The sequence below is a fragment of the Pseudomonas sp. H26/SER47-MNA-CIBAN-0231 genome, assembly GCF_040310465.1.
In the GTDB taxonomy this organism is placed as follows: domain Bacteria; phylum Pseudomonadota; class Gammaproteobacteria; order Pseudomonadales; family Pseudomonadaceae; genus Aquipseudomonas; species Aquipseudomonas atacamensis.
On sequence record NZ_JBEOPW010000004.1, the window covers coordinates 1 to 114933 of the forward strand.

Annotated in this window: 104 protein-coding genes, 1 tRNA gene and 2 pseudogenes; 66 read left to right on the forward strand and 41 right to left on the reverse strand. The window is 59.5% G+C overall.

Annotated features, from left to right (window positions below; genetic code table 11):
* Positions 1-117: pseudogene (locus AAEZ10_RS07495) on the forward strand (IS110 family transposase); the annotation flags it as partial.
* Positions 118-185: 68 nt separating this feature from the next.
* On the opposite strand, the gene AAEZ10_RS07500 reads toward AAEZ10_RS07495, so the two are convergent.
* From AAEZ10_RS07500 to AAEZ10_RS07525, 6 genes are all read right to left on the reverse strand, one after another.
* Positions 186-1502: an OprD family porin gene (locus AAEZ10_RS07500; RefSeq protein ID WP_350568628.1), complete on the reverse strand. Its 1317-nt coding sequence runs from the start codon at positions 1500-1502 to the stop codon at positions 186-188.
* A 194-nt stretch (positions 1503-1696) separates the two neighbouring features.
* Positions 1697-1918, reverse strand: coding sequence for a hypothetical protein (locus AAEZ10_RS07505; protein ID WP_016773285.1), 222 nt, complete (start codon positions 1916-1918; stop codon positions 1697-1699).
* 299 nt (positions 1919-2217) lie between these two features.
* Complete coding sequence (locus AAEZ10_RS07510) at positions 2218-3582, reverse strand: heavy metal sensor histidine kinase (RefSeq protein ID WP_110603077.1); 1365 nt, start codon at positions 3580-3582, stop codon at positions 2218-2220.
* On the reverse strand, positions 3572-4249 hold the full coding sequence (locus AAEZ10_RS07515) for a heavy metal response regulator transcription factor (protein ID WP_110646176.1): 678 nt from the start codon (positions 4247-4249) through the stop codon (positions 3572-3574). Before AAEZ10_RS07515 ends, AAEZ10_RS07510 begins: the two co-directional genes overlap by 11 nt.
* Positions 4250-4256: 7 nt before the next feature.
* The gene (locus AAEZ10_RS07520; protein WP_350568631.1) at positions 4257-7370 is read right to left on the reverse strand and encodes a multidrug efflux RND transporter permease subunit; all 3114 of its coding nucleotides are present in this window, start codon (positions 7368-7370) and stop codon (positions 4257-4259) included.
* The gene (locus AAEZ10_RS07525; protein ID WP_110646178.1) at positions 7367-8527 is read right to left on the reverse strand and encodes an efflux RND transporter periplasmic adaptor subunit; all 1161 of its coding nucleotides are present in this window, start codon (positions 8525-8527) and stop codon (positions 7367-7369) included. The genes AAEZ10_RS07520 and AAEZ10_RS07525 overlap by 4 nt, the downstream gene beginning before the upstream one ends.
* A gap of 191 nt (positions 8528-8718) precedes the next feature.
* Here AAEZ10_RS07525 and AAEZ10_RS07530 point away from each other — a divergent pair, with 191 nt between their 5' ends.
* The 3 genes and pseudogenes from AAEZ10_RS07530 (at position 8719) to AAEZ10_RS07540 (ending at position 10114) form a co-directional block, all read left to right on the forward strand.
* On the forward strand, positions 8719-9348 hold the full coding sequence (locus AAEZ10_RS07530) for a nucleotidyltransferase domain-containing protein (protein WP_350568634.1): 630 nt from the start codon (positions 8719-8721) through the stop codon (positions 9346-9348).
* A pseudogene (locus AAEZ10_RS07535) lies at positions 9311-9729 on the forward strand (hypothetical protein). The gene AAEZ10_RS07530 and the pseudogene AAEZ10_RS07535 overlap by 38 nt, the downstream one beginning before the upstream one ends.
* A gap of 145 nt (positions 9730-9874) precedes the next feature.
* The gene (locus AAEZ10_RS07540) at positions 9875-10114 is read left to right on the forward strand and encodes a hypothetical protein (RefSeq protein WP_039761398.1); all 240 of its coding nucleotides are present in this window, start codon (positions 9875-9877) and stop codon (positions 10112-10114) included.
* 134 nt (positions 10115-10248) lie between these two features.
* Here AAEZ10_RS07540 and AAEZ10_RS07545 read toward each other — a convergent pair whose 3' ends face one another.
* From AAEZ10_RS07545 to norR, 5 genes are all read right to left on the reverse strand, one after another.
* Positions 10249-10998 carry a YkgJ family cysteine cluster protein gene (locus tag AAEZ10_RS07545; RefSeq protein WP_350568636.1) on the reverse strand — a complete coding sequence of 250 codons (750 nt, stop codon included), beginning with the start codon at positions 10996-10998 and terminating at the stop codon, positions 10249-10251.
* A gap of 83 nt (positions 10999-11081) precedes the next feature.
* Positions 11082-11408, reverse strand: coding sequence for a hypothetical protein (locus tag AAEZ10_RS07550; RefSeq protein WP_110646182.1), 327 nt, complete (start codon positions 11406-11408; stop codon positions 11082-11084).
* A gap of 145 nt (positions 11409-11553) precedes the next feature.
* Entirely contained in the window at positions 11554-12036 is a 483-nt protein-coding gene (locus AAEZ10_RS07555; RefSeq protein WP_350568639.1) for a GNAT family N-acetyltransferase, read from the reverse strand.
* A 3-nt stretch (positions 12037-12039) separates the two neighbouring features.
* Positions 12040-12942 carry a chemotaxis protein CheV gene (locus AAEZ10_RS07560; RefSeq protein ID WP_350568641.1) on the reverse strand — a complete coding sequence of 301 codons (903 nt, stop codon included), beginning with the start codon at positions 12940-12942 and terminating at the stop codon, positions 12040-12042.
* A 229-nt stretch (positions 12943-13171) separates the two neighbouring features.
* Complete coding sequence (gene norR, locus AAEZ10_RS07565) at positions 13172-14731, reverse strand: nitric oxide reductase transcriptional regulator NorR (RefSeq protein ID WP_350568643.1); 1560 nt, start codon at positions 14729-14731, stop codon at positions 13172-13174.
* Positions 14732-14896: 165 nt separating this feature from the next.
* Between norR and hmpA the strand changes: the two genes are divergently transcribed.
* The 8 genes from hmpA (at position 14897) to AAEZ10_RS07605 (ending at position 23201) form a co-directional block, all read left to right on the forward strand.
* Positions 14897-16078 carry an NO-inducible flavohemoprotein gene (gene hmpA, locus AAEZ10_RS07570; protein ID WP_350568645.1) on the forward strand — a complete coding sequence of 394 codons (1182 nt, stop codon included), beginning with the start codon at positions 14897-14899 and terminating at the stop codon, positions 16076-16078.
* A 223-nt stretch (positions 16079-16301) separates the two neighbouring features.
* Positions 16302-16811: a disulfide bond formation protein B gene (locus AAEZ10_RS07575; protein ID WP_350568647.1), complete on the forward strand. Its 510-nt coding sequence runs from the start codon at positions 16302-16304 to the stop codon at positions 16809-16811.
* Positions 16812-17638: 827 nt separating this feature from the next.
* Entirely contained in the window at positions 17639-18580 is a 942-nt protein-coding gene (cyoA, locus tag AAEZ10_RS07580) for a ubiquinol oxidase subunit II (RefSeq protein WP_024014231.1), read from the forward strand.
* Between the two features lie 3 nt (positions 18581-18583).
* Positions 18584-20614, forward strand: a complete 2031-nt coding sequence (gene cyoB, locus AAEZ10_RS07585) for a cytochrome o ubiquinol oxidase subunit I (RefSeq protein ID WP_016773302.1) — start codon at positions 18584-18586, stop codon at positions 20612-20614.
* A gap of 3 nt (positions 20615-20617) precedes the next feature.
* Entirely contained in the window at positions 20618-21241 is a 624-nt protein-coding gene (gene cyoC / locus AAEZ10_RS07590; RefSeq protein ID WP_016773303.1) for a cytochrome o ubiquinol oxidase subunit III, read from the forward strand.
* On the forward strand, positions 21241-21576 hold the full coding sequence (gene cyoD, locus AAEZ10_RS07595) for a cytochrome o ubiquinol oxidase subunit IV (RefSeq protein WP_011335842.1): 336 nt from the start codon (positions 21241-21243) through the stop codon (positions 21574-21576). Before cyoC ends, cyoD begins: the two co-directional genes overlap by 1 nt.
* A gap of 10 nt (positions 21577-21586) precedes the next feature.
* Complete coding sequence (gene cyoE / locus AAEZ10_RS07600) at positions 21587-22474, forward strand: heme o synthase (protein ID WP_016773305.1); 888 nt, start codon at positions 21587-21589, stop codon at positions 22472-22474.
* A gap of 235 nt (positions 22475-22709) precedes the next feature.
* Positions 22710-23201, forward strand: coding sequence for a RidA family protein (locus AAEZ10_RS07605; protein WP_016773306.1), 492 nt, complete (start codon positions 22710-22712; stop codon positions 23199-23201).
* 258 nt (positions 23202-23459) lie between these two features.
* Here AAEZ10_RS07605 and AAEZ10_RS07610 read toward each other — a convergent pair whose 3' ends face one another.
* The 3 genes from AAEZ10_RS07610 to AAEZ10_RS07620 form a co-directional block, all read right to left on the reverse strand.
* Entirely contained in the window at positions 23460-24161 is a 702-nt protein-coding gene (locus tag AAEZ10_RS07610; protein WP_016773307.1) for a hypothetical protein, read from the reverse strand.
* A 133-nt stretch (positions 24162-24294) separates the two neighbouring features.
* Positions 24295-24699 carry a GNAT family N-acetyltransferase gene (locus AAEZ10_RS07615; RefSeq protein ID WP_282384043.1) on the reverse strand — a complete coding sequence of 135 codons (405 nt, stop codon included), beginning with the start codon at positions 24697-24699 and terminating at the stop codon, positions 24295-24297.
* Between the two features lie 38 nt (positions 24700-24737).
* A complete protein-coding gene (locus AAEZ10_RS07620; RefSeq protein WP_110646188.1) occupies positions 24738-25658 on the reverse strand; it encodes a LysR family transcriptional regulator in 921 nt (306 codons plus the stop codon).
* 102 nt (positions 25659-25760) lie between these two features.
* Here AAEZ10_RS07620 and AAEZ10_RS07625 point away from each other — a divergent pair, with 102 nt between their 5' ends.
* Positions 25761-26948 carry an aspartate aminotransferase family protein gene (locus tag AAEZ10_RS07625; RefSeq protein WP_350568652.1) on the forward strand — a complete coding sequence of 396 codons (1188 nt, stop codon included), beginning with the start codon at positions 25761-25763 and terminating at the stop codon, positions 26946-26948.
* Here the strand turns inward: AAEZ10_RS07625 and AAEZ10_RS07630 are convergent.
* The 5 genes from AAEZ10_RS07630 to AAEZ10_RS07650 all read right to left on the reverse strand — a co-directional run bounded on the left by AAEZ10_RS07630 (position 26942) and on the right by AAEZ10_RS07650 (position 30973).
* Positions 26942-27196, reverse strand: coding sequence for a Txe/YoeB family addiction module toxin (locus AAEZ10_RS07630; protein ID WP_073473381.1), 255 nt, complete (start codon positions 27194-27196; stop codon positions 26942-26944). The genes AAEZ10_RS07625 and AAEZ10_RS07630 overlap by 7 nt on opposite strands.
* Positions 27193-27447 (reverse strand): type II toxin-antitoxin system prevent-host-death family antitoxin, encoded by a 255-nt coding sequence (locus tag AAEZ10_RS07635; protein WP_042608352.1) that lies wholly within the window; start codon positions 27445-27447, stop codon positions 27193-27195. Before AAEZ10_RS07635 ends, AAEZ10_RS07630 begins: the two co-directional genes overlap by 4 nt.
* 231 nt (positions 27448-27678) lie before the next feature.
* A complete protein-coding gene (locus AAEZ10_RS07640) occupies positions 27679-29598 on the reverse strand; it encodes an alkaline phosphatase D family protein (protein ID WP_350568654.1) in 1920 nt (639 codons plus the stop codon).
* Positions 29599-29669: 71 nt separating this feature from the next.
* Positions 29670-30422, reverse strand: coding sequence for a hypothetical protein (locus AAEZ10_RS07645; RefSeq protein ID WP_073473375.1), 753 nt, complete (start codon positions 30420-30422; stop codon positions 29670-29672).
* Between the two features lie 92 nt (positions 30423-30514).
* Positions 30515-30973: a hypothetical protein gene (locus AAEZ10_RS07650; RefSeq protein ID WP_146226152.1), complete on the reverse strand. Its 459-nt coding sequence runs from the start codon at positions 30971-30973 to the stop codon at positions 30515-30517.
* A gap of 75 nt (positions 30974-31048) precedes the next feature.
* On the opposite strand from AAEZ10_RS07650, the gene AAEZ10_RS07655 reads away from it, so the two are divergent.
* The gene (locus AAEZ10_RS07655; RefSeq protein ID WP_039761415.1) at positions 31049-31417 is read left to right on the forward strand and encodes a PH domain-containing protein; all 369 of its coding nucleotides are present in this window, start codon (positions 31049-31051) and stop codon (positions 31415-31417) included.
* A gap of 18 nt (positions 31418-31435) precedes the next feature.
* Here the strand turns inward: AAEZ10_RS07655 and AAEZ10_RS07660 are convergent, their stop codons facing one another.
* Positions 31436-31765, reverse strand: a complete 330-nt coding sequence (locus AAEZ10_RS07660) for a hypothetical protein (protein WP_122706599.1) — start codon at positions 31763-31765, stop codon at positions 31436-31438.
* A 221-nt stretch (positions 31766-31986) separates the two neighbouring features.
* On the opposite strand from AAEZ10_RS07660, the gene AAEZ10_RS07665 reads away from it, so the two are divergent.
* From AAEZ10_RS07665 to AAEZ10_RS07685, 5 genes are all read left to right on the forward strand, one after another.
* Entirely contained in the window at positions 31987-32205 is a 219-nt protein-coding gene (locus AAEZ10_RS07665) for a DUF6429 family protein (protein WP_256205817.1), read from the forward strand.
* 171 nt (positions 32206-32376) lie between these two features.
* Positions 32377-32733, forward strand: a complete 357-nt coding sequence (locus tag AAEZ10_RS07670) for a DUF7079 family protein (RefSeq protein ID WP_073473580.1) — start codon at positions 32377-32379, stop codon at positions 32731-32733.
* Positions 32734-32899: 166 nt separating this feature from the next.
* Positions 32900-33439: a PAAR domain-containing protein gene (locus AAEZ10_RS07675; RefSeq protein WP_073473363.1), complete on the forward strand. Its 540-nt coding sequence runs from the start codon at positions 32900-32902 to the stop codon at positions 33437-33439.
* A complete protein-coding gene (locus AAEZ10_RS07680) occupies positions 33439-34161 on the forward strand; it encodes an N-acetylmuramoyl-L-alanine amidase (protein WP_071173527.1) in 723 nt (240 codons plus the stop codon). Before AAEZ10_RS07675 ends, AAEZ10_RS07680 begins: the two co-directional genes overlap by 1 nt.
* Positions 34158-34445 carry a hypothetical protein gene (locus AAEZ10_RS07685; RefSeq protein WP_071173526.1) on the forward strand — a complete coding sequence of 96 codons (288 nt, stop codon included), beginning with the start codon at positions 34158-34160 and terminating at the stop codon, positions 34443-34445. Before AAEZ10_RS07680 ends, AAEZ10_RS07685 begins: the two co-directional genes overlap by 4 nt.
* Before the next feature lie 212 nt (positions 34446-34657).
* Here the strand turns inward: AAEZ10_RS07685 and AAEZ10_RS07690 are convergent.
* Positions 34658-34742 (reverse strand) — tRNA-Leu (locus AAEZ10_RS07690).
* Between the two features lie 108 nt (positions 34743-34850).
* Between AAEZ10_RS07690 and queA the strand changes: the two genes are divergently transcribed.
* The 6 genes from queA (at position 34851) to AAEZ10_RS07720 (ending at position 40955) form a co-directional block, all read left to right on the forward strand.
* Positions 34851-35915: a tRNA preQ1(34) S-adenosylmethionine ribosyltransferase-isomerase QueA gene (gene queA, locus AAEZ10_RS07695; protein ID WP_016773315.1), complete on the forward strand. Its 1065-nt coding sequence runs from the start codon at positions 34851-34853 to the stop codon at positions 35913-35915.
* Between the two features lie 14 nt (positions 35916-35929).
* Entirely contained in the window at positions 35930-37045 is a 1116-nt protein-coding gene (gene tgt, locus AAEZ10_RS07700) for a tRNA guanosine(34) transglycosylase Tgt (RefSeq protein WP_160768392.1), read from the forward strand.
* Between the two features lie 43 nt (positions 37046-37088).
* Complete coding sequence (gene yajC / locus AAEZ10_RS07705; RefSeq protein ID WP_016773317.1) at positions 37089-37427, forward strand: preprotein translocase subunit YajC; 339 nt, start codon at positions 37089-37091, stop codon at positions 37425-37427.
* A 65-nt stretch (positions 37428-37492) separates the two neighbouring features.
* On the forward strand, positions 37493-39361 hold the full coding sequence (gene secD, locus AAEZ10_RS07710; protein ID WP_350568660.1) for a protein translocase subunit SecD: 1869 nt from the start codon (positions 37493-37495) through the stop codon (positions 39359-39361).
* Positions 39362-39370: 9 nt separating this feature from the next.
* Complete coding sequence (secF, locus tag AAEZ10_RS07715; protein WP_110603668.1) at positions 39371-40285, forward strand: protein translocase subunit SecF; 915 nt, start codon at positions 39371-39373, stop codon at positions 40283-40285.
* Positions 40286-40406: 121 nt separating this feature from the next.
* Positions 40407-40955, forward strand: coding sequence for a glycine zipper 2TM domain-containing protein (locus AAEZ10_RS07720; protein WP_041479931.1), 549 nt, complete (start codon positions 40407-40409; stop codon positions 40953-40955).
* A 241-nt stretch (positions 40956-41196) separates the two neighbouring features.
* Here the strand turns inward: AAEZ10_RS07720 and suhB are convergent, their stop codons facing one another.
* Positions 41197-42015 (reverse strand): type III secretion system regulator SuhB, encoded by an 819-nt coding sequence (gene suhB / locus AAEZ10_RS07725; RefSeq protein WP_016773320.1) that lies wholly within the window; start codon positions 42013-42015, stop codon positions 41197-41199.
* Between the two features lie 145 nt (positions 42016-42160).
* Here suhB and trmJ point away from each other — a divergent pair, with 145 nt between their 5' ends.
* From trmJ to AAEZ10_RS07830, 21 genes are all read left to right on the forward strand, one after another.
* Positions 42161-42931, forward strand: a complete 771-nt coding sequence (gene trmJ / locus AAEZ10_RS07730) for a tRNA (cytosine(32)/uridine(32)-2'-O)-methyltransferase TrmJ (protein ID WP_073473313.1) — start codon at positions 42161-42163, stop codon at positions 42929-42931.
* Positions 42932-42934: 3 nt separating this feature from the next.
* Entirely contained in the window at positions 42935-43711 is a 777-nt protein-coding gene (cysE, locus tag AAEZ10_RS07735; RefSeq protein ID WP_024014221.1) for a serine O-acetyltransferase, read from the forward strand.
* Positions 43712-43951: 240 nt separating this feature from the next.
* Complete coding sequence (gene iscR / locus AAEZ10_RS07740) at positions 43952-44443, forward strand: Fe-S cluster assembly transcriptional regulator IscR (RefSeq protein ID WP_016773323.1); 492 nt, start codon at positions 43952-43954, stop codon at positions 44441-44443.
* A gap of 50 nt (positions 44444-44493) precedes the next feature.
* Entirely contained in the window at positions 44494-45708 is a 1215-nt protein-coding gene (locus tag AAEZ10_RS07745) for an IscS subfamily cysteine desulfurase (RefSeq protein WP_016773324.1), read from the forward strand.
* A gap of 100 nt (positions 45709-45808) precedes the next feature.
* Positions 45809-46195, forward strand: a complete 387-nt coding sequence (gene iscU, locus AAEZ10_RS07750) for a Fe-S cluster assembly scaffold IscU (protein ID WP_003227907.1) — start codon at positions 45809-45811, stop codon at positions 46193-46195.
* Between the two features lie 34 nt (positions 46196-46229).
* A complete protein-coding gene (iscA, locus tag AAEZ10_RS07755; RefSeq protein ID WP_003227904.1) occupies positions 46230-46553 on the forward strand; it encodes an iron-sulfur cluster assembly protein IscA in 324 nt (107 codons plus the stop codon).
* A gap of 8 nt (positions 46554-46561) precedes the next feature.
* Positions 46562-47083, forward strand: coding sequence for a co-chaperone HscB (gene hscB, locus AAEZ10_RS07760; protein WP_350568665.1), 522 nt, complete (start codon positions 46562-46564; stop codon positions 47081-47083).
* 50 nt (positions 47084-47133) lie between these two features.
* Positions 47134-48999 carry a Fe-S protein assembly chaperone HscA gene (hscA, locus tag AAEZ10_RS07765; protein ID WP_122706591.1) on the forward strand — a complete coding sequence of 622 codons (1866 nt, stop codon included), beginning with the start codon at positions 47134-47136 and terminating at the stop codon, positions 48997-48999.
* Positions 48999-49340, forward strand: a complete 342-nt coding sequence (gene fdx / locus AAEZ10_RS07770) for an ISC system 2Fe-2S type ferredoxin (protein ID WP_016773327.1) — start codon at positions 48999-49001, stop codon at positions 49338-49340. The genes hscA and fdx overlap by 1 nt, the downstream gene beginning before the upstream one ends.
* 14 nt (positions 49341-49354) lie before the next feature.
* Positions 49355-49555 carry a Fe-S cluster assembly protein IscX gene (iscX, locus tag AAEZ10_RS07775; RefSeq protein WP_008084655.1) on the forward strand — a complete coding sequence of 67 codons (201 nt, stop codon included), beginning with the start codon at positions 49355-49357 and terminating at the stop codon, positions 49553-49555.
* Between the two features lie 88 nt (positions 49556-49643).
* Complete coding sequence (gene ndk / locus AAEZ10_RS07780) at positions 49644-50069, forward strand: nucleoside-diphosphate kinase (protein WP_024014216.1); 426 nt, start codon at positions 49644-49646, stop codon at positions 50067-50069.
* Between the two features lie 28 nt (positions 50070-50097).
* The gene (gene rlmN / locus AAEZ10_RS07785) at positions 50098-51246 is read left to right on the forward strand and encodes a dual-specificity RNA methyltransferase RlmN (protein WP_350568667.1); all 1149 of its coding nucleotides are present in this window, start codon (positions 50098-50100) and stop codon (positions 51244-51246) included.
* Positions 51247-51258: 12 nt separating this feature from the next.
* A complete protein-coding gene (gene pilW, locus AAEZ10_RS07790) occupies positions 51259-52017 on the forward strand; it encodes a type IV pilus biogenesis/stability protein PilW (protein ID WP_073473307.1) in 759 nt (252 codons plus the stop codon).
* Positions 52017-53036 carry a RodZ domain-containing protein gene (locus tag AAEZ10_RS07795; protein ID WP_350568669.1) on the forward strand — a complete coding sequence of 340 codons (1020 nt, stop codon included), beginning with the start codon at positions 52017-52019 and terminating at the stop codon, positions 53034-53036. Before pilW ends, AAEZ10_RS07795 begins: the two co-directional genes overlap by 1 nt.
* A 3-nt stretch (positions 53037-53039) precedes the next feature.
* The gene (ispG, locus tag AAEZ10_RS07800; RefSeq protein ID WP_350568671.1) at positions 53040-54149 is read left to right on the forward strand and encodes a flavodoxin-dependent (E)-4-hydroxy-3-methylbut-2-enyl-diphosphate synthase; all 1110 of its coding nucleotides are present in this window, start codon (positions 53040-53042) and stop codon (positions 54147-54149) included.
* 22 nt (positions 54150-54171) lie between these two features.
* The gene (gene hisS, locus AAEZ10_RS07805) at positions 54172-55461 is read left to right on the forward strand and encodes a histidine--tRNA ligase (RefSeq protein WP_350568673.1); all 1290 of its coding nucleotides are present in this window, start codon (positions 54172-54174) and stop codon (positions 55459-55461) included.
* A gap of 41 nt (positions 55462-55502) precedes the next feature.
* On the forward strand, positions 55503-56144 hold the full coding sequence (locus tag AAEZ10_RS07810) for a tetratricopeptide repeat protein (RefSeq protein ID WP_056790153.1): 642 nt from the start codon (positions 55503-55505) through the stop codon (positions 56142-56144).
* Positions 56137-57288 (forward strand): outer membrane protein assembly factor BamB, encoded by a 1152-nt coding sequence (gene bamB, locus AAEZ10_RS07815; RefSeq protein WP_051600540.1) that lies wholly within the window; start codon positions 56137-56139, stop codon positions 57286-57288. The genes AAEZ10_RS07810 and bamB overlap by 8 nt, the downstream gene beginning before the upstream one ends.
* A 135-nt stretch (positions 57289-57423) precedes the next feature.
* A complete protein-coding gene (der, locus tag AAEZ10_RS07820; RefSeq protein ID WP_024014210.1) occupies positions 57424-58896 on the forward strand; it encodes a ribosome biogenesis GTPase Der in 1473 nt (490 codons plus the stop codon).
* Positions 58897-59297: 401 nt separating this feature from the next.
* A complete protein-coding gene (locus tag AAEZ10_RS07825) occupies positions 59298-60446 on the forward strand; it encodes a pyridoxal phosphate-dependent aminotransferase (RefSeq protein WP_243242051.1) in 1149 nt (382 codons plus the stop codon).
* Positions 60434-61225, forward strand: coding sequence for an amidohydrolase (locus AAEZ10_RS07830; protein ID WP_073473299.1), 792 nt, complete (start codon positions 60434-60436; stop codon positions 61223-61225). Before AAEZ10_RS07825 ends, AAEZ10_RS07830 begins: the two co-directional genes overlap by 13 nt.
* A 178-nt stretch (positions 61226-61403) precedes the next feature.
* Here AAEZ10_RS07830 and leuA read toward each other — a convergent pair whose 3' ends face one another.
* From leuA to xseA, 3 genes are all read right to left on the reverse strand, one after another.
* Positions 61404-63083 (reverse strand): 2-isopropylmalate synthase, encoded by a 1680-nt coding sequence (leuA, locus tag AAEZ10_RS07835; RefSeq protein ID WP_016773339.1) that lies wholly within the window; start codon positions 63081-63083, stop codon positions 61404-61406.
* A 463-nt stretch (positions 63084-63546) separates the two neighbouring features.
* Positions 63547-64368: a peptidoglycan DD-metalloendopeptidase family protein gene (locus AAEZ10_RS07840; protein ID WP_056790148.1), complete on the reverse strand. Its 822-nt coding sequence runs from the start codon at positions 64366-64368 to the stop codon at positions 63547-63549.
* 3 nt (positions 64369-64371) lie between these two features.
* Positions 64372-65751 carry an exodeoxyribonuclease VII large subunit gene (gene xseA / locus AAEZ10_RS07845; RefSeq protein ID WP_110646203.1) on the reverse strand — a complete coding sequence of 460 codons (1380 nt, stop codon included), beginning with the start codon at positions 65749-65751 and terminating at the stop codon, positions 64372-64374.
* Positions 65752-65971: 220 nt separating this feature from the next.
* Between xseA and AAEZ10_RS07850 the strand changes: the two genes are divergently transcribed.
* From AAEZ10_RS07850 to guaA, 4 genes are all read left to right on the forward strand, one after another.
* Complete coding sequence (locus AAEZ10_RS07850) at positions 65972-66739, forward strand: sulfite exporter TauE/SafE family protein (protein ID WP_350568678.1); 768 nt, start codon at positions 65972-65974, stop codon at positions 66737-66739.
* 135 nt (positions 66740-66874) lie between these two features.
* Positions 66875-67423 carry a hypothetical protein gene (locus AAEZ10_RS07855; RefSeq protein ID WP_016773342.1) on the forward strand — a complete coding sequence of 183 codons (549 nt, stop codon included), beginning with the start codon at positions 66875-66877 and terminating at the stop codon, positions 67421-67423.
* A gap of 105 nt (positions 67424-67528) precedes the next feature.
* Positions 67529-68998 (forward strand): IMP dehydrogenase, encoded by a 1470-nt coding sequence (gene guaB, locus AAEZ10_RS07860; protein ID WP_016773343.1) that lies wholly within the window; start codon positions 67529-67531, stop codon positions 68996-68998.
* 80 nt (positions 68999-69078) lie between these two features.
* Entirely contained in the window at positions 69079-70656 is a 1578-nt protein-coding gene (guaA, locus tag AAEZ10_RS07865) for a glutamine-hydrolyzing GMP synthase (RefSeq protein ID WP_016773344.1), read from the forward strand.
* Positions 70657-70733: 77 nt separating this feature from the next.
* Here the strand turns inward: guaA and AAEZ10_RS07870 are convergent, their stop codons facing one another.
* The 3 genes from AAEZ10_RS07870 to treR all read right to left on the reverse strand — a co-directional run bounded on the left by AAEZ10_RS07870 (position 70734) and on the right by treR (position 76977).
* The gene (locus tag AAEZ10_RS07870; protein ID WP_350568681.1) at positions 70734-73862 is read right to left on the reverse strand and encodes a membrane-targeted effector domain-containing toxin; all 3129 of its coding nucleotides are present in this window, start codon (positions 73860-73862) and stop codon (positions 70734-70736) included.
* A gap of 116 nt (positions 73863-73978) precedes the next feature.
* Positions 73979-76189, reverse strand: coding sequence for a TerD family protein (locus AAEZ10_RS07875; RefSeq protein WP_350568683.1), 2211 nt, complete (start codon positions 76187-76189; stop codon positions 73979-73981).
* Between the two features lie 83 nt (positions 76190-76272).
* Positions 76273-76977, reverse strand: coding sequence for a trehalose operon repressor (gene treR / locus AAEZ10_RS07880; protein WP_016773346.1), 705 nt, complete (start codon positions 76975-76977; stop codon positions 76273-76275).
* Positions 76978-77212: 235 nt separating this feature from the next.
* Between treR and treP the strand changes: the two genes are divergently transcribed.
* The 7 genes from treP to tadA all read left to right on the forward strand — a co-directional run bounded on the left by treP (position 77213) and on the right by tadA (position 86520).
* Positions 77213-78655: a PTS system trehalose-specific EIIBC component gene (treP, locus tag AAEZ10_RS07885; RefSeq protein WP_024014201.1), complete on the forward strand. Its 1443-nt coding sequence runs from the start codon at positions 77213-77215 to the stop codon at positions 78653-78655.
* 21 nt (positions 78656-78676) lie between these two features.
* The gene (gene treC, locus AAEZ10_RS07890; protein ID WP_125917650.1) at positions 78677-80323 is read left to right on the forward strand and encodes an alpha,alpha-phosphotrehalase; all 1647 of its coding nucleotides are present in this window, start codon (positions 78677-78679) and stop codon (positions 80321-80323) included.
* Between the two features lie 107 nt (positions 80324-80430).
* Positions 80431-81654 (forward strand): maltoporin, encoded by a 1224-nt coding sequence (locus AAEZ10_RS07895; RefSeq protein WP_350568686.1) that lies wholly within the window; start codon positions 80431-80433, stop codon positions 81652-81654.
* Between the two features lie 50 nt (positions 81655-81704).
* Positions 81705-84233 carry a phosphoenolpyruvate--protein phosphotransferase gene (gene ptsP, locus AAEZ10_RS07900; protein ID WP_350568688.1) on the forward strand — a complete coding sequence of 843 codons (2529 nt, stop codon included), beginning with the start codon at positions 81705-81707 and terminating at the stop codon, positions 84231-84233.
* Positions 84234-84235: 2 nt separating this feature from the next.
* A complete protein-coding gene (locus tag AAEZ10_RS07905; RefSeq protein WP_350568690.1) occupies positions 84236-84526 on the forward strand; it encodes a PTS sugar transporter subunit IIB in 291 nt (96 codons plus the stop codon).
* A 117-nt stretch (positions 84527-84643) separates the two neighbouring features.
* Entirely contained in the window at positions 84644-86020 is a 1377-nt protein-coding gene (locus AAEZ10_RS07910; protein ID WP_071173477.1) for a multicopper oxidase family protein, read from the forward strand.
* Complete coding sequence (tadA, locus tag AAEZ10_RS07915) at positions 86020-86520, forward strand: tRNA adenosine(34) deaminase TadA (protein WP_071173476.1); 501 nt, start codon at positions 86020-86022, stop codon at positions 86518-86520. Before AAEZ10_RS07910 ends, tadA begins: the two co-directional genes overlap by 1 nt.
* Before the next feature lie 166 nt (positions 86521-86686).
* Here tadA and cmoB read toward each other — a convergent pair whose 3' ends face one another.
* The 5 genes from cmoB to lon form a co-directional block, all read right to left on the reverse strand.
* Positions 86687-87643, reverse strand: coding sequence for a tRNA 5-methoxyuridine(34)/uridine 5-oxyacetic acid(34) synthase CmoB (gene cmoB / locus AAEZ10_RS07920; RefSeq protein ID WP_110647056.1), 957 nt, complete (start codon positions 87641-87643; stop codon positions 86687-86689).
* On the reverse strand, positions 87640-88383 hold the full coding sequence (gene cmoA / locus AAEZ10_RS07925) for a carboxy-S-adenosyl-L-methionine synthase CmoA (protein ID WP_110647057.1): 744 nt from the start codon (positions 88381-88383) through the stop codon (positions 87640-87642). The genes cmoB and cmoA overlap by 4 nt, the downstream gene beginning before the upstream one ends.
* Positions 88384-88571: 188 nt before the next feature.
* On the reverse strand, positions 88572-88991 hold the full coding sequence (locus tag AAEZ10_RS07930) for a hypothetical protein (protein WP_073473263.1): 420 nt from the start codon (positions 88989-88991) through the stop codon (positions 88572-88574).
* Between the two features lie 164 nt (positions 88992-89155).
* The gene (locus tag AAEZ10_RS07935) at positions 89156-89548 is read right to left on the reverse strand and encodes a protease inhibitor I42 family protein (RefSeq protein WP_073473261.1); all 393 of its coding nucleotides are present in this window, start codon (positions 89546-89548) and stop codon (positions 89156-89158) included.
* A 217-nt stretch (positions 89549-89765) separates the two neighbouring features.
* Complete coding sequence (lon, locus tag AAEZ10_RS07940; RefSeq protein WP_071173472.1) at positions 89766-92180, reverse strand: endopeptidase La; 2415 nt, start codon at positions 92178-92180, stop codon at positions 89766-89768.
* A 248-nt stretch (positions 92181-92428) separates the two neighbouring features.
* Between lon and AAEZ10_RS07945 the strand changes: the two genes are divergently transcribed.
* Positions 92429-93598: a DUF8462 domain-containing protein gene (locus tag AAEZ10_RS07945; RefSeq protein ID WP_323167294.1), complete on the forward strand. Its 1170-nt coding sequence runs from the start codon at positions 92429-92431 to the stop codon at positions 93596-93598.
* Between the two features lie 476 nt (positions 93599-94074).
* On the opposite strand, the gene AAEZ10_RS07950 is transcribed toward AAEZ10_RS07945, so the two are convergent.
* The 4 genes from AAEZ10_RS07950 to AAEZ10_RS07965 form a co-directional block, all read right to left on the reverse strand.
* Positions 94075-94452, reverse strand: coding sequence for a hypothetical protein (locus AAEZ10_RS07950; RefSeq protein WP_282387096.1), 378 nt, complete (start codon positions 94450-94452; stop codon positions 94075-94077).
* A complete protein-coding gene (locus AAEZ10_RS07955; protein WP_122706559.1) occupies positions 94440-94895 on the reverse strand; it encodes a hypothetical protein in 456 nt (151 codons plus the stop codon). Before AAEZ10_RS07955 ends, AAEZ10_RS07950 begins: the two co-directional genes overlap by 13 nt.
* Before the next feature lie 301 nt (positions 94896-95196).
* Positions 95197-97608, reverse strand: a complete 2412-nt coding sequence (locus AAEZ10_RS07960; protein ID WP_095181723.1) for a glucose/quinate/shikimate family membrane-bound PQQ-dependent dehydrogenase — start codon at positions 97606-97608, stop codon at positions 95197-95199.
* A 217-nt stretch (positions 97609-97825) separates the two neighbouring features.
* Positions 97826-99187: a carbohydrate porin gene (locus AAEZ10_RS07965; RefSeq protein ID WP_350568695.1), complete on the reverse strand. Its 1362-nt coding sequence runs from the start codon at positions 99185-99187 to the stop codon at positions 97826-97828.
* A 298-nt stretch (positions 99188-99485) separates the two neighbouring features.
* Between AAEZ10_RS07965 and AAEZ10_RS07970 the strand changes: the two genes are divergently transcribed.
* Positions 99486-99716: a VF530 family protein gene (locus tag AAEZ10_RS07970; RefSeq protein WP_350568697.1), complete on the forward strand. Its 231-nt coding sequence runs from the start codon at positions 99486-99488 to the stop codon at positions 99714-99716.
* Position 99717: 1 nt separating this feature from the next.
* On the forward strand, positions 99718-100356 hold the full coding sequence (locus AAEZ10_RS07975) for a Pr6Pr family membrane protein (RefSeq protein WP_110646210.1): 639 nt from the start codon (positions 99718-99720) through the stop codon (positions 100354-100356).
* Positions 100357-100476: 120 nt separating this feature from the next.
* Here the strand turns inward: AAEZ10_RS07975 and AAEZ10_RS07980 are convergent, their stop codons facing one another.
* Entirely contained in the window at positions 100477-101262 is a 786-nt protein-coding gene (locus tag AAEZ10_RS07980) for a siderophore-interacting protein (RefSeq protein WP_350568699.1), read from the reverse strand.
* Positions 101259-101834, reverse strand: coding sequence for a PadR family transcriptional regulator (locus AAEZ10_RS07985; RefSeq protein ID WP_110646212.1), 576 nt, complete (start codon positions 101832-101834; stop codon positions 101259-101261). The genes AAEZ10_RS07980 and AAEZ10_RS07985 overlap by 4 nt, the downstream gene beginning before the upstream one ends.
* A gap of 495 nt (positions 101835-102329) precedes the next feature.
* Between AAEZ10_RS07985 and AAEZ10_RS07990 the strand changes: the two genes are divergently transcribed.
* The 5 genes from AAEZ10_RS07990 to AAEZ10_RS08010 all read left to right on the forward strand — a co-directional run bounded on the left by AAEZ10_RS07990 (position 102330) and on the right by AAEZ10_RS08010 (position 108144).
* Positions 102330-102821, forward strand: a complete 492-nt coding sequence (locus AAEZ10_RS07990) for a CS1 type fimbrial major subunit (RefSeq protein ID WP_073473241.1) — start codon at positions 102330-102332, stop codon at positions 102819-102821.
* A 111-nt stretch (positions 102822-102932) separates the two neighbouring features.
* A complete protein-coding gene (locus tag AAEZ10_RS07995; protein WP_122747770.1) occupies positions 102933-105455 on the forward strand; it encodes a CS1-pili formation C-terminal domain-containing protein in 2523 nt (840 codons plus the stop codon).
* Positions 105456-105574: 119 nt separating this feature from the next.
* On the forward strand, positions 105575-106318 hold the full coding sequence (locus tag AAEZ10_RS08000; protein ID WP_016773365.1) for a p pilus assembly chaperone: 744 nt from the start codon (positions 105575-105577) through the stop codon (positions 106316-106318).
* A 33-nt stretch (positions 106319-106351) separates the two neighbouring features.
* The gene (locus tag AAEZ10_RS08005; RefSeq protein WP_323167292.1) at positions 106352-106852 is read left to right on the forward strand and encodes a CS1 type fimbrial major subunit; all 501 of its coding nucleotides are present in this window, start codon (positions 106352-106354) and stop codon (positions 106850-106852) included.
* Positions 106853-106899: 47 nt separating this feature from the next.
* A complete protein-coding gene (locus AAEZ10_RS08010; protein ID WP_073473233.1) occupies positions 106900-108144 on the forward strand; it encodes a hypothetical protein in 1245 nt (414 codons plus the stop codon).
* A 144-nt stretch (positions 108145-108288) separates the two neighbouring features.
* Here the strand turns inward: AAEZ10_RS08010 and AAEZ10_RS08015 are convergent, their stop codons facing one another.
* Positions 108289-111432, reverse strand: a complete 3144-nt coding sequence (locus tag AAEZ10_RS08015) for a transglycosylase domain-containing protein (protein WP_273528355.1) — start codon at positions 111430-111432, stop codon at positions 108289-108291.
* Positions 111433-112477: 1045 nt separating this feature from the next.
* Positions 112478-112936 carry an REP-associated tyrosine transposase gene (locus AAEZ10_RS08020; protein WP_071173459.1) on the reverse strand — a complete coding sequence of 153 codons (459 nt, stop codon included), beginning with the start codon at positions 112934-112936 and terminating at the stop codon, positions 112478-112480.
* 472 nt (positions 112937-113408) lie between these two features.
* On the opposite strand from AAEZ10_RS08020, the gene AAEZ10_RS08025 reads away from it, so the two are divergent.
* Entirely contained in the window at positions 113409-114830 is a 1422-nt protein-coding gene (locus AAEZ10_RS08025; RefSeq protein ID WP_071173458.1) for an amino acid permease, read from the forward strand.
* The last annotated feature ends 103 nt before the right edge of the window (positions 114831-114933 follow it).

A 114933-nucleotide genomic window follows, 5' to 3' on the forward strand; every position in this document is an offset into this window, starting at 1 on the left:
ATGAGAGGGCGTGGATTGAGCACTACCCAAGCACTGGTCGCACTAGCCCGCAAGCTTGCACGGGTGGTATTTGCTCTATTGAAAAACCAGAGCGAATACTCACCCAAAGGCGTTTAGGGGCTAGGCATGAACCATAGAATCTCCCACAGGGTAGATCACAGGATCTGAAAAACGCAGCGCCGATCTTAGAAGACGTTGACCGGGTAGTCGATGATCACGCGATATTCATCTGTATCCGAATCAATCGCGCCGTAGCCGTTGCCGCCCCGGTTGGTCGCCCATTGCAGGCGCACCGCGAGATCCTTGGCCTGGCCGCTTTGCACGACGTACTGCAAATCGATGTCGCGTTCCCAATGCTTGGCGTTATGGCCGTCGGCGCTGTACCAGCTCGAATAGCCTGGGCTGTCCGGGTCGGCTTTGGTCAGGTCGACCGTGCCGCGCGAGTAGGACAGCGCCGAAGTCAGGCCGGGCATGCCGAGGCCAGTGAAGTCGTAAGCGTACTTGAGCTTCCAGGAGCGTTCGTTCGGGCCGTTGAAGTCCGAATACTGCTGCGAGTTGTCCAGATAAACGCTGTCGCCCTGGCTGATGTAGTCGAACGGCGTGTTGCCGTTGACCCGCTGATACGCGGCAGTGACGCTGTGGTTGCCGATGCCGACGGTGAGATGAGTGCTCCAGGTGTTGTTGTCGATATCGCCGAGCAGCGCATCACCGGTGTCTTGCGTGTGATAGAAGTGCAGGCCCGGGTTGAGGCTGACCAGATCGTTCAGTTGCCAGGTGTAGTCGAGGTCGTAGTAGTACTGGTTCCAGATGTCCTTGAGCTCGGAGGCGTAAAGACTGCTGGTCAGGCCCTCAACGCCGCTCCAGGCCACACCGGCCCAGTTCAGGTGCTGGCTTTCGTCGCCGTCGGCGAGGGTGCCGTATGACGTTCCGATGCGGGTATGACCACTCTGGTTATAGGGCTTGGTGAAACTGGCCTGGCCACCTTCGATCAGCCAGCCGTCGAAGCTGTGGTTGCTCAGGCTGATGCCACGAAAGGTCTGCGGCAGCATCCGCGTGTCGCCGCCGGCGATGACCGGGTTGGTGAGGAACAGATCACCGGCCTTCAGCTCGGTGTTGAAGGCGCGCATCTTCAACGTCCCGCCTGCGGTGGAGAACGAGCCCGGCGCTTTGCCGTTGCCATCGCTGATCGGCAGGATGCTCGAACCGTCGGTACCGCCACCACCGTCGAGTTTCAGGCCGAGCATGGCGTGGGCATCGACGCCGAAGCCGACCGTGCCTTCGGTGTAGCCAGACTGGAACACGCCGAGAAAACCCTGACCCCACTCGATATTGTCGTCCGCCTTCTGCAAGCGGTTGCGATTCATGTAGTAGTTGCGGGCGTTGAGGTTGAGGCTCGAGCCTGCGACGAAGCCCTGTTGGGCAGACTCGTCGGCGTGGGTGGCGGGAGCAATCGTTGCGGCAATTGCAATGAACAGCGGGGTGAGGCGGGCAGGGTAAAACACGTGCGGTGGAGCTCCTTGGGTCAGCGGGCCGCTCTGGTTCTTGAGCGGCTTGATGTTTCTTGTTGTTACAGACGCGCCAGACGGCTTTCAGACCACAACGAAAAAAGGCCGCTGAATGGCAGCGGCCTGGAGTGACGACGGTTGAACGGGAAGAGCCAAACAACCGCGTCGAGGGAAACCTTTCGCGGTGCGACTCAGCTGTCTTTCTCGAGCGCTTGAGCCTGGGAAGTGGCGGCCTGCGGGGATTGCGTCGCGTCTTGAGCCTTGGCCATCACTTCGGCCTGATGCTGATCGAATGCCTGCGCGCGAGCGACGTTGTGCGCCACGAACGCTTGCGATTCTTCAGCCATCGCCATCGGCGACAGGATCAATGACGACAAAACGAATGCGCTGGCAATACCCATACTGTTGGACATCTTGAAAACCTTCTCGCTTGGCGAGTGCTGTTTGGTGCGGGCAAAGATAAGGTTGCCGGCAGTCGGGAAACAGCGTGATTTTCATAAATGACTGTTACAGCAAAAGCAAAGATCGGCACGGGTAACAACCCGGTCTGTGCGTGATGGTGGCCTGTGGCGAGGGGATTTATCCCCGTTGGGCTGCGAAGCGGCCCCAAGAATTCCAGCCTCAAAGATTCTTGGACCTTGTGCACAGGATTTGCGACTGCTGCGCAGCCGAGCGGGGATAAATCCCCTCGCCACAGGGCTTGGCTGAGCATTCAGACCGGAAGGTGAATGCCAAAGGTGTTCATGCCCCGGTCACTGCGCACAAACACATCCCCGCCATGCATCAGCGCAATCGCCTTGACGATGGCCAGCCCCAGGCCGTGGTTGTTGCCGCTGTTGCTGCGCGAAGCATCGACCCGATAAAACCGTTCGAACAACCTCGGCAGATGCTCACTGGCAATCGGCGTCCCGGGATTGGCCACGCCAATGCTCACCTGATGTTCTTCAACCTCGATGCGCACTTCGATCACTTGACCTGGTTCGGTGTGCTGCACCGCGTTGCTCAGCAAATTGATCAGCGCCCGGCGCAGGTGCGCGACCTCGATCTGCACCTGCGCATCGCCGCTGACCTGCACTTCAACCTGCGCGTCTTCAAGGATGAAATCCAGATAGTCCAGCGTCGTCGCGACCTCATCAGCCAGTGACGTCGAGGTCAGTTTGGTCGCCTTGTTGCCCTGATCGGCGCTGGCCAGAAACAGCATGTCGTTGATGATCGAGCGCAGTCGCTCAAGCTCTTCGAGATTGGATTGCAGCACTTCGAAATAGTGTTCGGCGGAGCGCCCGCGAGTCAGCGCGACCTGGGTCTGGCCGATCAGGTTGGTCAGCGGCGAACGCAGTTCATGGGCGACGTCGGCGTTGAACGATTCCAGCCGCGAATAGGCCAGTTCAACCCGTTCCAGAGTTGAGTTGAACGATTCGACAAACTGCTCCAGTTCCGGCGGCAGCGGCGACAGACGCAAGCGCCCGGCGCGCAGTGGTGGTGCCAGACGCTGGGCTTCCTGCGACAGTTTGATCAACGGCTTCAGACCGATTCTTGCGACCCAATAGCCCAATGCCGAGGCCAGCAGCACCCCGACAATCGCCAGACTGATCAGAGCGATGAGCAAGTGATGCTGGGTCTGGTGCAGCGTCTCGGTGTCGATGCCGATCATGAAGCGCAGCGGCGGGCGCTGGTCCTTGGCCGGGAACTGACTGACCAGCACTTTCAGCGGGTAGGGCTGATCGGGCAGTTGCAGATCATGCATGCCCAACGGGCCGTTGATGGCCGCGCGAATCTGCGGCGTAAGGTTGCCGTATTCGTAGCGCGGATCACCGCTGCTGATCCAGAAGCTGATGCGCTTGTCTTCTTCGCCGAGCAGCTTGAGCTTGTTGTTGATCTTCACCCAATGTTCCGGCGTGCCGTAACGGCCGACGGTGGATTCGAGCACGCTGTACCGCGCATCCAGCTCAGCTTCCGGCAACAGACCCAGGCCCTTGTCGACCTGTTGATACAGCGCGCCGCCAATCAACAGAAACACCACCAGCGCCACCAGCGTGAACATGCCGCTCAGGCGCAAGGCAATCGAGTTACTGGACACCACGGCTCTCCAGCACATAACCCATGCCTCGGATCGTGTGCAGCAGCTTTTCGTTGAACGGCCCGTCGAGCTTGGCGCGCAGGCGTTTGATCGCGACTTCGACGACGTTGGCGTCACTGTCGAAATTGATGTCCCAGACCATTTCCGCGATTGCGGTCTTCGAAAGGATTTCGCCTTGGCGACGGGCGAGCACGCTGAGCAGGGAAAACTCTTTCGCGGTCAGATCCAGGCGCGTTCCGGCGCGGGTGGCCTTGCGGCTGATCAGGTCGATCCACAGGTCGGCGATGGTCACTTGCACCGGCTCATGGCCGCCGCTGCGGCGGGTCAGCGCTTGCAGGCGGGCGACCAGTTCGAGAAAGGAAAACGGTTTGCCGAGGTAATCGTCGGCGCCGTCGCGCAGGCCCTTTATCCGATCTTCGACGCGCTCGCGGGCGGTGAGCATGATCACCGGGGTCTGCTTGCGCGCACGTAATGCGCGCAGTACGCCGAAGCCATCGAGCCCCGGCAGCATGACGTCGAGGACGATCACGGCGTGGTCGCATTCCAGCGCCAGATGCAGGCCTTCGACGCCGTCGCGGGCAAGGTCCACGGTGTAGCCCTGTTCGGTCAGACCACGGTGCAGATAGTCCGCGGTTTTTTCTTCGTCTTCGATAATCAGAACGCGCATGACCGCCTCAGTCTGTGGTCGCCAGTGCCGTTGCGGGCGTTGGAGCTGGTGGGTGTGAGTGCCGGTGAAACAGCCGCTCGAGCCATAAGTATATGACCGGCGTGGTGAACAGCGTCAGCATCTGGCTGACCAGCAAACCACCGACCACGGCAATGCCCAACGGCTGGCGCAGTTCGGCGCCGGTGCCGTAACCGAGCATCAGCGGCAACGCACCGAGCAGGGCGGCGAGGGTGGTCATGATGATCGGCCGGAACCGGGTGATGCACGCTTCGAAAATCGCCTCCTGCGGCGGCAGGCCACGCTGGCGCTGCGCCTCGAGCGCGAAGTCGATCATCAGGATGCCGTTCTTTTTGACGATGCCGATCAGCAGCACCAGCCCGATCAACGCCATGATCGAAAAGTCCTGGCCGCAGATCCACAGCATGATCACCGCGCCGAGGCCTGCTGCCGGCAGGGTCGAAATGATCGTCAGCGGATGCACGAAGCTTTCATAAAGCACGCCGAGAATGATGTACACCGCCACCAGCGCCGCCAGAATCAGCCATGGCTGGCTGGCCAGCGAACTCTGGAACGCCTGCGCCGCACCCTGGAAATTGCCGCTGATCGCGGTGGGCATGCCGATCTCGGCCTTGGCCTGATTGAGCTGAATCACCGCATCGCCCAATGCCACGCCGGGGGCGAGGTTGAATGACATATTGGCGGCGGGGAACATGCCGTCATGGGCAATCGACAGCGGGCCGATGGTCGGCGCGTCGAATCGGGCCAGAGCCGAGAGCGGCACCATTTCCCCACTGAGTGGTGAGCGCAGGTAAAAATAGTTGAGGCTTTCGGCCTTGCCGCGTTGTTTGGTATCCAGTTCCAGAATCACGTTGTACTGGTTGACCTGGGTCTGGAATTCATTGATCTGCCGTTGGCCGAATGCATCGTACAGCGCCTCGTCAACATCGCTGGCAGTCAGGCCGAAACGCGCGGCGGCGCTGCGATCGATGCTGATGTGAGTGATGCTGCCGCCCAGTTGCAGGTCATTGGATATGTCGCGGAATGCCGGATTGCTGCGCAGTTTTTCGGTCAGGCGCTGGGTCCAGGTGGCGAGGGTCGCGCCGTCATTGCTCTTCAGCACATATTGATACTGGGCACGGCTCGGGCCGGAGCTGAGGTTGATGTCCTGCCCGGCGCGCAGATACAGGACGATGCCGGGGACTTTCATCAGTTGCGGGCGGATGCGATCGATGAACTGGCTGGCGCTGACATCGCGGTCACCACGTTTTTTCAGGGCGATCCAGAAGCGCCCGTTGGCGATGGTCTGGTTGCTGCCGGAAACCCCGACCGAATGCGAGAACGCCTGCACCGCCGGATCGGCCGCGACGATTTCGGCCATCGCCAAGTGTTTTTTCACCATGTCGCCGTAGGAAATATCCGCAGCGGCTTCAGTGGTGCCGAGGACGAACCCGGTGTCCTGCACCGGGAAGAACCCCTTGGGAATGAAAATGTACCCGGCGACCGCCAACGCCAGCGAGAGACCGAACACGCCGATCATCAATTTCTGATGATCGAGGGCGCGGCGCAGGCCCTTTTCGTACCAGCCGAGCAGGCGTTCGCTGAAACCGGGTTTGCCGTTGGCGTGATGCACCGGCTTACGCATAAACAGCGCGGCAAGGGTTGGCGCCAGGGTCAGCGACACCACCACGGAAATCATGATCGTCGAAGTCGCGGTCAGGGCGAATTCCTTGAAAAGGCGCCCGACCACACCGCCCATGAACAGCAGCGGAATGAACGCCGCCACCAGTGAGAAACTGATCGAAACGACGGTGAAGCCAATCTCGCCGGCTCCCTTGATCGCCGCCTCGCGCATATCATCGCCGGCCTCGAGATGGCGATGGATGTTTTCCACCACCACGATCGCATCGTCCACGACGAAGCCGACCGCGACGACGATCGCCACCAGCGTCAGGTTGTTCAGGCTGAAACCGAGGACGTACATCAGGGCGAAACTGGCGATCAGCGAGACACCGAGCACCGCCGAGACAATCAGCGTCGCCGACAACTGGCGCAGGAACAGCGCCATCACCGCGACCACCAGCAGGATCGCGATCAGCAAGGTGATCTCGACTTCGTGCAGCGAGGCGCGAATGGTCTGCGTGCGGTCGATCAGGGTTTTCACCTGCACCGAGGCCGGCAGCATCGCTTCGAGGCCGGGCAGGGCGGCCTGAATGCGGTCGACGGTTTCAACAATGTTGGCGCCGGGCTGGCGGAAAATCACCAGATTCACACCGGGGCGATCTCCGGCCCAGGCCTGCACGTAGGCATCTTCCGCACCGTTGACGACTTTGGCGACATCGCGCAGGTGAACCGGGGCGCCATCCTTGTAGGAAACGATGAGCTCGCTGTAGTCCTCGGGGTGGAACAACTGGTCGTTGGTCGACAACGTGGAAATGCTCGACTCGCCGTACAGCGCACCTTTGGCCAGGTTTAGGCTGGTCTGCTGGATCGCCAGCCGAATGTCGGCCAGCGTCAGGCCAATCGCCGCGAGTTTGTCCGCCGAGGCCTGTACTCGGATCGCCGGGCGTTGCTGACCGGTGATGTTGATCTGGCCGACGCCGTCGACCTGACTGATCTGACGCGAGAGCAGGGTTTCCACCAGGTCGCTGAGTTCGGTGCCGGGCATCTGTGTCGAGCTGACGCTGAGAATCAACACCGGGCTGTCGGCCGGGTTGACCTTCTTCCACGTGGGCAGTGTCGGCATGTCTTTGGGCAACTTGCCGGCGGCCGTGTTGATCGCCGCCTGTACTTCCTGGGCGGCGGTGTCGATGCTTTTGTCGAGAGTGAACTGCAAGGTCAGCAGGGTTGAGCCCAGCGCGCTGCTGGAGGTCATCTGGGTCATGCCGGGGATGGCGCTGAATTGCACCTCCAGCGGCGTGGCCACCGAGGAAGCCATGGTGTCGGGGCTGGCGCCGGGCAACTGTGCCGAGACCTGGATCGTCGGAAATTCCGCTTCCGGCAGTGGCGCAATCGGCAAACGCGGGAAGGCAATTACACCGACCAGTACCAGAGCGAACGTCAGCAAAATCGTCGCCACCGGGTGATCGATGCACCAGGTCGAGATGCCTTTGTGCGAGTTCATGGCTTCGGCTCCGCCTGCACCACTTGCGGCGGCTCGCTCATGACTTGCACGCTCGAGCCCGGCTTGAGTCGCGACTGGCCGTCGGTCACCAGCACGTCACCAGCGTTGACACCTTTGATGATGTCCTGGCCGCTGCCCTGATAAACCATTTGCACCGGCACCGCCTCGACCTTGTCGTCCTTCACGCGGTAAACAAAGTGTTGTTCGAGGCCACGCTGTACGACGGTGGGCGGAACCACCAGCGCATCTTTATCCACAGCGGTCTGAATTTTTACCGTCACCAGCAAACCCGGCCAGAGCTTCTGGCTGGCATTGGCGAATTCGGCCTTGGCGCGGATGGTGCCGGTGTTGGCGTTGATCTGATTGTCGATCAGCGTCAGCTGACCTTCGCCGAGCAGATTGCCGGTTTCGCCATCAGTATCGGCTCCGATGTACGCCTTGACCGGGGCGCGTTGCGGATCGCTGATCAGGCTTTGCAGGGTCGGCAGCATCTGCTGCGGCAGGGAGAACTCGACGGCGATCGGGTCGATCTGCGTGACGGTGAACAGGCCCTGGGTGTCGGTCATGCGCAGGAAGTTGCCTTCATCGACCGTACGAATACCGACGCGCCCAGTAACCGGAGAGCGAATCTGCGTGTAGGACAGTTGCACCTGCGCCGCATCGATCGAGGCCTGATTGCCTTGCGCAGTGGCTTTGAGCTGATTGACCAAGGCCTGTTGCTGGTCGAAGGTCTGTTTCGATACGCCGTCGTCGACACTGAGCAGTTTGTAGCGCTTGAGATTGACCAGCGCGACCTGCAACTGCGCCTGACTCTCGCCCAACTGCGCCCGGGCCTGGTCGAGGCTGGCGCGGATCGAGCGGTCGTCAATGGTGGCGAGCAGGTCGCCTGCTTTGACCCGTTGGCCTTCCTTGACCAGAATCTTCGTCAGAATGCCGTCGATCTGCGGACGCACCACCACGCTGTGCAGCGACAGCACCGAGCCGATGCCGCTGGTATAGCGCGGCACGTCTTTGGCGCTGACCGTCACCACCCGCACCGGGATGGCAGTCGGTGTAGCCAGTTTGGCCGGCGCCGGTTTCAGCGCGAACCACAGGCCGGCGGCTGCCAGCAGAATCAGGAGAGTGGCCAGCAGGATTTTGTTTTTCTGGATGGACATGCGCGGCGCCGAAGTCTGGAGTTTGGGCAGATTGACCAGTTATAAACCGCTCAGGCGGTCGGCAGGGTGACGGCTGGCTGTCAGGATTGTCAGTTTCCGACGTTAATTGCAGTGGCTGCGATTACCGTTGAGTTGATAAGTCCCTAAAAGGGACCTATCGTTCCTTTTTTGGGACTCTTCGGTTTGCGCCAGTGGAAAACCTTTCTTTAAGCGAAGCCCTGTTCACCGCCACCCAGCAAAAAGTGTTGGGATTGTTGTTCGGCAAGCCTGACCAGACGTTCTACGCCAACGAAATTGTGCGCTGGGCACAGGTTGGCAAAGGCGGCCTGATGCGTGAACTCGATCGATTGCAACGAGCCGGGATTCTCAGCATGACTCGAGTGGGTAACCAGACCCATTACCAGGCCAACCCCGCATGTCCTATCTACGCGGAGCTTCTGGGCATCACGCGCAAGACATTCGGTTTTGCCGAGCCTCTTCGTCAGGCATTAGAACCGTTTGCCGAACAGTTCACTTGGGCGTTCGTGTATGGCTCCATCGCCAAAAACTCGGCGAACACACTCAGTGACATAGATCTCATGCTGATTGGCGAAGGCCTGCACTACAGTGAGTTGATGGAGCGACTCATGCCGTTGGAGGAGCAATTGGGGCGTCCCATCAACCCGACGCTATACACCCCGCAAGACTGGGCCAGGAAGCTGGCGGCACAGAACAGTTTTGTCATGCGGGTGATGCAGCAGGAAAAAATCGATCTGTCAGGGGCAAACCCTTTGGAGTCCAAGGATGGGCGGCAACGAGAGTCTGGAGAATCTTCTACGTAGCGGTGTACTGAAAGCGGAGCCACCTGACCGCAAGGAGTGTGAGGGGCTGATGCGCTCAGCTCTGGATAGGCTCAAGGATGCGCACACCTGCACACTGTCGTTTCCAGCCGGTTCGATTTGGCCTACAACGCCGCTCACGCGCTGGCGCTGACAGCTCTTCGCTTGAGTGGCTATCGATCGGACAAGCGCTATCTGGTATTCCAGTGCCTGATCCATACCACGCAAAGCAGCAAAATTCAGGTGCGATTGTTTGCGTTGTGCCACGAGCGGCGCAATCTCGCCGAATACGAAGGCTATATGGATGAAGATGACGCGCTTCTTGAGCAGTTGCTGGAGAGCACCTCGCAATTGTTGGGTGACGTTCAGCATCGCATGAACTGAAATATCATCACGCAGTGTCAGTGTCAGTGCCAGGCAGCCATTCAGCGCATCGCGCAAATCTTCAGATGCCGAGCCAGAGCGCACAGGTATACTGCGCGCCTTTGCGGCTCACTGATCGGGCCGACTTTTTGTTCCCGGAGCTTTTATGACTTCCCCGACCCAACCGCCGGTTGACGACGCTGTGAGCGACGTCCCGGCTGAAGTGGCTGACACCAGCGAAACCAAGGCCGAGATCCCGGCGTTCAAGTTCCCGTTCAAGCCGGGCGAGCTGGCTTCGGCGAAAGGCTCGAATCAGCCGTGGTACAAGAATGGCGCGAAGAATGGCCACACCAAAACCCCGGGCATGGCGCCGCCGGGGACGCGCCGGTCGATGGGCAAGCGCTGACATCGGAAAGTGATGGTGCTTGTGCCGGCCTCTTCGCGAGCAGGCTCGCTCCCACATTGGATTTGTGTAGAACCCAACCCTGTGGGAGCGAGCCTGCTCGCGAAAGCGATATCCGCTACAGCACAAATATCAGATCAAGCCGCGCGCAATGAAATAAACGCATAAGTCTGCGCCGGTTCGGTCACCACCTGCCCACCCGCAGCCAGTACCTGTCCGGCCACGTCATCGCCGGACAAATGAAACAGCCATTCACTGGTTCGCGCCGCCAGCGGTTGCGCGCTCACTTGGTCAATCACTGCCGCAAAGGCATCCATGTTCGGCAAGTACGCGGTGAACCCGTCGCCCTTGAGCGCCGTGGTGCGAATTCCCAGGGTTGCGCAGATCGCATCCTTGAGTCTGATGTCATCCCGATCCGCCTGACGTGAACGCTGAATCAACTCAACCAGTTCCCGATCAACCAGCTCGCCTGCCACAATCAACTCCGGCCCCTGCTCCCAGGACTCTGGCGGGCAATCCTTGGCAGCTGGATTGAGCGGGATGTGCGGATTGATTTCCGCCGGGTAAATCCGGCACACCAGCGGGCGGCGCTCGTAGATCCGGCAGCGCTTGTCGTCGTCAAGATTCCGGCAGGGGCCGACGTTGTAGGCGGCAAAGGTGATCGCCACGTGAGCATCAGTAGTGCCACTGCGGACCACCGCCGAACGGCGCTCGGCATGTTCGCGCTGCTGCGCCGGCAGGCCCAGGCCATTGCCGAGAAACGCCTCGACCAGCACGATCACCTGACCGCCATCGGCCGCCCACATGCGGGCTTCGGCGAGCGTCAGCGGGACATGGTGGTCGGTGCAGCATTTGCCGCAACCTACGCAGGAAAATGTCGTATTCATTGAGCGATCTGTCTTCAATCAGGGTGTGAAACGGTGGCGGAAAACCACCGCACAGGGCCTGGTCGAAGCAAGTTGTGCGCCATTCACTGGGGTTTGGCGGTCGGGCGAATCGAATCCCACTCGGTGACGAACGCGGTTTTCGTCTGTTTGTTGTACAGACACAGCTCGCTGCCTTGCTGGCCTTTCATGTGTTTTTGCGGGTATTGGCCTTGCAGCAGGACAGCGGTGTAACCGACGCGGTCATCGAATTGCGCAGGTGTGCCGACCGGTTTGACGTTTTTCAGGCCACTGGCCTTGGTGCAACTGGCGAGCACCGTCTTGTCATAGGCAGCCCAGGCGTCGGGGCTGGAAGCGTGGGCCTGGGAGGCGAGGGTGGTGAGGCTGAGCAGGGCCAGGGTGATGGCTTTCATGGTTGGGGCATCCTTGGGTATGGCCAAGGTTGGAGTCTGTCGGATAGCGGAAGTTGCCAGTGCTGCCCCTTTGCGAGCAGGCTCGCTCCCACAGTTTGAAATGCAATCCATCTGTGGGAGCGAGCCTGCTCGCGAAAGCGGTAGATCAGTCGGGCACAAGCTCGCGCCGAACCACAACCATCCCGACACTCTCATACAACCGCCGCGCCCGCAGGTTGTCCTCCAGAACCCGCAAATCGACAAACCCCTCGCGTCGCTGTTGAAAGACGCTGAAGGCATGCAGCAACAACGCGCGTCCAAGCCCCCGGCCCTGCATTCGCGGGTGCACCACCAGATTCTTGATATAGGCACTTGTCCAGCACTGCGCCACGCCCACCACGCCCTCGGCATCGCAGGCCACGAAACACAATGCTGGATCGTATTCAGGATCGCTGGCAAAGCGCTGACGCCAGTCGTGCAGTGACGGCACTCGACCGCCACCTTCCAGCTGTCCGAGCTGCATCAGCTGATGCACTGCCGGCGCCAGCTCCTCGCGGTAGACGGACAACTCAATTCCGCCCGGCCACTGAGCATCCGGCAGAACCCCACTCAAGTCGCGGCGCAGCAGAAAGCAAAAAGTCTCGGCCAAGACTCAGTGCCCGTTGGCCGCGACGTGCTTGGCGGCTTCGATCAGGCGTTGGGTCAGCTCCGGTGAGGAGAACTTGGTCAGCACCGCATTGGCACCGGCCAGCCGGGCCTTTTCACTGTTCATCGCGCTGTCGAGGGAGGTGTGCAGCAGCACGTACAGGTGAGCAAAGTCCGGGGTCTCGCGCAGGGTACGGGTGAAGGCGTAGCCGTCCATTTCCGACATTTCGATGTCGGAGACGATCAGGTTGATCTGCTGCGCGGTGCCTTGCAGGTCGAGCAGGCAGTCGATGGCTTCCTTGGCACTGCGCGCGGTGTGGCATTGCAGGCCGAGGTTGCGCAGGGTGTGCACCGATTGCTGCAGGGCCACCTGGCTGTCATCGACCACCAGAATGCGCGCGTTGCTTAGCACTTCAGCGTCTTCCATGGTCAGGTCGGTCGGCGCCATTTCGATCTGCGCCGGGGCGATGCTGTGGATGACTTTTTCGATATCCAGCACCTGTACCAGCGTGCCGTCCACCGAGGTCACGCCGGTGATGTAGGCGCGCGAGCCGCCGGAGCCGAACGGTGGTGGCTTGATGTCGGTGGTCAGGCAATGGACGATCTTGCTCACCGCCTGCACATGCAGACCCTGCTTGGAACGGCTGACATCGGTGACGATCAGGCAGCCACCGTTGGGATCTTCCAGAGGCCGCTCGCCGATCGCGCGGCTGAGATCGATCACCGACAGCGATGCACCGCGCAGGGAGGCGATGCCTTTGACGTGCGGGTGCGACTCCGGCAGCTTGGTCAGCGGCGGGCAGGGGATGATTTCACTGACTTTCAGCAGGTTGATCGCCATCAGCTTGCCGCTGCGCAAGGTAAACAGCAGAAGCGAAAGTGAATCTGCGCGGGCTTTGGTGGAGGACATAAGAACCTTCTGTGGGGCGAGAGTGGAAATCGCCAGAAACCTTTGATGCCGTGTTATCGGCGTCAGAAGGTGGGGCTTTAGCTCAGTTGTCGGCTGGACAAAAAACATCTGTGGCGAGGGGATTTATCCCCGTTGGGTCGCGTAGCGGGCGCAAAAGACGGGACTGCTGCGCCGTCCAACGGGGATAAATCCCCTCGCCACAGGTCACCAAGCAAGCTACATGGCGTGGTTATTTCATGCCCAAGCGCTTGGCCATCCGCCCCAGATTCGCCCGATCCACCCCCAACTCCCGCGCCGCACTTGCCCAGTTATCCTGATGACGCTCCAGCGCTGCACTGATCAGGCGCCGCTGAAACTCATCGGTGGCACTGCGCAAATCCCCGGTGATCATCGGCATCACACTGGCCAAGTCAGCATTGGCAGGCGCAACCACGTTATCCACAACCTCTCGGGGCAAATCCAGATCCGCCGCGCTCAGACTCAAAATCTTCGGCCGCACTTTGCAGTTACCCAGCGCCTTCAGCGCACTGCGCCCGATCAAATGCTCCAGCTCTCGGACATTGCCCGGCCAGGTGTAGGCCAGCAGTGCTTCCTGAGCATCACTGTTCAAGCGCAGGCTATTGAGGCCCATGCGCGAGCGGTTCTGCTCGAGAAAGAAACCACTGAGCAGCAACACGTCGCGCCCGCGATCGCGTAGGGCCGGCACCCGCAGCGGGTACACGCTCAAGCGGTGATAAAAGTCGGCACGGTAGCGACCGCTGCGCACTTCTTCGGCCAGATCGCGATTGGTCGCGGCAATCAGACGCACGTCGACCTGGTGCTCCTTGTCCGAGCCCAGGCGCTGCAATTGACCGCTCTGCAATACGCGCAGCAACTTCGCCTGGACTGTCAGCGACAGCTCGCCGACTTCATCAAGAAACAGCGTGCCGCCATTGGCCAGTTCGAACTTGCCACGCCGGTCGCTGGTGGCGCCGGTGAAGGCGCCGCGCACGTGGCCGAACAGTTCGCTTTCCACCAGCGTGTCGGGGAGGGCGGCGCAGTTGAGGCTGATGATCGGTTTGTCGGCGCGCGCGGAGGCGGCGTGGATCGCTTGGGCTACCAGCTCTTTGCCGACCCCGGTTTCGCCGGTGATCAGAACAGTCAGATCACTGCCACCGACCAGATTGATTTCTTCCACCAAGCGTTTGTGCGCTTTGCTCTGGCCGATCATTTCGCGGTGCTGCTGACCGCTGGCCTGACGGTAGACCTCGGCGCGCTGATGCTCGTCTTCGGCGCGGGTGGCCAGACGTTCGATGCGTTCGGCCGCATTGACCGTGGCCGAGGCGAGGCTGGCGAAGGCTTGCAGTGCGTCGAGTTCGATCGGCTCGAAACGCTCCGGGTCCAGCGCGTCGAGGGTGATCAGGCCCCAGAGTTTTTCATCGACGAATAAAGGACAGCCGAGGCAGTCGTGAACTTCAAGATGATCGTCGAGGCCATCGACCAAACCGTCATAAGGATCGGGCAAGTCGCTGTCGGCGGCGAAGCGCGTCGGCCCGGCGCCGGCCAGCAGGATTTCGAAACGCGGATGCTCGCTGACCTTGAAGCGGCGGCCGAGGGTGTCGGTGCTCAAACCGTCCACCGCCAGCGGCACCAATGATTCGCCATCCAGACGCAACAACGCGGCGGCATCGCAGGGCAACAAGGCGCGCATGGCCTCGAGGAGGCGCCGGTAGCGCTCACCTTCGGGCAGTTCGCGGGAGAGGTCGGCGACCAGAGGCAGCAGGGCGGTAAGCAAGGATTTAGCGGTCATGATTTTTTGTAGTCAAAGAGACAAGGTGTAGTCGCGATGACTATACGTTCATTTGTGTCGAAATGACTATGAAGGTTTCAAGCTGTTGAATTAAAAGGATTAATTAGTTGGCACGAAAGCTGATATCCCTAATGCAATCTTTCAAGAAAGCGCAGGAGTCACCTTATGCTTAGCGTCCAGGATCGTGCCATCATCAAATCCACTGTGCCTCTGCTGGAAAGCGGCGGCGAGGCGTTGATCACACATTTCTACCGCATGATGCTCTCCGAATACCCGCAGGTGCGGCCACTTTTCAACCAGGCGCATCAGGCCAGTGGCGATCAGCCGCGTGCCTTGGCCAACGGCGTGCTGATGTACGCCCGGCACATCGATCAGCTCGACCAGTTGGGCGATCTGGTGGCGAAGATCATCAACAAACACGTCGCCCTGCAGATTCTGCCAGAGCATTACCCGATCGTTGGTACCTGCCTGCTGCGCGCCATTTCCGAAGTGCTCGGCGAAGAGATCGCCACACCAGAGGTGATGAGTGCCTGGGGCGCTGCGTACGGGCAACTGGCCGACATCCTGATCGGCGCGGAAACCGCGATCTATGACCAGAAGGAACAAGCGGTCGGCGGCTGGCGCGGTGCGCGGGAATTCATCGTCGCGGCGAAAGTGCAGGAGAGCGCGGAAATCACCTCGTTCTACTTCGAACCGGCAGACAAAGGGCCGATTCTTGCGGCCGAACCGGGTCAGTACATCGGCATGAAATTGATCCTCGACGGAGAAGAAATCCGCCGCAACTATTCGCTCTCGGCACTGGCCAATAACGGTCAGTACCGCATCAGCGTCAAGCGTGAACCGAATGGTCGCGCGTCCAACTATCTGCATGATCAACTGCACGTCGGCGCGAGCATCCAACTGTTCCCGCCGTCGGGCGAATTCACCCTGGCGGCCAGCGACAAGCCGCTGGTGCTGATCAGCGGCGGCGTTGGCATCACCCCGACGCTGGCGATGCTGGAAGCCGCGCTGGCCACCGAACGTCCGGTGCATTTTATCCACTGCGCGCGCAACGGCAGCGTCCACGCATTCCGTGACTGGGTCGATGGGCTGGCGGCGCGTCATCCGCAACTCAAGCGCTTCTATTGCTACGCCGAAGAAGATGGGGTCAGCCCGGCGGCGGACAAGGTTGGCCTGCTCAGCGAAGAACTGCTCGGCGAGTGGCTGCCGGCGCAGCGTGATGTCGATGCGTATTTCCTCGGGCCGAAAGGGTTCATGGGCGCGATCAAGCGGCATCTGAAAGCGTTGGGCGTGCCGGAGAAACAGAGCCGTTACGAGTTCTTCGGCCCGGCTGCTGCTCTGGAGTGATCCGAGACCGAGTTGTCTCGTTCGCGAGCAGGCTCGCTCCCACCGGATTTGTGTCCGACGCAGAGCCATTGTGGGAGCGAGCCTGCTCGCGAATCTTCTGCGCGCCGCAAAAGCCATGTTGGTTAATCATTCCTTAACCGCTCTATCGTTTATTGCCCCGGTGTAGACTTGCGACAATTTCAGCCGCCGGCCGGCTGGACCATGGACTTACAAAGGAAAGGCAATGAGCGAGGAAACGATGCGGTTGGGGCGTGAGCGGCGCTATCTGGTGTTGCTGGGGATCATCTGCCTGGCGTTGATCGGCGGCGCACTTTACATGCAGGTCGTGCTCGGCGAAGCACCTTGCCCACTGTGCATTCTGCAGCGCTATGCACTGTTGCTGATTGCAGTGTTCGCCTTCATCGGTGCGGGCATGCGTAGCCGTCGCAGCATCACCGTGTTCGAGACACTGGTAGTGATCTGTGCGATTGCCGGGGCCGGTGTGGCCGGGCATCACGTCTATATGCAGTTCTATCCGGCGGTGAGTTGTGGCGTCGATGTGCTGCAACCGATTGTCGATGATCTGCCGTTGGCGAAAATTTTCCCGCTGGGCTTCCAGGTCGACGGTTTCTGCTCGACGCCGTATCCGCCGATCCTCGGCCTGTCGCTGGCGCAATGGGCGCTGGTGGCGTTCGTGCTGGTGGTGATTCTGGTGCCTCTGCTGACTTCGCGTAATCGAAAAGCGCTGCGCTGAGTCAACTTCTCGGCACAGCTGCCGATAAACAAAACGCCCCGATTTTCGTTGATGAAAATCGGGGCGTTTCGCATTTCAGAGCGTTTGTGAAAACACCGTGACGAACGGCAATGAAGCGTGCGGCAAATGTGCGACATGTTGTCACACAGGGGCTGTCGCAGGGGCTCGGGATGCGGCGGATTGGCCGCCTGTTACATAAAAACATTGGCCAGTTTTAGTGTTTTCGGGCTTGAGCACGGACGTACCAGAGCAGGCAGTTTTAACAGGCGCCGGCAGATGGACGAAGCCCTTGGAACATCGGGCTTTGCGCCGCTCCAGCGTTTGTAGATCGGGTGCAGAGCTGTCTGATTTGAGGCGGTTACGCTGGCAGATTTTGCCGCTTTTATTGAGAAACGCTTTCGATAACTTGCGCAACTTTTGCAAAAATGGCGATGGATTGTTGCTCTGAGTGATAAAAATTATTTCGGGATAAGACATGGTGTATAGGGCGCTACCTATCTACAATCGCCCGCACTGAATTCCCGACGCTGTTCAGCCTTTATCAAGGAACTGATCAGGAGGTCGGGTGTCGAGCGAGCCGCGAGGCTTTCGAGACACCCTGGTGTCGGTGCCTTTCCAATTTTCCGCACCAAATGGAATTGGTCTGTAACAAGGCCTTTGACCACGAATTCGAATAAGAACTGAACGCTGTCCCAAGGTTTTGTCGAGCGTGTGACGCGCGACGGGCGGCCCTTATTCAATCCAAAGAAAATGCCAACCCTTGGCAGGGTGAAGTGTTGGCGATCAAAACCCAACTGCATTGCGCAAGCTGCTTTAGAGGTCGTGAGATGAGTAAAAACAGGTACCCCAGATTACTAGGCCTAGTGCCGCTGCTCGGCACGTTGTTGCTGGGAGGCTGCAACATGACCTTGCTCAATCCAACGGGCCAGGTCGGCCTGGAACAGCGCAACCTGATCATCACCGCCACGCTGCTGATGCTGTTGGTCGTCGTGCCGGTCATCGTCATGACCTTCCTGTTTGCCTGGAAGTACCGCGCTTCGAACAAGAACGCCGTCTACACGCCGAAGTGGTCGCACTCGACCAAGATCGAAGTGGCCGTATGGACCATCCCGGTGCTGATCATCATCGCCCTGGGCTACATCACTTACATCTCGACTCACGAGCTGGACCCGTATCGTCCGATCGAGTCTGACGTCAAGCCGGTGACCATCGAAGTCGTCGCGCTGGACTGGAAGTGGCTGTTCATCTACCCGGAACAAGGCATTGCCACGGTCAACAAGATCGTGTTCCCGGCGCACACGCCAATCAACTTCAAGATCACCTCCGACGCCGTGATGAACTCGTTCTTCATCCCGGGCCTGGGCGGCCAGATCTACGCGATGGCGGGCATGCAGACCAAGCTGCACCTGATCGCTGACCGCAACGCTGAAATGGACGGTATCTCCGCCAACTACAGCGGTGCCGGTTTCACCGGTATGAAATTCAAGGCTATCTCCACCACTCAGGAAGATTTCGACGCCTGGGTAAGTGAAGTCAAGAAGTCGCCTAAACAGCTTGATCAGGCTGAATACGCGGCCCTGGCCAAACCGAGCCAGAACAACCCAGTCGAACTCTACTCGTCGGTCACGCCGAACCAGTTCCAGATCATCGTCGACAAGTACGAAGGTATGAAGCCGGGCAAGCCGCTGAAGCACGAGAAGAAAGAGAAAGAAGTGGCGGCCACGGATATTGACGCGGGTTCGCATTCAGCTGCCGGGGCAGAGGAGTAAACGATGTTTGGTAAATTAAGTTGGGAAGCAGTCCCATTCCACGAGCCGATCGTGATGGTGACCATCGCCATGATCGCCCTCGGTGGTCTGGCGCTGTTCGCTGCGATCACTTACTTCAAGAAGTGGACGTACCTGTGGACCGAGTGGCTGACTTCGGTCGACCACAAGAAAATCGGCGTGATGTACATCATCGTCGCCATGGTCATGCTGCTGCGCGGCTTTGCCGACGCGATCATGATGCGTACCCAGCTGGCCATGGCCACCGAGGGTTCGCCTGGCTACCTGCCACCTGAACACTATGACCAGATCTTCACCGCTCACGGTGTGATCATGATCATCTTCATGGCGATGCCATTCTTCACCGGCCTGATGAACCTTGCAGTGCCGCTGCAGATCGGCGCGCGTGACGTTGCGTTTCCGTTCCTGAACTCCTTGAGCTTCTGGCTGCTGGTGTCCGGTGTTGTGCTGATCAACCTGTCGCTGGGTATCGGTGAATTCGCCAAGACCGGTTGGGTTGCGTATCCGCCGCTGTCGGGTCTGCAATACAGCCCTGGCGTGGGTATGGATTACTACATCTGGGCGCTACAGCTATCCGGATTGGGTACGACGTTAACCGGGGTCAACTTCCTCGCGACCGTACTGAAAATGCGTACCCCTGGCATGAAACTGATGGACATGCCGATCTTCACCTGGACCTGCACCTGGGCAAACGTTCTGATCGTGGCTTCGTTCCCGATCCTGACCGCTACCCTGGCACTGCTGACCCTTGACCGTTACATGGATTTCCACATTTTCACCAATGAACTTGGTGGCAATCCGATGATGTACGTCAACCTGTTCTGGGCGTGGGGCCACCCTGAGGTTTATATCCTGATCCTGCCGGCCTTCGGCATCTTCTCGGAAGTGATCTCGGCCTTCACCGGCAAGAAACTGTTCGGCCACCACTCGATGATCTACGCCTCGGGCGCGATCTCGGTACTGGGCTTCATGGTCTGGCTGCACCACTTCTTCACCATGGGTTCGGGTGCGAGCGTCAACGCCTTCTTCGGTCTGGCGACGATGCTGATTTCCATCCCGACGGGTGTGAAGCTGTTCAACTGGCTGTTCACCATCTACCAGGGCCGTCTGCGCTTCACCAGCCAGGTAATGTGGACTTTGGGCTTCATGGTGACCTTCGCCATCGGCGGCATGACCGGCGTACTGCTGGCCATCCCGGGTGCTGACTTCGTGCTGCACAACAGCCTGTTCGTGATCGCGCACTTCCACAACGTGATCATCGGCGGTGCGGTATTCGGTTACATCGCTGGCTTCGCGTTCTACTTCCCGAAAGCGTTCGGCTTCAAGCTGCACGAAGGCTGGGGTAAAGCAGCGTTCTGGTTCTGGATCTCGGGCTTCTTCGTCGCGTTCATGCCGCTCTATGCACTGGGCTTCATGGGCATGACCCGTCGTCTGAACGCCACCACCAACCCTGAGTGGGTACCGTACCTGTACGTTGCCATGTTCGGTGCGGTGATGATTGCTGTGGGTATCGCCTGCCAACTGATCCAGCTGTACGTCAGTGTGCGCGACCGCAACAAGCCAGAGAACGTTTGCGATCACGGTGACCCGTGGAATGCACACACCCTGGAATGGTCGACCTCGTCGCCACCACCGTTCTACAACTTCGCTGTGCTGCCTAAGGCTGACTGCATCGACCCGTTCACCGAGGCCAAGGAAAACGGTACTGCGTACCAGCGTCCGGCCAAGTACGAGCCGATCCACATGCCGAACAACACCGCCACTGGCGTGGTGATGGGCGCGCTGTTGACCGTCTTCGGTTTCGCGATGATCTGGCACATCTGGTGGCTGGCGATCGCGAGCCTGGTGGGCACCGTCGTTTACTTCGTGATCCACGCTGCACGTGACGACCAGGGCTATATGGTTCCGGTTGAAACGATCGAGCGTATCGAAGCCGAGCAGCACAAGCGTCTGGTCGCGGCAGGGAAAATCCCGGCCAATGCCACCCGTGTTGAAACCTCGTTGGAACAGGCTTAAACCATGTCGAACTTAGTGACCAATGTTGGACACGCCCATGGTGACCATGGGCACGATGACCATCACCACGACTCGGGCGAGATGACCGTATACGGTTTCTGGCTCTACCTGATGACCGACTGCATTCTGTTTGCGTCGATCTTCGCGGTGTACGCAGTACTGGTAAACAACGTTGCCGGTGGCCCGTCGGGCCACGACATCTTCGAACTGCCATACGTGCTGGGCGAAACCGCTCTGCTGCTGTTCAGTTCGATCACCTACGGCTTCGCCATGCTGGCGTTGTACAAGGGCAAGAAGCAGGCGGTCCTGGGCTGGTTGTTCATGACCTTCCTGCTCGGCGCGGGCTTCATCGCCATGGAGATCAACGAGTTCCACCTGCTGATCTCCGAGGGCTTCGGTCCTAGCCGTTCGGGCTTCCTGTCGGCGTTCTTCACCCTGGTCGGTACCCACGGTCTGCACGTTTCGGCCGGTCTGATCTGGATGGGCATCATGATGTATCAGGTCAACAAGCATGGCCTGACGTCGACCAACAAGACCCGTTTGAGCTGCCTGAGCCTGTTCTGGCACTTCCTGGACGTGGTCTGGATTTGCGTCTTCACCGTTGTTTACCTGATGGGGACTCTGTAATGGCTAACGCACACTCCCATGACAGCCACGATGCTGGCCACGGCAGCGTCAAGTCGTACGCCATCGGCTTCATCCTGTCGGTAATCCTGACCGTCATTCCGTTCGGTCTGGTGATGTACCCGACCCTGCCGAAGTCGACGACGCTGGCAATCGTTCTGCTGTTCGCAGTGATCCAGGTGATCGTTCACCTGTATTACTTCCTGCACCTGGACCGTTCCATTGCACAGCGTAACAACGTGATCGCATTCGTCTTTACGGCGATCGTGATCGTGCTGCTGGTTGGCCTGTCGCTGTGGATCATGTTCAGCATCCACACGTACATGATGGCGAAGTGAGGTAGACCCGATGTCGCTCAAGCACTTTATCCAAATCACCAAACCGGGGATCATTTTCGGTAACGTGCTTTCTGTGGCAGGCGGGTTCTTCCTGGCCTCGAAAGGGCATGTCGATCTGGCGGTGTTTCTGGCCGCCATGATCGGTACTTCCCTGGTCGTGGCCTCCGGTTGCGTGTTCAACAACTGCATCGACCGCGACATCGACCTGAAGATGGAACGCACCAAGAACCGTGTGCTGGTCCAGGGCCTCATCTCCCTGAAACTGGCCCTGGTTTACGCGACCATTCTGGGTGTTCTCGGCGTTGCCTTGTTGTACAAGGTGGCCAACCCGTTGGCTGCCTTGTTCGCAGTAATCGGCTTCATCATCTACGTCGGCTTCTACAGCCTGTACCTCAAGCGCAAGTCGGTTCACGGCACGCTGGTGGGCAGTCTGTCGGGCGCCATGCCGCCAGTGATCGGTTACGTTGCCGTAACCAACAGCTTCGACATGGCCGCACTGACCCTGCTGGTGATGTTCAGCCTGTGGCAGATGCCGCATTCCTACGCCATCGCGATTTTCCGTTTCAACGATTACCTGGCCGCATCGATTCCGGTGCTGCCAGTGAAACGCGGCATTCAAGTGGCGAAGAAGCACATCCTGCTCTACATCCTGGCGTTCCTCGTGGCGACCTTGATGCTGACCTTCAGCGGCTACGCCGGCATGAGCTACCTCGCCGTCGCCGCCGCCATGGGCATGTACTGGCTGTACATGGCCTGGACCGGCTACAAGGCAGTCGATGACACCGTCTGGGCACGCAAGCTGTTCGTGTTCTCGATCTTCACCATCACTGCATTGAGCGTCATGATGTCCCTGGACTTCAAGGTGCCGACAGAGCTGTTGCTGACGTACGCGCCGTAAGTTTGCTGGCTTCAGGAAAAACCCCGCACGTTGAGAGATGTGCGGGGTTTTTTGTTTGTTGAAATATGCTCGTTCGGGGTGCTGCCATTCGCGAGCAGGCTCGCTCCCACAGTTTGCGGTTGCGGCCATTCGGTAAAAGACCTAGATTCGGATCCAACCCCGACAGTAGTAGCTCCAAGCCATCCTTCGGTGCTCGACTGTCTCAACCCGTGCATTGATCAAAAGGCTGGGCGCAATGACCGAACGGATGACCTGCGATGAGCGCTTTATCGCCCTGGCTGAAGAACTCAACTACGACATCTATGGCGAGAACACCGCCGGTGGCAATTACGCGCCGCTGATCCGTCATCACGACGAGCTGTACATCAGCGGGATGGTGCCGCGGGTCAATGGCAAGATTCTCTATCCCGGTCGCGTGGGGCTGGAACTGAACCTCAAGGATGCACAAGCAGCGGCGAGCATCAGCGCCATGCGTTGCCTGGCGCTGATCGTCGATGCGGTCGGTTCGCTGGACAAGATTCGCGCGTTGTTGCGTGTCACGGTGTATGTGAAGTCGACTGCTGACTTTGTCGACCTGAGCGAAGTGGCGAACGGCGCTTCGGATGTGTTCAGCCATGTGCTGGGCGATGCCGGACGGCATACGCGCACGACCATCGGCGTGTATCAGTTGCCGAAGAATGCAGCGATTGAAGTGGACATGATTGCGGCGTTGCATCCTTCGGCTTGAGGGGGGGGTAGCGGTTTGCCCTCACCCTAACCCTCTCCCGGAGGGAGAGGGGACTGACTGAGGGGCTCTCAAGATATACGCCGACCTGAAATACCGAGCCGAACTCAGGTTTGAAAATCAAACAAGTCGGCTCCCTCTCCCTCGGGAGAGGGCTGGGGTGAGGGGCGACGATTTTCGCTTCCTCACGAATCACAAGCCGGACAACAAAAAGCCCCGCCTGAATCTCAGCGCGGGGCTTTTTCACAAGCGCTTGGCAGATTACTGCGCCGCGATGCTGTAACCATCAAACGCCGTCTGCTGCTGCAGCGCGGTGATAATGTTCTTGCGGTTCACCGCCTGTTCCGTACCGGCGTTATCGACGAAGGTTTCGCTCTCCAGCTCGGCTTCATCGCCTTCACCGACGAAGGTGAAACCGAGGAATTCCAGTGCCTCACGATCAACATTCAGGCGCGAACGCGGCGTGCGCATTGGCAGGGTCACGCTGGCGCCGTCCTTGCTGATGGTGAAGATTTCCACTTCTTTCTTCTTCGCAGCTTTGCTCTTGCCGCCGCTCGGATTGCTGATCGCCTGATGGGTCTGATTCAGCACTTTCAGCGCCAGGCCATAAACGATTTCCTGAAACGCCGGATCGTCCTTGAAGCTGGACAGAATGCGCCCGATCGAGAACTTGCTGCTCAGGTCTTCCAGCGCGGCAATGTCCGCTGCCTCGGCGTCTTTCAGGCGCTTGAGTTCGCCCATCAGCTCGTACGCCTTGTCGTCATCAAAGCTGTCATGCGCCTGACGGATCGCCGCACGCAATTCGCGGATCTGGTCGCTCTCGCGGGTCGACTGGAACGCGTCCAGGACCATCTCGCTGATGATTTTGGCTTGTGGCAGGTGTTGTGAAAGATTGATGGAGTTTTCGTATTCCGCTTTGGACGACTGGGTGACTACGGATTCAGCGGTGTTGAAATCGGACATTGAAATTTCACTACTTTTTAACTTGAGTTGAGGCGAGAAAGCACGAGGTCTTTTTCAGGCCGACTAATTTAGGGGAGCGGGGCGGCGTTGTCACGGAGCAACGGTCTGGTGGTCGGGATTTTTCCACTGCGCGCTATTTGCGGCGCTGACGTTCCATGGCAATGACTGAGGTCTGGAAGCCCAGACTGGCGAAAAAAGCTTCAGCGCCTTCGCGTCCAGCGCGCAGCACCCAGGTTATGTCCGGGTTGTCACCCATGACGTGCTCCACCAGTGCCCGCCCGATTCCTTTGCGCCGATGCTGGTCATCGACCACCACCATGGACAGATAGCCGTTGGAGACCTCATCGGTAATTGCTCGAGCGAAACCGACAATTTGCTCGCCTAAGAGCGCAACAGCTGTGCGCTGCGAATTGTGAATCAAGCGAGCAAAAGAGTCGGCATCACTGGTGCGATGGCCCCAGCCATGCTGGCCAAGAAACAGCCTTGCTGATTCTGTTTCGCCGGGATGCAAGTCGCGCACGGTAAGGCTGTCATTCATGGGATATTCAAGTCCTTATCAATTTCCATCGTGATCGATTACGGCCGGCCGACGTCAGGTTTCCCCCAAGTACGCATCGCAAACTCGACAAAGCGTCTCAGCTTCGGCAGTCGATAGCGATCCTGCGCATACAACAGATGCATCGGCCTGCTTGGCGGTTGGTAGTCCGTCATTACCCTGACCAGTTTGCCGTCGCGCAGATCCTGTTCCACCAGCGCGTCGGGCAGCATCATGATGCCCATGCCGTTGCGCGCCGCCTGGTGCAGACCGGCGGAGCTGTTGATCAGCATCGGCCCGCTGACGTCGACGAGGACTTCACCTTCCGGGCCGCTCAGACGCCAGCGTTTTTCCACCGATTGCCAGTCATCCCCAGCCGGGTAGGCGAAGGACAGGCAATCGTGTTGCTGCAAATCCTGTGGCGTGTGCGGCATGCCGCGCCGCGCGATGTATTCGGGGGAGGCGCAGACCGTCAGGGTGTAGTCGATCAAGGGCCGGGCGATCAGGTTGGATTGGTCGAAATTGCCCAGGCGGAATGCGACATCGAGGCCGTTCTCCAGCAGATCCGGGCGGCTGTTGGTCAGCACCACGTCGAGTTTCACTTGCGGATACAGCAAGGAGTATTCGCTGAGGGCCGGGGTCAGTCGTTCAACGCCGAAGGTCAGCGGCGCGGTGATACGCAGCAAACCGCGCGGCTCGTCCGACGCTTGTTCAGCAAGGCGTTCGGAGTCGGCCACCAGGCCGAGCACTTCCAGGCAGCGCTGATAATAGACGCTGCCGAATTCGGTCAGGCGCTGGCGGCGCGTGGTGCGTTGCAGCAGTTGCACGCCGAGCCGTTGCTCCAGCGCGCGCAGATGATTGCCCACCATCGTCGTCGACATTTCGCACTTCGCAGCGGCGGCCGTCATGCTCCCGGTTTCGACCACTTTGACGTAGACGCCCATCGACTGAAACAAGTCCATTATCAAGCTCGGCTTTTAAATGATTGAAGTTTTTCCGAGTTTATCCAGCTCAGGTGGCTAACCATACTGGAAAAACACCGACCTGCAATGGAGTTTCACGTCATGACCGCCGCCCTGATGAACACCTACCAACCACTGGCCCTGAGTTTCACCAAGGGCCTGGGCACGCGCCTGTGGGATCAGGCGGGGCGCGAATATCTGGATGCCGTTGCCGGTGTGGCAGTGACCAATGTCGGCCACTCGCATCCGCGCATCGTCTCGGCGATCAGCGAGCAGGCGGGATTGCTGTTGCACACCTCCAACCTATACAGCATCGACTGGCAACTACAACTGGCCAAACGGCTGACGGCGTTGTCGGGGATGGAGCGCGCGTTCTTCAACAACTCCGGCGCCGAAGCGAACGAGACGGCACTGAAACTGGCGCGCCTTTACGGCTGGCGCAAAGGCATCGAGCAGCCGCTGGTGGTGGTCATGGCCAACGCGTTTCATGGCCGCACCCTTGGCACCTTGTCCGCCAGCGATGGCCCGGCGGTGCGCCTGGGCTTCAACGAACTGCCGGGGGATTTCGTCAAAGTGCCGTTCGGCGATCTCCCGGCGCTGGAGCAAATACAGCGCAAACACGGCGCGCGCATCGTGGCGATTCTGGTCGAACCGATCCAGGGCGAAAGCGGCGTACAAATCGCACCGCCGGGTTATCTCAAGGCCCTGCGCGACCTGTGCAATCGCCACGCGTGGCTGCTGATGCTCGATGAAATCCAGACCGGCATCGGCCGCACCGGGCAGTGGTTCGCCTTTCAGCACGAAGGCATCGTGCCCGATGTCATGACCCTGGCCAAAGGCCTCGGCAATGGCGTGCCGATCGGCGCCTGCCTGGCCCGTGGCCGCGCGGCGGATTTGTTCACCCCGGGCAGCCACGGCAGCACCTTCGGCGGCAATCCGCTGGCCTGCCGGGTCGGCTGCACGGTGCTGGACATCATCGAAGAGCAAGGCCTGCTGGAGAATGCGCGGGTGCAGGGCGCACGGTTACTGGAACGCTTGCGCGCCGAATTGGCAGACAACCCGAACGTGCTGGCAATCCGGGGGCAGGGACTGATGATCGGTATCGAACTGAAACAACCGGTGCGCGACCTGACGCTGATCGCCGCGCGGGATCATGGCTTGTTGATCAACGTAACTCGTGGCAAGACCATCAGGTTGCTGCCGCCGTTGACGATTGATGAGCGCGAGGTGGGGATGATTGTCAGAGGGGTTGGGCGCGCTCTGATGACTGATTCAGCTCAGGTTCAATAGTGATACCGGCAACTGATGACGCAGATTTCGCCGTCCTCAACCCTGTACACCAGACGATGTTCGGCCGTTATTCGGCGTGACCAGAGGCCGCTCATATTATGTTTGAGCGCCTCTGGTTTACCGACACCCTCAAACGGTTCGCGCTTGATTGCTTTGATCAGAAGATTGATACGCTTGAGCCCAGCCTTGTCGTTTTGCTGAAACCACAAATAGTCTTCCCAGCCTGTGGGCGTGAACTCGATTTTCATTCTTCGATCAATTGCCTGACTTTGGCTTTGCCGGCGCGCAACTCACCGATGGATTTCATCAGCCTTTCGGCGTTGGCAGGGGAGCGAAGCAAGTAGGCTGTTTCTTCCAACGCGTTGTATTCGGCCAAAGACATCATCACTACGGGTTCACCTTTCTGCCGAGTGACCAATAGCGGCGCACGATCTTCATTGACACGGTCCATCGTCTCGGCCAAATGCGCACGGGCGGTGGTGTAGTTGATGGTTTGCATATTGAAGTCCTCGCTGGATGCAGAGAACGTACAGAAATGAGTACAGGATGACAAGTCGACACCTACCAGTGGTTGTGTCGCAGCAGGGCTGACTGCGACTTCAATCAGTATCGCTCAGGAATATTCGAGACGTTTCTGAGAAGGTTGTAATCCTCCTCGCTCCTGTTCAGTGTCGCGAAGCCCTTATCTCGTCATACCGTGCCCTAGCCGATGTAGGAAATGGTTACTGCTTCAATCCAGCCCATCCCCCAACTCCGGCGCCAGCATCCTCGTCTTCATCGCCCCATTCGAGTTGTGCTGAACAATCTCGCTCGGCTGCCCCTGTTCATTGAAAAACACCTGTCCGATCCCCGCCGAATTCCACAACCGTTCCCCGGCCTCGGCATGTTCCGGCGTATACGGGACGATGCGCATCAGGCGGCGTTTGGTGAACCAGTTCAACGGTGAGCGTGGTGAGTAGAGCCAGCGGTTGAGGCGGTCGAACCATTCCAGCAGCGTTGGTGGGAATTCATTCTTGATGCCGCTGCTGGTGATCTGCCAGATCCGGGGGCCGGCTTTGCGGTGGCGGATCAGGACTTCGTAGACGAAGGAATAATGCACATCGCCGGATAGCACCACGTAGTTCCCCGGTGTGCGCGAGTGTCGGAAAATGTTCAGGATCACCTGCGCCGCGCCGCGATGGGCCATCCAGTTTTCCGCGTCGACCAGTAGCGGGTAACCGCACCAGCTGAACACCTTTTGCACGGTTTCAATCAGCTTCACGCCGAAGATCGGCGCCGGCGACACGATGATTGCCGACGGGTGATCGAGCAGTTCCTGTTGCAGTTCGCTCAAGGCTTCCCAGTCGAGCAGGCCCGATGGTTGTTTGAGGGCCATCTCGCTGCGCCAGCGCCGGGTGCGCGTGTCGATCACCACCAGTGCCGGACTGCTCGGCAGCACGAAATGCCACTGTTGAAAGCGCAGCAACTGATCAATCAGATCGTCCTGCACCGGCATGTCCAGATAGCCGTCATCACCGCTGGCGCTCAGTTGTGCGGTTTGCTCCAGCACGTCCTTGAAGGCATCCGGATTGTTGCCCCAGCCCTGACACAACAAATAGGCAATCAGGGCGTTGCCGATGATGCGTTTGGAGAACGGATGGCCGTAGGCGGTTTCATCCCATTGCGCGGAGAGATTCCAGTCATCGGTGATGTCGTGATCATCGAAAATCATCAGGCTCGGCAGATGCGCCAGCGCCCGCGCGACGTTGCCCAGGCCCGCCTTGAAGGCATCGATGCGCGTCTGCTCGAGGTGGTAGCGCTTGCGGCGTTCCGGCGTCAACGTCGGCGCGCTCGGATTGATCAGCGACCACGGCGTCGGCGACCACACCAGCATGTACATGGCCATGACTTCGGCGAACGTCACCAGGTGATTGTCGGCACTGCTGCTGGTGAAAATCGGCTTACGCGCGCCACCGAAAAATCGCTCGCGCAAGGTCTCGTTGCTCTCTAGCGCCGGTAACAAATCCGCACGGTGGTAGTAGCTTGCCGGGTGTTGATAGAGCTTGGCGCTGTCGCTGACCACGGCACCGTCAAGGTGCTCATCGAACAGACCGAGACGCTCGATCAAGGCATGAATCGCCCGCAGCATCGGCCCGGCAACATCGTCGGCATACACCTGATCACCGCTCATCATCAGCAACGCCGGACGTTGCTGCGCATCGGTTTCGTCGGCCAGCAATTGATCGACGCAGAGCAAACCGTCGGTTGCCGGATGATGCGGCTTGCGGCAGGAACCGTGGAGCAATTGATCGATCCGCGAACGCACGACGAGGTTCGCGCAGGTGGCGCTGGGATAAAGCAGGTGCGGTGCCCACTCAGCCATACCGATGGCGTCGTCGATCAGCAGGTCGTAAGCGATAAACGTGTCGCAGGGCAGGGCGCATTCAAGTTGGACGTCGATCAGATGCACGAACGCATGACGGCCTACGGCAATGACCGTGCATTTCTCTGAGTCGAGCGGAATATCTCCTACACCTTGCAGGCGCAAGGTCAGCGACAGTTCACGCGAGCCCACCAGCCACAGCACCAGGCGCGTCGGCTCCAGCCGCCGCAGCAGCGGGCCGGCCAGGACAGGAGGCAGCGAGATCAGGTTATCGGGTGTTGAAAACATCGAGGGCAAAGCTCAAGGCGCACAGGCCGGCGATGATAGCGCAGCCGGCGCCTTGATCCCTTAAATGAGTCTTAAGAGTCGACCTTTTTCAACTTCAGGCCGAGCAGTCGCCATGCGGCCTTGTCAGGATTGTTGCCGTCCACTTGCTGAACTGAACAATCGTAGGCATAGGAGACATCGTCGCCCAACATGTTGCGAGCGGTCAGGGTGCCGTCAATGCTGTAAGTCTGATCTTTGAACCGATGGCTGCTGGCGCTCTCGGCACCTGCGACGGAAGTCGCTGCTGCAAAACGCATGGCGCGCTTTATGAAGGGCTCGCACATCATGAACGCCATCAACGATCTGTCCGCATTCGCATTGCTGCCCGCCAGCCGGCGCGACACGACAAAGTCATTGCCCATGATGTCCTTGAAATCCCTTTCGAGCAGCGAAGAGGGCAGGCGTTCGCTGTAGTTCGGCAACAGCGCGGACTCGGGCGGAGAGGGCTCGTTCTGAGGTGCGCTGGCTACATAGTCGACAAGGTTATCGGAGGTATCCGGCGTGGAGGCGATCACTGGCATCAACCTGGACACGGTTTGTGTAACGGGCGCGGGGGAAGAAGAAGAGATTTCAGCCTCGTCGCTTTGCGTTGGTTCCACAGGGGAGCGCGGCGCCAGAGGGAATAAGGCGAGGGTGATCGACAGTACCACTAGGGCGACGATGAACCCGGCCAGAACACCAGCGAACGTGCCAAAGAACAGGTTCCAGCTGCCGCGGTTTTTCATCACCCAGCGCCACATGAGGCCCCAGACGAGCAAAAACAACAGGAAATACAGAAACTCCATTTGATCCTTTTCCTCAAACCTTGAAATTCTTTAGATGACACACGAATCATTCCAACAGGGCTGCACGATAGCAAACCTGTTGGTCCGCCCTATCAGGCACTCAAAGGAATGAACCGAGTGAGCAGCATCAGCGTATCGAAACCAGCAAAAATGCCAAAAGCAGCGCCAATGATATGGCGTGTCAACTTGCTCGTGGGGCGTTTGCGTTGCACCACCCAAATCCAAACGCCGGCGAACGCGCCAAGGCTGCTGAGCACCATCAGCAGAGATCGCACAACGTGTGGCGACGATTGCATGCTTGTGTCGCCCACGAAACCCTCGTACACCGCTTTCACTACCAAGCCGACAACCCAACCAGCGAAACACCCGGCGAGGTTGGCCGTCACCAGGTTCCAATCACCTCGTTCGCCTACGACCCATACCCACGTTACGACCAGAGCTAGTACAAAAAGCCACCCGTCCATTGCAATCCACTCCAGAAAAACGCTTTGATCGGGCAGGCGCCAGTGCCTCTCGAAAGATTTGGGCGCAAGATAACAAAATACTGGCATCGCGCCACTTTCGCATTAAGGGCGCGTCATTGAGCCAAAGCTTTACCGGGAGTTTTTTACTCAGAGGATGGACAGATGATCGACTTCAACAACAAAGGCTTCTTCAAACTCAAGCAGAACGACGAATACGCCGAGCGCGTCACTGCGCTGCTACTGGAAGGTGAACAAGTCATCGATTCCTACAAAGCCATGCGCGACGGTGTGGTCTTCACCAACAAACGCATCATTGCTGTCAACGTCCAAGGTATCACCGGCAGCAAAAAGGACTTCACCTCCCTGCCATACAAAAACATCGTCGCCTACTCCGTGGAAACCTCGGGCACGTTCGACTTGGATTCCGAGCTGGAAATCTACTTTTCGTCGTTGGGCAAAGTGAAATTCGAATTCACCGGCAAGACCTCGATGGTGGAAATTTCCAAGTACATCTCGAGCTATCTGCTGTAAGCATCGATTGCGCGGCACTCAAAGAATGTCGCGCAGATACCCCTTCAGCGCGAGCAGCGGCTGACCCAGCTGCTCCACCGACCGTGCCTTAGCCAACTCCGCCGACAACTTGCGCAACTCCCGCCCCAACGGCTTCTCGACCCCACCCAAAGCATCCAGCGCCAGGTTCAGGCATTCGTTCATCTTGAACTGAATGGCCTCGACATCGCCGCGTTTCACCAGTAACTCGAAAACATCTTTCTGATAATTGCCCATGACCATGTCATCGCGCAGGATCGGGCTCAGGCCCTCTTCCTCGTAGGCGAGTTTGAGGGAGAAGAGGGCGACGGTTTCCAGTGAGGTTTCCATGGGGATGTCTGTCAGTGAAGTGAAGGACTTGAGACCAATGCGCGAAATACCAGCGGAGGTTTGACGTGCGGGCGTGATTATACGGGCGGTCATCGCATGCGAGGCAACCAGCAATCGGGCATCTGAAACCTACAAGCTCGCGCAGCATTGACATCCACTTTGATACGACGCTTTGATTACAAACACTGAACATCAGCGGAGTGACCATCATGGAATACGACATGAAACTGATCGACGACGCCGTCCTTGCTCTCCTGGCTGCCTATAGCTCCGACGACGGCAATGCGTGGAAGGGCTATGACTTCGAAATCATGAACCGCTTGCACGAACAGGGTTTGATCAGTAATCCGGTGAACCGGAACAAATCGATATGGTTGACGGAGGAAGGGTTGGAGCGGGGGCGGGAGATTGCTGAGCGGATGTTTGGGGCTAAGGAATAGGTTGGGCAAGCGCCCGATTCTGGACTTGAGCTGTTGCTCGGCAAGATGACGTCAGTTTTGGCCATGCCTCGCCATAGCGATATGCATACGATTGGCGTCGGCGCGGTTACACGCAGATCTGCAGACGAAACGGTAGCGAGTTACTGGATAAGGAATCGGAGGATTTTTGCATTGGGACATCTTCTGAATGAACCACAACTGACTAGGGTCAGAGATGCCTTATCAGAGCCTTTCAATCATTTCCCCACTGATTACGACTACGTCGTTCGTCAGCTCAAGGGCGTTGATCCAGCGGTGCTCTACAAGATTTTTTATTCAGAAGTAGCGCCAGTGTGTTTCACAAACATTGCTGCAGTCCTGCCTACTGTGTGGACTGGATTCGACCCGAATTGGCTCAGGGCCGAAATAGAGGAAATGCTCGCAGCGCGACGGCGCAATTGGTTTCGCAGGCAGTACGACAAATTGTTGGTACGTTGGTTGGAGTACAACTATGACTACATGTGGAAAGAGATAGCGTCCAGGCTATAAGGCCGGATTTACGAGTTAGGTGGAACACATTCGGTGTCCCGCGATTGGTGATCTGGCTAGAGTATTTTTGGTGTCAGCGATCCGGTGATTCCGACCTAGGTCGAGACTGAGATGGCCGAGTCTGATAAGTTCTGCGTTCACCGACGATCATGACAAGGAGTCAATAATGCCAAAGCCTGCAGCACGTTTGACCGATCCGACCAGTTGCCTAATGCCAGGACATGGCGCCAAAGCCATCGCTTCGGGCTCTGCTGACGTTTTCTTCGATGGACTTGCTGCCGCTCGGAAGGGTGATACCTGCACATGCGGCAGCGCCTTGGTTTCAGGTGTATCAGCGACCGTTTTTATCAATGGTCAAAACGCAGCTATGGTTGATTCCGTTGGTACGCACGGTGACGTCGTAGTCGGCGGCTCCGGCACCGTAATCATTGGGGATTCGCATACGCCTGCTCCGTTCGTACCTCCGCTTCCTCTTGCGATCCAGAAGACTTACGGCCAGGCCTTCAGCATCACCGACAGCGAAACGGGCACTCCGTTGGCTTTCCGTGACTTTGTGGCGACAGTCAACGGTGTAGAAACCACGGGCGTAACCGATGCCAATGGAATTGCTCACGTAAAGACACCGACTCCCGATGCGAAGATTTCACTGCACGTCATGTTCAGCGCTCCGGCTCGAACGCTCCATGAGCTGGCGGAGGGGGCTTGATGACCAATCTATTCGCAACTCAAGCGACCGCCCAAGAAATCAAGCCCGGCGAGTTCATGTGTCCGATACCGATTACGGTCAATGATCGAGCGGCAACGCGTGAAGCGATCATCAAGAAGGTCCGTTCACTAAACACCGCGTTCGTTGAGCGATCCTCGTGGGGAGCGGTGAAAGGCAAGCCGGATATGGTGATGGATTGGGATTACACCATGATCGCCCTGCATCACGCCGGTCGAAGCCACAGCTGTACACCCGGTGCAGAGCAGATGCAGGAAATCCAGAAGGGGCACCTAAGCCAGAAATACGACGATATCGGCTACCACTTCGGTATTGATTGCACCGGGCAAGTTTATGAGGGGCGCGACATACGCCTTCAAGGTTCGAGTGTCCTGAAATTCAATACAGGCCTGATTGGCATTGTTTTACTGGAAAACCTGACGACACCGGAGGAGGGCGGGGATTGGGTCGCCAAGGGCCGTGTTGCGCTTGATAGCCTCGGATACAGCACGACCAACGTGATACCTGCTGCCCAGATCACTGCGCTGATGCATCTGATCGATGCGCTGAAGAGTGTGTTTGTAATCAAGCATTTTGGCGGACATCGGGAATACCCAGGTCAAGCATCTGAAGGCAAGATCTGTCCCGGAAACATCGGCATGGAGTTGGTCAGGAATCTCAGAACAAAAACTCAACTACTCCCACCTCCGGCACCGCAAGAATGAAGAAGCTGATTGCCCTGATTGTTTTGGTTTTGGTGGCTGTGCTTTACGTTGGGTATTACGAAGCGCTAGAAGACGGAGACATCGAAACCATCCTGTTCATCAAGAAGCATCCGACGTTTCAGATGAAGTTTTACAACATCCACGCCAATGACGGGGAGATTCGACAAGTCGAGCGACTCACGGAGCAGGAGCGTAAATGGATTATTGATTACTGCAGGTATCGGCTTGGCATCGACACCGATCTGAAAACACAAAACGATGTTGAGATCTGCCGGAAAAAATAGCTTGTTGGGATAAAGAGAGGGCCTCTTCGCAGGCCTTTTCTCATCGAGCGCTAATTGCTCAGCCTTATGCTTGGTTATCCATGCTTCCAGCGTCTCGGGCTTGGCCTCCTTGGTGAGCCCAAGCCTATGCGCCTCACATTGGCAAAAGCCGACCTCCACTTTCCTACGGACGAAAAAAAGGCCCTGCTTTCGCAAGACCTTTTTCTCTGTGTTGGTGCCCCGAGGGAGACTCGAACTCCCACTCCTTTCGAAAACGGATTTTGAATCCGCCGCGTCTACCAATTCCGCCATCAGGGCTCAATGGCGGCGAAGTATAGAGAGGTGATTACCGTTGGTCAATCACGTTTCATGGTCAATTTTTGATATTTCCGCTAGACTTTCCGGCCCTGCTAGACGAACCCCATCATGCGCGTTGCTGACTTTACTTTCGAGCTTCCTGATTCGCTGATCGCCCGCCATCCGTTGGCCGAGCGTCGCGGTAGTCGCCTGCTGACCCTTGATGGGCCGAGCGGCGCCCTGGCACACCGTCAATTCACTGATTTGCTTGAGCATTTGCGCCCGGGCGATTTGATGGTGTTCAACAATACCCGGGTGATTCCGGCGCGGCTGTTCGGGCAGAAAGCGTCCGGCGGCAAGCTGGAAATTCTCATCGAGCGCGTGCTCGATGCGCACCGCGTGCTGGCGCATGTGCGCTCCAGCAAGTCGCCTAAGCCGGGTTCGAAGATCCTTATCGACGGCGGTGGCGAAGCCGAGATGCTGGCGCGTCATGATGCGTTGTTCGAGCTGGGTTTTGCCGAGGAAGTGTTGCCGCTGCTCGACCGCGTCGGGCACATGCCTTTGCCTCCTTATATAGACCGCCCGGATGAAGGCTCGGATCGCGAGCGTTATCAGACCGTGTATGCCCAGCGTCTAGGTGCGGTCGCAGCGCCGACGGCGGGGCTGCATTTCGACGAGCCGCTGATGCAGGCGATTGCTGCCAAGGGCGTCGAGACTGCATTCGTGACGTTGCACGTCGGCGCGGGGACGTTTCAGCCGGTGCGTGTCGAGAAGATCGAAGATCACCACATGCACAGCGAGTGGCTGGAAGTCGGCCAGGATGTGGTCGATGCGGTCGCTGCGTGCCGTGCGCGTGGCGGTCGAGTGATTGCGGTCGGCACCACCAGCGTGCGTTCGCTGGAAAGCGCAGCGCGCGATGGCGTGCTCAAGCCGTTCAGTGGCGACACCGACATCTTTATTTATCCGGGCCGGCCGTTTCATGTGGTCGATGCCCTGGTGACCAATTTCCATTTGCCGGAATCCACGCTGTTGATGCTGGTTTCCGCGTTTGCCGGTTATCCCGAAACCATGGCCGCCTACAAGGCCGCCGTGGAAAACGGTTACCGCTTTTTCAGTTACGGGGATGCGATGTTCATCACCCGCAATCCCGCTCCAACTGCCCCTGAACAGACAGGCCCAGAGGAAACAGAATGAGTCGCGAATGTCGAATGTCCTTTGAGCTGCTGGCCACCGATGGCAAGGCTCGTCGTGGTCGCCTGACCTTCCCCCGTGGCACCGTCGAGACCCCGGCGTTCATGCCGGTCGGCACCTACGGCACGGTCAAGGGCATGCTGCCGCGCGACATCGTCGCCACGGGCGCGGAAATCATTCTGGGCAACACCTTTCACCTGTGGCTGCGTCCCGGCACTCAGGTGATCAAGGAACACGGCGACCTGCACGATTTCATGCAGTGGAAAGGCCCGATCCTCACCGACTCCGGGGGCTTCCAGGTGTTCAGCCTCGGCGCGATGCGCAAGATCAAGGAGGAGGGCGTGACCTTCGCTTCTCCGGTCGACGGCGCCAAAGTGTTCATGGGGCCGGAAGAATCGATGCAGGTGCAGCGCGATCTCGGTTCCGACATCGTGATGATCTTCGACGAATGCACGCCGTATCCGGCTGACGAAGACGTTGCGCGCGTATCGATGGAATTGTCGTTGCGCTGGGCGCAGCGTTCGAAGAATGCCCACGGCGACAACACCGCAGCGCTGTTCGGCATCGTCCAGGGCGGGATGCATGAAAACCTGCGCATGCGCTCGCTCGAAGGCCTCGACAAGATCGGCTTCGACGGCCTCGCCATCGGCGGTCTGTCGGTGGGCGAACCGAAGCACGAAATGATCAAGGTGCTGGATTATCTGCCGGGCCAGATGCCCGCTGACAAACCTCGTTACCTTATGGGCGTTGGCAAACCGGAAGATCTGGTTGAGGGTGTGCGCCGCGGGGTGGACATGTTCGATTGCGTGATGCCAACCCGTAATGCCCGCAATGGGCATCTGTTCATCGATACCGGTGTGCTGAAGATCCGTAACGCGTTCCATCGCCATGATGAATCGCCGCTGGATCCGACCTGCGATTGCTACACCTGCCAGAACTTCTCGCGCGCTTATCTGCATCACCTGGACAAGTGCGGCGAAATGCTCGGCAGCATGCTCAATACCATCCATAACTTGCGCCATTATCAGGTGCTGATGGCTGGTTTGCGCGAGGCTATTCAACAGGGTACATTGGCCGCCTTTGTCGATGCCTTCTACGCCAAACGCGGACTTCCCGTCCCGCCTTTGGACTGAGTTTTCTGACCCCAAGATTCAACATTTGCAACTGGAGTGCTAAATGAGCTTTTTTATCTCTAACGCCATGGCTGACGCAGCTGCACCGGCTGCTGCAAGCCCAATGGGCGGCGGCTTCGAGTGGATTTTCCTGGTCGGCTTCCTGGTCATCTTCTACCTGATGATCTGGCGTCCACAGGCCAAGCGCGCCAAAGAGCAGAAGAACCTGCTGAGCAGCCTGCAGAAGGGCGACGAAGTCGTGACCACTGGCGGCATCGCCGGCAAGATCACCAAGGTTGCCGATGACTTCGTGGTTCTGGAAGTGTCCGACACCGTGGAAATGAAGTTCCAGAAAGGCGCCATCGCCGCCACGCTGCCAAAAGGCACGCTGAAAGCGATCTAAGAGCAACAACTTCTACTCAATCGACGGGGCGCGCAAGGCGCCCCGCGTTCATAACGGGCGGCGTGATGCTGAACAAATACCCTCTGTGGAAATACATTCTGATCCTGGCGGTGCTGGCGATCGGTCTGATTTATTCCGCTCCCAATCTTTACCCCGATGACCCGGCCATTCAGATCAGCGGCGCCAGCACGGCTCTGCAGGTCAATGACGCCGATCTGGCTCGCGTCAGCACGGCGCTGAAAGAGTCCGGCATCAACGTCAAGGCGGCCACATTGACCGCGGGCGGCAAGGGCGGTCTGATCCGTCTGAGCAAGGCTGAAGATCAGCTGCCGGCCAAGGATGTTGTGCGCAAGGCGTTGGGTGATGACTACGTCGTCGCGCTGAACCTGGCACAGACCACCCCGCAATGGCTGCGCAACCTCGGTGCGCACCCGATGAAGCTGGGTCTGGACTTGTCCGGTGGTGTGCACTTCCTGCTCGAAGTGGACATGGACAAAGCCCTCGATGCACGCCTCAAAGTCTACGAAGGCGACGTCAAGAGCCTGCTGCGCAAAGAGAAGCTGCGCTATCGCAGCCTGCCGCAACTGGGCGGTGCCATTCAGTTGGGCTTCAGCGATGAAGACTCCCGCGAACAGGCCCGTGCGCTGATCCGCAAGAACTTCAACGATTTCGACATTGTTCCGGCCGACCTCAACGGTCAACCGGTGCTGCGTCTGGCGATGACCCCGGCCAAGCTGGCGGAAATCCGTGAATACTCCATCAAGCAGAACCTGACCACGGTACGTAACCGCGTCAACGAGCTGGGTGTTGCCGAACCGATCGTGCAGCGTCAGGGCGCCAACCGCATCGTGGTTGAGCTGCCGGGCGTGCAGGACACTGCCGAAGCCAAGCGTATTCTCGGCAAGACGGCCAACCTCGAGTTCCGTCTGGCCGCCGAGCCGGGCGCTTCGAAAGCCACTTCCGAGTCGTTCGAATTCCGCGAAGGCAATCGTCCGCCAGCGCAGATCGAGCGTGGTCTGATCATTACCGGTGACCAGGTCACCGACGCCAAGGCCGGTTTCGGCGAGCACGGCACGCCTGAAGTGAACATCCGTCTGGATGGCCACGGTGGCGAGCTGATGAGCCGCGCGACCCGCTCCAACGTCGGCCGCAGCATGGCGGTGATCTTCATCGAACAGCGTCCGGTCACCACTTACACCAAGCAAGTGGTCGATGGCGTCGAGAAAGACGTTGCGGTGCAGACGTTCAAGGAAGAGAAGAAGATCATCAGCCTGGCGACCATTCAGTCGCCGCTGGGTGCGCAATTCCGCATCACTGGCCTGAACGGTCAGGGCGAGTCGTCCGAGCTGGCGCTGCTGCTGCGTGCCGGTGGTCTGGCTGCACCGATGTACTTCGCTGAAGAGCGCACAATCGGTCCGAGCCTGGGTGCTGACAACATCACCAAAGGTATCGACGCTTCCCTGTGGGGCATGCTGTTCGTATCGCTGTTCATCATCGCCATCTACCGCTTCTTCGGCGTCATCGCCACTGTCGCGCTGGCAGTGAACATGGTGCTGCTGCTGGCGTTGATGTCGTTGCTGGGCGCCACGCTGACCCTGCCGGGTATCGCCGGTATCGTCTTGACCATGGGTATGGCGGTCGACGCCAACGTACTGATCTTCTCGCGGATTCGTGAAGAGCTCGCCGCCGGCATGACTGTGCAGCGGGCAATCAACGAAGGCTTCGGCCGGGCATTCACCGCGATTCTCGACGCCAACCTGACCACGTTGCTGGTCGGCGGCATTCTCTTCGCCATGGGCACCGGCCCGGTGAAGGGTTTCGCAGTGACGATGTCCCTCGGGATCTTTACCTCGATGTTCACGGCCATCATGGTGACCCGCGCAATGGTCAACCTGATCTTTGGCGGACGTGACTTCAAGAAGTTGTGGATTTAAGGGGCTGCCATGTTACGTACAATCAACTTCATGGGCGTTCGCAACTTCGCGTTCGGCGTCACATTGCTGCTTACCGTCATTGCCTTGTTCAGTGTCGCCACCAAGGGCATGAACTGGGGCCTGGACTTCACCGGCGGTACGCTCATCGAGCTGACCTACGAGCGTCCGGCCGATGTCACCAAGGTGCGCGAGCAACTGGCGACCTCCGGTTATCACGAAGCCGTGGTGCAGAACTTCGGTGCGACGACCGATCTGCTGGTGCGCATGCCGGGTGAAGACCCGCAGCTGGGCCATCAGGTCGCAGACGCATTGCAGAAAGTCGGCGGCGACAACCCGGCGACGGTCAAGCGTGTCGAGTTCGTCGGCCCGCAGGTCGGTGAAGAACTGCGCGACCAGGGCGGCCTCGGCATGCTGCTGGCGCTCGGCGGCATCCTGATCTACCTGGCGTTCCGCTTTCAGTGGAAGTTTGCGGTCGGCGCCATTGTCTCGCTGATCCACGACGTGATCGTGACCGTGGGTATCCTCTCGTACTTCCAGATCACCTTCGATCTGACGGTGCTGGCGGCGGTGCTGGCGATCATCGGTTACTCGCTGAACGACACCATCGTGGTTTTCGATCGGGTGCGTGAGAACTTCCGCGTGCTGCGCAAGGCCACGCTGATCGAGAACATCAACATCTCGACCACCCAGACCCTGCTGCGCACCATGGCGACGTCAATCTCCACTCTGCTGGCGATCGCGGCGCTGCTGTTCTTCGGTGGCGACAACCTGTTCGGTTTCTCCATCGCACTGTTCATCGGTGTACTGGCGGGTACCTACTCGTCGATCTACATCGCCAACGTGGTGCTGATCTGGCTGAACCTGACCACCGAGGATCTGATTCCTCCGGCCAACACCGATAAGGAAGTCGACGATCGTCCATAACGGTCAGCGATTTCCCGGCTGTCAGCCAACAAAAGGCGCGAGTTGAACTCGCGCCTTTTTTTGTGCTCCAAGGCTGGGAGAAGCGCGGGCGCGTCCCGCATGTGATGGTCAGGAGGTTCATGTGAACAAGTCGTTGCTGGTTGGTGCGGTATTGGGTGCTGTCGGTGTCACAGCCGGGGGTGCTGTTGCCACCTACAGCCTGGTTAAAAGCGGCCCTGAGTATGCGCAAGTATTAGCCGTTGAGCCGGTCAAGACACAGATCAAGACTCCACGTGAAGTATGCAAGGATGTAACCGTGACCCGGCAGGCGCCGGTCAAGGATCAACACCAGATTCTCGGCACGGCGATCGGTGCCGTAGCCGGTGGTTTGTTGGGTAATCAGGTGGGTGGCGGTACCGGCAAGAAGATTGCCACCGTGGCCGGTGCAGTTGGCGGCGGTTATGCCGGTAACAAGGTGCAGGAAGGTATGCAGAACCGCGACACCTACACCACCACGCAAACTCGCTGCAACACGGTCAATGACATCAGCGACAAGGTCGTCGGTTACGACGTGCGTTACTCGCTTGATGGCAAGGAAGGCAAAGTGCGGATGGATCGCGATCCGGGCAACCAGATTCCGGTCGACAAGGAAGGCAAGCTGATCCTGTCGCAGAATGAGCCGGCTCAGTAAGGATTTACGGTTGTGAAAAGAAGCACCCTGCGGGGTGCTTTTTTTATACCCGCGATTCAGGGCAGCGCGCGATTCTCACCTGTGGGAGCGAGCCTGCTCGCGAATACGGTCCAACAGTTGATAGTTCCTTTGCTGGCACGCCCATTCGCGAGCAGGCTCGCTCCCACAGGGAATTGTGCTGTTTGGAATTGCAGGCACAAAAAAAGCACCCCGAAGAGTGCTTTTTGGTTTCGCCTAAAGCTTAGCGCTTCAGCGAGGCCGGCAGGTGCGGCTGGATCGCCGTCAGCACTGCCTTGAAGCATTTGGTGTTGCCGGCAACGATGTGGCCTTTCTCAAGGAAATCGTGGCCGCCGGTGAAGTCGCTCACCAGGCCGCCGGCTTCTTGAATCAGCAGGGCGCCTGCAGCCATGTCCCACTCGGACAGGCCCGATTCCCAGAACGCATCGAAACGACCGGCAGCCACGTAAGCCAGGTCCAGGCTCGCCGAACCGGCGCGGCGGATGCCGGCAGTCTGGCCAACCAGAGCGCGGAACATGCCCAGGTAGTTGTCGAGGTTGTCCATCTGATCGTCACGGAACGGGAAGCCAGTGCCGAGCAGAGCGCCGTCGAGGCTGGTGCGACCACTGACGCGCAGACGACGACCGTTCAGTTGAGCGCCGCGACCACGGCTGGCGGTGAATTCTTCCTGGCGGACCGGGTCCAGAACCACTGCGTGTTCCAGGCGACCACGATATTTGCAGGCAATGCTCACTGCAAAGTGCGGAATGCCACGGAGGAAGTTGGTGGTGCCGTCCAGCGGATCGATGATCCACAGGTACTCTTCGCCTTCGATGCCGGTGCCAGCGTGCAGGCCGGTTTCTTCACCCTGAATCGAGTGATTCGGGTAAGCCTTGCGCAGGGCATCGATGATTTTCTGTTCAGCGGCGCGATCGACCTCGGATACGTAATCCTTGGCGTCTTTTTCGTCGACCTTGATGGTATCCAGGCGCTCGATGGAGCGGAAGATCAGTTCACTGGCGCTGCGGGCGGCGCGCAGCGCGATATTCAGCATGGGCTGCATGGATGTGTCACCTAAGGTTGTTAAAGAAAGCCGCGCATTCTATCAGAACTTTTCTTCAGGTGAAGGACGCTGTTCGCTTTCATAGCTTAACGGTAGGCTGTTCTGTAAGATTTGCCCCCCTTTCCTGTCTCCGAGAGCGCCTCCCTTGCTGCAGAACATTCGTGTCGTCCTGGTCAACACCAGCCACCCCGGCAACATCGGCGGGGCCGCGCGCGCCATGAAAAACATGGGTCTGTCGCGACTGGTGCTGGTCGAACCGCGGGTCTTCCCGCACCACGAGGCCGACGCCCGCGCCTCCGGTGCGGGTGACATCCTTGAAAACGCGCAAGTCGTCGCCACCTTGGAAGATGCTCTAGTCGGCTGCAATCTGGTGCTCGGCACCAGCGCTCGCGACCGGCGTATTCCCTGGCCGCTGCTCGATCCGCGCGAATGCGGTAACAAAGTGGTCGAGGAAGCCGGGCAGGGCGCGGAGATTGCTTTGGTGTTCGGTCGTGAAGACTCCGGGCTGACCAACGAAGAGCTGCAGCGATGTCACTTCCACGTGCACATCCCTTCCGATCCGACCTTCAGTTCGCTGAACCTCGGGGCGGCGGTGCAGGTGTTGAGTTATGAAGTGCGCATGGCCTGGCTGGCTGCACAGGGTCAGCCAAGCAAGGTCGAGAAAGAAGAAGTGGCGTCGGTGAAAAGCGCCGAGCTGGCGACCATGGATGAGCTGGAGCGATTCTATGAGCACCTGGAGCAGACGCTGGTTGCCATCGAATTCCTCGACCCGGAAAAGCCACGGCACTTGATGGCGCGCCTGCGCCGGTTGTACGGACGCAGCTCGGTCAGCCGGGCGGAAATGAACATTTTGCGTGGCATCCTCACGGAAACCCAGAAAGCGGCCCGTGGCGAGCTTCTAAAGCGGAAGGATTGAATGATGTTTGAGCGTTTGCGTGAAGATATCCAGAGCGTATTCCATCGAGACCCGGCGGCGCGTAACGCTTTTGAAGTCCTGACCTGCTACCCCGGCATGCATGCGATCTGGATTCATCGTCTGGCCGGCATGCTCTGGCGCAACGAGTTGAAGTGGCTGGCGCGACTGGTGTCGAACTTCGGTCGCTGGCTGACCGGGATCGAGATTCATCCGGGCGCCAAGGTCGGTCGGCGTTTCTTCATTGACCACGGCATGGGCATCGTTATTGGCGAAACCGCCGAGATCGGCGACGACGTCACCATCTATCAAGGCGTGACCCTCGGCGGCACCAGCTGGAACAAAGGCAAGCGCCACCCGACTCTCGGAGACGGCGTTGTAGTCGGTGCCGGGGCCAAGGTTCTCGGTCCGTTCACGGTGGGTGCCGGCGCCAAAGTCGGCTCCAACGCTGTGGTCACCAAGGAAGTGCCGCCGGGCGCCACGGTGGTGGGGATTCCGGGGCGGATCATCGTCAAGACCGATGAAGAGCAGGACGCCAAGCGCAAAGCCATGGCGGAAAAGATCGGTTTCGACGCCTACGGTGTCAGCGAAGACATGCCTGACCCGGTGGCCCGCGCCATCGGCCAATTGCTCGATCATCTGCAAGCAGTGGACGGGCGCCTGGAAGGCATGTGCGGCGCGCTGAAGGATCTGGGCAGCAATTACTGTGCGAAAGATCTGCCTGAGCTGCGCGAAGAAGATTTCGCTTGCGTCAAGGGCAAGGACGAATCGAAAGCCGGCTGAACCGCGGCGCTGCTTTTCGCGAGCAGGCTCGCTCCCACAAGAGCAATGCATTCCAATGTGGGAGCGAGCCTGCTCGCGAAGAACGATCACGCGGTTGCGCTGGCTGTCCGCAGCCCGTCTTTGCTATAGTGCGCGCGCTCTTTTGCGGGTAAACCCGACTAAAGCACTAGGTCTTATAGTTGACTTAAATGCTCGGGAATTGCATACTCCCGCCCATTCCGAACTCCGTGGTAACTGTCCATGCGACTGACTACAAAAGGCCGATACGCCGTGACCGCCATGCTTGACCTGGCGTTGCACGCGCAGCACGGGCCGGTGTCTCTGGCCGATATCTCCGAGCGCCAAGGCATCTCCTTGTCCTACCTCGAACAGCTGTTCGCCAAGCTGCGCCGCAGCAACCTGGTTTCCAGCGTTCGCGGTCCGGGTGGTGGCTACCAGTTGTCCCGCGACATGCAGGGCATCCAGGTCGCCCAAGTGATCGATGCGGTGAACGAATCGGTCGATGCCACCAAGTGCCAGGGCCAGGGCGATTGCCATTCCGGTGATACCTGCCTGACCCATCATCTGTGGTGCGACTTGAGCCTGCAGATTCACGAATTTCTGAGCGGTATCAGCTTGGCCGACCTTGTCACTCGCCGTGAGGTACAAGAAGTGGCCCAGCGTCAGGACCAGCGCCGTTGCAGCAGCAAGGCGCCACGCCTGGACAAGATTGAAGCGTCCGCCGTCGAATGACAGCCGAAGAGCTACCCGCGGCACGCCAGCCCTGATTTAGGAGATAGTCCATGAAATTGCCGATTTACCTTGATTACTCTGCAACCACCCCGGTTGATCCGCGCGTTGCGCAGAAAATGAGTGAATGCCTGCTGGTCGACGGAAACTTCGGTAACCCGGCGTCCCGCTCCCACGTGTTCGGCTGGAAGGCTGAAGAGTCCGTCGAAAACGCTCGTCGTCAGGTGGCCGATCTGGTCAATGCCGACCCGCGCGAAATCGTCTGGACCTCCGGTGCCACCGAATCCGACAACCTGGCGATCAAGGGCGCGGCACATTTCTACGCCTCCAAGGGCAAGCACCTGATCACCAGCAAGATCGAGCACAAGGCTGTCCTCGACACCATGCGCCAGTTGGAGCGTGAAGGCTTCGAAGTGACTTACCTCGAGCCGACCGAAGACGGTCTGATCACCCCGGCAATGATTGACGCGGCACTACGCGAAGACACCATTCTGGTGTCGGTGATGCACGTCAACAACGAAATCGGCACCATCAACGACATCGCCGCCATCGGCGAGATGCTGCGCGCCAAAGGCGTGCTGTTCCATGTCGACGCGGCTCAGTCCACCGGCAAGGTCGAAATCGACCTGCAGAAGCTGAAAGTCGACATGATGTCGTTCTCCGCTCACAAGACTTATGGCCCTAAAGGCATCGGCGCGCTGTACGTCAGCCGCAAGCCGCGTGTGCGCATCGAAGCGACCATGCACGGCGGCGGTCACGAGCGCGGCATGCGTTCCGGCACTCTGGCGACCCACCAGATCGTCGGCATGGGCGAAGCGTTCCGCGTAGCCAAGGAAGACATGGCCGCTGAAAACGTGCGCATCAAAGCCTTGAGTGATCGTTTCTACAAGCAGGTCGAGCACCTGGAAGAGCTGTACGTCAACGGCAGCCTGACCGCCCGCGTTCCGCACAACCTGAACCTGAGCTTCAACTACGTTGAAGGCGAGTCGCTGATCATGGCGCTCAAGGATCTGGCGGTATCGTCCGGTTCGGCCTGCACCTCGGCGTCGCTGGAGCCTTCGTACGTACTGCGCGCCCTGGGCCGCAACGACGAACTGGCACACAGCTCGATCCGCTTTACCTTCGGCCGTTTCACCACCGAAGAAGAAATCGACTACGCCGCGCAGAAAGTCTGCGAGGCCGTTACCAAGCTGCGCGCTCTGTCGCCGCTGTGGGACATGTACAAAGACGGCGTCGATATCTCGAAAATCGAGTGGGCGGCACACTAACTATAGAAGCCGCCGGATACAGATCCTGTAGCGACGCGGCGTTAACGCAGCGCAGTTGCAGGGTCTCAAGAGCGGCCCTGATGAGTGAGGATTGAGAATCATGGCTTACAGCGAAAAGGTCATCGACCACTACGAAAACCCGCGCAACGTCGGCAAGATGAACGCGGAAGATCCTGATGTCGGCACCGGCATGGTCGGCGCTCCGGCGTGCGGCGACGTGATGCGTCTGCAGATCAAGGTCAACGATCAGGGCGTTATCGAAGACGCCAAGTTCAAGACCTACGGTTGCGGTTCGGCAATCGCCTCCAGCTCCCTCGCTACCGAGTGGATGAAGGGCAAGACCCTGGACGAAGCCGAAACCATCAAGAACACTCAGCTGGCCGAAGAACTGGCTTTGCCGCCAGTGAAAATCCACTGCTCCGTGCTCGCTGAAGACGCTATCAAAGCGGCTGTTCGCGACTACAAGCAGAAGAAAGGCTTGATCTGAATTTCAAGATTCGGCGACGAGTAAGGAGTCAACGATGGCTATCAGCATGACAGAAGCGGCTGCTCGACACGTGCGGCGCTCCCTCGACGGGCGCGGCAAAGGTGAAGGGATTCGTCTGGGTGTTCGCACCACAGGCTGTTCCGGCCTTGCCTACGTGCTGGAGTTTGTCGACGAGGTAGTGGCGGAAGATCAGGTGTTCGAGAGTCACGGCGAAAAAGTGATCATCGACCCGAAAAGCCTGGCCTACCTTGACGGCACCGAGCTCGACTTCGTCAAGGAAGGGTTGAACGAAGGCTTCAAGTTCAACAACCCCAACGTGCGCGGTGAATGTGGCTGCGGCGAAAGCTTCAACATCTGAGGCTGGTCGTGGGTATTCCTTGTCATTTCGCTTTATTCGAGCTGCAACCGAGCTTCCGCCTGGATCTCGAGCAGTTGGCCACGCGCTACCGTGAGTTGGCGCGCGGCGTCCATCCTGACCGTTTTGCCGATGCATCCGAGCGCGAGCAGCGCTCGGCACTCGAGCAATCGGCGCGGCTCAACGACGCCTACCAGACGCTCAAGAGCCCGGCCCAGCGCGCACGCTACCTGCTGAAAATCAGCGGGCATGAAGTGCCGATGGAAGTCACTGTCCACGATCCCGAATTCCTTCTGCAGCAGATGCAATGGCGCGAAGAGCTCGAAGATCTGCAGGACAGTGCCGACCTCGACGGCGTCGCGGTATTCAAGTGTCGCTTGAAGGCGGCTCAGGAGCAGCTCAACGAAAGCTTCGCAGCCTGTTGGGATGATGCAGCGCAACGCGAGCAGGCCGAACGCCTGATGCGGCGCATGCAGTTCCTCGACAAGCTCACCTACGAAGTGCGCCAGCTGGAAGAGCGCCTCGACGATTAACCCAGTGCTGCCCTGATTGCACGCTGACAGACAGACAAGACCTGATCACCATGGCTCTACTGCAGATCGCCGAACCCGGCCAAAGTCCTCAACCGCACCAGCGCCGTCTGGCTGTGGGCATCGACTTGGGTACTACCAATTCGCTGGTCGCTGCGCTGCGCAGTGGTCTTTCCGAACCGCTGGCCGACGCCAACGGGCAGGTCATCCTGCCGTCCGCCGTGCGTTATCACGCCGACCGCGTCGAAGTCGGTGAGCCCGCCAAGCTGGCGGCAGCCTCCGATCCCCTGAACACCGTGCTCTCGGTCAAGCGCTTGATGGGTCGTGGTCTGTCCGACGTCAAGCAATTGGGCGAGCAACTGCCGTACCGCTTTGTCGGCGGCGAATCGCACATGCCGTTTATCGATACCGTGCAAGGCCCGAAAAGCCCGGTTGAAGTCTCCGCCGACATCCTCAAGGTCCTGCGTCAGCGCGCTGAGGCGACCTTGGGTGGCGAGCTGGTTGGCGCGGTGATCACCGTTCCTGCCTACTTCGACGATGCGCAGCGTCAGGCCACCAAAGACGCTGCCAAACTCGCCGGTCTGAACGTGTTGCGTCTGCTCAATGAGCCGACCGCTGCTGCTGTAGCGTACGGTCTGGATCAACACGCTGAAGGCCTGGTTGCAATTTATGACCTTGGTGGCGGTACCTTCGATATTTCGATTCTGCGTCTGACTGGCGGCGTTTTCGAAGTTCTGGCCACTGGCGGCGACAGCGCGCTGGGCGGCGATGACTTCGATCATGCGATTGCCGGCTGGATCATCGAGAGTGCTGGCCTGTCCGCCGATCTCGATCCGGGCGCACAGCGCAATCTGCTGCAAACTGCCTGTGCGGCTAAAGAAGCTTTGACCGACGCCGCCAGCGTTGAAGTGGCTTACGGCGACTGGAAAGCCCAGTTGACCCGCGAAGCCTTCGATGCGCTGATCGAGCCGATGGTCGCGCGCAGCCTGAAAGCCTGCCGCCGCGCCGTTCGCGATTCCGGTATTGAACTGGAAGACGTCCACGCCGTGGTCATGGTCGGCGGTTCGACCCGCGTGCCACGTGTTCGTGAAGCCGTTGCCGAAGCCTTCGGTCGTCAGCCATTGACGGAAATCGACCCGGATCAAGTGGTGGCCATCGGGGCCGCGATCCAGGCTGATACGCTGGCTGGCAACAAGCGCGATGGCGGCGAACTGCTGCTGCTCGACGTGATTCCGCTTTCCCTTGGTTTGGAAACCATGGGTGGTCTGATGGAAAAGGTGATTCCGCGCAACACTACCATTCCCGTCGCCCGCGCTCAGGATTTCACCACCTATAAAGACGGCCAGTCGGCCATGGCGATCCACGTCTTGCAGGGCGAGCGCGAGCTGATCAGCGACTGCCGCTCTCTGGCGCGCTTCGAATTGCGCGGCATTCCGGCGATGGTGGCCGGTGCGGCGAAAATTCGCGTGACCTTCCAGGTCGACGCCGACGGTCTGCTCAGCGTGTCTGCCCGTGAATTGGGCTCGGGCGTTGAAGCGAGTATTCAGGTCAAACCGTCCTACGGACTGACCGATGGCGAAATCGCCAAGATGCTCAAGGATTCGTTCCAGCACGCCAATGACGACAAGGTCGCCCGTGTTCTGCGTGAGCAGCAAGTCGATGCCCAGCGCCTGCTCGAAGCGGTGCAGGGCGCGCTGGAGGCCGATGGCGAGCGTCTGCTCGACGCCGAAGAGCGCATGGTCATCGAACTGCAAATGCAGGAACTGGCCGAACTGATGAAAGGTACCGATGGTTACGCCATCGAGCAGCAGACCAAACGTCTGTCGCAAGTGACCGATGCTTTTGCTGCCCGCCGCATGGATCTGACGGTGAAAGCCGCTCTGTCGGGGCGCAACCTGAATGAAATCGAGGATATCTGATGCCGCAGGTCATTTTTCTGCCCCACGAGAAGTTCTGCCCTGAAGGCATGGTGGTCGAGGCTGCGCCCGGCACATCGATTCTCGAACTGGCCCACGAACACCATATCGAGATGGAAAGCGCGTGCGGCGGCGTTTGCGCCTGCACCACCTGCCACTGCATCATCCGCGAGGGTTTCGACTCGCTGGAAGAGGCTGACGAGCTGGAAGAAGACTTCCTCGACCGTGCCTGGGGCCTTGAGGCGCAATCGCGTCTGGCTTGCCAGGCCATCGTCGGTGAGGAAGACCTCACCGTCGAGATTCCGAAATATTCGCTTAACCATGCGGCCGAAGCGCCGCACTGACTGGTAAGACTGTCATGAGCTACGGTTGGAATGATGTTCAACGCATTGCAGAAGAATTGGCTGAGGCCAAGCCGGGCGTAGATCCGTTTTCTGTCAATTTCGTCGATCTGCAGCAATGGATCAAAGAGCTGCCGGATTTCGACAACACCTCTGGCCGTGTTGGCGAGAAGGTGTTGGAAGCGGTCCAGACGCTCTGGGCTGAAGAATTGGACTGATCGTCCTCGCAGGTTAGGCAATACCCAAGAACCCGCGTATAATTCGCGGGTTTAATTTTTCGCAAATTACCGTTTCTGGAGTTACACCATGGCTGTTCAACGTACTTTCTCCATCATCAAGCCTGACGCCGTTGCTAAAAACGTGATCGGCAAGATCACCACTCGCTTCGAAGACGCTGGCCTGCGCGTTGTAGCTTCGAAACTGAAGCAACTGTCCAAAGCCGAAGCCGAAGGCTTCTACGCTGAGCACAGCGAGCGCGGTTTCTTCGGTGACCTGGTTGCTTTCATGACTTCCGGTCCGGTTGTCGTTCAGGTTCTGGAAGGTGAAAACGCTATCGCTCGCAACCGTGAGCTGATGGGCGCTACCAACCCTAAAGAAGCTGCTGCCGGCACCATCCGTGCTGACTTCGCTGAATCGATCGACGCCAACGCCGTTCACGGTTCGGACTCCGAAGCTGCTGCCGCTCGCGAAATCGCTTACTTCTTCGCAGCTACTGAAGTAACCACTCGCTAAGCATTGCTTGCAGAGTGAAGGTGAATCCATGACTACATCGACTGTTAAAACAAACCTGCTGGGTCTGACCCAGTCGGAAATGGAAAAATTCTTCGACTCAATCGGGGAGAAGCGTTTCCGTGCCGGTCAGGTAATGAAATGGATTCACCACTTTGGCGTCGATGATTTCGACGCCATGACGAACGTCAGCAAAGCCTTGCGCGACAAGCTCAAGGCCATTGCTGAAGTGCGTGGTCCGGAAGTGGTCAGCGAGGACATCTCCAGCGACGGCACCCGTAAATGGGTGGTGCGCGTGGCGTCCGGCAGCTGCGTCGAGACCGTGTACATTCCCCAGGGCAAGCGCGGCACTCTGTGCGTTTCGTCCCAGGCAGGCTGTGCCCTGGATTGCAGTTTCTGCTCCACTGGCAAGCAAGGCTTCAACAGCAACCTCACCGCCGCCGAAGTCATCGGTCAGGTGTGGATTGCCAACAAATCTTTCGGCAGCGTCCCGGCCACCGTCGACCGCGCCATCACCAACGTGGTGATGATGGGCATGGGCGAGCCGTTGCTGAACTTCGACAACGTCGTCGCCGCCATGCATCTGATGATGGATGACCTCGGCTACGGGATCTCCAAGCGCCGCGTGACCCTGTCCACCTCGGGCGTGGTGCCGATGATCGATGAGCTGGCCAAGCACATCGACGTATCCCTGGCGTTGTCCCTGCACGCACCGAATGACGCATTGCGTAACCAATTGGTGCCGATCAACAAGAAATATCCGCTTAAGATGCTGCTCGAGTCGTGCCAGCGCTACATGTCCGCCCTTGGCGAGAAACGTGTGCTGACCATCGAGTACACCTTGCTCAAGGACGTCAACGACAAGCTTGAGCACGCGGTGGAAATGATCGAGTTGCTTAAAGATATCCCGTGCAAGATCAACCTGATCCCGTTCAACCCGTTCCCGCACTCCGGGTACGAGCGGCCGAGCAACAATGCCATCCGCCGCTTCCAGGATCAGTTGCATCAGGCCGGTTTCAACGTCACCGTGCGCACCACCCGTGGTGAAGACATCGATGCCGCATGTGGTCAATTGGTAGGGCAGGTGCTGGATCGCACCCGTCGCAGCGAACGTTACATCGCCGTGCGCGAGTTGAGCGCCGACAGCGATCTGGCACAGAACGCCGCGAACACTAACTAAGAGAGGATCTCTATGTCCCTGCGCTTTGCGCTGCTGTTGCTGTTGGCCAGCCTGTGTGCTGGTTGTGTCCTGTCGGGTGACTACAACCCGATGAAGACCAGCAAGGGCCGCGATGAAGCGCGGGCTGCCTACGTTCAGCTGGGGCTGGGCTACCTGCAGCAGGGCATGACCGAGCGCGCCAAGGTGCCATTGAAGAAAGCGCTGGAGCTGGACGGTTCCGACCCTGACGCCAATGCGGCCCTCGGTCTGGTGTTTCAGGCCGAGATGGAGCCGGCACTTGCCGACGAGCACTTTCGCAAGGCCTTGTCCTCACGTCCCACCGATGCACGCATCCTCAACAACTACGGCAGTTTTCTCTACGAAGAACAGCGCTACAAGGAAGCCTACGAGCGTTTTGAACAAGCGGCCGCCGATACCCTGTATCCTGAGCGCTCGCGGGTCTTCGAAAACCTCGGCATGACCGCCGCCAAGCTTGGCCAGCGTGATCTGGCCCAGCAACAGCTGGAAAAGGCGCTGCGCCTGAACCGCCAACAACCGCGCGCATTGCTGGAAATGGCTGAGTTGTCCTTCGAAGACAGGCATTATGTGCCCGCGCGTGACTATTACGACCGTTTCAGCCAGCTCACCGAACAAAATGCACGTAGTCTATTGCTCGGCGTTCGGCTGGCTAAAGTGTTTGAAGATCGCGACAAGGCAGCCAGTTACGGTCTGCAATTAAAACGACTCTATCCCGGTACGCCGGAATATCAGCAATACCTGTCGGAGCAATGATGAAAGCGGCGCATCCCGAAGTTGTAGCAGCGAATCGCGTAAATCCCGGTGAGACCCTGCGCCAGGCCCGCGAAAGCAATGGCTGGTCGCTGGCCGAAGTGGCCCTCAAGCTCAACCTCACCGTGACGTCCCTGAGCAATCTTGAAGCCGGAGCTTTCGACAAGCTGCCGGGGCATACCTTCGCTCGCGGTTACATTCGCGCCTATGCCAAATTGCTCGGCATGGACCAGACCGTTCTGGTTCAGCAGTTCGACCAGTCCACCGGCACCGACTCCCAGGGCAGCAACGTTCACGCCCTCGGTCGTATCGAAGAGCCGGTGCGGGTTTCCCACACCATTTTGCGTATCGTCAGCCTGTTGCTGCTGATCGCGGTCATCGGCGGCGGTTTCGTCTGGTGGCAGGATCAGACCTCGCAGCGCACCCGCGATCTGACCAGCCTCGCGCCGGAACACGTCGAAGTCGAAGGCGCGGACGGCACCACGCAGATCCACCCGATCGACGAGCCGGAAGATCAGGCTGTCGCCGAAAATCAGGCCGACAGTTCGACAACGCTGGCCTTGCCGCAGTCGGAAACCAGTGCTGAATCGACCGGCGCCGAATCTGCTGCCCCAGCTACCGAGCCAACTGCGCCGGCAGTTGCGCCAAGCGCTCCGGCACAGACGCCTGCGCCAGTGGTGGCGGCTCCGGCCACTCCAGCGCCGAATGTCCCAGCGACACCTGCCCCGACCGCGCCGGTTGCTCAAGCGCCAAGCGCTGAAGCAACTGCTCCGGTTGTCGGCGAAGGCCAGGTGCACTTGCAGTTCACCGGCGATTGCTGGGCACAGGTGACCGATGGCCGTGGCAAAGTGATTTTCAGTGGTCTGAAGCATAAAGGCGACAGCGTGAGCGTTTCCGGCAAACCGCCGCTCAATGTGCGTCTGGGCGTTGCCCGCGCAGCACAGGTCAGCTACAACGGCCAACCGGTCGATATCGCTCCGTTCACCAGTGGCGAGACTGCTCGCCTGAAGTTGGGTCAATAAGTCATGCACGGCGAATCTCCAATCAAACGTCGCGAATCGCGCAAGATCTGGGTCGGCAACGTACCGGTGGGCGGCGACGCGCCGATCGCTGTGCAGAGCATGACCAACAGCGATACCAATGATGTTGCCGCGACCGTGGCGCAGATCAATCGTCTGGAAGCCGCCGGCGTCGACATCGTTCGCGTCTCGGTGCCGGACATGGACGCCGCCGAGGCGTTCGGCAAGATCAAGCAACTGGTCAAAGTGCCGTTGGTGGCTGACATCCACTTCGACTACAAAATCGCCTTGCGCGTGGCCGAACTGGGTGTGGATTGCCTGCGTATCAATCCGGGCAACATCGGTCGTGAAGATCGTGTGCGTGCAGTGGTCGATGCGGCGCGTGATCGCGGCATTCCGATCCGCATCGGCGTCAATGCCGGTTCGCTGGAAAAAGACCTGCAAAAGAAATACGGCGAGCCGACCCCGGCGGCGCTGGTCGAGTCCGCTTTGCGCCACGTTGAACATCTTGAACGCTTGAATTTCCAGGACTTCAAGGTCAGCGTTAAGGCCTCCGACGTGTTCATGGCCGTCGAAGCGTACCGTTTGCTGGCGAAAGAAATCGTCCAGCCGCTGCACCTCGGCATCACTGAAGCTGGCGGTTTGCGTTCGGGCACGGTGAAATCCGCCGTGGGCCTAGGTATGCTGCTCGCCGAAGGGATTGGCGATACTATCCGCATCTCGCTGGCGGCCGACCCGGTCGAGGAAGTGAAGGTCGGTTACGACATTCTCAAGTCTTTGCATCTGCGTTCCCGTGGCATCAACTTCATCGCCTGCCCGAGCTGCTCGCGGCAGAACTTCGATGTGGTCAAGACCATGAACGAGCTGGAAGGGCGCCTTGAAGACCTGCTGGTGCCGCTGCATGTCGCGGTCATCGGTTGCGTGGTCAACGGCCCCGGCGAAGCCAAGGAAGCCCATATCGGCTTGACCGGCGGCACGCCCAACCTGATTTACATCGACGGCAAGCCGTCGCAGAAGCTGACGAATGACAATCTGGTGGACGAGCTGGAAAAGCTGATCCGCCAGAAAGCGGCCGAAAAGGTCGAAGCTGACGCTGCCGTTATCGCGCGCGGCTGATCGAACGAATTAAGGAAATTTTGTGAGCAAGTCTCTGCAAGCCATTCGTGGCATGAACGACATCCTGCCCGAACAGACCCCGCTGTGGCGTTATTTCGAAGGCACCGTGGCGCGTCTGCTGGATAACTATGGTTACAAGCAGATCCGCATGCCGATCGTCGAGTTCACCGAGCTGTTCAAGCGCTCGATCGGCGAAGTCACCGATATCGTCGAAAAAGAGATGTACACCTTCGAAGACCGCAACGGTGATTCCCTGACCCTGCGTCCGGAAGGCACTGCGGCCTGCGTGCGCGCAGTGCTCGAACACGGCATCACCGGCGGTGGTCAGGTGCAGAAACTCTGGTACATCGGCCCGATGTTCCGCCACGAGCGTCCGCAGAAAGGCCGTTATCGCCAGTTCCACCAGATCGGTCTGGAGGTGTTCAACCTCGATGGTCCGGACATCGACGCCGAGCTGATCATCATGACCTGGCGCCTGTGGGGCGAGCTGGGCATCCGTGATGCGGTCAAGCTCGAACTCAACAGCCTCGGCACCAGCGAATCCCGTAGTCGCTATCGTGAAGCGCTGGTCGAGTACCTCTCGGCGCACCACGACAAGCTCGACGAGGACAGCCAGCGTCGTCTGAAAACCAACCCGCTGCGCGTGCTCGACACGAAAAATGCCGACACCCAGGCCGTGCTGGTCGATGCGCCGAAAATGGCCGATTACCTCGACGACGAGTCCCGCGCTCACTTCGAAGGCCTGAAGGCGCGTCTGGATGCCGTTGGCATTCCTTACGTGCTCAATCCGAAACTGGTGCGTGGCCTCGATTACTACAGCAAAACCGTTTTCGAATGGGTCACCGACAAGCTCGGCGCCCAGGGCACCGTGTGCGCGGGCGGCCGTTACGACGGTCTGGTCGAGCAGATGGGCGGCAAGCCAACCCCGGGCGTCGGTTTCGCCATGGGCATCGAGCGTCTGGTATTGATGCTCGAAACCCTTGAGCAGATCCCGCAGGAAATTTCCCGTCAGGTCGACGTCTACCTCTGCGCCTTCGGTGAAGAAGCCGAGCTGGCCGGTCTGGCCCTGGCCGAACGGGTTCGCGATGAACTTCCAAACCTGCGCCTGCAAGTCAATGCCGGCGCCGGCAGTTTCAAAAGCCAGTTCAAGAAGGCCGACAAGAGCGGTGCGCTGTACGCATTGATCCTCGGTGACGACGAAATGGCCCAGCAAGTGGTAGGTTTCAAACCCCTGCGTGGCCAGGGCGAACAACAAAGCATTGCCTGGGATGCGCTCGCCGCTCACCTGGCCACCTGCGTCGTGCAGGGTTGAAGCTGTCTTAACAGCCGATTTAGCGATTAAGGAGTATTGGGGTGTCGAGTACCGAAGACGAACAGTTGGCGGATTTGAAGGACTGGTGGACACGCAACGGCAAACCTCTGGTCACCGGCGGCCTGTTGGCGCTGGTCATCGTGTTCGGCTGGCAGGCCTGGCACAAATATCAGAGCAACCAGTCGCAAGGCGCCTCGGTGCTCTATCAGCAATTGCTGGAAACCACGCTGACGCCTGACGGCAAGCCTGATGCCGCCCGCGTTGCGGACCTGGCCGGCAAGCTCAACAGCGAATACGGCGGTTCGGCCTACGCGCAGTACGGCAGCCTGTTCGTCGCCAAAGTAGCGGTCGACAGCGGCAAGCTGGACGACGCGGCGACCGAACTCAAAGCCATCGTCGACAAACCGGCCAACCCGGCGCTGGGCGAAATCGCCCGTCAGCGTCTGGCGCAGGTGCTGGGCGCGCAGGACAAGGCCGAAGACGCCCTGAAACTGCTCGACGGCGATGCCGACAAAGCGTTCCTGGCCACTCGCGAAGAACTCAAGGGCGACCTGCTGGTGCGCTTGGGCCGTACCGATGACGCGAACAAGGCGTATCAAAAAGCCAAGGCGGCACTGTCGGATGAAGCGGCGGTCGGTGGCCTTCAAATCAAGCTCGACGACCTGGCCAAAGGGGATGCGTGACGTGATCCGTTGGAAGCATGCAGCATTGCTGGCTCTGGCCCTTCTGGCCGCGGGTTGCAGCAGCAACAGCAAGAAAGAATTGCCACCGGCCGAACTGACCGACTTCAAAGAAGAAGTCGTTCTGCAGAAGCAGTGGAGCCGCTCGATCGGTGACGGTCAGGGCGAAACCTACAACATGCTGGTGCCGGCGATCGACGGTGACACCATCTATGCCGCCGATGTTACCGGTGTCGTAATGGCCATGGATCGCAGCAATGGCGACGTGAAGTGGGACCAGGATCTGGAACTGCCTGTCTCCGGCGCCGTTGGCGTGGGTTACGGTCTGGTACTGATCGGTACCCTGCGTGGCGAAGTCGTCGCTCTGGACACCAGCAACGGTGAAGAGAAGTGGCGTGCCCGCGTCAACAGTGAAGTCCTCGCGCCGCCGGCCAACAATGGCGACGTGGTAGTGGTGCAGACCCAGGACGATCGTCTGATCGGTCTGGACGCTGCCACCGGCAACCAGCGCTGGGTGTATGACAGCACCCCGGCGGTCCTGACCCTGCGTGGCACCAGTGCTCCGCTGGTGACCAACCGTCTGGCCGTAGCTGGCCTGTCGACCGGTAAAGTGGTCGCGCTGGACATCTCCAACGGCGTGCCGGTGTGGGAACAACGCATCGCCATTCCACAAGGTCGTTCGGAACTGGAGCGCGTGGTCGACATCGACGGCGGTCTGCTGCTGTCCGGCGGTACGCTGTACGTGGCCAGCTATCAGGGTCGCGTTGCGGCACTGGACCTGGAAAGCGGTCGTCAACTGTGGCAGCGCGATGCGTCGAGCTATGCCGGTATCGCTCAAGGTTTCGGCAGCGTCTACGTGAGCCTGTCTTCGGGCACCGTTGAAGGCGTCGACGAGCGTTCCACCACCGCACTGTGGAGCAACGACTCGCTGGCTCGCCGTCAACTGTCGGCACCGGAAGTGTTCTCCAGCTACGTAGCTGTGGGTGATCTGGAAGGTTATCTGCATCTGCTGAGTCAGGTCGACGGTCGTTTCGTCGGCCGTGAGCGCATCGACAGCGACGGCCTGCGTGCCCGTCCGCTGGTGGTGGGCGACACGATTTATGTGTATGGCAACAGCGGCAAACTGGAAGCCCTGACCATCAAGTAACAACTATGCTTGGGGTTCATCCCCAAGCGGCCCTGCATCAGCAGGGTTTGCAGCGCCCCCGGGTGTTGCCCCGAGCACCAGCCGCTGCCTCGCAGCGGCTTTTGTATTTTCTGAAATAACGAAGTGGAGAGCCGCATGGTTCCCGTAATCGCCTTGGTGGGCCGACCGAACGTCGGCAAGTCCACCTTGTTCAACCGCCTGACCAGGACTCGTGACGCCATCGTCGGCGACCTGTCCGGTCTGACCCGTGATCGCCAGTACGGTGAGGCCAAGTGGCAAGGGCGTTCCTACATTCTGATCGACACCGGCGGTATCTCCGGTGACGAACATGGTATGGACGAAAAAATGGCCGAGCAGTCGCTGCTGGCCATCGAAGAAGCCGATGTGGTGCTGTTTCTGGTAGATGCCAAGGCCGGTTTTACCGCTGCCGACCAGATGATCGCCGAGCATTTGCGCAAACGTAACAAGCGTTCCCACGTGGTCGCCAACAAGGTCGACAACATCGACCCGGAAATGGCCCGCGCCGAATTCGCCCCGCTGGGCATGGGCCACGCGATCCCGATCGCCGGCGCCCACGGCCGTGGCATCACGCAATTGCTGGAAGCCGCTCTGAGCGAATTCCCGCGCGATGATGACGAGCCGGCTGAAGGTGAAGAGGAAGAAGTCGTTGCCGAAGGCGAGGAAGCCAAGCGCATTCCTGGTCCGAGCGAAAAAGACGGGATCAAGATCGCCATCATCGGTCGTCCGAACGTCGGCAAGTCGACCCTGGTCAACCGCATGCTCGGTGAAGATCGGGTCATCGTGTATGACCAGCCGGGCACCACCCGCGACAGCATCTACATTCCGTTCGAGCGCAATGAAGAGAAGTACACGCTGATCGACACTGCCGGTGTGCGCAAGCGCGGCAAGATCCACGAAGAAGTCGAAAAATTCTCCGTGGTCAAAACCCTGCAGGCGATCAAAGACGCCAACGTGGTGATCTTCGTGATGGACGCCCGCGAGGGTGTGGTCGATCACGACCTGAACCTGCTGGGCTTCGCGATCGAATCCGGTCGTGCGCTGGTCATCGCGATCAACAAGTGGGACGGCATGACGCCGAGCGAGCGCGACTTCGTCAAAGTCGAGCTGCAACGCCGGCTGTTCTTCGTCGACTACGCCGACATTCACTTCATCTCGGCCCTGCACGGCACGGGCGTGGGCAACCTCTACGCCTCGGTGCAGAACTCGTTCAAGTCCGCGGTTACCCGCTGGCCGACCAACCGTCTCACCCAGATTCTGGAAGATGCGGTGGGCGAGCACGCGCCACCGATGGTTAACAACCGCCGGATCAAGCTGCGTTACGCTCACTTGGGTGGTGCGAACCCGCCGATCATCGTGATCCACGGTAACCAGATCGAGAAAGTGCCGAAGTCGTATGTGCGCTATCTGGAAAACACTTACCGTCGTGTACTCAAGCTGGTCGGTACGCCGATCCGCATCGAGTTCAAGGGCGGCGAGAACCCGTACGAAGGCAACAAGAACACGCTGACCGACCGCCAGGTCAACAAGAAGCGTCGCTTGATGTCGCACAACAAGAAAGCCAGCAAGAAGCGCCGCGACAAGAAGTGATCCGAGGCCCTGCACAATTTTGTGTGGGGCTTTTGTGGCGAGGGGATTTATCCCCGATGGGCTGCGCAGCAGCCCCAAAACCTGTGTCCGCGGTGTATCAGTCAAACCGCATTCAACGGGTTTGCGACTGCTTCGCAGCCGGAACGGGGATAAATCCCCTCGCCACAGGATTGATCGTTCCCACGCTCCGCGTGGGAATGCATCCCGTGACGCTCCGCGTCACAAAACGAGGGACGCAGAGCGTCCGTGGCGGCATTCCCACGCAGAGCATGGGAACGATCGGTCATTGTTGAATCAAAGAAGGGCGCCGTTTGGCGCCCTTTTTTTATGGGCGCCGGATGGGCTATCCTCGGGCTCTCCCGCGCCGTCGTCAGAGCCGGGTGTTGAGCAGAGAACCCCCGATGATCACCAGCAAGCTGCCGAATGTCGGCATCACTATTTTCACGCAGATGTCTCAGCTCGCGGCGCAGACCGGCGCGATCAACCTGTCCCAGGGTTTCCCGGATTTCGACGGCCCGCAGTCGTTGCGTGATGCGGTCGGGCGGCATATCGCCAGTGGCCATAACCAGTATTCACCGATGATCGGATTGCCGGCGTTGCGTCAGCAGATCGCGGCCAAGATCGCCCGCAGCTACGGCGTGACTGTTGATGCCGATCATGAAGTGACGGTAACGCCCGGCGCGACCCAGGCGATCTTCTGCGCGATTCAGGCAGTGATTCACAGCGGCGATGAAGTCATCGTCTTCGATCCGTGCTACGACAGCTACGCACCGGCAACGGAGCTGGCGGGTGGTCGTTGCGTGCATGTGCAACTGAATCCGGACGATTTCTCCATCGATTTCGATCAACTCGCAGCGGCCCTCAGTCCGCGCACGAAAATGATCGTCATCAACACCCCGCACAACCCTAGCGGCGCGTTGATCAGCCGCGACGAGCTCGAGCAACTGGCGGCATTGATCCGCGATCGCGACATCTATCTGATCAGCGACGAAGTCTACGAGCACTTGGTCTTCGACGGCGTGCCGCATGTCAGCGTGCTGGCCCATGAAGAGCTGTATCAGCGCGCGTTCGTGGTCAGCTCGTTCGGCAAGACGTACCACGTCACCGGCTGGAAAACCGGCTATGTCGTCGCTCCGCCAGCGCTGACGGCCGAATTGCGCAAGGTGCATCAGTACGTCAGTTTCTGTGGCGTCACACCGCTGCAATACGCGCTGGCCGATTACATGGCCGAGCACCCGGAGCACGTTGAAGAGCTGCCGGGTTTCTATCAGGCCAAGCGCGATCTGTTCTGCGATCTGCTCGCGCCGTCGCGCTTCAGTTTTACCCGAGTCACCGGCACCTATTTCCAATTGGTCGATTATTCGCAGATCCGTCCGGATCTGAACGATGTCGACATGGCCATGTGGATGACTCGCGAGCACGGTGTCGCGAGCATTCCGGTGTCGGTGTTCTACCAGAATCCACCGCAGGGCCAGCGCCTGATACGCCTGTGCTTTGCCAAACGCGAGGAGACGCTGCGTGAAGCGGCGGCGAAACTATGCGTGATCTGAGTGCATTGCCAGACCTGACCCTGGCGCTGATCCAGACCAGCCTGGCCTGGCACGACCGCCGGGCCAACCTCGAGCATTTCGAGCTGCTGCTGGAGCAGGCCCGGGGCGCCGATCTGATCATCCTGCCGGAGATGTTCACCACCGGTTTTTCCATGGAGTCGGAAACCCTCGCTGAAGCCGAAAACGGCCCGACCAGCAAATGGCTGCGGGCGCAGGCGGCCAAGTTCGATGCGGTCATCACTGGCAGCGTGATCATTCAGGCGGCCGACGGCAGCCATCGCAACCGCTTGCTCTGGGCGCGGCCCGACGGCGAAGTGCTGCATTACGACAAGCGTCACCTGTTTCGTATGGCCGGCGAGCACAACCATTACACGCCCGGCGAGCGGCAGGTGCAGTTCGAGCTCAAGGGTTGGCGGATTCGTCCGCTGATCTGCTACGACCTGCGCTTCCCGGTGTGGAGCCGCGATGCGCAGGACACCGATTTGCTGCTGTATACCGCGAACTGGCCGGGCGCACGGCGTCTGCACTGGAACCGCCTGCTGCCGGCACGAGCGATTGAAAATCTCTGCTACGTGGCAGCGGTAAATCGGGTGGGCAGCGATGGCAAAGGCTTCGCCTATACCGGCGACAGTCAGGTGCTGGATTTCCAGGGCGAGACGTTGCTGGCGGCGGGGGAGGCGGATGGCGTGTTCAAGGTGATTGTGGAAGCGGCGCCGTTGGCGGCGTATCGCGAGCGCTTTCCGGCGAACCTGGATGCCGACACTTTCGAGTTCACCTAACGCAGCCGATCATTCCCACGCTCTGCGTGGGAATGCAGCCCGTGACGCTCCGCTTCACTGGACGCGGAGCGTCCCTTGAGGCATTCCCACGCGGAGCATGGGAACGATCGCATCCTTTGATCTACAAAAAAAGGCCCCGGAGCTCACACTCCGGGGCCTTTCGCATTTCAGCGGTCGATTACGCCGCCTTCGCCTCTGGCTGGCTCAGCGAGCGGTTCAGCGCGCTGAACAGTGCCTTGAAACTCGCCGTGGTGATGTTTTCATCGATACCCACGCCGTGCACCGCACGTTCACCGTTCACCCGCAGTTCGATGTAGGCCGCTGCTTTGGCATTGGTGCCCGCGCCGATTGCGTGTTCGTTGTAGTCCATGATTTCCACCGGAATCGGCAGGCCGGCGACCAGGGCTTCCAGCGCGCCGTTGCCCTTGCCGCGCCAGTGCAGGTTGGTTTCGCCCTGACCTTTGCTTGCCACCTCGACTTCGACGGCGCTGTTGCCGTTCTCTTCCTGCAAACGATGGCTGACCAGCGCATACGGAGTGTTGGCCTGCAGGTATTCGCTGATCAACAGCGAGTGAATCTGCTTGGCGGTCATCTCCAGGCCCAGGCGATCGGTCTCACGCTGTACGACCTGGCTGAACTCGATCTGCATGCGACGCGGCAGGCTGATGCCGTATTCCTGCTCCAGCAAGTAAGCGATGCCGCCCTTGCCCGACTGGCTGTTGACGCGGATCACCGCCTCGTAGCTGCGACCAATGTCGGCCGGGTCGATCGGCAGGTACGGCACTTCCCACAGGGTGTCCGGTTTCTGCTGGGCGAAGCCCTTGCGGATCGCATCCTGGTGCGAGCCGGAGAACGCGGTGTGCACCAGGTCGCCAACGTACGGATGACGCGGGTGCACCTGGATCTGGTTGCACTCTTCGACGACTTTGCGCACGCCGTCGATGTCGGAGAAGTCCAGCTCAGGGTCGACGCCCTGGGTGTACATGTTCAGCGCGACGGTGACGAGGTCAACGTTACCGGTGCGCTCGCCGTTGCCGAACAGGCAGCCTTCGACGCGATCGGCGCCGGCCATCAGGCCCAGCTCTGTAGCCGCGACGCCAGTGCCACGGTCGTTATGGGTGTGCAGACTGATGATCACGCTGTCACGGCGGTTGATGTTGCGGCCGAACCACTCGATCTGGTCGGCGTAAACGTTCGGCGTCGCGCATTCAACCGTGGCCGGCAGGTTGAGGATCATCTTGTGCTCAGGCGTCGGGTTCCACACCTCGATCACGGCGTCGCAGACTTCCTTGGCGAATTCCAGCTCGGTAGCGCTGAAGGTTTCCGGCGAGTATTCGAAGGTCCACTCGGTTTCCGGCTGCATGGCTGCGTATTTGACGAACAGCTTGGCAGCGTTGACCGCGATGGCCTTGATGCCGTCCTTGTCCTGGTTGAAGACGATGCGACGGAAAGAAGGCGAGGTGGCGTTGTACAGGTGAACGATGGCTTTCTTCGCCCCGCGCAGGGATTCGAAGGTGCGCTCGATCAGGTCTTCACGGCCTTGGGTCAGTACCTGAATGGTGGTGTCGTCGGGGATGTGGCCTTCTTCGATCAGCGTGCGCACGAAGTCGAAGTCGGTTTGCGACGCGGCGGGGAACGATGCTTCGATTTCCTTCACACCGACTTGCACCAGGGTTTTCCAGAAGCGCAGCTTCTTCGCCGCGTCCATTGGCTCGATCAGCGACTGGTTGCCGTCACGCAGGTCGGAGCTGCACCAGATCGGCGCGGCATCGATGGTCTTCGACGGCCAAGTGCGATCCGGCAGGTTGATGACGGGAAACGCGCGGTATTTCGAAGACGGGTCTTTGAGCATGCTCATCGGGAAATTCCTTGTTGTCTGGGCCGAAAAGAGGCGGCCTGCCGGTTGAACGAATGTTCTTGGAAAAGCGTGGGACGAGGCGCAGCGATTCAGCCTGGCAGTCGTGCGCTGACGAGGCACAGGCTGCGGTGCTGGCGAAGCTGAATGAGGGTGTGAGAGGTTTTCATGGCTTCAACCCTAACCGCGAGGGGAAAGGATGGCAAGCAGTCGGAAAAAATTGAGAGGAATACCCGGAAAGCGGGATTTTGCGCGATTTTATTGTGCTTAAGTCAGTACATGTTGTTGATGTTTGCGTGAGGGTAGATTGAGGCGCAATTGAGAGCGGTCGGGTGCCAGCGGTATTTGTAGGTTGGATAGGCCGCCTTCGCGAGCAAGCTCGCTCCCACATTGGATTGCATTCATAAACAAATCCCTGTGGGAGCGAGCTTGCTCGCGAAGAGGCCATCAGCCCTGTTGAATTTGTTTAAGGTTGAAAAGCACCAATGAAAATCGCCGGATCCACCCGCGCATCGTTCAGGCTGACGTTCCAGTGCATATGCGGCCCGGTTGCCCGGCCAGTCGCACCGACTTTGCCGACCACCGCGCCACGGGCCAGTTGCTGGCCGTTCTTCACGTCGATCTTCGACATATGGCAGAACATGCTGATAAAGCCCTGGCCATGGTCAACGAACACCGTGTTGCCGTTGAAGAAGTAATTGCCGATCAGAATCACCTTGCCCGCCGCCGGGGTCTTGATCGGCGTGCCCGCGGGCACTGCGAAATCGAGACCGGCATGAGGATTACGTTCTTCGCCATTGAAGAAACGACGCACGCCAAACTTGCTCGACAGCGGCCCGTTGACCGGTTTGTCCAGCAGCAGATTGCTCGGCGTGTTCGGGCTGAAACTGCGGTAAGCCGCGATCTGTTCCGCCAGTTCGCCTTCAATGCGCTTGAGGTTGTCGGCGTTCGGATTGACCTGCTGTTTGTTCTTCAGGGTGATGTGCTGTTCCGGATATTTCTTGCTCCCCACGGTGAAGGGCAGATTGCGCCCGCCACTGCTGATCTGCTGCGCGCCAGGCTTGACCGTTAGCGGCACGCCGACGATCGCCAGCCAGTTGTTCTGCTCCTTGACCACCAGCACCGGTTTGCCCTGATAAGTAGCTTTCGGCGCCTGCGCGGCAGTGCCCAGATTCACCACGGCGACGCCGCCCGGCACCGGTTTGTTCAACAGCCGGGTGATGTAACTGTCAGCGTGGGCGTTGAAGGTCAGGCAGAGCAACAGCAGCGGAGCGAGAAAACGCGGCATGGATCAGTCCAGTAAAGAGAGGGTGACGGGCGTCAGGTGATTGTCCTCGACGCGCACTTGCAGTTCGCCTTCGCCGAGTTTGGCTTTCAGGCGCTGGCCGGTGTGGGTCTGCGCAGCGTTGCGGATCGCGTGGCCACGCTCGTCGAGCAGGATGCTGTAACCCCGGCCGAGAGTCGCCAACGGGCTGACCACGTGCAGGGTCTGCATCTGACTGTGCAATTGCTGCCGACGCTGTCTCAGAGCATCGCGCATGGCCCGGGGCAGGCGCTCGGCGAGGCTGTCGAGGCGCTGGCGAAGCATCGCCAGTTGGCGTCCCGGATGTTGCCCGGCGAGACGGGTTTCCAGACGGATCAGGCGTTCGCGGCGGGTATTGAGATGGCGTTCGAAGGCCCGGCGCATGCGCATGTCCAGATCATCCAGACGCTGAGCCTGCTGACGCAGACGTTCGCCGGGATGCCGCAACCGTCGGGCCATGCCTTCCAGACGCAGGCGATCACGCATCAAGCGGTCACGCATGCGCATCACCAGACGCCGGTGCAGGCTCTCGACCTGACGGATCAGATGGCTGGAATCCGGAGCGAGCAGTTCGGCGGCGGCCGAGGGCGTCGGTGCGCGGACGTCGGCGACAAAATCGCTGATCGAAACATCGGTTTCATGGCCGACGGCGCTGACTATCGGTGTGACACAGGCATCGACCGCGCGCGCCACCGCTTCCTCGTTGAAGCACCAGAGGTCTTCCAGCGAGCCGCCGCCACGGGCGAGGATCAGCGCGTCAAAGCCACGGGCATCGGCCATTTTCAGCGCGCGGACGATTTGCGCGGTGGCCTCGCGGCCCTGTACGGCGGTCGGAATCAGGGTCAGTTGCACCTGCGGCGCACGGCGGCGGAATACGCTGATGATGTCGCGAATTACCGCGCCGGTCGGCGAGCTGATGATGCCGATGCGCTGTGGATGCGCGGGCAGCGGCACTTTGCGTTCGGCACTGAACAGGCCTTCGGCGCTGAGCTTTTCCTTCAGCGCATCGAAGGCCAGACGCAGCGCGCCGTCACCGGCCGGCTCAACGGTGTCGAGGATCAGCTGATAGTCGCCACGGCCTTCGAACAGCGAAACCTTGCCCCGCACCTTGACCGCCAGACCGTCCTTCAGCGCTTGGCGCACGCGGGCGGCGTTCTGCCGGAACAACGCGCAACGCACCTGCGCGCCGCTGTCCTTGAGGGTGAAGTAGACGTGGCCGGACGCCGGGCGTGCGAGGTTGGAGATTTCGCCTTCGACCCAGATGTTGCTGAACACGTCTTCAAGCAACACCCGCGCGCGGCCGTTGAGCTGGCTGACGGTCAGGACTTCACGGTCCAGGCCAAGTCTTGCAAAGGGATCTTTAATCATGGGGCGCAGTTTAAAGGCATTTGCCCGCCAATCACCATGACACCCACACAAAACCCTGCGGGAGCGAGCCTGCTCGCGAAAGCATTGTGTCAGCGGACAACAACGGGGAATGACACCCCGCATTCGCGAGCAGGCTCGCTCCCACATGGGATCAATTCATATCTGGTCGTGCCGCCCGCTACTGGCTACAGTCAGCGCGGTCTTATAAAGGATGCGGACGATGAGCGTGATGGAGCTGTTGGGGGCGTGGTCGTGGGGCGCGGGCGGTTGGGCGGTCATCGGGGTGGCCATCGCCTTGGCCTACATCGTATTCGGCATCGCCGGTTTCGGCACGGCGCTGGTCGCGGGGCCGATGCTGATCCTGTTCATGCCACTGTCGAAAATCGTGCCGCTGCTGGTGCTGCTGGATTTCGTCGCGGCATTCGGCAATCTGCTGCCCTCGCGGCGCGACGTCGCCAAGCCGGAATTGCTCAGGCTGCTGCCGTGCATGGCAATCGGCTGCACGCTGGGGGTGATCTTCCTGCTGAATCTGAAATCCGATCTGTTGCTGCTGTTGATGGGGCTGTTTATCAGTGCCTATGCGGTTTACAGCCTGTGGGTGAAAGCGCGGCCGGCACAGTTGTCGGCAGCGTGGGCGGTGCCGATGGGCACAGTGGGCGGTTTGTTCGGCGCGTTGTTTGGCAGTGGCGGCTTTCTTTACGCGATCTATCTGAACAGCCGTTTACCCAAGGAGGCAGCGCGGGCCACGCAAAGTGCGTTGATCAGTTGCAGCACCGTGGTGCGCTTGAGTCTGTTTGTCATCGCCGGTGTGTATGCCGAGCTACCCTTGTTGATGCTGGCGCTGTGTCTGTTGCCGGCGATGGCGCTGGGCTTGTGGATCGGCCGGCGGCTGAGCATGAGATTGTCGCGCGAGGCGTTTGTGCGGCTGGTGACTTGGCTGGTGCTGGCCAGCGGCATCGCGTTGATCATGCGCTATTTCAGCACTTGACCGGATTTCGTCAGGGATTAAGCTGCCGGCCTTCAGGGCCTCTTCGCGAGCAAGCTCGCTCCCACATTGGCATGCAATCTCTGTGGGAGCGAGCTTGCTCGCGAAGGCGTCAGAAGTCACACCGCAGGATTTCCCATGAACTCGCAAAGCATCATCGTCCCGAAAATCTCCACCCTGCCGGTGCACGAGCCCCGGGCGCGGGCGATCGTGCGCTGGCTGGTGCGCAAGAACATCATCGAAGAACAGCTGACCACCTGCGGCCGCACCGGCAACCGTATGGCCCACGCCATCGCTGATGGTGCTCGCGCCGTGGTGCTGTACCCCGAAGCGCTGCCGTTCGGCGAGCCGATCAATGGCCTGGAGATCGTCACCAAACGCTGCATCTACACCCCGGCCAAAGGCTTTCTCGAAGAGGCTGGTTGCGCCGAGTGCCGCCGCGAAGTGGGCGAGGCGCTGTTCGAAAGTCTTGAAGACTGGTTTCCAGGGCGCACCGACAATTTCACCTGCCCGGAGTGCGGGCACGAGGACGACATCAACGGCTTCCTGTTTCTGCAGGAATGCGCGTTTTCCAACCTCGGCTTCATTTTCAACAATTGGCTGGAGGCGGGGTTCAAGCAGAGCTTTATCGACGAGTTCGCCGATTGGCTCGATCAACCTGTCTCTTGGGTCAAGGTGGAGCTGTAGGGCCGGGCTTTTCCATCTATCAATTAGGCTGAGTTTTACATTGAACAGCAGGGGGTGTCTGACTATAATGGCGCGCTTCCATTTTCCCGCTCGGGAGCCCCCGCGATGCTGCGTATCAGCCAAGAAGCTCTGACATTCGACGACATTCTCCTAGTGCCCGGTTATTCCGAGGTGCTTCCCAACGAAGTCAGTCTCAAGACCCGTCTTACCCGTGGCATCGAACTGAATATTCCTCTGGTTTCTGCCGCCATGGACACCGTTACTGAAGCCCGTCTGGCAATCGCCATGGCTCAGGAAGGTGGCATCGGCATTATCCACAAGAACATGACCATCGAGCAGCAAGCTGCCGAAGTGCGCAAGGTCAAGAAGTTCGAAGCCGGTGTGGTCAAGGATCCCATCACCATCGAGGCCGATGCCACGGTGCGTGATCTGTTCGAACTGACCCGTCTGCACAACATTTCCGGCGTTCCGGTCCTGCACGATGGCGACCTGGTCGGCATCGTCACCTCCCGCGACGTACGTTTCGAAAACCGTCTGGAAGCCACTGTCCGCGAAGTGATGACGCCTAAAGAGCGTCTGGTCACGGTCAAGGAAGGCGCCGACAAGAATGACGTCCGTGAACTGCTGCACAAGCACCGCATCGAGCGCGTGCTGATCGTCGACGACAAATTCGCCCTCAAAGGCATGATGACCGTCAACGACATCGAAAAAGCCAAAGCCTATCCGCTGGCCAGCAAGGACGATCAAGGTCGTCTGCGCGTCGGCGCTGCGGTCGGCACCGGTAAAGACACCGGCGATCGCGTGACTGCACTGGTCAATGCCGGCGTGGACGTGGTGGTGGTCGACACCGCACACGGTCACTCCAAAGGCGTGATCGACCGCGTACGCTGGGTCAAAGAGAACTTCCCTGAAGTGCAGGTGATCGGCGGCAACATCGCCACCGGCGCTGCCGCCAAGGCCCTGGCCGAAGCGGGCGCCGACGCAGTCAAGGTCGGTATCGGCCCTGGCTCGATCTGCACCACCCGTATCGTCGCCGGTGTCGGTGTGCCGCAAATCAGTGCCATCGCCAACGTCGCCGCCGCCCTTGAAGGCACCGGCGTGCCGTTGATCGCCGACGGCGGTATCCGTTTCTCCGGTGACCTGTCCAAGGCCATCGTGGCCGGTGCGTCCTGCGTGATGATGGGCTCGATGTTCGCCGGTACCGAAGAGGCCCCGGGCGAGATCGAACTGTTCCAGGGCCGTTCGTACAAGGCTTATCGCGGCATGGGTTCGCTGGGCGCCATGTCCCAGGCCCAGGGCTCGTCCGACCGTTACTTCCAGGACTCCTCGGCAGGCGCCGAGAAACTGGTTCCGGAAGGCATCGAAGGCCGTGTGCCGTACAAAGGCACCCTGAGCGCGATCATTCACCAGTTGATGGGCGGCCTGCGTTCCTCGATGGGTTACACCGGCAGCGCCAACATCGAAGAAATGCGTACCAAGCCCGAGTTCGTGCGGATCACCGGTGCCGGCATGGCCGAGTCCCACGTTCACGACGTGCAGATCACCAAGGAAGCGCCGAACTACCGCGTAGGTTGAGGCTTCCAGCAAAACGTTAAATCACCGGGGCTGTTCATTCAGCCCCGAGTTGTTTCTGATTCACTACATGAGAATGAGTCATGGCCCTCGACATTCACGCTCACCGCATCCTGATCCTCGACTTCGGTTCGCAATACACCCAGCTGATTGCCCGCCGCGTGCGCGAGATCGGCGTGTACTGCGAACTGCACCCGTTCGACATGGACGAAGATGCGATCCGCGAATTCGCCCCTAAAGGCGTCATCCTCGCCGGCGGCCCCGAGTCCGTGCACGAAGCCAACAGCCCGCGCTGCCCGCAGGCGGTGTTCGACCTGGGCGTTCCGGTATTCGGCATCTGCTACGGCATGCAGACCATGGCCGAGCAACTGGGCGGCAAGGTGGAAGGTTCCGAACTGCGTGAGTTCGGTTACGCCCGCGTTGACGTGGTCGGCAAGAGCCGCCTGCTCGACGGCATCGAAGACCACATCGACGCCGACGGCCTGTTCGGCCTCGACGTTTGGATGAGCCACGGTGACAAAGTCACCAAGATGCCGGAAGACTTCCACATCCTCGCCAGCACCCCAAGCTGCCCGATCGCCGGTATGTTCAACGACGACCGCGCTTACTACGGCGTGCAGTTCCACCCGGAAGTGACCCACACCAAGCAGGGCGGTCGCATCCTGTCGCGCTTCGTCCTCGACATCTGCGGCTGTGAAGCCCTGTGGACGCCGTCGAAGATCGCTGAAGACGCCATCGCCAACATCCGCGCCCAGGTCGGCACCGACAACGTGCTGCTGGGCCTGTCCGGCGGCGTTGACTCCTCGGTGGTTGCCGCGCTGCTGCACAAGGCCATCGGCGATCAGCTGACCTGCGTCTTCGTCGACAACGGCCTGCTGCGTCTGCACGAAGGCGAGCAAGTGATGGCCATGTTCGCCGAAAACATGGGCGTCAAGGTGATCCGCGCCAATGCTGAGGAGCAGTTCCTCAACAACCTGGCCGGCGAAGCCGACCCGGAGAAGAAGCGCAAGATCATCGGCCGCACTTTCATCGACGTGTTCGATGCCGAATCGTGCAAGCTGGACAACATCAAGTACCTGGCTCAGGGCACGATCTACCCGGACGTGATCGAGTCGGCTGGCGCGAAAAGCGGCAAGGCCCACGTGATCAAGTCGCACCACAACGTGGGCGGCCTGCCGGAAGAGATGAACCTGAAACTGGTCGAGCCCCTGCGCGAACTGTTCAAGGACGAAGTCCGTCGTCTGGGCCTGGAACTCGGCCTGCCGTACGACATGGTCTACCGTCACCCGTTCCCAGGCCCGGGCCTGGGCGTGCGCATCCTCGGTGAAGTGAAGAAGGAATACGCCGACCTGCTGCGTCGCGCCGACCACATCTTCATCGAAGAACTGCGCAAGGCCGACTGGTACCACAAGGTCAGCCAGGCGTTCGTAGTATTCCAGCCAGTCAAATCGGTCGGCGTGGTCGGTGACGGCCGCCGTTACGCCTGGGTCGTGGCCCTGCGCGCCGTGGAAACCATCGACTTCATGACTGCACGTTGGGCACATCTGCCTTACGAACTGCTGGAAACCGTTTCCGGCCGCATCATCAACGAAATCGAAGGCATCTCGCGCGTTACTTACGACGTGTCGAGCAAGCCGCCGGCGACGATTGAGTGGGAGTGATCCTGCTGCGGTCCGAATAACGAAAAACCCTTGGCGTGAAGCCAAGGGTTTTTTCGTTTCAGGACCCTGAAAACAGGTCAGGCGGGTAAACGACTTTGCAGGGTCATGCCGAGCTCGATCAGGCGCTCGGCTACTGCGGCGATGTCGCGGAATATCATGCCGGTGATGCGGCGCATCGACTGGTCCCAGATATAAAACCGGCCATCTGCGGTGCAATGCACCCTTGTTTGCACGATGTTGCTGGCGCTGTTGCGCCGCACGAGTGTGTATGTGCCGGGTGCTGTTTTTCGTATCACGAACATGCCATTGCGATGCAGAAGCTTTTCCAGCGTAGCGTCATTCCATGGCGGCACGGGGGCCTTGACCTGCAATCGCAGGTCAGCGAACAGAGGGTCGAAGGCGTTGCTAGTCGTCGCCCCGTTGTGAAACGGACCGCGAGCGACTTCCACGCCCGGGTCAATCCTGACGTCGGCTGCCTCGTCGGGCCAGACTTCTTCGATGCGCAAACCGATACCGCCCCTGAGTTCGCTTATGCCTGGCAGGTCCCTGAAGGTATTGGTGTTCGTGGCATCGACCAGAGCCACCCACTTGCCGGGTCTGTTGAGGAGCTTGTCACGCTCCATGATCTGCGTTGCCAGGCGGGTCTTGATCATCTGCTCTTCGATCGAAGTGAGTGGGACTTTCAGCGTGCAGGTTTGTGCTGCGTCCAGTCCATGGACGCGGACGCCATTGGCTTGGGCAGACCTGATCAATTCGAGCATGTTGAACCGGTTCTCAGGGTCGGTACCCAGGCTGGACAAATAGGTAGTGAGGTCCTCTGACATGTCTCCCGAAAGGTAGAAATGGTTGAGGTCATCCTGGGCGAAATCACTTAGCAATCCACGCACGTAGAGCGTTCTGATATGCCGCGCGAACGTTGGCATGTTCTCGATCATGAAGCGCATGCTGGCGATGCGATCGAGGGTTTCACCGACCGCCAGTCCATCGGTATTGGCAAACATCAGCTCTATCAGCTCTTCGATTTGCATCAAGGGATCGATTTGCGGAATGAGCGGCCGTCCCGGCAGATTTGTCCATTTCAGCTCTCGAAAGAATTCTCCGGCGTTGTTCAGCAGTGCTGTTCGTTGTTCGCTGAAATGCGCCTGGTAACGGTCGGTAGCCAGTAAATAACGGCGTCCAGCGCTTGTTGACTCGGCAGAAGCGTTGGGCAAGTTCATTGCCCATCTCCTCATTCCGGGTTTTTCCGTCTCTGAAATATCTTTGAGCGCCGTAACCAGACGCAGCGGGCACGGAACGCCTGGAAGAGGTTCGACGCGTGGCAGATCCACCGATGGTGTTGCCTCAGAAGGGCTCAAATCTGTCTCCGGCGCACACGCCTTGCCCACGCATTGGCCGCCTCCGCGCAGCCGCAGCGCAGGCATGCGCTCCCACTTGCCAGCGCTTCCCAGGCGGACCGGCAACGAATAAGCGAACTGGTTGGGGCGCTCGGGATCGATGATTGCCCAGTTGCCGCTGTCCTGCGAGTCGGCGAAGTAGCGCACGTAGTAGGCATCGCCATCCATTTCGATGGCATGGCCGGGCTCTTTGTCGAGGCGGTAAATGCCTTCGTATTTCCCCGGCGTCGCCTCTACGGAATGTTGCGCAAGTAACTCGTTGCATCGATAGCTGGCAGGTACTTGTGGAAACGTCGAACCTTGCCGTGTAGCAGGCGTATTCAGGGGCTCAGTGACGTCGACGAATGTCGCCCCGCTGGGGATCTCGTTTGCCAACTCGCTGCTTGCTTCTTCAGCCGCTGTGACGGGTGGCGGATCCACAGGTGGCAATAATCGCGTGTCAGCCGAGGCAAGCTCGACCAGCCCACGCATTTCTTCAGCCTCGGCATACTCGACCTGTGGTCCAACTTCCAGTTGCGCGCCGGTACCGATCAGGAACGGCACATTGAATACGGTTTCGATAGCGCTGAGCACCGCACCGATCACCCCGGCTCTACGTTCGGTCGCCGTAATGCCGTTGATCGCCTGATCGATGTTCAGCCCCATGTTCGCGACGCCGGCGCCGATCAAGGGCAAAGCCACAGGCCAGCCCACGGCCGCCATCGGGCCGAACACTTTCAGCCCGGCGCTCAGATACCCGGTCCAGAGTTTCTTGCGCAGGTCACTGTTGGACGTGAGCACCAGATGCGCCTCGGCAGCCATGCCCGAGCGAGTCGAATCGCTTAACCACGTGAAGGCGTCGCCGCTGATCGCAACGTTGCTGCGGTTGATCATCCGGTGATCGCTGTGGCCCCAAGTGCTCACCAGGCGGTTCATCAGATCAGTGATGTTCTCAGTGATGTGATTGCTATCAGCCAGCGAGAAGTGCTTCAGAAACAAAGAGCGTTTCTGCTCTGAATTCATCTGCTCAAGCAACCACCAGTGCAGATCCGCCGCAGTGTCCATCAACCGAAAGGCCTGGGCTTGTCCCGGCAGGTAAAGGGTCTGTCGGCCACTGTCTTCGACCAGACGCAGCACGTTGGTGGCGACGTGACCGTCCAGATCCAGCGTGCGCACCTGCGCGCCGACCGGGTACGTCGATCGGAGCATTTGCAGGGTTACCGGCCAGGTCACGGGGCCGATCAGCGAGGTGACGATGCGTTGAAAATCATTGCCGTCAACGTCCCCCTGTTGCAGCGCCTGCACCGCCTGACTGAGGAAGCTGCACTTGGCCATGGCGCGGAAATCTTCCGACGAGGTTTGCCAGAATTTGGCCAATTGATCGCTGTAATGCGTGCTGAAATCAACGGCCCAGAATGCCTTCAGCATATCGCTGCCAAGCAGTCGCACTTCGTTGCTCTGATTGAAATTCTCCGCGTCCGGGCCATCCGAGTAGAAGCCACAGTAAAGGCCCAGCAAATCTGCGTTGTCTTGATCGGTCGCACGAAATCGATGGATCACCAACTGCGTGAGGGTGAGCGTTTCATAAGGCTTTTCCAGCAAGTGTTCCCAACCGGTAAAGGTCAGCGTGCTGCTTTGCGCCGTTTTGAATCGATGGAAATAAACCTGGTCGGGATCGAGGCCGGATAGCCCTTTGTCGGTCAGCAGTTCGATCGCAACTTGCCTGGCCGCATCGAGCAGGCTCGGGCAGTTCTGCACAATGGTCGTGGCGATGGCTTTGAGGGCGGTTTTGTCCGCTGCGTTTGGCAGCAGACGACGTTCGGGAGCGGTCATGCAGGCGTTCATCCTTGAGACACAAAGGCCGAAGATGACCGATGTGCTCAAGGGGAGGGTGTTACTCGGCTATTGCGTGTTGTCCTTTTGAAAGTGAGCCAGTGCTTTCGCAGATATCAAAGATATTCAGACCGAATCAGATCCGTATCGAACGGAGTCAGACCTTGTTCAGGTGCGAACACCCTCTGCGCCTGCTCTGCAGAGGGCACTCGTTCGCCTCGTGCCCGCACATGTAAATCGAAAAGCGTGTGCAGATCCGGCCTTGGCGTATGCACCAGGGCGCGCAGCATCAACGAAACTCCGCTGAGGTTGTTGTCGACGTTGTTCCAGCGGGGCGATGAAGTCAGCCCCAGATCGGCCCAGATCATGCGTCGCTCCTCCAGGTCCATCACGAATGGCAGGCAGATACTCGTGTCGGAGGCGATATCGATGCGGTCGACCACGGAGCGAGGCTCGAACACTTCCCCCGATGCAGTGTCGGCACGGGCCATCCAGCCCGCGAAGCATTCAGGAAGGTCGCAATATGGCTGCCAGGTAAACGAATTAAGGGACGTGACGACATAGCGGACGCCTTTTTTGACGAGAACATCAAGGTCGAGGTCGATGAATTCGGAGGCGCCGTTGGGCGCGTCGACGATGTCGCCGCTGTGGTAACCGCCAAAACCTTTGAGGTTGTAATAGGCGACCGCTTCCTTGAAGACGAAGTCGGTGTCGAAGAAGGCGGCGGACAAGTCGATGTCCGTGCGGTCACGACCATTCTTCCACCACAGGAACAGGCGAATGAATCGCGTGTCCGGCATTGGCAACCGACTGCCGCGTACCAGTGTTCGCAGCGACTTCGCTGCGGCGCGCTGTGCCAGTGGCACCCGGTATTCGCGCAACGCCGGATCGATGAAACAACGCCCCAGTGGTGGCAGCAACGTGAAACGGGCGATCAGGGCGTTCTCGCAAACCTGTGCGGCACGTGCCAATACCTGCGGTGCGATCGACTCTCGACGATCAGCAGTGCCGAAGACTTTCGCCAGTGCTCCTTTAGGTGTGAACGCCCGCAAGGGCAGGGGGCGCGGGGCATTTACCTGGGCCAGCAATTGCAGCAGCACAGGTGAGGACACTTGCGCCGCGACAGCCGCAAAGGCGTCGAGCACCGCGTCCGGTTCTGCGGCACGCCGTAACATCACGTCCAGACGGCGCGCAAATTCTCCGGGACGATCCTGCAGCACCGGCGTAAGCGCGGCGATCTGGCGTTGGGCAAGCATGGTTTCGACACGCGACCCGAACGAGGCCGGCGGATCATTGCGTCGCGCTGCGGTGATGGCCGCGAATGCTCGCGGATACTTCTCAGCGTAATCGCCTGGATGCAGGACTTCGGCCAGGCGTTTCCAGCGTTCGGCCTGGCGCATCACATCTTCCGTAACGTTGGGCGTGCGGTCGAGCAGGCGCAACAGCTTGCGCCGCATCGAACGTTTCAGTTTGCGAAAGCGCGTCTGCGCTGTCGCCAGCGACACGTCTCCACCATGCAGTGTGATCGCCACGCGCAGCACGTCCGTTGCCGTTTCGACATTTTGCTCAAGGAATTCCTCGACCCGGGCATCGTCACCGATATGCAGGATCAGCGCGCCGCCGACCAGCGCGCGAATCTCGCGGAACGGGATGGTATCGGGCAGCAGACGGAACACGTCGTTTCTGTAAGTTCGGATAAACCAAGTGACATCCGCGGCTTCCTCTTCGGACAGCGAGGTGCGCGATGAGACCAGCGGCTCCAGCAATGCCTCGAACTCGCTGACACTTCCCGGTTCGATAACCCAATGGATGAAGTTGCCTTCAAGCATGGCTGGCCGAACCTGTTCGCTGGGTGGCAGGCGCCGAAGTGTGTGGTAGTGAATGACGGCGTTGAGATACAACTCCGCCTCTGTCGCTTCGAGGACCTGATGGGGGAAGTCAGGATAGAACGGTCGGTGATGTACATGAGCACCGCTGCGACGCCGCAGGACTCGAATGACTTCACGCAGCCAATTCTTGAGTTCGACCGCAGATAGCATGCCGATTCGCTCGATTAGCGGTTCAGAGAGTACATATCGAAACGCCGCGACTTCTTTGACCGCTGATGCGACCTGCGCGCGTGTGACTCCGCCAGAGCCGGCAGGGACGTGAAGTTTTGTACGGCGCCGCAGGAACAGCTCCTGATTCATCATGATTTCTTCCTTGGTCGCCGTTTCCAGTGAGCTGAAGCTCACCTGTGCAATCGATACGAAAACGCCTGCAATAAGCAGGCGCGGTGTGGAGAGCGGAACCCCTAGTTCATGGAGGATAGAAGGAAGGTATTCCATAGCCACGGCGGCATACTACCGGAGGTCATCGCGGCTTGTCAGCGAATCACATATTTTGAAATGGGCTCGCCTGTTGGCGAACGTCAGCGCCGCGCCACATCCGAAAAATAGAACTTGTCCAGCGTATGCCGCGATTCGGTGTATTCGAACTGGCGGCCGTCCTGCAGGAAGGTCTGGTTGCTGACCACGATGACATGGCTCTGGCCGTCGAGATCCAGGTGTTGTTGGTCGTCCTTGCTGGACGGCACGGCTTCGATGGTGCGCTGGGCGTAGGCGATCTGCAGTTGCAGGGTCTGTTCGATGTGGGCGTAGATCGAATGTTCGGCGATGTCTGCTGACAGGTCGGGGATCACGTCGCTGACGAAGTGGTTGATGTCGAGGATGACCCGTTTGCCGTCGATGCGCCGTACCCGCTTGATCCGGGTGATCGGGCTGCCGGGTTCGGCATTGATGTGTTCGAGCAGCGCACCTTCCAGCGGCACCTGACACATCTCGACCACTTCGGTGCTGACGTCGTTGCCCAGTCGCGGGTGGGTCTCCTGGAAGCTGACGATGCCGCCGAGCTGGAATTCGATCGGGTTGGTCGACAGCACGAACGCGCCTTTGCCGTGAATCTTCTGAGCGAAACCGCGCTCCTGCAATTGGTCGATAGCCTTGCGCACCGTGCCCCGGCTGGCCTGATAGGTGTCCATCAGTTCGGTTTCGGAAGGCAGCCGGGCGCCACGCTCCAGGCGCTGGGTGGTGATGCTGGCAAGCAAATCGCTGTAGATCTGGTTGTATTTGCTCATGGCTGGACTCTGTGCCGACGGTGCTCAAAACCCCGAACCTTAAGGGCAGGGTAGGGGTTTGTCCATGCGGACGAAGGAAAACATCTTAGGTCAGAGTAGGAAGAATCCGCGTTTTTCTGACGTTCATCCACGGATGCAAACTCGTACAGACGAGTTGTTGCATTAACTCGTACAGACGAGTATTTTTCGTTTCGGCGTGCTGCCCATAACAACAATCCACGACGGAAGAACAAGCATGAGCCATGACTATCCGAACATCGCCAAGGAGCTGCTGGAAAGCCTTGGTGGCCGTGACAACATCGAGCAGGCGGCGCATTGCGTGACGCGTTTGCGCCTGGCGCTGAAGAACCCCGCGCTGGTGAATGTGGCCGCGCTCAATGGCGTCGATCTGGTCAAGGGTTCGTTCTTCACCGGCGGGTTGTATCAAGTGGTCATCGGCCCGGGTGATGTTGAAAAGGTTTATGCCGAACTGCGCCAGCAGACTGGCCTTGCGGCATCGACCATCGCCGACGTTAAACAGAAAAGCGCCGAGAAGATAAACGCCATGCAACGGCTGGTGCGGGTGTTTTCCGATGTGTTCATGCCGATCCTGCCGGCGCTGATCATTGCCGGCCTGTTGATGGGCATCAACAACCTGCTCGGCGCCAAGGGCATGTTCATCGAGGGCCAGACCCTGCTGGATGCCTATCCCAACCTGGACGGGTTGTGGAGTCTGATTAACCTGATGGCCAATACCTCGTTCGTGTTCCTGCCGGCGCTGGTGGGCTGGTCGGCGGCCAAGCGTTTCGGCGGCAGCGAAATCCTCGGCATCGTCCTCGGTCTGATGCTGGTGCATCCGGACCTGCTCAACGCCTGGAATTACGGCAAGGCCGTTGCCGGGCTGGACGGGCAGCAGCTGCCGTACTTCGACATCCTCGGCCTGTTCCAGGTGGAAAAGGTCGGCTACCAGGGGCAGATCCTGCCGATCCTGCTGGCGGCGTACGTGATGAGCGTGATCGAAAAATGGCTGCGCGCACGCGTGCCCAACGCGGTGCAGTTGCTGGTGGTGCCGATCACCACCATCGTTGTCACTGGCGTGCTGGCGTTGGCGATCATCGGTCCGGTGACCCGGCATATCGGCATCTACATCACCGAAGGGCTGGTGATGCTGTTCGATCTGGCGCCGTTGGTAGGCGGTCTGATTTTCGGCCTGTTGTATGCGCCGCTGGTAATCACCGGCATGCACCACATGTTCCTCGCCGTGGATCTGCAACTGATCTCCAGCCAGGGCGGCACCTTCATCTGGCCTATGATCGTCATGTCCAATCTGGCGCAGGGCAGCGCGGCCCTGGCGGTGTTCTGGATGACGCGCAATGCGCGAGACAAGAGCATGGCCTCGACCTCGGCGATTTCTGCGTATTTCGGCATCACCGAGCCGGCGATGTTCGGCGTCAACCTGCGCTACAAATTCCCGTTTTATGCCGCGCTGGCCGGTTCGGCGCTGGGCTGCATGTTCCTCTCGCTGAACAAGATCCAGGCCTCGGCCATCGGCGTCGGTGGCTTGCCCGGTTTCATCTCGATCGTTCCGCAATTCATCCCGATGTTCGTCATCGGGATGCTGATCGCCATGCTCGTGCCGTTTGCCCTGACCTGCGTGCTGAGCATGAAGATCGTCCGTCCGGGTTACCGGGTTGCCTGAAATCAATAAAGGAGTCGCGCCATGCAAGACTGGCAACGTTCGGTGATCTACCAGATCTACCCGAAGAGCTTTCACAGCCATGCCGGCAACGCCACTGGCGATCTGCTCGGCATCGTTGCCAAGCTCGATTATCTGCAATGGCTGGGAGTCGATTACCTGTGGATCACGCCGTTCCTGCGCTCGCCGCAGCGCGACAACGGCTACGACATCAGCGACTACTACGCGGTCGATCCGAGCTACGGCAGCATGGCCGACTGTGAACTGCTGATCGCCGAAGCGGGCAAACGCGGGATCAAGCTGATGCTCGACATCGTGGTCAACCACACCTCGATCGAGCACGTCTGGTTCCAGCAGGCCCGCAGCAGCCTCGACAACCCTTACCGTGACTTCTACATCTGGCGCGACCAGCCGAACAACTGGGAATCCAAGTTCGGCGGTTCGGCCTGGGAATACGAAGCGCAGACCGGCCAGTATTACCTGCACCTGTTCGACCACACCCAGGCCGACCTCAATTGGGACAACCCTAAAGTCCGCGACGAAGTATTCAAAATGATGCGTTTCTGGCGCGACAAGGGCGTCGGTGGTTTTCGTCTGGACGTGATCAATCTGATCTCGAAACCGGCGGACTTCCCCGAGGACGACAGCGACGGTCGGCGCTTCTACACCGATGGGCCTAACGTGCATGCGTACTTGCAGCAAATGCACCGCGAAGTCTTCGAAGGGCATGAGCTGATCAACGTCGGCGAGATGTCCTCGACCCGCCTCGAACACTGCATCCGCTACTCCAATCCGCAGTCGAAAGAATTGTCGATGACCTTCAACTTTCATCACTTGAAAGTTGATTACCCGAACCTGCAGAAGTGGGTGCGCGCCGATTTCGATTTCCTCCAGCTCAAGCAGATTCTCTCCGACTGGCAGACCGGCATGCAGGCGGGTGGCGGCTGGAATGCGCTGTTCTGGTGTAACCACGATCAGCCACGCGTGGTCTCGCGGTTCGGCAATGACGGCGAATACCGCGAGCTGTCGGCGAAGATGCTCGGCACTGCGCTGCACTTTCTGCAGGGCACGCCCTTCGTCTATCAGGGCGAAGAATTGGGCATGACCAATCCGGGGTTCGAGAGCATCGAGCAATACCGTGACGTCGAGACCCTGAATATCTTTCGCCTCAAGCGTGAAGCCGGCACCAGCGACCTCGACAACATGGCGGCGATCATGCAGAAGTCCCGCGACAACGGGCGCACGCCGATGCACTGGCACGCCGGGCACAACGCCGGCTTCACGCGCAGCGAACCATGGATTGGTGTGCCGGCCAATGCCGCACAGATCAATGTCGCGCATCAACTGCACGACCCGGAGTCGGTGCTGCATCACTATCGGCGCCTGATCGCTTTACGCCGCACTGAAGCGTTGATCTCCGATGGCATCTATCGGCAGTTGTTGCCGGAGCATCCACAGGTCTGGGCGTACCTGCGCGAGGGGACGGGAGAACGCTTGTTAGTGGTGAACAACTTCTATGGCACTGCCTGTGAGGTCGAGCTACCGGCACTGATCGACGAAGCCCAGGAGCAGCGCCTGTTGATCAGCAACTACCCGGACTGCCCGCAACGCTCGCGATTGCTGCAGTTGCGACCTTACGAATCCTTCGTGCTGCACCTGACCGACCCCTGATTTTTTAACTGAATAACAACCTTTGAAAAAACACGCAGAACGCTGCGCGGGGGATTTGTGCGCGCTGAATTCCTGCAACCACACAATAAAAACAACGGGTGGCATATATGAGAGCAACCATAAATTACAGTCTGGCAATCGCGGGGATTTGTCTGGCAATGCCTACGTCATCACATGCGCTGGAGTTCGGCGGGTATCTGCGCAGCGGGGTCGGTACATCGGTCAACAGCAGCAGCCAGTCGTGTTTCCAGTTGCCCGGCGCGCAGACCAAATATCGCCTCGGTAACGAGTGCGAGCAGTACGGTGAGCTCGAGCTGCGCCAGGATCTGTACACCCTCGACGACGGCTCGGTGCTGAGCGTCGACGGCATGGCCTCGCTGTATAACCGGTACGACCGCAGCCTGACGTTCAAGGAAGACAACGGCTCGATTCGTTTGCCGCAGGCGTATGCGCAATGGTCGGCGATGCCCGCGCTCAACGGCGGCTCGCTGTGGGCAGGGCGGCGTTACTACAAACGTAACGACATCCATATTTCCGATTTCTATTACTGGAACCAGAGCGCCACCGGGGCAGGCATTGAAGACGTGTTGCTCGGCGGCCTGAAATACAGCTACGCCTTTTCGCGCAAGGACAACCTTTACCAAAAGGATTACATCAACCGCCACGACTTCAACGTCGGCGGTTTCAACAGTAACCCGGGCGGTGAACTCGAGTTCGGCCTCAGCTACATCGACAAGCCCGACAGTCGCGACGTCCACCGTGGCTGGGCGATTACCACTCAGCACGTGCAGCAGGACTTTTTCGGTGGCAAGAACAAACTGGCGCTGCAATACGGCGAAGGGCCGGGAACCGGATTGGGCTATACCGGTAACGTCAGGCTCGATGACCGCAACAAGAGCTATCGCATCGTCGAGTTCTTCGACTGGCAACTGACGCCACGTTTTGGCGGACAATTCCAGGCGGTGTATCAGAAAGATATTCGTCAGGGTGGCGCCGACCAGAACTGGCTCTCACTCGGTGTGCGCCCGGCCTATGCACTGAGCGAGCAGTTCAAACTGGTGACCGAACTGGGGCACGATCAGGTCGAGGCGGCGGACGGCACGCGCAAGCTGAGCAAGTTTACCTTCGCGCCGACCTGGTCACCGAAAGGCCCGGAATTCTGGGCGCGGCCCGAAGTACGTCTGTATTACACCTATGCCAGCTGGAACCAGGCAGCCAAGCGTGCCGCCAACCTGTTGGCCAAAGGCTCGGCACTGTCCGATACGGGCGCCTTCGGCAACGCGCGGCACGGCGCCAATGTCGGGCTGCAGGTTGAATACTGGTGGAAATAAGCAAAGCGGCTGCGACCGCTCATTCAATGAATACAAGCTCAGGTGATGTCATGGCCACACCCCAACAATTGCAGCTGCTGGCTCCTTTATCCGGCGTGCTGATGGCGCTGGACCAGGTGCCCGACCCGGTGTTTGCCGGGCGGATCATCGGCGACGGTTTGTGCATCGACCCGACTTCGTCAACGCTCTGCGCACCGCTGGCCGGTGTGGTCAGCGACGTGCAGGCCAGCGGGCACGCGCTCACCATCACCAGTGACGTGGGTGTGCAGGTGTTGATGCATATCGGCCTGGACACGGTGAATCTCGCCGGCAAAGGTTTCACCCGCCGCGTTGAAGCGGGGCAGCGGGTCGAAGCCGGGCAGGCGCTGATCGATTTTGACGCCGACTACATTGCCCTGCACGCGCGCAGTTTGTTGACCTTGATGCTGGTGGTCAGCGGCGAGACGTTCGATTCACTCGTTGGCTCAACCGGGTTGGTCGAGGTGGGCCAGCCAGTGCTGGACGTCGTGGTCGGCGCAGCCGCCGGCGAACATCCAGCACCGGTGCCGGGCGACGCGGTGTTCTCGCAGCCGATCCATCTGCCCAATCCCAATGGCCTGCACGCGCGGCCTGCGGCAGTATTCGCCCAAGCGGCCAAAGCATTTTCAGCGACCATCCATCTGCACAAGCTGCAAGCTCAAGCCAACGGCAAATCCCTGGTGGCGATCATGGCGTTGCAAACGGCCCATGGCGACAGTGTGCAGGTCAGCGCCGAAGGCGAAGATGCGAAAGCAGCGGTCGCAGCGCTGACACGCTTGCTGAGCGAAGGCTGCGGCGAAGCGGTGACAGCGCCTGCACCGGTCGAAGCCGACGCAGCAGAAATGCCGAACATCCTGCGCGGTGTCTGCGCCTCGCCCGGTTCGGCGTTGGGACAAGTCATGCAGATCGTCGAAGCGTCGCTCATGGTCACCGAGTTCGGCGCCGAGCCGCCAATCGAACTGGAGGCGTTGAGCCAGGCCCTGATCGAAGCCGACATGGCTCTGCAACATCTGCGTGACACCGCCAGCGGCCAGGCGCAGGCGGAGATCTTCAAGGCGCATCAGGAACTGCTGGCCGACCCGAGCCTGCTGGATCAGGCCAGGGCGCTGATTGACGCGGGCAAAAGCGCGGCGTTTGCCTGGAAGACCAGCACCGATGCAACGGCGGCGATGTTTCGCTCGCTGGGCAATGCCTTGCTGGCCGAGCGCGCGGCGGATCTGGATGATGTCGGCCAGCGCGTGCTGAAGCTGATCCTTGGTGTTCACGAGCAAGCGCTGGAGTTGCCGGACGACACCATTCTGGTCGCCGATCAGTTGACCCCGTCCCAGACCGCCGGGCTCGATACGCGCAAAGTGCTCGGGTTTGCCACCGTCGGCGGCGGCGCCACCAGCCATGTCGCGATCCTCGCGCGGGCCTGTGGCTTGCCGGCGATCTGTGGCATGCCATTGCAAATGCTCGGCCTCGGCAACGGCACGCGGGTGCTGCTCGATGCCGACAAAGGCGAATTGCAGTTGCACCCGGACGCCGAGTCCATTGATCAATTGCGCACGCGGCATGAGCGCCAGCGCCAGCGTCATCAGCAGGAACTGGCGCAGGCCAGCGAGGCGGCCTGCACCCGTGACGGTCAGCACATCGAAGTCACCGCCAACGTTGCCTCGCAGGAAGAAACCGCCCAGGCCATGGAGCTGGGCGCGAATGGCGTGGGGCTGCTGCGTTCGGAATTTCTCTACCTGGGCCGTCAGCAATCGCCGAGCCATGACGAACAGGTGGCCACTTACAGCGCCATCGCGCGCACCATCGGGCCGGCACACAATTTGGTGGTGCGCACCCTCGATGTCGGTGGCGACAAACCGCTGGCTTATGTGCCGATGGACAGCGAAACCAATCCTTTCCTCGGCTTGCGCGGCATTCGTCTGTGCCTTGAGCGACCGCAACTGTTGCGTGAGCAGTTCCGCGCAATCCTCGCCTGCTGTGAGCTGACGCGTTTGCACATCATGTTGCCGATGGTCACGAATCTGGCCGAACTGCGTCTGGCGCGGCAGATTCTTGAGCAAGAAGCGCGGGTGCTGGGCCTAGCGCATCTGCCAAAGCTGGGAATCATGATCGAAGTGCCAGCCGCCGCGCTGATGGCCGATGTGCTGGCGCCGCACGTGGATTTCTTTTCCATCGGCACCAACGATCTCACCCAATACACCCTGGCCATGGATCGCGATCATCCGCGTCTGGCCAGCCAGGCGGACAGCTTTCACCCTTCGGTGCTGCGCCTGATCGCGATGACGGTTAAGGCGGCCCATGCCCACGGCAAATGGGTCGGCGTCTGCGGCGCCATGGCGTCTGAACGCCTTGCGGTGCCGTTGCTGCTGGGGCTCGGTGTGGATGAATTGTCGGTAAGCGTGCCGTTGATTCCGGCGATCAAGTCGGCGGTCCGCGAAGTGGATCTGGCCGACTGTCGAATCATCGCCGAACAGGTTTCGAACCTGGAAAGCGCCGCCGACGTGCGCGCAGCCTTGCAGCAGTTTCATGGGGCGAAAGTCGATGCCTCGCCGGTTATGGAGAATTGAACATGTTCGACAAATTGCAGCAGGCATTCTGGAAAGCACTGACGCCGGATCTGGTCTCGGATGAGGTGAAAGCCGTCGCCGAACCGATTGCCGGCCTGAGCGCCGAGATTGTTGCGGCGCTGGGCGGTGTGGATAACCTCAAGTCGCAACAACCGGTGGCGTTGACCCGGGTGCGTGTCGCGCTGCATGACGAGGCACGGGTCGATCGTCAGGCACTGAGTCTGGCCGGTGTGACGGGTGTCATGCCGCTTGAGGGCGGCGTGCTGCACCTGATTACCGGGCTGCGCGCATAAGGCCGACAAGACGTGCGGCCGCAGGTCGCCCTTACTGTTTCTCAACTGCGGGTGTATCGTATTCGCCTTTTGCGGATCCCTCGGGGTCTGTCGCTGATACGTGAGGTAGTTGAGTTCATGTCCTTTACCCGTCGCCAAATCCTCGGTGGCCTGGCCGGTCTTGTTGTCGTTGGCGTGGGCGCGGGAGGCGCGTCGCGTTACTGGCTGGGCAAGATGGCCGACGCCGAGGCCGGCCACGACTATGAACTGATCGCCGCGCCGCTCGATGTCGAGCTGGTGCCGGGGCACAAGACCGAGGCCTGGGCATTCGGCCCGTCGGCGCCGGGCACCGAGTTGCGTGTACGCCAGGGTGAATGGCTGCGGGTGCGTTTCATCAACCATCTGCCGGTGGCGACCACCATCCACTGGCACGGCATCCGCCTGCCGCTGGAAATGGACGGCGTGCCTTATGTGTCGCAACTGCCGGTATTGCCGGGCGAATACTTCGACTACAAATTCCGCGTGCCGGACGCCGGCAGCTATTGGTATCACCCGCATGTCAGCAGCAGCGAGGAACTGGGGCGCGGGCTGGTCGGGCCGCTGATCATCGAAGAACGCGAGCCGACCGGGTTCAAGTACGAGAAAACCCTGAGCCTGAAGAACTGGCACATCGACGAGCAAGGCCAGTTCGTCGAATTCAGCATCCCCCGCGAAGCGGCCCGTGGCGGTACCGCTGGGCGCCTGTCGACGATCAATGGTGTGCCGTTGCCGGTGATTGATCTGCCGGCCGGGCAGATCACCCGGGTGCGTTTGCTCAATCTCGATAATACCCTGACCTATCGCATCAACATCCCCGGTGTCGAAGCGAAGATCTACGCGCTGGATGGCAACCCGGTCGAGCCCCGCCCGTTGGGCAAGGAATACTGGCTCGGCCCCGGCATGCGCATTTGCCTGGCGATCAAGGCCCCGGCGGCGGGTGAAGAGTTGTCGCTGCGCAACGGCCCGGTGCGTCTGGGCACGCTACGTTCAGTCGCCAACACCGACGCGCCGACGGACTGGCCGAAAGCCCTGCCGGCCAACCCGGTGGCCGAGCCGGATCTGGCCAATGCGGAGAAACTCAACTTCAATTTCGAATGGGTCGGCTCGGTCTCGGTGAACACCGAAAACGGCAAACCGCCGAGCCTGTGGCAGATCAACGGCAAGGCCTGGGACATCACCGACAAGACCTGTGCTGACCGACCGATTGCCAGCCTGAAACTGGGTCAGAGCTATATTTTCGAATTGAAGAACATGACCCAGTACCAGCACCCGATCCACCTGCACGGCATGAGCTTCAAGGTGATCGCGTCGAACCGGCACAAAGTCGTGCCGTATTTCACCGACACCTATCTGCTGGGCAAGAACGAGCGTGCGCAAGTGGCGCTGGTGGCGGATAACCCGGGGGTGTGGATGTTCCACTGCCATGTCATCGACCACATGGAAACCGGCCTGATGGCCGCGATCGAGGTGAAGTGATGCGCCAGATCCGCCCGGCGGCGATCATCGACCGCAGCCGCGACCGCGACTTCATGCGCGAAGCCCTGACCCTCGCCGCACAGGGCGCCGCCCTCGGTGAGGTGCCGGTGGGCGCGGTGCTGGTGCACGATGGCGTGATCATCGGTCGCGGCTTCAATTGCCCGATCAGCACCAGTGACCCGAGTGCCCACGCCGAAATGGTCGCGATCCGCGCCGCCGCGCAGGCAGTGGATAACTATCGCCTGCCGGGCAGCACGCTGTATGTGACGCTGGAACCGTGCAGCATGTGCGCCGGGCTGATCGTGCATTCGCGGGTGGCGCGGGTGGTGTACGGCGCGCTGGAACCCAAGGCCGGGATTGTGCAGAGTCAGGGACAGTTTTTTACCCAGGGCTTTTTGAATCACCGGGTGCTGTATGAGGGCGGGGTGCTGGCTGAAGAGTGTGGTGCGGTGCTGACCGAGTTTTTCCGCGCCAGACGCACCAAAAGCCCCTCACCCTAACCCTCTCCCAGAGGGAGAGGGGACCGACCGAGTTGAATGGACCAAGTCCGCCGACCTGAAATACCGAGTCGGACGCAAGTTTTGAAAAGCTCAACAATCAGCTCCCTCTCCCTGGGGAGAGGGCTGGGGTGAGGGGCAGGCCCACCGCGGTCATGGGAAAATACGCTTACTTCCTGGCGACGATAACCGCCCGCATCGGCGCCGGCAGCCCTTCAATGGTTTTGCTGTGATCCTCAGGATCCAGAAAATCACTCAGCGACTGATACTTCATCCACTCCGTCCCGCGTTGTTCTTCCACCGTCGTGGTACTGACATCCACACAACGAATATCGCTGAATCCGGCTCTGCGCAGCCACAACTCAAGCGCCGGCACCGACGGCAAAAACCACACGTTGCGCATCTGCGCGTAGCGATCTTCCGGCACCAGCACCTGATGTTTGTCGCCTTCGACCACGAGGGTTTCCAGCACCAGTTCGCCGCCCTTGACCAGGCAATCCTTCAGCGCCAGCAAATGCTCGATCGGCGAGCGACGGTGATAGAACACGCCCATGGAAAATACTGTGTCGAAGCCTTCCAGATTCGGCGGCAGGTCTTCAAACGGGAACGGCAGGTGCCAGGCATTCGGCTCGGACAAGTAACGCTGCACAGCCTGGAACTGGCAGAAGAACAGCCAGTTCGGGTCGACACCGATCACGCTGTCGGCACCGGCGCCGAGCATGCGCCACATGTAGTAGCCGTTGCCGCAGCCGACATCGAGGATGCGTTTGCCCTTCAGGTCGAGGTGCGGGGAGACGCGCGACCACTTCCAGTCCGAACGCCATTCGGTGTCGACATGCACACCGAACAGGTCGAACGGCCCTTTGCGCCATGGCGAGAGGCCCATCAGCGCGGTGCGCATCTGTGCGCGGGTGTCGTCGTCGCAATCGGTGTCGAGTTTCAGGCCGTTGAGCAGGTCGATTTCGCTTGGCTGGATTTTCGGCAAGGCGTCCAGCGCACTTTGCCAGCGCTCCAGATCGCCGTGGCCCTTCTCCATTTTCTTGTCGAGTTGCGCTTGCAGCGTGCTGGCCCATTCGGCCAGCGGTGTACCGGCCAGACGGCGGGCGAGGGGGGACAGATCAATCATGGCAAGGCAATCAACGAGGCAAAGTTAAGACATTGGAACCACGGCACGACTTTCGAGAACCCGGCGGCCAGCAGGCGTTCGCGGTGTTCTTCGAGGCTGTCGGGCTTCATGACGTTTTCGATGGCGCTGCGCTTCTGGGCGATTTCCAGTTCGCTGTAGCCGTTGGCGCGTTTGAACGCCACGTGCAGATCGGTGAGCAGGGCTTGTTCTTCGGCATCGTTGAAGCGCAGCTTTTCCGAGAGAATCAGCGCGCCGCCGGGCAACAACGATTGGCGAATGCGCGAGAGCAACGCGGTGCGCTGGGCCGGGGCAATGAATTGCAGGGTGAAGTTCAGCGCCACCACCGAGGCCGGTTGAAACTCCAGCGCGAGGATATCGCCCTCGATCACCTCGACTGGCAGCAATTCCTGAAACATCGAATCCTGACCATTGAGGTACTCACGGCAACGCTCGACCATCGCCGCCGAGTTATCCACAGCGATGACCCGGCAACCGTCAGTGCGCACATGACGGCGCAGGGCTTGAGTGACTGCGCCGAGCGACGAACCGAGGTCGTAGAGCACGCTGTTCGGCTGGGCGAACTGCGCCGCGAGCACGCCGAGGTTTTCGACGATGGTCGGGTAACCCGGCACCGAGCGCTTGATCATGTCCGGGAACACCCGCACCACGTCTTCATTGAAGGCGAAGTCAGGCACCTGGGCCAAAGGCTGGGCGAATAGGCGATCGGGTTCTTTGCTCACGGCGGCGTCCGGCGGTGTCGGTGGAAAAGGCCGGCATTTTAGCCAAAGTGCGGCATGGATGCTTGAATTGCTGATAAGCCGCTTCGGTGCGGTTAAAGACGGGTGATTCGGCGACTTTGAGTCGCCGCGCACGAGGCGATCTGAAGTTGTGAGTCACGCTCTGCGCAGCTCAGCGGGCCAAGGCTGTCTCAGCTGTCGATATAATTGACTGCGAAATTCCCGTTCAGCTTGATTCCAGGGGTTATCACACCGCCGTAGTCCTGGACCGTATCGATGGCATATACGCCGGAGACGGACTTGGAGAAATGGTCAACGGTCAGCTTCAGGGTCATGCTGATCGGCGTATATCGTATGTTGGCCTTCCCCGTCTCGGTGTCGACCTTTACCTTGGCATGGCCGAGGTTGTATTCGGCAGTCACGATGTCGTTATCGAAAGTGAACTCAATCTTGTAAATATCCTGATCAAGTGGGAGATAGTCGGCGCCCGTGATGGTAATTCGCTCGGTGCGGAACGCAGTGACTAACGGAAAGCTGAACGCCTCTGCGCCTTCAATCTGGCAGGTGAAGGCGTTGGCTTGGGGTTTGGAATCCTTGTCTTGAGTGCTCATGGCCGTTCCTTGAATACGCGACAGCTCATGGGGAGCTGCTCTGCGTCCACTCTAAACGTGAGTGCGAAGGGCTGGTAACTGACAGAAATGACAGTTTTTTATACGAATAGATCATGGAATCGTGCGCGGTTATCGCGAATGTCAGGAAGGATTCGCGAACCCGATCATTCCACGGAAATGGCGCAGTCAAAGGTTTCCACTGGCAGCACTTCCGGAGCCCACGGTTGTTGCGAAGTCAGGCGCAAACGCCCGGTGCCGGCCGCGAAGGCCTGGAAGCGCCAGGTCGAAACCCCCGCTGCGCCCACCACGCCGGCATCTTCCGGATTGCTGTAAACCTCGGGGCTGAGGGCGCGCAACACGCCGCCAGCCGAATCCTGAATCGCCCAGCGGTAGCCGGTGGTCGGGTTGCTTGGCAGGCTGATGATCAGGTTTTGCCCGACGTTGAGCCGCACGGGGCATTCGCTTTGTTTTTCCACGGTCACGTTGTGTTTCGGTTGCGTGGCGCAGGCCGCCAGCAAGGAAAGGGCGAGGGGGACAAACAGGCGAATGGGGGACATAAGGTCAGCAGCTCCGGCGGTTACGACGAACGGCGAGCATAACTGAAGATGAGACAAAGTGTGACAGTCAGGGAGAATGGTGTTGCAAGAGCTGACGCCTTCGCGAGCAGGCTCGCTCCCACAGTGATCAGCAGTGTCGACAGATTTTGTGTTCACTGCATCACCCTGTGGGAGCGAGCCTGCTCGCGAAAACGGTACAGCAGGCGCTACATGACTGTCAGAAGAGCACCTTCGCCACATCCGCAAACTTCTTCGCAAAGTGAACGGTAATCCCTTCCTTCAGGTAATCCGGCAATTCCTCAAAGTTACCCCGGTTCGGCTCCGGCAGAATCAGCTCGAAAATCTTCTGCCGGCGCGCTGCGATCACTTTCTCGCGCACGCCGCCGATTGGCAGTACATGCCCGGTCAGGGTCAGTTCGCCGGTCATCGCCACGCCTTTTTTCGGTGGCTGATTACGTGCGAGGGAGAGCAGGGCGCTGGCCATGGTTACGCCGGCGCTCGGGCCGTCCTTCGGCGTTGCGCCTTCGGGCACGTGCAGGTGGACGAAGGCTTCGTCGAAGAACTTCGCGTCACCACCAAATTGCTTGAGGTGCGAGCTGACGTAGCTGTAGGCGATCTCCGCCGATTCCTTCATTACATCGCCGAGTTGCCCTGTGAGCTTGAAGCCACGATTCAAGGTATGAATCCGCGTGGCCTCGATCGGCAAGGTCGCGCCGCCCATGCTGGTCCAGGCCAGGCCGGTAATCACGCCGGTGCCGGACAGCACTTGTTCGTTGCGGAATACGGGATGACCCAGCGAGGCTTCAAGGTCTTTCGGCCCGAGTTTGATCACCGCTTTCGGATCGTCGATCAGCTTCATCACCGCTTTGCGCACCAGTTTGCCCATCTGCTTTTCCAGCTGCCGCACGCCGGCTTCACGGGCATAGCCGTCGATCAGGGCTTTGAGCGCGGTGTCGCTGATGCTCAGGCTGCCTTTCGATACGCCGGCCTTTTCCAGCAGTTTCGGCCACAGGTGACGCTTGGCAATAGCGACTTTTTCTTCGGTGATGTAGCCCGACAGGCGAATCACTTCCATTCGGTCGAGCAACGGGCCGGGGATCGAGTCGAGGGTGTTGGCGGTGCAGACGAACAGCACCTTCGACAGATCCATGCGCAGGTCGAGGTAGTGGTCGAGGAATTCAACGTTCTGCTCAGGATCGAGGGTTTCCAGCAGCGCCGAGGCCGGGTCGCCCTGGTAGCTCTGGCCCATCTTGTCGATCTCGTCGAGCATGATCACCGGGTTCATCACTTCGACGTCTTTCAACGCCTGCACCAGTTTGCCCGGCTGGGCGCCGATGTAGGTGCGGCGGTGGCCCTTGATCTCGGCTTCATCGCGCATGCCGCCGACGCTGAAGCGGTAGAACGGCCGGCCGAGGGATTCGGCAATGGATTTGCCGACGCTGGTCTTACCCACGCCTGGCGGGCCGACCAGCAACACGATCGAGCCGCTGATCTCGCCTTTGTACGCACCAACAGCGAGGAATTCGAGGATGCGATCCTTGATGTCGTCCAGACCGGCGTGATGCTTGTCGAGGATTTTGCGTGCGTGCTTGAGGTCGAGTTTGTCCTCGCCATACACGCCCCACGGCACCGATGTCGCCCAGTCCAGATAATTACGCGTGACGGCGTACTCCGGCGAGCCGGTTTCCAGGATCGACAGTTTGTGGGTTTCTTCTTCGAGGCGTTTCTGCACCTGCGCCGGCAGGGTTTTACCTTCGAGGCGCTGCTGGAACTGTTCGAGGTCGGCGCTGCGGTCGTCCTTGGTCAGGCCAAGTTCCTGCTGGATGACCTTGAGCTGTTCCTTGAGGAAAAACTCGCGCTGATGCTCGCCGATCTTGCGGTTAACTTCTGCGGAAATCTCTTTTTGCAGGCGCGCGACTTCGACTTCCTTGCGCAGCATCGGCAGGACTTTCTCCATGCGCTTGAGCATCGGCACGCAGTCGAGCACTTCTTGCAGCTCGGGTCCGGTGGCGGAGGTCAGGGCGGCGGCGAAGTCGGTCAGCGGCGACGGGTCGTTGGGGCTGAAGCGGTTGAGGTAGTTCTTGAGTTCTTCGCTGTACAGCGGGTTGAGCGGCAGCAGCTCCTTGATCGCATTGATCAGCGCCATGCCATAGGCCTTGACCTCGTCGGTCGGCTCGGTGGGCTGGTGCGGGTATTCGACTTCGACCAGGTACGGCGGGCGATGGTGCTTGAGCCAGGTCTTGATGCGCACACGGCTCAGGCCCTGGGCGACAAATTGCAGTTTGCCGTTTTCGCGGCTGGCGTGGTGGACCTTGACCAGCGTGCCGTATTCGGGGAGGGCGCCGGTGTCGAAATGGCGCGGGTCTTCCTGGGGCGTGTCCATGAAGAACAGGGCCAGGGAGTGGTGTTCGGATTTGCTGACCAGTTCGAGGGTTTCGGCCCACGGCTCTTCATTGACGATGACCGGCAGGACCTGAGCCGGGAAGAACGGACGGTTGTGGATCGGGATGATATAGACCTTGTCCGGCAGGTTTTGCCCGGGCAGTGCCAGGCCGGTGCCGGAGGAGGTGTGTTCGATGTGGTCGGTTTCGTAATCGTCGTGATTGTCCGGGCGATCTTGCTGGTCGGTCATGGGGCACCTGCGCAATGGGGTATGGGGTCTTAGATGGGGCAGGGGTGGGGTGGTTTCAATGGGGCGGGTGTGTTTCTGCGTGTGTGTTCAGGTTTGCAAAGTTTTTGACCTTGTTAACCTTGGCGGCCTTTGGGCGGTGGCGAGATCCTTCAGGTGGGCACGGGTGCCTATTGGAATCTAACAATGTCTGTGCATAAATAGCAAAAAACGCTAGTGTTGGTTAGCTTTAACTATTAAATGGAGTTTTGATGGATCCCTATCGTAATCCGTTCGCCCCCGGGGCTGGTTTTCCACCACCGGAGCTTGCTGGCCGAGACCCTGTTCTCGAAATGGCTCGGATTTCCTGCGGCCGAGCAGTGAGGGGCAAACCTGCACGGTCGCTGATGCTCCTTGGCCTTCGTGGAGTCGGCAAGACGGTACTCCTGAATGAGATCGGCAATATCGCCAGACAAGAGGGGATGCTCGTTTCCCAGCTCGAAGCTCCGGAGAAAAATACACTTTCCACTCTTCTTTACCCTGAACTGCGACGCGTAATGCGTTCACTTTCGGGATTCGAAGGAGCAAAGCAAATTGCCAGCCGGGGTATGAGCGCCCTGCGCAATTTTGCCTCGATATTCAAAATCCATATCGGTGGCGTTGAGGTGGGCGTTGAGGGTGCTGAACCTGGGCTTGCTGATAGCGGCGATCTGCAACATGATCTTCCAGACCTGTTCGGTGTGATTGGCGAGGGCGCTAAAGCCGCTGGCAAGGGCTGGGTGCTGCTCATCGACGAGGTTCAGTACCTCTCGGAAGGCGATCTGTCGGCACTTATCGTTGCGATGCATCGAATGGCCCAGCGCGGGTTGCCTGTGGTTTTGGTTGGGGCAGGACTACCACAGGTTGCCAAATTGGCTGGTGAGGCGAAGTCCTATGCAGAGCGACTTTTCCTCTACCCGCCTGTAGGCGCGCTGGACGAAGAAGCAGCAAAACTTGCTGTTCGAAAACCCGTCGAGGAGGAGGAGCAGACGATCGAAGACGCTGCCCTCCAAGCGATTGTCGCGCGAACGAGGGGCTATCCGTTTTTTCTGCAGGAATGGGGTTCAACTTCATGGGATGTTGCTGCCGGCCCCATGATCACGCTCGCTGATGTCGAACGCGCTTATCCAGAGACTATCGCCGGACTCGATGCCGGCTTCTTCAAGGTTCGTTATGACCGGCTTACCAAAGCCGAGATCCAGTTTGTGATGGCGATGGCCACCCTTGGTGATGGGCCCTATCCTATGGCAGGTATCGCCAAGGTGATGGAGCGTGATCAATCATCGTTAGGCCCGGCCCGGGCCAATATCATTTCCAAAGGTATGATCTACAGCACCGACCATGGTTACCTTGATTTCACCGTTCCTCTTTTCGCGGAATACCTTCGCCGTCGTGGTGAATGAAAATCCGTGGTAGCGCCTTATGTAGTCAGCCGCCGAATTCTTTCCGAAAGTTCTGCCCCGCTTACCTGCCGGTACGCATGGATCAAGAGCATGGGCAGTACTCGATCTTGCGCTCATTGTGGAGCTGCCAAAGGCTGCGATCTTTTGATTTTGATTTTCTGTGGGAGCGAGCCTGCTCGCGAAGGCGGCCTGAATTTGACTAGGTTCCTTGAGTGAATGTAGGTTCTGACCAACGGTTGTATTGATGTCATATATAGCCCGATCAGGATATGGATTCGAGAAAGCCCATACCCGAGACGGTAATTTCACTATCGATTTTGATACGCAAGCTGATCATTACAAGATGTCTTTCCATGCGGTTGTTAATGATCCAGTCGCCGGCGACATAGACATTCTCGGGAGCTTTGACCTGCGTATGCAGTGAGATATCCTGCAGCCTCGATGTATTGCAACCCGTGGCAGACGTCGCTCCTCTATCAATACGCTCCGCTCGGAGTTTTCCTCGTGCCTGAGGTGTATTGGCAACTGACGATCCTTGACTCGCTGTATCGATACAAGGCGGCCAGTCTGGATTTTTCGCAAACATCCATGACCTGCTCAAATTGCTCGGCAGTTGCCTCGACGCGCCACTGTAGTGTTTGGCCTGTCTGACAATTGGATGCGCCAGGCGTGATGTTCATGGATTTCAATTCATTGAGCGCTGCACTACAGTCTTTTGCCTGCTCTGCGATATTGTCAGCCTGCACAGGGAGCCAGGCACTGAGTGCGAATATGGCAGCCGGCAGGGCGATACGCAGTTTCGAATAAAGGCTCATACAGAAGGTCCCCACAACCAGCGTTGTCAGATCGGCCACGTCAGTCCCTGAACCACAAAGAATCCATTACAGGTGAGTTCCCGCGTGTCATTCGTGTGCTGTGCTTTGCCGGAAAATTTGTAATCTTTGAGGTCGTATCGGTACACGAAGTTACTGATTTGGGTGACCGCGATAATTGAAGAAGTTGTCGTTTCAAATTCATAGGGACGAGGATCGGCTCGGTCTATGACAATCGTTTCTGAATAGCGCAAAGGGGAAGGATCCTGCGGGTAGCGAAGCGAGATGGAGATGATTCGCGCGCCCGACAAGCTGTCGTTGTGGCGGAAAGAAAAGTCGTATCCCCCTAACGCGTTGATGGAAATGGATGTGCTTGAAGTGCTGTAGCTGGTCAAGTCCAGATAATTACCGCTGATGGTGCCTTTGACATCAGTTTCAATAGAGCCGAACGCGAAGACGGCGTTGGGTACGTTTGGGTTTGCCATGAGAGCTGCCTCTGTATGATCCGAATAATGAAGAGGCAAGTCTGGGTAAAAGCGTGAAAGCTGTGAACTGTAATACCTGACAGTTTTTTATTCTTGTTCGCGATAATTATGCAGGCCCAGCGCATTTTCCGAACGCTACCGACCCGCCTGTCGGAAAACTCCGGCGCATTGATCAGCGTCTGCAGGACGAACCTGTTCACAACCGCTACCACAGGTTTATTCATTGCCTGCCAGGTTGCGCTCACAAAAAAAGGCGATGTCCCTCACGGAACATCGCCTTTTCATTACCGCCAGCTAACGCTTATTCCGGCAGTTTGTACGCAATGATGTAGTCACCCATCTTGGTGCCCAGCGAGCCGTGACCGCCGACAACGAGCAGCACGTATTGTTTGCCGTCCTTGCCGGTGTAGGTCATCGGAGTCGCTTGGCCGCCTGCAGGCAGACGCGATTTCCACAGTTCTTTACCGGTATTCACGTCATAGGCGCGCAGGTACTGGTCGAGGGTGCCGCTTAGGAAGCCGACGCCGCCGGCAGTGACCATCGAACCGCCCATGCTCGGTACGCCGAGGGTGAAGCCGATCGGGATTGGCGAGCTGTCGCGGCTGGTGCCGTTCTTGCGTTTCCACACGACTTTGCCGGTGGTCAGGTCGATACCGGCGACGTAGCCCCAGGCCGGGGCCTGGCACGGTACGCCCAGTGGCGACATGAACGGGTGCATGATCACCGCGTATGGCGCGCCAGTGTTTGGCTGCACGCCCGAGGTTTCGCTCTCGCGTTTGCTGCCGGCTTCGACTTGCTCGCGTGGGACCATTTTCGAGACGAAGGCCATGTAGTTCGGGCTGGTGAACAGCAGCTGGCGAACCGGATCGACCGAGACGCCGCCCCAGTTGAACACGCCGACGTTACCCGGATAGATCAGGCTGCCCTGTTCCGATGGCGGGGTGTACTGGCCCTCGTAACGCAGTTCCTTGAACTGGATGCGGCACAGCATCTGGTCGAACGGGCTCGCGCCCCACATGGCTTTTTCGGTCAGTTCCGGGGCCAGCAGGTTGAGGTCCGAACGGGCCTGGGTCGGTGCGGTGTGGTCGCCTTTCACGGCGCCTTGCGGTACCGGGATTTCCTTGATCGGAATGATCGGCGTGCCGTCACGACGGTCGAGGACGTACAGGCTGCCCTGCTTGGTCGGAGCGATCAGCGCAGGTTTCACGCCGTCGGCGGTTTTCATGTCGAGCAGGGTAGGCTGGCTGCCCACGTCCATGTCCCACAGGTCATGGTGGGTGAACTGGTAGTTCCAGCGCACTTTACCGGTGGCCAGGTCCAAGGCAACGAGGCCGGCGCTGAATTTTTCCGCGCCCGGGGTGCGGTTGCCGCCCCATTGGTCAGGGGTCTGGTTGCCCAGTGGCAGGTAGACCATGCCGAGTTTTTCATCGACGCTGGCCAGCGACCACATGTTCGCCGAGTTGCGGCTGTAGGTTTCGCCCGGGGCCAGAGGCTCGGTGGCGTCCGGCTTGTCGCTGTCCCAGTTCCACACCAGGTGACCGTCGCGCACGTCGAAGGCGCGGATCACGCCCGATGGCTCATTGGTCGATTCGTTGTCGGTAACGTGACCGCCCATGATCACCAGATCACGGGTAATCGCCGCTGGCGAGGTGGAGTAGTAGCCGCCAGCGGTGAACGGGCCGATGCCTTGGGTCAGGTCGACCACGCCGTTGGTGCCGAAGCCTTCGCAGATCTTGCCGGTGTCGGCGTTCAACGCAATCAGGCGGGCATCAGCGGTTGGCAGGTACAGACGACGCGGGCAGGCCTGAGCAACAGCCTGGCCGGCTTCGGAGATGACAGCGGAACCGGCGTTTTCAGACTTGGCATAGGCGGCTTCGTCGTAATACGACACGCCACGGCAGGTCATGTGGGCGAAGCCCTTGAAGCCGACCGGGCTCTTGATCTGTGGATCGAAGCGCCAGATTTCCTTGCCGGTGTCCGGGTCCAGTGCCAGCACTTTGCTGTGCGCGGTGCAGGCGTAGACCATGCCGTTGGCTTTGAGCGGGGTGTTTTCGTTGGTCAGCTCGACCGGGTCATCCGCAGTTGGCAGGTCGCCGGTCTGGATGCGCCAGGCTTCTTGCAGCTTGCCGACGTTTTCCGGGGTGATCTGCTTGAGCGGCGAGTAGCGGTCACCGAACTCGGTGCGACCGTAGGCTTGCCAGTCGCCATCCGGCATGGCCGGTGCGGTGCTGGTCATGTCCGCAGTGTCGCGGCCCAGTTCGCCGAAGGTCTCGCCCGGATGAGTGAAGAGGCTGGCCAGAGCGGTAACGCCGGCCAGAATCACAGCGACGGTCAGGCCGCCGGTGCCGATTTTCGCCGGGCCGTTGAGCAGCAGCGGACGACGGAACCATGGCAGCAGCATCACGAAACCGAGGACAAACCACAGCGCCAGACGCGGCACCAGTTGCCACCAGTCCAGACCGACTTCCCACAATGCCCACACGGTGCTGGCAAACAGCACGATGGCGTACAGGCCCAGCGCCGCGCGGCGACGCATCAGCAGCAGGATGCCGCTCAGAGCGATGCCGATACCGGCCAGCAGATAGTAAAGCGAGCCGCCGAGCATGCTCAGCTTGACTCCCCCGGCCAGCATGGCCAGGCCCATCAGTAGAAGCAGGATGCCGAGCAGGCCCGGTAGCAGACGGCCCCGACTCGAAGCACTTTCGGTGCTCATAGTGTGATTCTCCGTGACGTTTATGTAGTCCCGCGCTGTAGTCACTTTAGATGACGATTTGGCGCAGGCATGGTTCAGATAAAAACTTGTTCGGCTAACGAAATGCATTCCTGTGGAAGCGAGCCTGCTCGCGAAAGCGGTGTATCAGGCAACACTGCAGCGACTGACAGGCCGCCTTCGCGAGCAGGCTCGCTCCCACAGGGGTTAGCTGTGATCTTTAGAACGACGACTGGATCTTGATCCCGCCGATCAGGGCGTCGTCGACGTCGTTCACGCCACCGGGGTGGCGGATGTATTGCAGGTTCGGGCGTACGGTCAGCCAGTTGGTCACGTGCACGCCGTAATACAGCTCGGCGCTGTATTCGGTGTCCTGCGGTGGCAGGAACGCCGGATTGTCGTAGTCGTAGACGGCGTTGGCGCGGTTGCTCGCCTCGGCGTTCTTGCGATAGGCCGGGTTGACGTGTACACGAGCGAGGGCGAAACCGATGTCATCTTTGGCGCGGGCGTCGAACGGGCCTTTGTAGGTCAGGCCGGCCTGCACGTAGTTGTCGATGGCGTTGGTTTTCTTGTCGTGCATCGTCGCGTTGGCGAACAGGCTCAAACCACGCGAGTGGTCGCTGGCGATACTGGTCACCTGTTGCTGCACGCCCAGCCATACGCCGTGCTTGCTCGACGCACTGCGATAGGCTTCGCCGCTCAGCGCTGCCGGTTGGCCGTTCTGGTCTTTATAGACGTCAGAGGCCTTGGCATTGCTGTAGTAATAACCGGCGCGGTATTCGCCCGGCAGGCCGTTGAGCTTCGGCGTCCACACCAGTTCGATCGGCAGGATCGCGCCCTGGGTGCCGCTGCCGCTGAGTTTGAAACCGTTGCCGCGATCAAGGTTCGACGGGTTCTGCTCGTAGGCGCCGACCTGCGCATACAGCTCCGGCGTCAGGTGATATTTGACCCGCAGCGCCCATTGGCTGACCGGCCAGTTGTACCAGATGCCGCCGACCCAGTTGCCGACCTGCGAGCCGCAGAACGCGAGGTTCTGGAAGTCGCAGGGGAAGCTGTTGAAATCCTCGCCTTCGCCGAAACGGCCGACCTTGATGTCGAGCTTCTGATCGAAGAATTTCTGCTGGTACCACATCTGCGTCAGGCGCGTGGTCTGGCCACGGCCCCAGACTTCCTGGGCGGAAGTGAAGCCGCCAACGCGCGGGTCGTTGATGCGGTCGTTGCTGATGTTGTTGCCGCTGCGTTTGGTGATGGTCAGTTGAAATTCGGCGTCGTTCCAACCGAGGATCTTCTGCAGATCCAGATGGGTGCCGAGGCCGAACTGGTCGCTGTAGCGGGCAGTGCGGTCGTGGTCGTAACCGCCGTGCAGGTTGCTGCCCATTTCGCCGGTGTAATCGAGTTTGAAGTCGTAGCCTTTTTCCGCAAGTTCTGTGCGCGTGCCGTTCCAGTCACCGAGCATGTACGGTGATTCACTGTCGAAGGCCGGCGCCGCGTGGGCACAGGTCGCCAAGCCAAGGGCGGTGCAGCCGCCAAGGGTGCGCAGGGCAGAGATAGCGCTGTCTCGGGAGAAGGAAAAGTCAGGCATGAAGAAGTCTTTTTTTGATGTTTTCAGGTGCAGGCCGAACGCTTCAGATTGTCGCAGGCAGTGAAGCGTTTCAGCGGAAGGGCGGCAGGATAATGATCTGTAACAAATTGAGAAAGCGCTTTTGCAGACATGCAGCGTTTCGGATTTGGTAACAGTGCGGCAAACGGGCGCATTGTGAGTCGGGCCACAGCCTGCGATCTTCCCGGGTTGGCCTACATTTGCAGGAAGGCCTTCCACCTGCTCTGCCCCTCGGCTAAGGTGCGCGGCTTCTGCATATCACTTCGCCCAAAGGCCCGGCATGAACGAACAATCCCCCGATCCGCTGCACGGCGTGACCCTTGAACAGATCCTCAATGCACTGGTGACTCACTACGAGTGGTCGGGGTTGTCCGAGCGTATCGACATCCGTTGCTTCAAGAGCGATCCGAGCATCAAGTCGAGCCTGACCTTCCTGCGTAAAACCCCGTGGGCGCGGGAGAAGGTCGAGCGCCTGTACGTGAAACTGATGCGCACCAAGCGACCGCTCTGAGATGGACAGCGCGAGGCGCCGACGCCTGATCACCGGCCTGGCCGTGTTGGGCTGGGCCGGATTGACGATTCAGCTGTACCTGATCTTCTTCGCACGATTGAGCATCGGCGCCAGCCTGCTGGGCGGGCTGGTGAGTTTCTTCAGCTACTTCACCATATTGACCAATACCTTGGTGGCGACGGTGCTGACCTGCGCGGTCACCGAGCGCGAATCCGCCGCGCGGCGTTGGTTTCTGCAACCGTGGGTCAGCAGCGGGATCGCGGTGAGCATCGCCGTGGTCGGTCTGGCCTACAGCATCCTGCTGCGGCACTTGTGGCACCCCGAAGGCTGGCAGTTTGTTGCCGATGAGTTGCTCCACGACGTCATGCCATTGCTGTTTCTCGGCTATTGGTGGTGCTGCGTCCCCAAAGGCACGTTGCGCCTGAGGCACCTGCCGCTGTGGCTGATCTATCCGCTGGTGTATTTCATCTACGCCTTGCTGCGCGGGCATCTGCTCGGCGCTTATGCGTATCCGTTCATTGATGTGGCGGTGCTAGGTTATCCACAGGTGCTGGCGAATGCCGGGGGGATCTTGGTGGGTTTTGTGTTGGTGGGCCTGCTGATTATCGGCCTGGATCGTAGAAAGACCGCACGAAGTTGATATTCAATGTGGGAGCCAGCTTGCTCGCGAAAGCGGTGTATCAGTTTGCATGGATGTTGACTGACACACCGCTTTCGCGAGCAAGCTCGCTCCCACAGGGGAACTGTGGTCAGAGGAAAATCACTCCTCGTCAGAGCCTTCCGCGCGCCAGTAGCCGACCGCCTTGATGAACTGTTCATCGAGCCCATGCTCATCGATCAGTACCCGGCGGATCTGCCGTGAGACCTTGGTTTCGGTCGCCACCCATGCGTACAGATTGCCCTTGGGCACCTGCAATTGCTTGACGGTAGCCAGCAGGTTGTCCTTGCCGCCTTCGCGCAGCACCCAGATCACATTGAACGGCGCTGCGCTTTCCAGCACTTGCTGCTCAGCGCCGTTTTCCACTTCGATCACCACCAATGCCCGGCGATTTGCCGCCAGACCTTCGAGGCGGCGGGCGATGGCGGGGAGGGCGGTTTCGTCGCCGATCAGCAGATAGCTGTCGAAGATGTCCGGCACGATCATCGAACCGCGCGGCCCGCCGATATGCAGGAACTGCCCCGGTTGCGCCTGTTCCGCCCATGTCGAGGCAGGGCCGTCGCCGTGCAGGACGAAATCGATGTCCAGCTCCATTTTTTCCAGGTCGTAACGACGCGGCGTGTAGTCGCGCATCTCGGGCATCGGCCCGTTGTCCTTGCCGGCGTCCAGTTGCATCGTCTCCAGCGCCGCCGCTTGTTCGGCGTTCTGCGGGAACAGCAGTTTGACGTGATCGTCCGTGCCCAGGCTGATGAACCCGGCCAGTTCCGGCCCGCCGAGGGTGATGCGGCGCATGCGTGGGGTCAGGTCGGTGACGCGCAGCACTTCAAGTTTGCGCCGTTTGATTTCGTGCATCACGCGGTGAATGGTTTGAGTATCGACTGCAGTCATTCGGCTTTCTCCGTGGCAGGTTGAACGGCAGGGCCGTCGACGATGGCTTTGGCGGTGTCGTTGAGCAGGTCACGCACGCGCAGGATTTCTTCGGCGCTCCAGCGCCCATGGTGCAGCTGCAAGGCATGGCGCAGGTTGTGCACCGCTTCGTGGATTTCCGCCGGACGATCATGGCCGCGCAGCGAACGCTTGCTGACGTCGATGCGCATGCGGACGCCGTCGAGCGCCACCGCTTGTTCACTTAAAGACAAACGACCGGCGTCGGTGACGCTGTAACGCTTTTTGCCGGCCTCGGCATCACCGGCGATCAGGTCGCTCTCTTCCAGAAAGGTCAGGGTCGGGTAGATCACCCCGGGGCTGGGGCTGTAGGCGCCGTCGAACATGCCTTCAATCTGGCGGATCAGGTCGTAACCGTGGCAGGGCTGCTCGGCGATCAGCGCCAGCAACAGCAATTTCAAGTCGCCGGGGGCAAAGACTCGCGGGCCGCGGCCGCCGCGTTCGCGACCGGGGCGCTTCTCGAAGCCGTCGCGGCCATCGCCATGCTCGCGGAGGGGGGAATGATGGTCTCTCATTTCGCTTCTCTCTCGTCGTATTTAGATACAACTTAAGATATATCTTAAGCGCTGTGCAAGACGTTTTTAGCCTCTGGCGGCGCTCGACGGACGAGTGGTCAGCGTGAAAAAAGCCACAAAACTCTTTCCGATCAAAAATAAAAAGGCGTGACCTTAAAGTTAAAGTTATCGCTCTAGTTGAGCTCGAGTATATATTCTAATTTCTCGCAAGTTGCCGCGTTAAAGCGGCTAAGTTGCTGTATGGTTTTTTCCCTGTAACTGTGTGTAGGGCGCAACTTACAGCGAATGTTGCAAGTATCTGTTTTTTGTTCTTTTTTCTGGCGGGGTGTGGGGTTGTTTAACTACGAGTTTGTCGGAAGTTGCCTGCTTACATTCCAGAGGCAACAGTCGATGATGCCCGGCATTGAAAGTTCAAGTTGCTTCAGCGGTCGACGAGCAAAAGGTTTATGAACTTTCAATGACACCCCCTTATATAAAGCAAACAGGTACTGAACGATGTTCAAGAAATTCGCAATCGCTGCTCCACTGGCTCTTCTGGCAATGTCCTCCACTGCCTTCGCTGCGGGCGAGGCGTCGCACACCATCAGTCTTGTCGCCACAGTGCCAACCACCAGCTTCTTTGTGGTGCCGGTCGACCCTGATCTGGTCAACAAGGACCAGGACATGAGCTACAACCCTGCCACCGGCAAGATGACCGAGGTTAAAGGTTACTTCGACGTACGTAACACTGACGGCTCCGTTCACGCCAGCCTCAATGGCATCCCTATGCTGCAATCGGGTGTCGATCAGATTGCCCTGGACGTTGAATTCAACGGCAAGGTTCTTACCCAAGTGCCACAAATGGTTGTGGGTGAAGATGAATCCGACAGTAGCTACCGCGCATTGCTGAAAATCGCTCCGCGTGCCAGCTCCACATACGCGCCGGGTGATTACACCGGAACGATTGCAATGGTTTTCGATGCGGTACCTCCGGTCGGTTCGCGCTGATCGCGTGATCGCCTGCTAGACGCCCACCTTCACCGTGGGTTTGACCGGCGGGGCAAACATCCGTGTTTGCCCCGACGGACTTTCATTGTCTGAAAATCAGAGTACGAGTTCATGTTCCCGATGACACCCATCGCGGCTGCGCTTGCGCTGTTGTTCTGTGCCAGCGCAGTCATGGCTTCCGACGCCACCGGTACCACGCCACGCAGTTTGCTGGCGCAGGCCAAAGGCTTGCCGGCGGATTTCGAGGAGCATTTCTTTGATGTACCGCTGGCGGTGCGGGTCGAAGTCGATCAGCAGCCGCTGGGCGAAGCCATGGTGGTGCTGTCGCGAGATGACCGCATCACGCTTCTCGAATTCACCGATACCAGCGAAAACCGCTTTGGCCCGGCCGAGCGGGAAAAGTGGGCGAGCTACCTCAAACCCGGTGTGCCTCTGGGCGCGTGCCGCGGTTCGTGTCCCGATCAGTTTCTGGCGGTGCACTACAACCTGCAAAGTTCGCTGGTTTCGATCCTCACTGAAAATGCCGAGCGCGATGTTCAGGCCAAGCGTTATTACGAGCAACCCGACGGCGGCAGTCGTGGCCTGATGGTGCGCAATCAACTCAATCTCAATGGCGGCCAGGATCAGGATCTGGGTGGGCGCTTCGGCCTGGAAGCCAGTTCCAGTCTGGGCAACTGGAGCCAGACCCTCAACCTGCAAATGGCCCGGCTCGGCGGTCCTGACACCAAGCTGTATCACGCCGTGCATGAACTGCACACCCAGCGCGAACTGCAAGGCAGTTTCTTTCGCCTGGGCTATTTCACCCCCAATTCCGAAGGGCTGATGCGTCAGCCGCGCACGTTCGGCACCAGCCCCGACACCGCTGTAGGCCTCATGTATGGCAGCTCCGACAGCCTGGCGATCAACACGCCGATGCCGAGCGTGTATCCGATCTACGTGACCGCCAATCGTCAGGGGGCGGTGGAAATCTGGCGCAACGGTTTGCTGATCAACACGCAATCGGTGCCCGCCGGTCTGCAGTCGCTCGATACGCGGCCGCTGCCGGGTGGCATTTACGAGGTGGAGGTTCGCCTGATCGAGGACGGCCAGATCACCTCCACCACGCAGGAACTGGTCTACAAGCCGAGCAACTGGCGCAACCTCGACGAGCGCTGGCGCTACAACGTATTTGCCGGCGAAGAAAGCAAACTGTTGAGTAACTGGGACAAGCAAAGCAGTGGCAGCCCGACCGCCGGTGCATCGCTCAACTATCTGTTACATCCGCGGGTAATTCTCGGCGCCTCGGCGCGGCAAATTCGCGAAAAGCTGCAGTACGGCACATCCATCGACTGGACCCTGGCCAACCACCTCAGCCTGTATGCCAATGTCTACAAGACCGAGGACTACGGCACCGGTCTGGATCTGCAAAGCCTTTACAACTATGGCGCGGGCAGTCTGGTGATCAGCCACAACCGCAGCTGGCTCGACACCACCAACACCTACGAAACGCTGCCCGACGGCACTCGCGTTCGTCCGCGTAACGTGTTCGTCGGCCAGACCAGCAATTCATCGCTGGCGCTCAATCATCGGGTGAGCAGCAAGAGTTCGGTCAATGCCCGGGTTTCGCACAGCGAAGGCAATGTCGAAGGCGTAGGCCTGGATCTGGGCTGGACCCAGCGCACTGTGCTGCTGGGCAGTGATGCCAGTTGGCGCCTGTCGGTGTTTGATCGTCCGGGCAGTTTCAGCAGCGGCGATGCGCGCAACCGCGGGATCGATCTGAGCATCAATCTGGCGCTCGGCGCGCCCGGTCAACAGCTCACCGGCAGCATCGGCTCACGCACCGCCCGTGATGGCAAACGCGACAACAACGCCTCGCTCGGCTGGCGCAAGGATTTCAAGGATCACGTGCTGCAAAGCGTCTCGGTCACGGCGCTGACCGATACCTACGGCCTGGGCATGTCGAGCCTGGCCAATTTCCGCACCGATGCGGTCAACGGCGATGGCTTTATTCAACGCTCGTCCTACAACGGCAATTTCACCGGCGGCCTCAACCTCGACAGCACGCTGGTCGTCGGTGGCGCGCAGATGCTCATGACCAATCACAGCGAAGTGCGCGGCGCCGGGATGATCGTCGATGTCGAATCGGACATCGACGACATCGTCCTGCGTGCCGACGACTATAGCGGGAGCAGCGCTGCCTTGAAGCCGGGGCGCAATTTCATCCCGATCACGGCCTATCAGAACAGCTCCGTGAGCTTCGACTTCGAGGGCAATAACGTGCCCGCAGCGACCATCGAGCCGGCGCGCACTCGCTATCACCTGAACAAGGGCGGGGTGGAGTACCGCAAGATCCGTGTGATGAAAACCCTGACAGTGCTCGGTCGCCTGATCGATGAAGCAGGGCAGCCGCTCAAGGGCCATCATGTGATCAACCATGCCAGCCGTGGTGTCACCGAGGTCGACGGGTTCTTTTCAATGGAGATGAACGCCGGTTCGCCGACCCTCGAAATCCGTCGCGATAATCGCTTGCTGTGTCAGTTCCGCCTCGATGCCGACCAGTACCGCAGTGAAAACAACGTCCTGATGATAGGCGATCTGCGCTGCACGCCAGACACCGTGGCCGACGTCGGTGTCACCGCGCAGAAGGCGGGCTGAACCGATGACCGAGTCCACATTCGGGCGACACGCGCAGCGGCAATATCAGCGTTATCCGGGAAGCCGACGCATGAACGTGCGCGCCGGTGCCTTGTTCCTTTTTTCATGGAGTTGAAGTGATGAACCGTGGTTTTTTGCTGGGCGTGCTCAGCGTGTTTTGCCTGACGGCGCAGGCCGGGCCACAGATCAATGTCGGTACGGTGTACGACTATATGGATGGCGACAAGAGCACCTATCTGAAACGGGTGTTCAACAGCGGCGATGCCACCGCGTTCGTCAAGGTAAACGTTCTGGAGATTGTCTACGACGCCGACGGCACGCCGAAGGAAATCCCGGTTGAGAACGCTGCCGACGGCGCTTCGCGCAACGGCCTGATGGCCAGCCCGGCGCGGCTGATCGTCCCGGCCGAGGGCATGCAGGGCACCCGCTTGCTGTACATGGGCGAACGCGATCGCGAGCGTTACTTCCGCGTGCGATTCGTGCCGGTGGTGCCGGAAAAGGAAGACGAGTTCGCTGTCAGCCAGGAAGAACGGGAAGACTACAAAAAGGCACTGACGGCCGGGGTCAACGTGATGACCGGTTTCGGCACGGTGTTCTTCGTACGGCCCAGGGAAACGCGGTTCGCCACGACGATCAATGAAACCGACAGCCGCTACGAACTGCGCAATGACGGCAACACCGTGGTGATTGTCGACGAGTTCAGAAACTGCTCGTTGAGCGACGAAACCGACTGCGGTGTGACCACCAAACACCATGTGCTGGCGGGCAAGACGTTCGCTTTCGACAAGGAGAAGGGCCGTGGGTACCGCTTCTTCCTGATCGAAGGCAGCGAGAAGAAGAACCTGACGGTCAGCAGCCGCTAGGTCTGCTTTTCATTGACGCAACGGGTAACCAACATGATCAAGCAATGCACCGCCGTCGCGCTGATAGCCGCGGCGGCTCTGGCCAGCGATGCGGCCTGGGCGGCTCGCGAAGCACACACGTTCGAAGTGACAGTGGAAGTGCCGAACCGATCGTTCTACGTCATTCCCGCGGTGCCGGACTGGATTCACCGACCGCAGCGGCTCGACTGGAATCACTCGACCTCAAGCCTGAGCAGTGTGCGCAAGTACTTTGATGTGCGTCACGACACCAGTGCGATTGAAGCGCGGCTGGAATCCGCACCCTACCTTTCGAACGGTCGGCCGGCAGACGATATCAGTCTGCGCGTGACCTTTAACAAGGTGGAGCTGAGCGCCGAGATGGCACCGCGCGAGGTGGTGTCGCAGGCCGAGGCCGCTGCGGGGACACGGGTGCTGTTGCAGATCGACCCGATCAGCCCGGAGGGCGGCTACCGCCCCGGGGATTACGCCGGCAACGTGCTGTTGCTGTTCAGTGCCCGAGCGCCTGGCGAGTGAGATGGCTCGCGCAATGCTGGTATCGAAGTATTTTCTGGAGACCACCCATGATTTTTTCTAGCGCCCCGGGCATCCGCCCATGGATCGGATTGCTGTTGACGTTGTTCAGCGCTGCGGCAGTGGCCGAAGTGCACAACATTGATGCCACCTTCGAGCCGGACTTTGCCAATCCGCAAAAAAATCAGTTCAAGAATCAGACACCATCCGAGGGTTTCTGCCGTCAAGCAGCGGAAACGTGCGCGAATTTGGGCCTGTTCAGCCTGATCGCGCGCATCCCGTTCGCCGCCAATGCACCGATTCAGGCCAACCACGCCGATCCGCGCCAGGGTGGCATGGCCAAAGTGCCGTCCGACTGGAGGACTGTTTCGGTGACCAACGCTGCCGGTGACAGCCACATTGTCGAGGTGAGAATTGCCGGTATTGGTCACGAGGCGGGCTTCCCGTTGTCGTTCGCCGAGTTGACCGGAGGCGGCAGGTGGGATGACTTATGGGAAGGCGGCGGCTGGGTCTACGCTCCGCCACCGTGTCTGGGTGTCGGTGTCTTTACAGCGGGACAGCATGGTTACAACAGTTTCTGGAGAGTTCCGGAAGGGGCGGGAGTCTGCGCCAAGAAAGCTCTGTTCGATATCCCGCTTGGCATGAACTATCAGTATTTCGTCTACGCCTACGAACTGCGCACGCCGGATCCGCTGAAAATGGATGCTGGCGACTACACCGGTGCCATTACCTACACCGTCGGCCCGAACATGGATTTCGACATGGGCGATGTGATGATCCCGAACGACTCGATTCTGACCCTCAATTTCAATCTGAGGGTTACGCACACCATGAAGGTCGATATTCCTCCCGGCGGCAACCGCGTGGCGCTGCAACCGGTGGGCGGTTGGCAGTCGTGGCTGAACGAGGGCCGCAAGCCGACCCGACTGATGCGTGACCAGACGTTCAATATCTCGGCCTCGAGCCGCTTCAAGATGAACATCGAGTGCCAGTACGTCTCCGGCAACAACTGCGGGTTATGGGAGTCGAGCGCCGGCCATATGGCACCACTGGAAGTCAGCGTCAGCCTGCCCAACGGGCTGACCGATGGCGCCGGACAAGCGGTCAATCGCCGGCGATTGCTGCGCGATGGCACGGGCACCGAGTTGTTTCAGCCAAGCTTTTATCTGGATCGCAAGGTGGGCACGCTGCATTTCGAAGTAGCCCGCGATGCGGTGGATGGAATGCTCAAGGACGGATATGCGCGCAGCTATTCGGGTAATGTCACGGTGATCTGGGATTCGGAGGTAGGTTAAGCGCGATTCCGGTCAAGCAGCCCATGCCAGTCTGGCTGCGTTCAGACGCTCGATCGGGCCCCAGCGTCTTGCGCGGCTGCACGGGGCCAGCCTGGCACGACTCCTCGCGGTCTCTGCGACAGAAGCAAGAGCAGCAATGCGATGTCATCCGGACAGGATTGCCAACTGCGCCGGGCCGGTGGTAACCACGGGTGAATTTTTTGCCGGACGACATTGCGAGTCACTGCCCGGTTGCAGATACGGCGTGAGAATCGGCGCCATGCCCTTGAGCACTTGCGTGGGCAGAGCCGAGGTGAACTTGAAGTTCTCTGCCGAGCGCCCCGGGACGAACGCGGTAAGCGTGCCGAAATGGTGGTCGCCGATGTAGAACACGAAGGTCGCCGTGCGGTTGATCGACTTCGAACTGATGATCCGCCCGCCGGAGCCGATCGCCGCAATGCGGTTGTCGCCGGTGCCGGTCTTGCCACCCATGGCCAGCGGCGTGCCGTCGGGCAATTTGAAACTGCCCGACAACCGTTTGGCGGTACCGGCATCGACCACTTGCGACAACGCTTCGCGCATGGCTCTGGCCACCTCCACCGGCATCACTCGTTTACCCACGTGCGGATCGTTGACCAGTCTGGTTTCGTACGGCGTATCGGCGGCGAAATGCAGGCTGTCGATGCGCAGCGTCGGCATGCGTACGCCGTCGTTGAGGATGGTGCCGATCAGCTCGGCGAGCGCGGCGGGACGGTCGCCGGAACTGCCGATGGCGGTGGCCAGTGACGGCACCAGGTGATCGAACGGGTAGCCGACTTTCTGCCAGCGCTGATGAATGTCGAGGAACGCTTCGATCTCGAGCATGGTGCGAATGCGGCTGTCGCGCGCGCCTTTGTGCCGGCTCTTGAACAGCCAGCTGTAGACTTCCTGACGTTCGAAGTGGCTGGCCTTGACGATCTCGCTGAAGGTCGCTTCCGGGTGATGCAGCAGATAACCCATCATCCACAGATCCAGCGGATGGACCTTGGCGATGAAGCCCTGATCAGGCAAATCGTAACTGCCGGGGCCATAGGAATCGTAGAGGCGGATCAGGCGGTCATCGGTGAGTTTCTCCTTGAGTTTGGCGCCTTTGAGGTGGGCGCGAACAAAGCTGTTGAAGTCTTCCTGGCTGGCATCCGGCAACAGATAACGGTGCACCGCCGCCATGCGAATCGGCGTCGGGCGGATGCTGTCGAGGAAGGTTTCCAGGCGCGCCTGGGTGTCCTTGTTCTTGTACTTCTTCCAGAACTTGAGCAGGAACGAGGTGCCTTCGCGGTCGGCGAAACTGGCCAGGTATTCCTGACGGCGCGGGTCGCGATCATCCTTGAGCAATTCGCCGTTGGGGCCTGAGTAGGTGGTGTAACGGACGATGTCGCGCATCAGGCGAATGAACGGCAGGTTGATCGACTCGCGCAGCGAATCGCGCAGGGTCGGCAGGCGACCGTTGTCCTCTTTGCGGAAGTTGTTGAATCTGTGCAGGCCGCCGCCGGTGAAAAACGCCTCGCCGGGGCTGGCCGAATATTTGCGATCCAGCGCGGCGCCGAGCAGCTTCGACAGATCGTGATCCTTGTTCTGGATCAGGTAGTCGATGACCCAGCGGCTGAGGCGGTCCTGATCCGGCACTTCGACTTTTTTCAATTCCGGCCCGCTCATCGCGCCGTATTTGTCGTGCAGCTCGGCGACGATTTGCAGGTACGTGGTCAGCACACGCATTTTCGCCGTGGAGCCGAGTTCGAGCTTGCTGCCTTCGTTGATGTCGAACGGCTGGTCGGTGCTGTCGGTCTGCACGCGTACGCGCGAGCCGTCCGGGGTCAGTTCGAAGAGGGTGAAGCTGTAGCGCACTTGCGTGGTGCTGGTCGGCGTCAGCAGGCGTTCGCCGAGCAGGCCGATTTCGGCAGCGTAGACCGGATCGGCGAGTTTTTTCAGATAAGCCGTGGCCTGCGTTTGCAGGTCGCCCTGCAGGGTGCTGGTGGCTGACAGGTCGAGACGATCGAGGTCGTAAAGCGGCCGGTTGAGCATGCTCGCCAGGCGGCTGCGGGCAACGCTGATGCCCTTGTTGGTTTCAATCGGCTGCATCGTTGGCTGGGTCTGCCAGTCGCGGTATGACACGGTGCTTGCCAGCGCGGCGTCGGCCAGAGCGCTGTCGATCACGCCGTTCTGCTTGAGCAGGCGCAGGTGGCTGTCGGTGAGGCTGGCCAATTCGTCGCGGCCCTTGGTCAGGTAATGCGAAGGACGGCGCTGGGCAATCATCAGCGAAAGCATTTCACGCAAGGCCAGGCCTTTGGCGGCCATGGTCTGCGGGTCGGTCTTCGGGCTGTTCAGTTGCTCGTTGGCCTTGTTGAAATCACTGCCGTACCAGACCCGCAAACCTTCGGCCATGCCGTGCACTTCACCGTGGCCGGGTACTGCCGAGAGCGGCACGCTGTTGAGGTAGTCGCGCACGATGTTCTGCCGCGAACCGAGGGTCTGCGGGCCATCCTGATAGGCGCGCACGCTGGCGGAAATCATCTGGCGGATCTTCTCCGCGCCCGATACGGTCAGGCCATCGGGCGAGTGGCGATACTTTTCCAGTTGCGTCGCCAGGGTGCTGCCGCCGGCCGACTGCCCGGGCAGATGCAGCAACTTCGCCACTTGCGACCACGCCGCCATGCCGAAGCGCGGCCAGTCCACGGCCGGGTTGGCCAGCGGTTGTTTCGGGTCGAGAAGAAAGCGGTTTTCGATGAACAGCAGGCTGCTGACCACCACCGGCGGAATCGCCGCGAAGTCGGCATACAGTTGCTGCGGATAGTTGTATCGATACAGCGGCGCGCCTCGGCAATCGGTGATCGACAGCCCGGCCTGAATCTTTTCCGAATACGGCACGAACAGGCCTTTGTCGGTGTAACCGAGCAGGGCAGGGGAGAAGCGCGTCTGCTCGGTGATCACGTAATTGCGCTTGAGCAGACGCGGCAGGAATTCGTCCAGAGAGCTGTAACCCAGGCGCAGATCGAACGGCCCGTTGCCCGGATAACGAATCGCTTCGCTGGGGCCGGGTTCAAGTTTGTAGGTCAGCGAAGCGGCGTACTGGCTCAGCTCCCGTGCTTGAAAGCGCGAGGTGCGCATTTCCTTGGACGCGGCGAGTCCCACCACCACCGCAATGATCAAAAACAGCAACCAGAAAGCCTTCCACCCGTGCCGGTTGCGACGGGGTTTTTCAGGGACAGGCGCTTCATTCACACTTTCAGTCTGAACCACGGTTTTACTCGAATCGGTTTGCCACAAAGCGCCCATAGTCGACTGATCCATTCACGCAGATTGATCGGACTTGTCTGAAGCTTAGACGGTGGTTGAAGCCGGTGAAAAAAATGTGAAGAGCGGAGCCGGCGCTTTATCTGAATAAAACTGGAACAAACACAGTGGCGAGGGGATTCATCCCCGTTGGGCTGCGAAGCAGCCCCAAAACCTGCCAACACGGTTTCTACAGGCCCACCGCATGTGAGGAAATTGCGCCTGCTTCGCAGCCGAGCGGGGATAAATCCCCTCGCCACAAAGATACTGTTCACATCCCCATGATGTGTCTGTGCGAGCAATGGACTCCTTGTGGCTAGCAGATTTATCAGTCATGCAGGAACTCCCTGTGGCGAGGGGATTCATCCCCGCTGGGCTGCAAAGCAGCCCCAAACCTGCCACCACAGTTTCTACAGGCCCACCGCGTGTCAGCAAATTGCGCCTGCTTCGCAGCCGAGCGGGGATAAATCCCCTCATCACAAAGAGGCTGTTCACATCCCGGGATATGTCTGTGTAAGGAAAAGATTCCTGTGGCTAGCAGATTTATCAGTCATGCAGGGATTCCCTGTGGTGAGGGGATTCATCCCCGCGGGGCTGCGAAGCAGCCCCAAAACCTGCCACCACAGTTTCTACAGGCCCACCGCATGTGAGGAAATTGCGCCTGCTTCGCAGCCGAGCGGGGATAAATCCCCTCATCACAAAGAGGCTGTTCACATCCCCATGATGTGTCTGTGCGAGCAATGGACTCCTTGTGGCTAGCAGATTTATTCAGTCATGCAGGAACTCCCTGTGGCGAGGGGATTCATCCCCGCTGGGCCGCAAAGCAGCCCCAAAACCTGCCACCACAGTTTCTACAAGCCCACCGCGTGTCAGCAAGGTGCGCCTGCTTCGCAGCCGAGCGGGGATAAATCCCCTCGCCACAAGGATGCTGTTCACATCCCCATGATGTGTCTGTGTGAGCAATGGACTCCCTGTGGCGAGGCTGTTCATATCCCAGGATGTTGTCTGTGTGAGGAAGAAATCCACCTATTCCATAGAACTATTGTGCTCAGAGCCACCAGGCATCCCAAAGCGGGTAGTCACCGAGGTTATCGACCAGCCCGGCTCGCAAGGGATTATTGATGATATAGCGGGCGATGGGCTCCAGGTCCTCGCCGTCACGGATCGCTCGGTCATGGTAGCCGGTTTGCCACAGCGGTCCGTGACGTCCGGTTTTTCTGTTAACCGCATGCGTACAGCGAGCCTTTACACCGCCGATGACTTCGCCAAGTGAGCCGCGTTGCAATTGCATCAGCCAATGAAAGTGGTCAGGCATGACAACCCAGGCGATGGACTGCGCGACTCCTTGCTCATGAGCCCGGCGCAGTTCTGCAACCAGTAATCGGCCGGTCTGCCAATCTGCAAATACGGGCTGGCGTTCGTGGATGACTGAGGTGATGAAGTAGGCACGACCGTTTTCCGAGAAACGACCTTGGCGCAGACGGTGGGAGTTGGGACGGACTGGCATGTGAGCTTCCTTGCATGTGCTCCTGGCTTTTTCAAAGGTTAGTGGTTGGCCGCCCCGCTCGGCGCTGCAACTGTTGAGCGAAATTTCTGAATCCGTCGGGCGATTTATCCGTGATCAAGCGAGGCAAGACATCACACAGCGGATCAAATGCCCCAGGGCTGAAACATGACGCTGCACCATCGCTGTGCAATACTTCGCGGCTTTTTCAGTGGCGACTTTTCCTACGTAATGCAGGTAATGCCTCTCCGCAGAACCCACTATTGCCGAGAGTTGTCGCTGAATGTTGTGACTTTTAGAGTGAAAAATCCTGCCCTGAGCTTTTTATACTGCACGCCCCGCTGATCTTTCAGGCCCGCCCTGCAAGACGCGTCTGCCCACGAAGCCGACGCGGTTTCCTGCCCAGCCAAGGCCTATCGGCCGACGCTTCGAAACCCGGTGGTCATATCCAATAACAAGACGAGGTTGTACCCCTATGCCAGTTGGCAATCCTCTGCCGCACGGCGACACCGCTTCGGGCGGTCCGCTCAAACGAGAACTCGGCGAACGGCATATCCGCCTGATGGCGCTCGGTGCCTGTATCGGCGTCGGCCTGTTTCTCGGCTCGGCCAAAGCCATCCAGATGGCCGGTCCGGCGATCATGCTTTCCTACATCCTTGGCGGTCTGGCGATCCTGGTGATCATGCGCGCCCTTGGCGAAATGGCCGTGCATAACCCGGTGGCCGGTTCGTTCAGCCGCTACGCGCAGGACTATCTCGGTCCGCTGGCAGGCTTTCTCACCGGTTGGAATTACTGGTTTCTGTGGCTGGTGACCTGCGTCGCGGAAATCACTGCGGTGGCGGTGTACATGGGTATCTGGTTCCCGGATGTGCCGCGTTGGATCTGGGCCCTGGCGGCGTTGATCAGCATGGGCTCGATCAACCTGATCGCGGTGAAAGCCTTCGGCGAGTTCGAATTCTGGTTCGCTCTGATCAAGATTGTCACCATCATTGCCATGGTCATCGGCGGCGTCGGCATCATCGCCTTCGGTTTCGGCAATGACGGCGTGGCGCTGGGCATTTCCAACTTGTGGGCCCACGGCGGTTTCATGCCCAACGGCGTGACCGGTGTGCTGATGTCGCTGCAGATGGTCATGTTCGCCTACCTCGGTGTCGAGATGATCGGCCTGACCGCCGGTGAAGCTAAGAACCCGCAAAAGACCATTCCTGACGCGATCGGCTCGGTGTTCTGGCGGATTCTGCTGTTCTACGTCGGTGCGCTGTTCGTGATTCTGTCGATCTACCCGTGGAACGAAATCGGCACCCAGGGCAGCCCGTTTGTGATGACCTTCGAGCGGCTGGGCATCAAGACCGCCGCCGGTATCATCAACTTCGTGGTGATTACGGCGGCGCTGTCGTCGTGCAACGGCGGCATCTTCAGCACCGGGCGCATGCTCTACAGCCTGGCGCAGAACGGCCAGGCCCCGGCCGGTTTCGCCAAGACCTCGAACAACGGCGTGCCACGCCGCGCGTTGTTGCTGTCGATTGCGGTGTTGCTGTTGGGTGTAGTGCTCAACTATCTGGTGCCGGAAAAAGTCTTCGTCTGGGTCACCTCGATTGCCACCTTCGGTGCGATCTGGACCTGGGTGATGATCCTCCTCGCCCAGCTGAAATTCCGCCAAGGCCTGAGCGCCAGCGAACGTGCCGGGCTCAAGTACAAGATGTGGCTGTACCCGGTCAGCTCGTACTTCGCACTGGCGTTTCTGGTGTTGGTGGTCGGGCTGATGGCGTACTTCCCCGACACCCGCGTGGCACTGTATGTCGGGCCGGCGTTTCTGGTGTTGCTGACGGTGTTGTTTTACGTGTTCAAGTTGCAGCCGACGCAAGTGTCGCAAGGTTCGGTGCGTTCGGTTTCTTGAACCGTAAGTGTGTAAACAACGAAGCCCTGATCGAGAGATTGGGGCTTTTGGTTTTATGGGCACGGCGATTAACGGTGAACGCATTGAAATCGCACGCGATGAG

Bases quoted from the DNA above. Each gene is read 5' to 3' on its own strand.
- AAEZ10_RS08000 (WP_016773365.1), top strand. From the start codon at position 105,575: ATGAACCGTGGTTTTTTGCTGGGCGTGCTCAGCGTGTTTTGCCTGACG.
- AAEZ10_RS07640 (WP_350568654.1), bottom strand. From the start codon at position 29,598: ATGTTTTCAACACCCGATAACCTGATCTCGCTGCCTCCTGTCCTGGCC.
- AAEZ10_RS07635 (WP_042608352.1), bottom strand. From the start codon at position 27,447: ATGCAAACCATCAACTACACCACCGCCCGTGCGCATTTGGCCGAGACG.
- tgt (WP_160768392.1), top strand. From the start codon at position 35,930: ATGTCCTTTGAGCTGCTGGCCACCGATGGCAAGGCTCGTCGTGGTCGC.
- ispG (WP_350568671.1), top strand. From the start codon at position 53,040: ATGCACGGCGAATCTCCAATCAAACGTCGCGAATCGCGCAAGATCTGG.
- AAEZ10_RS07615 (WP_282384043.1), bottom strand. From the start codon at position 24,699: ATGAATGACAGCCTTACCGTGCGCGACTTGCATCCCGGCGAAACAGAA.
- AAEZ10_RS07995 (WP_122747770.1), top strand. From the start codon at position 102,933: ATGTTCCCGATGACACCCATCGCGGCTGCGCTTGCGCTGTTGTTCTGT.
- AAEZ10_RS07855 (WP_016773342.1), top strand. From the start codon at position 66,875: ATGAACTCGCAAAGCATCATCGTCCCGAAAATCTCCACCCTGCCGGTG.
- AAEZ10_RS07965 (WP_350568695.1), bottom strand. From the start codon at position 99,187: ATGCCTGACTTTTCCTTCTCCCGAGACAGCGCTATCTCTGCCCTGCGC.
- queA (WP_016773315.1), top strand. From the start codon at position 34,851: ATGCGCGTTGCTGACTTTACTTTCGAGCTTCCTGATTCGCTGATCGCC.
- AAEZ10_RS07550 (WP_110646182.1), bottom strand. From the start codon at position 11,408: ATGAAAGCCATCACCCTGGCCCTGCTCAGCCTCACCACCCTCGCCTCC.
- AAEZ10_RS07970 (WP_350568697.1), top strand. From the start codon at position 99,486: ATGAACGAACAATCCCCCGATCCGCTGCACGGCGTGACCCTTGAACAG.
- xseA (WP_110646203.1), bottom strand. From the start codon at position 65,751: ATGATTAAAGATCCCTTTGCAAGACTTGGCCTGGACCGTGAAGTCCTG.
- cyoA (WP_024014231.1), top strand. From the start codon at position 17,639: ATGAGTAAAAACAGGTACCCCAGATTACTAGGCCTAGTGCCGCTGCTC.
- AAEZ10_RS07520 (WP_350568631.1), bottom strand. From the start codon at position 7,370: ATGAACTCGCACAAAGGCATCTCGACCTGGTGCATCGATCACCCGGTG.
- leuA (WP_016773339.1), bottom strand. From the start codon at position 63,083: ATGAGCATGCTCAAAGACCCGTCTTCGAAATACCGCGCGTTTCCCGTC.
- AAEZ10_RS07960 (WP_095181723.1), bottom strand. From the start codon at position 97,608: ATGAGCACCGAAAGTGCTTCGAGTCGGGGCCGTCTGCTACCGGGCCTG.
- AAEZ10_RS08005 (WP_323167292.1), top strand. From the start codon at position 106,352: ATGATCAAGCAATGCACCGCCGTCGCGCTGATAGCCGCGGCGGCTCTG.
- cyoC (WP_016773303.1), top strand. From the start codon at position 20,618: ATGTCGAACTTAGTGACCAATGTTGGACACGCCCATGGTGACCATGGG.
- AAEZ10_RS07660 (WP_122706599.1), bottom strand. From the start codon at position 31,765: ATGGAAACCTCACTGGAAACCGTCGCCCTCTTCTCCCTCAAACTCGCC.
- der (WP_024014210.1), top strand. From the start codon at position 57,424: ATGGTTCCCGTAATCGCCTTGGTGGGCCGACCGAACGTCGGCAAGTCC.
- AAEZ10_RS07825 (WP_243242051.1), top strand. From the start codon at position 59,298: ATGATCACCAGCAAGCTGCCGAATGTCGGCATCACTATTTTCACGCAG.
- AAEZ10_RS07850 (WP_350568678.1), top strand. From the start codon at position 65,972: ATGAGCGTGATGGAGCTGTTGGGGGCGTGGTCGTGGGGCGCGGGCGGT.
- AAEZ10_RS07560 (WP_350568641.1), bottom strand. From the start codon at position 12,942: ATGTCCTCCACCAAAGCCCGCGCAGATTCACTTTCGCTTCTGCTGTTT.
- guaB (WP_016773343.1), top strand. From the start codon at position 67,529: ATGCTGCGTATCAGCCAAGAAGCTCTGACATTCGACGACATTCTCCTA.
- treP (WP_024014201.1), top strand. From the start codon at position 77,213: ATGAGCCATGACTATCCGAACATCGCCAAGGAGCTGCTGGAAAGCCTT.
- AAEZ10_RS07655 (WP_039761415.1), top strand. From the start codon at position 31,049: ATGATCGACTTCAACAACAAAGGCTTCTTCAAACTCAAGCAGAACGAC.
- tadA (WP_071173476.1), top strand. From the start codon at position 86,020: ATGCGCCAGATCCGCCCGGCGGCGATCATCGACCGCAGCCGCGACCGC.
- ndk (WP_024014216.1), top strand. From the start codon at position 49,644: ATGGCTGTTCAACGTACTTTCTCCATCATCAAGCCTGACGCCGTTGCT.
- pilW (WP_073473307.1), top strand. From the start codon at position 51,259: ATGTCCCTGCGCTTTGCGCTGCTGTTGCTGTTGGCCAGCCTGTGTGCT.
- AAEZ10_RS08015 (WP_273528355.1), bottom strand. From the start codon at position 111,432: ATGGGCGCTTTGTGGCAAACCGATTCGAGTAAAACCGTGGTTCAGACT.
- AAEZ10_RS07620 (WP_110646188.1), bottom strand. From the start codon at position 25,658: ATGGACTTGTTTCAGTCGATGGGCGTCTACGTCAAAGTGGTCGAAACC.
- treR (WP_016773346.1), bottom strand. From the start codon at position 76,977: ATGAGCAAATACAACCAGATCTACAGCGATTTGCTTGCCAGCATCACC.
- AAEZ10_RS07930 (WP_073473263.1), bottom strand. From the start codon at position 88,991: ATGAGCACTCAAGACAAGGATTCCAAACCCCAAGCCAACGCCTTCACC.
- AAEZ10_RS07625 (WP_350568652.1), top strand. From the start codon at position 25,761: ATGACCGCCGCCCTGATGAACACCTACCAACCACTGGCCCTGAGTTTC.
- AAEZ10_RS07870 (WP_350568681.1), bottom strand. From the start codon at position 73,862: ATGACCGCTCCCGAACGTCGTCTGCTGCCAAACGCAGCGGACAAAACC.
- treC (WP_125917650.1), top strand. From the start codon at position 78,677: ATGCAAGACTGGCAACGTTCGGTGATCTACCAGATCTACCCGAAGAGC.
- AAEZ10_RS07515 (WP_110646176.1), bottom strand. From the start codon at position 4,249: ATGCGCGTTCTGATTATCGAAGACGAAGAAAAAACCGCGGACTATCTG.
- cmoB (WP_110647056.1), bottom strand. From the start codon at position 87,643: ATGATTGATCTGTCCCCCCTCGCCCGCCGTCTGGCCGGTACACCGCTG.
- bamB (WP_051600540.1), top strand. From the start codon at position 56,137: ATGCGTGACGTGATCCGTTGGAAGCATGCAGCATTGCTGGCTCTGGCC.
- AAEZ10_RS07525 (WP_110646178.1), bottom strand. From the start codon at position 8,527: ATGTCCATCCAGAAAAACAAAATCCTGCTGGCCACTCTCCTGATTCTG.
- cyoE (WP_016773305.1), top strand. From the start codon at position 21,587: ATGTCGCTCAAGCACTTTATCCAAATCACCAAACCGGGGATCATTTTC.
- yajC (WP_016773317.1), top strand. From the start codon at position 37,089: ATGAGCTTTTTTATCTCTAACGCCATGGCTGACGCAGCTGCACCGGCT.
- AAEZ10_RS07575 (WP_350568647.1), top strand. From the start codon at position 16,302: ATGAGCGAGGAAACGATGCGGTTGGGGCGTGAGCGGCGCTATCTGGTG.
- AAEZ10_RS07975 (WP_110646210.1), top strand. From the start codon at position 99,718: ATGGACAGCGCGAGGCGCCGACGCCTGATCACCGGCCTGGCCGTGTTG.
- AAEZ10_RS07895 (WP_350568686.1), top strand. From the start codon at position 80,431: ATGAGAGCAACCATAAATTACAGTCTGGCAATCGCGGGGATTTGTCTG.
- hscA (WP_122706591.1), top strand. From the start codon at position 47,134: ATGGCTCTACTGCAGATCGCCGAACCCGGCCAAAGTCCTCAACCGCAC.
- AAEZ10_RS07910 (WP_071173477.1), top strand. From the start codon at position 84,644: ATGTCCTTTACCCGTCGCCAAATCCTCGGTGGCCTGGCCGGTCTTGTT.
- AAEZ10_RS07675 (WP_073473363.1), top strand. From the start codon at position 32,900: ATGCCAAAGCCTGCAGCACGTTTGACCGATCCGACCAGTTGCCTAATG.
- AAEZ10_RS07645 (WP_073473375.1), bottom strand. From the start codon at position 30,422: ATGGAGTTTCTGTATTTCCTGTTGTTTTTGCTCGTCTGGGGCCTCATG.
- AAEZ10_RS07830 (WP_073473299.1), top strand. From the start codon at position 60,434: ATGCGTGATCTGAGTGCATTGCCAGACCTGACCCTGGCGCTGATCCAG.
- cyoD (WP_011335842.1), top strand. From the start codon at position 21,241: ATGGCTAACGCACACTCCCATGACAGCCACGATGCTGGCCACGGCAGC.
- AAEZ10_RS08020 (WP_071173459.1), bottom strand. From the start codon at position 112,936: ATGCCAGTCCGTCCCAACTCCCACCGTCTGCGCCAAGGTCGTTTCTCG.
- AAEZ10_RS07630 (WP_073473381.1), bottom strand. From the start codon at position 27,196: ATGAAAATCGAGTTCACGCCCACAGGCTGGGAAGACTATTTGTGGTTT.
- ptsP (WP_350568688.1), top strand. From the start codon at position 81,705: ATGGCCACACCCCAACAATTGCAGCTGCTGGCTCCTTTATCCGGCGTG.
- norR (WP_350568643.1), bottom strand. From the start codon at position 14,731: ATGACCGCTAAATCCTTGCTTACCGCCCTGCTGCCTCTGGTCGCCGAC.
- AAEZ10_RS07540 (WP_039761398.1), top strand. From the start codon at position 9,875: ATGACTTCCCCGACCCAACCGCCGGTTGACGACGCTGTGAGCGACGTC.
- AAEZ10_RS07505 (WP_016773285.1), bottom strand. From the start codon at position 1,918: ATGTCCAACAGTATGGGTATTGCCAGCGCATTCGTTTTGTCGTCATTG.
- AAEZ10_RS07935 (WP_073473261.1), bottom strand. From the start codon at position 89,548: ATGTCCCCCATTCGCCTGTTTGTCCCCCTCGCCCTTTCCTTGCTGGCG.
- AAEZ10_RS07650 (WP_146226152.1), bottom strand. From the start codon at position 30,973: ATGCCAGTATTTTGTTATCTTGCGCCCAAATCTTTCGAGAGGCACTGG.
- fdx (WP_016773327.1), top strand. From the start codon at position 48,999: ATGCCGCAGGTCATTTTTCTGCCCCACGAGAAGTTCTGCCCTGAAGGC.
- AAEZ10_RS07680 (WP_071173527.1), top strand. From the start codon at position 33,439: ATGACCAATCTATTCGCAACTCAAGCGACCGCCCAAGAAATCAAGCCC.
- hmpA (WP_350568645.1), top strand. From the start codon at position 14,897: ATGCTTAGCGTCCAGGATCGTGCCATCATCAAATCCACTGTGCCTCTG.
- AAEZ10_RS07945 (WP_323167294.1), top strand. From the start codon at position 92,429: ATGGATCCCTATCGTAATCCGTTCGCCCCCGGGGCTGGTTTTCCACCA.
- iscR (WP_016773323.1), top strand. From the start codon at position 43,952: ATGCGACTGACTACAAAAGGCCGATACGCCGTGACCGCCATGCTTGAC.
- iscA (WP_003227904.1), top strand. From the start codon at position 46,230: ATGGCTATCAGCATGACAGAAGCGGCTGCTCGACACGTGCGGCGCTCC.
- AAEZ10_RS07875 (WP_350568683.1), bottom strand. From the start codon at position 76,189: ATGGAATACCTTCCTTCTATCCTCCATGAACTAGGGGTTCCGCTCTCC.
- guaA (WP_016773344.1), top strand. From the start codon at position 69,079: ATGGCCCTCGACATTCACGCTCACCGCATCCTGATCCTCGACTTCGGT.
- cysE (WP_024014221.1), top strand. From the start codon at position 42,935: ATGTTTGAGCGTTTGCGTGAAGATATCCAGAGCGTATTCCATCGAGAC.
- AAEZ10_RS07955 (WP_122706559.1), bottom strand. From the start codon at position 94,895: ATGGCAAACCCAAACGTACCCAACGCCGTCTTCGCGTTCGGCTCTATT.
- AAEZ10_RS08025 (WP_071173458.1), top strand. From the start codon at position 113,409: ATGCCAGTTGGCAATCCTCTGCCGCACGGCGACACCGCTTCGGGCGGT.
- rlmN (WP_350568667.1), top strand. From the start codon at position 50,098: ATGACTACATCGACTGTTAAAACAAACCTGCTGGGTCTGACCCAGTCG.
- AAEZ10_RS07685 (WP_071173526.1), top strand. From the start codon at position 34,158: ATGAAGAAGCTGATTGCCCTGATTGTTTTGGTTTTGGTGGCTGTGCTT.
- AAEZ10_RS07840 (WP_056790148.1), bottom strand. From the start codon at position 64,368: ATGCCGCGTTTTCTCGCTCCGCTGCTGTTGCTCTGCCTGACCTTCAAC.
- AAEZ10_RS07745 (WP_016773324.1), top strand. From the start codon at position 44,494: ATGAAATTGCCGATTTACCTTGATTACTCTGCAACCACCCCGGTTGAT.
- cyoB (WP_016773302.1), top strand. From the start codon at position 18,584: ATGTTTGGTAAATTAAGTTGGGAAGCAGTCCCATTCCACGAGCCGATC.
- iscU (WP_003227907.1), top strand. From the start codon at position 45,809: ATGGCTTACAGCGAAAAGGTCATCGACCACTACGAAAACCCGCGCAAC.
- AAEZ10_RS07905 (WP_350568690.1), top strand. From the start codon at position 84,236: ATGTTCGACAAATTGCAGCAGGCATTCTGGAAAGCACTGACGCCGGAT.
- secD (WP_350568660.1), top strand. From the start codon at position 37,493: ATGCTGAACAAATACCCTCTGTGGAAATACATTCTGATCCTGGCGGTG.
- AAEZ10_RS07665 (WP_256205817.1), top strand. From the start codon at position 31,987: ATGAAACTGATCGACGACGCCGTCCTTGCTCTCCTGGCTGCCTATAGC.
- iscX (WP_008084655.1), top strand. From the start codon at position 49,355: ATGAGCTACGGTTGGAATGATGTTCAACGCATTGCAGAAGAATTGGCT.
- AAEZ10_RS07610 (WP_016773307.1), bottom strand. From the start codon at position 24,161: ATGTCCGATTTCAACACCGCTGAATCCGTAGTCACCCAGTCGTCCAAA.
- secF (WP_110603668.1), top strand. From the start codon at position 39,371: ATGTTACGTACAATCAACTTCATGGGCGTTCGCAACTTCGCGTTCGGC.
- AAEZ10_RS07545 (WP_350568636.1), bottom strand. From the start codon at position 10,998: ATGAATACGACATTTTCCTGCGTAGGTTGCGGCAAATGCTGCACCGAC.
- AAEZ10_RS07605 (WP_016773306.1), top strand. From the start codon at position 22,710: ATGACCGAACGGATGACCTGCGATGAGCGCTTTATCGCCCTGGCTGAA.
- AAEZ10_RS08010 (WP_073473233.1), top strand. From the start codon at position 106,900: ATGATTTTTTCTAGCGCCCCGGGCATCCGCCCATGGATCGGATTGCTG.
- lon (WP_071173472.1), bottom strand. From the start codon at position 92,180: ATGACCGACCAGCAAGATCGCCCGGACAATCACGACGATTACGAAACC.
- AAEZ10_RS07990 (WP_073473241.1), top strand. From the start codon at position 102,330: ATGTTCAAGAAATTCGCAATCGCTGCTCCACTGGCTCTTCTGGCAATG.
- AAEZ10_RS07980 (WP_350568699.1), bottom strand. From the start codon at position 101,262: ATGACTGCAGTCGATACTCAAACCATTCACCGCGTGATGCACGAAATC.
- AAEZ10_RS07985 (WP_110646212.1), bottom strand. From the start codon at position 101,834: ATGAGAGACCATCATTCCCCCCTCCGCGAGCATGGCGATGGCCGCGAC.
- suhB (WP_016773320.1), bottom strand. From the start codon at position 42,015: ATGCAGCCCATGCTGAATATCGCGCTGCGCGCCGCCCGCAGCGCCAGT.
- AAEZ10_RS07795 (WP_350568669.1), top strand. From the start codon at position 52,017: ATGAAAGCGGCGCATCCCGAAGTTGTAGCAGCGAATCGCGTAAATCCC.